We start from the raw sequence: 114,319 nt of genomic DNA, 5'->3' as shown, positions 1-114,319 counted from the left end.
GCGTAGTTGACTCCGCTCCGCCCGGCGCCGAGCACCGCGGTGACCACCAGCAGTGACATGATCTGCCAGCGGGCCGGCCGGGCCAGCGGGGCCACGACCATCAGCAGTGCGGGGACCACCAGGAACAGCAGCGGCGGGATCAGCTCAACCGGCGCCCACAGCGAGGTGCGCCCGCTCGCCAGCAGGTGGCAGAGCACGAAGAGCAGCCACGCCACCGAAGCGGTCGCGACCAGCTTGGTGCCCCAGCACCAGCGCCGCCGCGGGCGGACGAAACGCCGGACACGTGTCGCCCAATCCCTCTCGGGCTGGGGCGGCGCGGTGGTGAGCTGTTTTTCGATCACTGCGTCCCGGTCGCTCATCAACACCATCCTCGGTGAGTGGGCCGGCGTCGAACGTACTCGTGAGTCCTTGTCGCATCCTTGTCAGCGGCCGCCGCCAGGAGGCGCGATCGGCACGACGGGCGCGACAAGAATGGGACAAGCCGCTGTGTCTAGCGTGAACCGGACAGATGTCTGACACGCACGTGGTCGGAACAACGAGCTCTAGCCGATGGAGCACATCATGAGCCGGAAGCACCCGCTAGTCTCGGTCATCATCCCCAGCTACAACCGGTCCGACGTGTTACGGCTCTGCCTGGATGCGGTGCAAGAACAGACTTATCCGCACATTGAGGTCATCGTGGTGGATGACTGCGGCACCGAGGACGCGGCGCGCGTGGCCGCGTCGAAGGGTGCCAAGGTGGTGCGCACCAAGGCCAACGGCGGCCCGACTCCCGCGCGCAACCTCGGCGCCGAGCACGCCACCGGGGAGATCCTGTTCTTCCTCGACGCCGACATCGCCCTCGACCCGGACGCCGTGGACAATGCGGTGCGGATACTGGAGTCCCACCCGGAGATCGGTGCCCTGGGCGGTATCCTGCGGCCGGAGTCGCTGGTGTCCCAGAGCCTGGCCTCCCAGTACCGCGCCCTGCAGATGCACCGCTGGTGGATGCCCGCCCACCGGCCGACCCTGGAACTGCACGCGGCCGTGCTCGCCGTCCCGGCCAAGGTGTTCGCCGAGATCGGCCCCTTCGACCCGCGGTTGCGCGAGACCGTCTCCTCCGACTACCGCGTCCGCGTGAGGCGGTCCTATGAGGTGAAGCTGAGCGACGCGATACGCGGCCGCAAGGACCACGACGCCACGGTACGGACGATCCTGCGCAAGGTGTTCCGCCGCGCGCGCATCAGCGCGATGGACTGGCGCCGGGGAGAGACGCCCGGGGACTCCGTGCCCCGCGCGATCGGCGGCGTCCTGCTACTCGCCACGGTCCCGGCGCTTGCCCTGCCCATGGCGGTGGGCCGCGCCGGCGCATTCGTCCCGCCGGCGCTTGTCGCCGCCGCCATGGCTCTGGACGCCGGCACCCACCGCTTCGCCTACGCCCAGCGGGGCGTCCCGTTCGGCGTCTACTTCTCCGGCGTCCACCTCGCCGTCACCTTCACCGGCGCCCTCGGCGGAGCGGTGGGCGTGCTGCAACGCCTCGTGCTCTCCCGCATGGAGAAGCCCGCCCGGATTCTCGCGGCCCAGGACTGAACGGCCATGCAGATCATCGGCACCGGCTTCGGCCGGACGGGAACGCTCTCCCTCAAGACGGCGCTGGAGCGGCTCGGCCTCGGGCCCTGCCACCACATGGTGGACGTGTTCGCCCACCCCCAGCAGATCAGGCCATGGCTCGCCGCCGCCACGACCCGCGAGGTGAACTGGGACCAGCTGCTCGTCGGTTACGAATCGTGCGTGGACGGCCCGACCTCCGCCTACTGGCGGCAGCTCGCCGAGTACTACCCGAAGGCCAAGGTCATCCTGACCACGCGGGACCCGGACCGCTGGCTGGCCAGCATGCAGCGGACTCTGTTCGCGCAGCGGCGGCGCATCGAATCGCTGCCGGGCAGGGCCGCCGTCCTGCTGTCGTCGCTGCTCGGCACCGACCTCGCCACGTTCGTCAAGATGGTCGACACGACCCTCGACGCGCGGACCTTCGCGACACCGGCCGACCGGGAGCCCGAATGGGCCGTCCGGCTGTTCGAAGAGCATGCGGCCAGGGTGATCGCCGCCATCCCGGCCGAGCGGCTGCTCGTCTTCGACGTCGCCGACGGCTGGGGCCCGCTGTGCGAGTTCCTCGAGGTCCCGATCCCGGCCGAGCCCTTCCCCCGGGTGAACGGCACCTCGGACTTCACCAGGAGCGGCCTCGGCCGGCCCCTGCCGTTGCTGCTGCGCCGCACCAGGCGAGGGGGGCACCGATGACGCCGCAGCCACAGCCACTGGTCTCGGTCATCGTGCCGAACTACAACTACGCCCGCACACTCGACCTGTGCCTGAGCGCGCTGGAGCGGCAGACGTACCCGCACCTCGAGGTGATCGTCGTCGACGACCGCAGCACCGACGACTCGGTGGAGATCGCCCTCCGGCACGGGGTCCGGGTCGTGGTCACCGACACCAACATCGGCGCCCCGGCGGCGCGCAACCTGGGCGTCGAGCACGCGCGCGGGGAGGTGCTGTTCTTCCTCGACTCGGACCTGGCGCTGGCCGAGGACGTGGTCGAGCACGCGGTGGACCTGCTTACCTCCGATCCCACTCTCGGGGTGGTGTGCGGCACCTACGACCCGGAGCCGCTGATCCCGGACAGCCTGGTGGAGCGGTACCGCAGCCTCCAGTTGCACTACTGGATCTCCGGTGACGAGGGCGAGATCACCACGATCTACTCCGCGCTGTTCGCCATGCGGGCGGAGGTCTTCCGCGAGGTGGGCCCGCTGAACCCCGCGCTGCGGCACAGTGAGAACGCCGAGTACGGCCACCGCGTCACGCAGCGGTACCGCATCGTGCTGGACAACCGGATCAGGGGCCGCCACGACCACGACGACCGGCTCAGTGTGGTGCTTTCGAAGTTCTTCCACCGCGCGCGCCTGCACATCCCGCTGTACCTGCGCCGCCCGGACTTCAACGGCGGCCCGGCCAACAGCAGCCGTGGCTGGGGCTCGCTCGCCGCTCTCTTCGCCGTGCTCACCGCGCCGCTGCCGGTGGTGTTCGGCCCGGCCTGGCTGGTCGCGCCGGTCGCGCTGCTGGCCGGCTCGATCGCGGCGGACCTCGGCATGTACCGCTTCGTCCGGCGCTACGCCGGCGCGCCGTTCACCCTCTACTTCACCGCGGTCCATTTCCTGGTGAACGTCACCGTCGCGGTGGCGGTGTTCGCCGGCGTCGCCCAGTGCCTGCTGTCCAGCCGGTTCAGGCACACCTACGACCTCCCGGCCAACTCCGCGTCGGTGGAGGTGTGAGCGATGACCGAGCACTCGCCCCTGGTGTCGGCGATCGTGCCCAACTACAACTACGCCGCCTCACTGGACCTGTGCCTGCGTGCGATGCAGGCGCAGACCTACCGGCCGATCGAGCTGATCGTCGTGGACGACGGCAGCACCGACGACTCGGTCGAGGTCGCGCGGCGGCTCGGCGTGCGGGTCGTCCGCACCGGACGCAACATGGGGGTGGCCGGGGCGCGCAATCTAGGAGCCGCGCACGCGCGTGGTGAGATCCTGGTATTCCTGGACTCCGACGTGGCCCCCTACCCCGACGCCGTCGAGGTGGCGGTGGCCATGCTCGCCGCCGACCCGGGACTCGGAGCGGTGTGCAGCATCCACGACCCCGAGCCGCTGATCCGTGACAGCCTCGTCGAGGAGTACCGGGCACTGCAGTACCACTACTGGACGGTCAGCTCCGAGGGGCCCATCTCGTTCCTGTTCCCGGCGCTGATGGCGATGCCTCGCCGCGTGTTCGACGACATCGGGCCGTTCAACACGCGGCTGCGCGAGACCGAGGAGGTCGACTACGGCCACCGCCTCACCCAGCGGTACGAGATGGTGCTCACGACCGCGGTGCGCTCGCGGCACGACCACGACGACAAGCTGTTCAAGCTGCTGCGCAAGCTGTACCGGCGCGGCCGCGCCCGGGTGCCGCTGTACGCGCGGCGGCGGCGCTTCGCCCGCGGGTTCGAGACCTCCAACCGGGCCGGCGGCAGCCTCGCCGCGTTGGCGGCGGTGGCCGCGCTACCGGTGGCGGTGCTCCTCGGCCCGGTCGGCGCCGTGCTGCCGGCCCTCGCCCTGGCCGTGTCGCTGCTGGCCGACCTCGGGATGTACCGCTTCGTGCTGCGCAGGCGCGGCCCGCTGTTCCTGCTCTATTTCGGCGCCGTGCACTTCCTGGTGAACGTCGCCATCGCGGCCGGGGTGGCGGCCGGGGTCGCGCGGTGGCTGTGCTCGGCGAGGTTCCGCCGGCTCTACGACCCCGACCTGAACCTGCGCCCCTCGACCACGGGGGAGGCGGCCACGTGACGGCTCCCCTGCGGGCGCTCTTCGGGCCGGCGCGGCCGCCGCACATGACCGGCGGCACGCGGGTCGCGGCGCGTCCCGGCGATTCCCGGCGCGCCTCCGGGGCACGCCGGAGGATCCCGGTGGTGATGTGGGCGGCGGCCGTCTGGCTGGTGTTCGTGGGGCTTCACCGCGCCCTGTCCGGCCGGGTGTGGTGGTGGCAGGTGCCCGAGCTCGTCCCGCCGCTGGCGTTCGCGGCCGTTCCCATCGTGCTGCTCGTGGCGGCTGTGGCGGCGCGCCGCGCGCGCGGGACGGCCGCCGCGGTGGCGCTGGTGTCATTGATGCTGGGCGGTGGCGCGAGCGGGCTCAACCTCGCCTCGCTGTGGCACCGCGCCGTCCCGGCCCCGCCGGACGCGATCAGGGTGTTCTCCTGGAACACCTGGTACTGGGACCAGCGGGCGGAGGGCGGGGAGCCGATGCCCCCGCCCACCGGCACACCGCCGCGGGACGTCGCCGAGTTCTACCGCTACCTACGGGCTCAGGACGCCGACGTGCTCCTGCTGCAGGAGTACGTCTACTTCGGCGCCGGCTCCCGGCCGATCCGCGTGAACGACCTGGACAGGCTGCGCCGGGAGTTCCCGGGGTACCACATCGCCACGGCGAGCGAGCTGGTGACGCTGTCGCGATTTCCCATCGTTCTGGAGCGCGGCCTCGACCTGCGCCCATGGGCGGATGACGGCCGGGACACGCCCGTGCCGCCCGGCTCCGACTGGCCCGGCTTCTACACCGTGAAGACGCTGCGTACGGACCTGCGCGTCGGGAGCAGGACGTTCTCGTTCTACAACGCCCACATCAACTCGCCCGTCGGCCCGTCCTCGATCGGCCTCGACCCGCGCCGCCTCGGCCGGACGCAGCACGAGGCGCGCGAGGCCAACCTCCGCGCGCTCGCGGCCGACATCCGGGCGAACCCGCTGCCGGCCGTCCTGGCAGGGGACTTCAACGCCTCGCCGGCGATGGGCATCCTGCGCCTGTTGCCGGGGCGGATGGCCGACGCCGCTCCGGCGCTCGGGTCGCTCTACCCCGCCACCTGGGACGACCGGTGGCCCTGGTGGCGGATCGATTGGGCGTTCACCACTCCGGAGATCACCGTCCACGAGTACCGGCTGGTCCGCTCGAAGGGCCAGTCCGACCACAGCGGGCAGCAGCTGGTCATCTCGCTGAGCCGGTGACCTGGGCGTACAGCAGCTCGCGCGCTCCGGCCCGCCCGGCCGCCCGCGTCAGCGGGTCCTTGTTGCCGCGCAGGATCCTGAGATGCAGCGCACGCAGCTCCGGCCCCGGGTCGATGCCGAGGTGGTCGGCGAGGTACCCGCGCAGGCGGGCGTACAGGGCCACCGCCTCCGCGGTGCGTCCAAGGGCGCACAGGCCGCGCATCAGCACGCTCGCCAGCGGCTCCGCGAGCGGGTAGCGCGGCACCAGCGGGGTGAGCTCGGTGACCACCATGTCGGGGCGGCCCAGGCGCATCTGCGCCTGGGCCCAAGTGACGATGGCGCCGACGAACTGCTGCTCGATGCTGTACCGCATGCGGGCGGCCCAGTCTCCCGGGATGCCGGTGAGCGGCGCGCCGCGCCACAGCTCCATCGCCTCGGACAGCAGCCGGGAGCGGGTGGAGTCGTCGCGGGCGTGGGTCTGCGCCTGCTTGGCCAGCCGGCGGAACCGGTAGGCGTCCACCCGCTCGGGGTCGACCTCGAGCACGTAACCGCCGCCACGGCGCTCTATGGAGACCCCGGTCGCGGTCAGCGCCTGCCGCAGGCGGGCGATGTGGGCGTACAGCGAGTCGGTCGCCCGGTCCGGCGGATCGTCCCAGACACGCTCGATCAGCGTGCGGGGCGACACGGGGCGGTCGGCGTCGATCGCCAGGGCGGCCAGCACCGCGCGTCGCTGGGGTGGTCCCAGGGGGACGCAGCGGTCACCGAAGGTCACCTCGACCGGTCCCAGTAAGCGGACGTCCATCGCCTTCCTCTCGTATCGTTCTCACAACGTGACAGCGGCCGCCAAGGACGGGTGGTGGACGAACACGAGCGTCACACCCAAGGTGGCGGCCCACAACATGGAGTTCGCGACCATGACGCGGTCGCGCAGCAGGATGCGGACCGGGTCATCGCCCTCCTCGTCCACCAGCTGGATCTGCAGGTACCGGAAGAGGGCGAAGAGCGCGAAAGGAGTGGACAGCATCATCGCCGTCTGGCCGTGCTGAGGGCCGAACGGCCCTTCGTCACGCAGGTACATCAGGCCCGAGACGAGGGCGAGCACGGAGGCGATCTGCAGCAGCCAGTTGGTCAGCTCCATCGAGTAGCCGCGGAGCGCGGGCCGGTGGACGGCCCCGGTCTCCAGCAGTTCCCGGCGACGCTTGCCGATGAGCAGCAGCAGGGACATCGAGAACACCGTGATCAGCAACCAGGCGGGCACCCGGCCTCCGGTCACCTCATACCCCTGTACGACGCGCAGGACGAAGCCGGCCGCCACCGTGCCCACGTCGACCAGCGGGATGTGCTTGAGGAAGCGGCTGTAGGCGACGTTGAGCACGAGGTACACCAGCACCGGCCAGTACGACGCCGGCGTCTGGGCGACGATGGCCGCGAGCACCGCCAGCAGGACGGCGCAGCAGGTGCCCGCGGTCACCACCCCCACGCGGCCGGCCGCGATGGGGCGGTTGCGCTTGACGGGATGGTGGCGGTCGCGGTGCCGGTCTGCGATGTCGTTGCCGATGTAGACGGCGGCGGAGGCGACCATGAACGCCACCGTGGCCGAGATGATGCCCACCACCTCGGCCAGGCTGTAGGAGGGTGCGCCGATGAGCGCCAGGGGAACGAGAAGGATCGCCTTGACCGTGTGGGACGGGCGGATGAGGCTGGCGAGGTCCGCGACCAGGCGCGTCCGGGTCTCCACGGGCCGGTCCGGCGCCGCTTCCGGACGCTGCGGGCTTTCTGGAACGTCTGCCGATTCGGCGAGGTGCATGCTTTACCCCGATAGCTCAGAAGAAGACCTTCGCCAGCGACAGCGCGCCCTGCCGCCACGCGTCGCGGCTCGTCTGGCCCGCGCCGCGCGGTGAGCCGGCCGCGCGGTGTTCCCGCCACCATGCGTATGTGCGCAGGATCGCGTCCCGGTTGGACAGCCGTGGACGGAAGCCGAGCCGTTCACGGGCCTTGTCGATGCTGACGTAGGAATCGGCGAGCAGCTTGCGCGCCAGCCGCCCGTACACCGGGGACAGCCGGCTGCGTTCCAGCAGCCGGAGCCCGGTCAGGGCCGGGCCGACGGGCAGCGAGACGACCCGCTTGCCGTGGCCGGCCGCGTCGAGCACCGCCTGGAAGTCCTCGCGCAGCGTGCCGAATTCGGCGGCCGCCAGGTTGTAGGTGTCGTTCGCGACGCCGGCCGGCGCGTCGAGGACGCCGACCACGGCGTCCACCAGGTCCTCGACCGCGAACATCTGGATGCGCTTGTCCCCACTCCCGAGGACCGGGAAGTTGCGGCCCTCCTCGGCCCACTCGAAGAGCATCGCGAACAGGCCCATGCGGCCCGGTCCGAGGAAGGTCTTGGGACGCAGGATGGGCACGCACATGCCGCCGGCCCGGTACTTCTCGGCCAGTTCCTCCGCCTTGGCCTTCGCCCTGGTGTACGGGTCGACCGGCTCGCGCGGATGGTTCTCCGGCGTGGGCACGAGCTTCGGCAGCCCGTACACGGCGGTGGAGGAGATGTGGACCACCCGCTCCACGCCGGCCAGGCGCCCGGCCTCCAGGACGGTGTGGGTGCCCTCGACGATCAGGTCGTGGATCTGCTCGGCCGGGTAGCTCGGCAGCGCGCCGGCGCAGTGGACGACCGCGGCCGCCCCGGTCATGACCTCGGTCATCAGCGGCAGGTCGCGCACGTCGCCGGACATGTGCCGCGCCGCCAGCAGCGGGTCGGCCTGCGGGCGCAGGTCCACCCCGAGCACGTCGTGGCCCTCGAGCACGAGCCGGCGGGCCAGGTTGCCGCCGAGCATCCCGGCGCTGCCGGTGACTACGACCCGGTGGCCCATCGCGACCCCACCTTCTCTCGCACGAACCGGCCGAGCAGCCGCGGCAGGCCCTTGGCCAGCGTCTTGTCGAGGCCGTCCAGGAAGTACTCGACGTCTTCGGGTTCGATGGCGAGGGTCGGCGCGACGACGAGCGGGTTGTCGGCGTTGGGGCTGTAGTAGGAGACGATCCCGTGTTCGCGGTAGAGCTCGGCGATGACCGAGAGCGTGATCAGCTTGGTGCGGAACTGCGGGTCGCCGGAGAAGCCGGGCGCGAGCTTGGCGGCCAGGTCGAGCACCTTGGGCCCGCCGACGAGGAACACGCCCCACAGCGCGCCCACTCCGCTCACACGGCCGACCACGTCGGGGTGGCGCTTGTGGATGTTCTCCAGGCCAGGCCGCAGGATGCGCTCGATCTGCCGGGCCCGGGCGGGGTAGTCGTCCTCGACGACGATGTTGACGGCCTCGATGGCGGTGACGGTCTCCTCGCCGAATCCGTAGTAGGTGGTGCTGTGCAGGATGACGTCGGAGAGCCGGTCGTACGCCTTGCGGAAAACGGGCTCGCGGGCCGTGTACCCGGCGATCGAGGCCTTGCCGCCGCCGAGCGACTTGGAGTACACGAGGATGTCGGGCAGCAGGTCGGGGTAGCGCATGAAGTAGAAGAGGCTGCCCGTCTTGCCCCATCCCGTGTAGACCTCGTCGAAGATCAGCATGATGTCGTTCGCGTCGCAGAGCCGACGCAGCTCGTACAGGTCGGCCTCCGACCAGCAGCGCATGCTCGACGCGCTGAACGGCTCTGCCATGATCGCGTAGACGTCGCACTTCCCGTCGGGGGTGCGCGCAGCCTCGACAGCCTGGCGGACGGCCGCGACGTCGCCGTAGGGGTACACGACGATGCCGGGGAGGCCGGGGAAGCGGAAGGAGTTCTCGGCCGATCCGGTCAGGCTCCCCGCGCCCAGGGTCTTGCCGTGGAAGCTGATGTCGGAGCGCAGGATGGTGTTGCGGCGCCCCTCGTGGTATTTGTACGCCATCTTGACGGCGCCCTCGTTCGCCTCCGCCCCCGAATTCGGGAAGTAGGAGATGTTCAGGTCGCCCGGCAGCAGCTCGGCGATGTTGTGACTCAGAGCGGCCACGTACGGCGAGAAGAACGCCTTGTGCACCTCCATGCGCCGCCGCTCGGCGAAGCGACGCCGCGCCTGCAGGATGCGAGGGTGGTTGTGGCCGTGGTTGAGCACGCCGACCCCGCCGGTGACGTCGAGGACCTTGCGGCCGTCGCGCGTCCAGATCCAGGCGCCCTCGGCGTAGTCGGCGAGTTCGCGGCCAAAGCCGAAGGAGGTCATGAGGTTGACCTGACTGCGGCTGACATACCTTCTGTACAGGTCTTGGATTTGTTTCACCGTGAAATTTTCACACTCGTCGATGCCGATCAGCTCAGACACATCCGCCCATCCTTACGGGTTCGCATGAATTCCGCGGGTGCCGGCCTTCTCCTCGAGGGTGAGAAAAGGACAGACATGTCGCCAATATTGTCCAATGCGGCTATACCCCGCACCATACAAAACTGTGTAGGTCGATGGCGGGACGTGAGGCGGCGAAGAAGAAAAAAGCAGCCGGAAGCGGCCGCCAAGGATTTACCGTTCAGATCTCACAATAAATACGGATGATTTCCCGTGTGTCGGGCGGCTCGCCGGTTTCAGCCGCTCGCGAGCGCGCAGGTGGCCGGCTGCGCGGGCGACGGCCAGACGCTGGGCAGCGTGCGCCGCACGGCCTGCGCCTGGTCCTCCTCGGTGTCCTCGTCCCGGGCCCGCTCGCGGGCGAACAGGCGGAGCAGGTCGTGCATGCGGTACCCGTCGTGGACGCATGCCTCCAGGAGATGGGCGTCGGCGAGGTGGTCCAGCAGGTCGGCGGTGCGCGACTCGGGGCGGTCGCCCAGGGCCGCGGCGACCGCGACGCTGATGACGGCGTCGCCGAGCAGGCTGAGCAGCCGGAACATCCGGGAGGACTCGGCGTCCAGGCTCCGGTAGCTCATCATGAAGCACACCCGCACGGCCTGGTCGTCGGCCTGGAGCTCGGACAGGCGGCGGTCCTCGACCGCCAGACGATCGGCCAGGGCGCGCAGCGACAGTCCCGGCCGGGCGATCAGCCGGGCACCGGCGATCCTGACCGCCAGCGGCAGGCCACCGCACAGCCGCACGATCGCACGCGCCGCCCGCCGGTCGGCGGCGACACGCTCCTCTCCGATCAGGCGGCCGAGCAGCGTGGAGGTCTCGTCCTCGGCCATGACGCCGAGGCGAAGGTGCGACACGGCGTCCAGCGAGGTGAGCATCCTGCGAGTGGTGATCAGCACCCGGCAGGTCGGACTCGCGGGCAGCAGGGGACGCACCTGCGCGGCGTCGCGGGCGTTGTCGAGCAGGAGCAGCAGATGCCTGCCGTCGGTCAGCGAACGGAACCGTGCCGCCGCCTCGTCCACGTCGAGCCGCCCGGCCGTGTCGTCGCCGAGGGAGCGCAGCAGGCGGGCCAGGACATCGGCCGGGTTCAGCGGCGCGATGTCGGGTGTGGAGCCGTGCAGGTCCACGTAGAGCCGTCCGTCCGGGAACCGGTCCGCGACCTGGTGGGCGACGTGCACGGCCAGCGCGGACTTGCCGACCCCCGCCGCCCCCGTGATCGCCGAGATGGTGGTCGCGCCCGGGCCCGCTGAGGTCAGCGCCGTCTGCAGGCGGGCGATCTCGGCGGCCCGGCCGGTGAAGGCGGACGAGTCCATGGGCAGCTCAGCCGGGGCGAAGGCCCTCCGGACGGCGCCCGCCCGTGGCGGCGCCAGGGTGGGATCGTCGGCGAGGATGCGCTGGTGCATGCGGATCAGGTCTGGGCCGGGGTCGATGCCGAGCTCGGCGGCCAGCATCTCCCTCGCGCCCTGATAGACCGCCAGCGCGCCGGCCCGGTGGCCGGAGCGGTACAGGGCCAGCATGAGCTGCGCCAGGAGCCGCTCGTTCAACGGGTCCCTGCAGGTCAGCGACTCCAGGTCGGCGAGCATTTCGCCGTGCTGACCGAGCGCCAGCCGCGCCTCCAGCGAGGCGTTCACGACGGTCGCCCTCAGCCGCTCCAGCCGCGCCGCCTCGCCGCGCAGCGGCGCGGGCAGGGGCAACCCTTCCAGGACGGACTCGGCGCGCCACAGACCGATGGCCCGGGTCAGCCGTTCGAGCGCGACGTCGTGACGTCCCTCGGACAGCGCTCGCTGTCCCTGCGCGGCGAGGTCCTCGAACAACGTGACGTCGATCTCGCCGGGCGCGACACGCAGCACGTACCCGTTGGAGCCCGCCTCGATGCGGGACGGGACGCCGAGCACCTTGCGCAGTGCGGAGATGTAGGTGTAGAGGTTCGACTCCGCGGTGGCGGGAGCCCGCTCGCCCCACAGCCAGTCGAGCATCCGCTGACTCGGGATCGCCTTGCCCGTGTTGAGCAGCAGGGCGGCCAGCAGCACCCGCTGTTTGCGTCGCCCGAGCGCGATCGGTTTCCCGTGGGAGGTGCGGACCTCGATCGGCCCGAGGATCTTGAAATGCATGCGATCACCCTGTAGCGCCCGGCGTTCACCAAACAGGAACCGTACAAATGCACATAGATCTCGATTGCCGCTAATGATCGACGGAAGCGACCTTCAGGCGGTACTCACTTAAAAGGAATAAGAAGATTACGCGCCCGGAATACCCGGTGCCGCCCGCTCGGTGCGGGCGGTACCGGGTGCATGTAATTTCAGCATTCCGCATCGATATGGGCGGCAAGAACGATCCGGTGTCGAGGAGCCAACAGCAGTGCGGGCAGGTCCGTATCTAGGGGAGTCGGGCGTGATTCACCCCGCGGACTCGAACGGCCGGACTTCCCGGCGTCACGACTCATTCTTGTTCGCCACACCAGGGAATGCGATCCGCTCCCTGCCTTGCGCTATCGCCCCGGCCAACTCCTGTGAGGAAGAAGAAGGGCTGCAGCAGTCCGGCGTCGATCCGTCACTCCACTCCCGTCACTTGATCAGATGCGGGATGACCGCCGTGCCGGGTGGCGTCTGTCAGAGCCTGGAACAGGCGGAGCGGGTCCTCGGCGATGCGGTTGCAGACGTAGAGCCACCACTGGGTGCCGAACACGATGTACTCCCTGACCGGATGCCCGCGATCCCGCATCGTCGGCAGCTGATCGACGCCGAGTCCCAGCAGCATCTCGACCTCGTACGTGCCGGAGTCCCGCCGCATGTGCGGCTGCAGCTCATCGAGGAGGTCCAGGTCGTGGGTGGCGATCGAGCAGAGGTGGCCGCTGTCCAGCAGGAGGGTCGCGTACGCGAGGTAGGCCGCCCGCAGCTCGTGGCTGCCACGGGGGTGGGCGATGGACTCCGGCTCAAGAAAGGAGCCCTTCGCCAGGCGGATGCGGCCGGGCCGCCGCAGCAGGCGGGCCAGGTCCTCGGCCGTCCGGTGCAGACGGGCCTGGATGGTGACACCGACGTGGTCGAACCGCTCGCAGAGGTGTTCGTGGGTCCACAGGATGAGGTCTGTACGATCGGACCCCTCCGCCGAGATCATCATCTCCTGGCCCGCGGCGGCGGTGGCCTCGGCCAGCCGGGTGGCGTTGGCCAGCCCCAGCTCCCGGTCCACCACCGAGCCGATGTGGGAGAGATCGAGGGACACCGAGCAGTTCGTCCCGCGGGCTGCGGCCTGCCGTGACAGGTCCAGGAACACCTCGGTCTCGGCCGTGGCCAGGCCGGCGTCCCGGCAGCTCTCGCCCATGTAGTCAAGGGTGACGGACCTGCCCTCCGCGTTGAGCAGGGCGGCCCGGTCGAGCGCCTCGGCAACGGTCTGGCCACCGACGTACCGTTCGGCCACCCGCCAGGCCAGCTTGCGCAGTGCGGGATCTGCGGCGACCTGGTCCTTGAGGACCTCGTCAAGGGCCAGTGCCCGGATCGCCTGGGCAGCTTGCTCCATCACGGTCATCATCATCCTTTCATCCGAGAGCCGGAATCTATCACCAATGAACATTTTTTTAGAAAGGGGCCATCCTGTCCCCGGAGTCGGGTGAACGTGCGGCCCTTGGGCGCCGACACAGCGGTCTTGGCCGCCTTCTGCTCGATCGCCTCGCGCCGCTCGGCCGAGATGTTCCTGGCATCCCAGCTGGGGTAGTAGCCGTTCTTGCTGCTCGGCGTCGGGAAGTTCGACGTCCGCGCCCGGCTGTGGAGCGGTGGCGGGAGGGACGACGACTTCGGCGGCCAGGCGTTTCCATGCCTGTCAAAGGGCCATGACCTGCCGGGCGCTGGTGCCGGCGGCGCTCACCTCGAGGCGAGGTGGCCGAGCGGCTGTCCGGCGATGTCCCGCAGGCCGGGCTGAGCAGCCAAGGGCCACTTAGACCACCTGCTCTGAGCAAGGGGCATGCGAGGGGGGATGTCGGGCTACCGCATTCGGTATGTATGATCGCAGGCGAAGTGGAGGGGAGTACTCCTTCGCGGCCGCGTCGTCATCACGGACCCGCCTCGGGGCCCGGTGCGGTCGGTCCGTGACCCCGCGGGCGGAGAAGACCTCCGACGGACGTGTCAACGCCAAGTCGGAGGAGCGCTCATGCCCCCACCTATGCCCGTGCCCGCCTGGCTGTGGGCGGCCACCATCGCCGCCCTGCTCGGGCTCATCCTCCTCGACCTGATCATCGTCAACAGGAAACCCCACAAGGTCACGATCGCCGAGTCGGCCCGGTGGATCACCTTCTACATCGGCTGTGCCGTCGCTTTCGGCGCAGGTGTGTGGATCTTCGGCGGCGATGACCACGCGGCCTCCTACATCACCGGCTACATCACCGAGTACACGCTGAGCGTCGACAACCTGTTCATCTTCATGCTCATCATGGCGAACTTCGCCGTGCCCGCGATCCACCAGCACCGCGTGCTGCTCATCGGGATCATGATGGCGCTGGTCATGCGCGGGATCTTCATCGGCGTGGGCGCGCAGGCCGTACAGAGCTTCAGCTGGGTGTTCTGGATCTTCGGCGGCATCCTCATCTACACCGCGTGGAAATTCGCCTTCAACAGCAAGGACGACGAGGAGTACGACCCCAACGGCGGCGTCGTACGGCTGGTGCGCAGGCTGTTCCCGGTCACCGGCGACTACCACGGCTCACGGCTGACCATCAAACAGGACGGCCGCCGCCTGCTGACCCCGATGTTCATCGTCATCATCGCCATCGGCGGCGCGGATCTGGTCTTCGCGGTCGACTCGATCCCCGCGATCTTCGGCATCACCCAGGACGCCTACCTGGTCTTCGCGGCCAACGCGTTCGCGCTGATGGGGCTGAGACAGCTGTACTTCCTGCTCGGCGGGCTGGTGGAGAAACTCGTCTACCTCACCTACGGCCTGGCGGTCATCCTCGGCTTCATCGGCGCGAAACTCGTCCTGCACGCCCTGCACGAGAACGAGCTGCCGTTCATCAACGGCGGCGAGCACGTCACCTGGGTCCCTGAGATCAACAACTGGATCTCGCTGGCCGTCATCGTCACCGTGCTCGCCGTCACGACGGTGGCCAGCCTGCTCAAGTCCAGGCGCGACACACGCCAGGCCGCCGAGCCGTCCGTGTCCGAGCCCGCCGACCAGGCGCGCAGCTGACCAGGGGGCAGGCTCGCCGACCGGCGGCGAGCCTGCCTCGGACGTACAACGGCACGCGGCGGGTGGCGTCGGTCCCCGCCGCGGCGATCACCAGATCGGGGCAGGACGGGCGGCTCGACCAGTCAAGAGGGCCATGGAAACGCCGGGGAAACGAACTGCGTGCTTGCATCCCTCGCAGATCGTTTTTCGCGAAAGGATTTCCATGGCGTTGTCGCATCCCTCACCTGACCACGACCCGTCGCGCCGTTCCGCCCTCGGGTTCCTGGGCGCAGTCCCGCTGGCGGCCGGCGGTCTGCTGGCCGCGCGAGGAACCGCCGAGGCGAACGCCGACGTCTCGTCAGGCTCTGGCCGGATTCCGAAGGACCTGCGCCCTGGAGGCAGCTTCGACCGGTACGTCAAAGAACTGGCGGACAAGGATGAGTTTTCCGGCACCGTGGTGATCGCATACCGCGGCCGCCACGTCCTGGCCCGCGCCTACGGCTGGGCGGACAAGGAAAGCAAGGTCCCGAACAAGATCGACACCGTCTACGCGCTGGCCTCGACCTCCAAGTCGTTCACCGGACTGGCTGTCGTGCAGCTCGTCCAGCAGGGCAAGCTCAAGTTCTACGACCTGGTGAGCAAGTATCTGGACGGCCTGCCGACGGGGATGGCCGAACGCATCACCGTGCATCATCTCCTTACGCACACCAGTGGTCTGGGCGACGCCCGGCGCCCCGGCGAGAAGCCGCCGCCGGAGAAGATCCACAACAGCTACGAGGAGCAGATGGCGGACTTCTGGGCGAATCTGAAGACATTCGAGCTGGAGTTCGCCCCCGGAGCGAAGAAGGCCTACAGCAGTATGGGCTACACCCTGCTCGGCGAGCTCGTGGCGAAGGTCTCCGGCAAGTCGTTCCAGGACTACGTCCGCCAGAACATTTTCCTCCCGGCCGGCATGGAGGACTCCGCCTACTACAACCGCCGCCAGTGGCTGGCCGACGAGCGCATCGCCCATCCGTACATGTATCAGAAGGACGGCACGCGGGTTGACGCCGTCCGCAACCTCGACAAGGGCTCCGTCTACGGCGACGCCGGCCAAGGCAGCAACTCGGCACGGGGATGGATGGGGACAGGCGGTGGCAACGGCTTCTCCAGCGCCCCGGACCTGGTGCGCTTCGCGGTCGCGCTGCAAGGCGGCAAGCTCACCGCCCGGCCCTACACCGAGTTGTATGTGAACGGAAAGATCTCCGCCAAGCCGCTGAGGGAGGACACCTCCGGCAGCTCCCTTCGAGGGGAGACCTTCCAGGCGTACGGGCCTGTGGCCGCCACCTACAACAACCAGCGCATCATCACCCACGGAGGTGGTGCAGGCGGCATATCGACGAGCTGGTCCGTCTACCTCGACATGGACTGGACGGCCGTCATCCTGAGCAATTACGACCTGCAGAGCATCGAGCCGATCATCGCCCTGGAACGACGCCTGATCACCGGCGCATAGCTCCCGAACGGGGAACGACGACGGCCGGATCGCCTCGCGCTGAGGCGGCGGTGTCGCCGGGGCCGGGGTTCATGCCCAGGTCACGACATGTCCGTGGCGTCGCCGAGTGACTCCAGCAGGTCGCCGAGCATGGCCGCGAGCGCGTCGCGCCGTTCCCCGCTCAGCGCGGCCAGCACGCGGTGCTCCGTCGCCAGGTGGTCGGGCAGTACGCGCTCGATCAGCGCGTACCCCTCCTCGGTGAGCGTCACGTACACGCCGCGCCCGTCCGACTCGCTCGGCGAGCGCGTCACCAGTCCGCGCGACTCCAGGCGGTCGAGCCGCTGCGTGATCGCGCCCGAGGTGACCATGGAGGCGCGCATCAGCTCGGCGGGCGTCAGGCGGTGCGGGGGATCGCTGCGGCGCAGCGTGGCCAGCACGTCGAACGAGGCGGAGTCGAGGCCGTGGGCGGCGAATGTGCGGCGCAGCTCCATGTCGATCAGCCGCGACAGCCGCGCCAGCCGCCCGATCACGGCCATCGGTGAAACGTCCAGGTCAGGGCGCTGGGCGTGCCATTGCTTCAGTACGAGGTCGACGTGATCTGCCACCTCCCCAGACTAGAGGATGTCTTAGCGGTGAGGTAAATCACCTGGCGAACTCGCTTAGCGCTGAGATACTTTGTCTTAGTGCTAAGAAACCGAACGGGAGTCGTGCTGCTGACCGCGCTGACCCCCGCCATCTGGGGAACCACTTACCTCGTCACCACCGAGCTGCTGCCGCCCGATCGGCCCTTGCTGGCCGCGGTGATCCGCGCACTGCCGGCGGGAATCGTGCTCGTCGCCATCACCCGCCGCCTGCCGCAGGGGATCTGGTGGTGGCGCGTCCTGGTGCTCGGTGCGCTCAACATCGGGGTGTTCTTCGCGTTGCTGTTCGTGGGGGCGTACCGGCTGCCCGGCGGGGTGGCGGCGACCGTCGGCGCGATCCAGCCGCTGCTGGTCGCGCTGTTGTCGGCCGGGCTGCTGCACGAGCGCCTGACCCCGCGCACGATGATCGCCGCCGTGGCCGGCGTGGCCGGGGTCGGGCTGCTCGTGCTGCGGGCCGATGCGCGGCTGGACGCCATCGGGGTGGCCGCCGCGCTGGGCGGCGCCGCCGTGATGGCCGCCGGGGTCGTGCTGAGCAAGCGGTGGCAGTCACCCGCGCCGCTGCTGGCCATGACCGGCTGGCAACTCGTGGCCGGCGGCCTGCTCCTGCTCCCCGTGGCGCTCGCCGTCGAAGGCCCGCCGCCTGCCACGCTGACCACCGCCAACGTCGCCGGGTACGCGTACCTGGCGATCATCGGCTCCGCCCTCGCCTACGCCCTGTGGTTCAGGGGCCTGCGGCTGCTGTCGGCGACCAAGGTGACCTTCCTCGGGCTGCTCAGCCCCGTGGTCGCCACCGTGCTCGGCTGGGTCGTGCTCGGCCAGCAGCTCACCGCGGCCCAGGCGCTCGGCGCGCTCGTCGTCCTGGCCGCCCTGGTGGCGGCGCAGCTCCAGCCCACCCGTACGCGGCCGGTGCCGGTGCCGGCGCCCCGCGTGCTGATCGGAAAGGAATCCTGATGCGTATCACCGTTTTCGGCGCGGCCGGAGCCGTGGGCGGCCGGGTCGTGGCCGAGGCGCTGGCGCGCGGCCACGAGGTCACCGCCGTCGTCCGCGACCCCGCCCGACTCCGTGATTCCGCCGCCCACGTGCGTACGGGCGACGCCTCGAACGTCGAGGACGTGGCCGCGCTGAGCGCCGGGCAGGACCTGGTGATCAGCGCGACCCGGCCCGTGCCCGGGTTCGAAGGCGACCTGGTCGTCACCGCCAAGGCGCTGCTGGCCGGCCTGGCCAGGACCGGCGTGCGGCTGCTGCTCGTCGGCGGCGCGGCAGGGCTCACCGTGCCGGGCACCGGCGGCCTCACCGTCGTCGAGACCCCGGACTTCCCGCCCGCGTGGCGGCCCATCGCGCTGGCGTGCAACCAGCAGCTCGCCGCCTGCCGCGCGGAGACGGCCGTCGACTGGACGTACCTGAGCCCGCCCGCGCTGCTGGAGCCCGGGGAACGTACCGGCGGCTACCGAGTCGGGGGAGAGGAGCTGCTGCTCGACGCGGCGGGCCGGTCGGCGATCTCCATGGAGGACCTCGCCGTGGCACTCCTCGACGAGGCCGAACGACCCCGGCACCGCCAGGCCAGGTTCACGGTCGCCTATTGACCGCCGGCACCACCGAAGGCGCGGGATGACCCGGCCGGCGTGGCCGGCGTCCATGCCGACGACGCCAGGACGGCGGTGTCCGCCGGGAATCCGCCAGATGACCGGCCATCCCGAGGCGGGAATATGTCGCAGGGTCAATAAGATCGTCCCGTGCTGTGCGGGCGTGGTGCTGAAACCGATCAGTCGGAGCGTTTGCTCGCGGAGGCCAGGGACGGCCGCAGCGGCGTGCTGGTGCTCCGCGGCGAGGCGGGGATCGGCAAGTCGGCGCTCCTCGAGCATGCGGCGCGGACGGCTCGCGCGGCCGGAGGAATACGGATCCTGCGCTGCGTGGGCATCGAAGGCGAGACCGAGTTGGCGTTCGCCGCGCTCCACCTGCTGCTGCGCCCCGGGCTCGACCACCTCGACCGGCTCCCGGCCCCGCAGGCGATTCGAACAGGGCTCGCCACGGGTCGCGCACGGCATCCTCATGACCGCCGCCGCCCCCGTGTCGGCAGCGGACCCCGACCGGGCCGCGTCCATGCTGCTCGAGGCCGTACGCGATGCCTGGTTCGCCGGTGCGCCGGAGCTGGCCCGGCAGGCCGTCGAGAGCCTCCACGACCTGCGGCCGCCACCCGGCCACCCGCTCCACCCGGTCATCGGAGCGATGACCGGGCTGGCGGCCCTGCTCGCGGGAGACGCCGCCCGCGGTCTCGTACTCATCCACGCGGTACTCGCCGGCGCCGGGCGCGCCGAGACGGCAGCGCCTGGAGAACGGCTCATCGTCGCGTCGATGGCTTTCATGGTGGGCGACGACGAGGCATCCATGGACCTGGCCGCCTCCCTGGTCGACGACTGCCGGGCCCAGGGGATGATCGGCCGGCTGTCGCCGGTGACACCGGTCAGCATCACCGGGTCGATCACCTGCAGGGCATACTCGCCTGGCTCGCCGCGGTCTCCGGCGACGACGCGACGTGCCGGGAGCTCGCCGAACGTGTCCGCACCCACGCGACCGACCACGGCAACGTGTCCAGCCTGGCCTGGGGAGTCTGGGCGCAAGGCCTGCTCGACCTCGGACAGGGCCGGATGGAGGCGGCCCTGGACCAGTTGGAGGCCGGCATGACCGGCACCGTGCGCCACCAGCTCACGACGACCCTGTTCATGCCCGACCTCGTCGAGGCCGCGGTCCGGTGCTACCAGCCCGAACGGGCCAGGGCCCCGCTGGCCAGGTTCGGCCAGTGGGCCACGGCCACCGGGCGGCCCTGGGCGCGCGCGGTCGCCCTGCGCTGCAGGGCGCTGACCGCCGTGCGCGAGGAGGAGACGGAAAGCCACTACGTAGAGGCCATACGCCTCCATCTGAACGGTGGACGGCCTTTCGAGCAGGCCCGCACCAGGCTCGCCTTCGGCGAATGGCAACGCAGGCGCCGACGTGAGGCCGACGCGAGGATCCATCTCAGGCAGGCGCTGGAGACGTTCGAACGAGCGGGCGCCGAACCGTGGGCGACCCGCGCTCGTGCCGAACTGCGCGCCACGGGGGACGCGACCGCTGCCGTCCAAGGGATGGGGGCGGTGGGCCTGCTGACTCCGCAGGAGCTGCAGATCGTACGGCTCGCCGCGCGGGGCGCCACCAACCGCGACATCGGCGCGCAGTCGACCCAATCAGATGACGGTCGTTGCGCCCATGCGAATAACCTTGTTCACCTTCACCACGATCACCGGAACTACCGGAGGCCACCGTTGCCCTCGATTCATGACTTCGTGACCTGGGAGCCGCTGCTGAGGCTCCTTCGGGCGGGCAACGTGAAGAGTCTTGCCGCCCCGGGCGGCCATGTAGCGGGGCGAATCGACCGCCACGGGTGGAGTCTGCCACTGCCGCCGCGTTTCCCGCGGCCCGGCCGAGCCCTCCAGGTTGAGGACATGCAGGACGAGGTCGACGCGGTGGAGCGGGTGCAGAGCGCACTCGCGGACGTCGGCGCCGACGGCATCTCGTTCGCGGCGGAGATCGGGCCGACCGGGCGGACCATGCTCTACCTGCTCACTCCCAGCCCCGCAGTAGAGGCCGGCATCGGGCCGCACCCGGGTTCGCTCATCCTGGTCCAGGGTTCCGTCCCGGAGCCCTGGCGCCGCTCTCCCGATCCGGTGCCTGGGGTGGCGACGGCCCCGTCGGTGGATCTGGCGTTGCTGGAGCGGACGCTCCGCGAGCGAATCCCGGGCGCTACCGGCGCCACCGAGGCGGAGATCGCCGCCGCGGAAGCGCGCCTCGGCGTTGCGTTGCCCGACGAGCTCAAGGTGCTCTACCGGGTGACGCGGGGGCGGTGGCAGGACTGGGGCGACGACTACGCGGCAGCGGAGCGCGTCTTCGAAGCGGTCGGCTGCGAGCTCTTCCCACTGGATGGCCTGTACATCGCCGACGCGCCGTCCCGTCCCTGCCCGTGGCGGTTCGCGGCGACGGCCGCGGCCGTCACCCCACCCGACGCTGCGGTGCAAGGGCTGGTCGGCTCACCCGGCTGGATCGCCTTCGGTGACAACGGCGGCGGCGACCGGATCGCGGTCGACCTCACCCCAGGCCCGCGCGGACACGTGGGGCAGCTCATCATGCTGGACCACGAGCAGAACATCGGCGCCGCCCTGCTCGCCGACTCCCTCACCGACCTGGTGGTAAACCGGCGCAGGGACTGGCACTCCGGCCGTCCCGGCGACGAGCCGCCGGTCGTGGCCAGGGTCAACATCCGGGGTTTGACAAGCGTCCAGGCTGCCGCCCACCCTGCGCTGGAGGTCCTGCGCATCGGCGTCTGGGATGGTGAGCCTCTCAGCCTCGCCCCCGCCACCGGGCTGCCCCGCCTGCGGACCCTCACCGCCTACCCAGGTACGCTCGCCGACCCGCTGGAGATCACCAAGTTGACCGGACTGGAGTTCCTGGAGCTCGGGCCGGAGGAGTGGCGCGTCCTCCTCGACGCCGGAGCCGTCCCGCGCGGTCTGTCGGCTGCCGCCATCGACGTGCAGGGCAATCGGCACCCACTCCCGATCGTGGCCATCGCCAACGAACTCCTCGCCCTCTGGGGCCGCCCCCCGATCACCCGGACCATCCTCCAGGGCCACCTCGGCCCCATTGCGTAGTCAGCGGTGGCGGCGCGGCGGATCCGACGGCGCGCGCCTGGCCGCCGGGGATGTGCAGGCCTTCCTGATCAGGCCCGGCCGCCGCACCTCTTGCCGAGGAGCACCCCGGCCCCGACGGCGACGACCGCCGCCCCATTGTCTCGGCTCCCTCCTCCGTGCCATCCCACTTCGCGCCGTTCAGCTGCATGAGGGACGGGTCCTCTATCACGAAACGGATCATCTCGACATGGAGCATCCGCACGGCGGTCTCCGACGCGATCCGCGCCGTCCGCGCCTGGAAGGTCACCGAAACGGCCAGCACCAGGAGTGATGCCGCGGCCATGGCCCCGCCCTTCCCGAAGGGTGCCCACCCTCGGTTACATCCACTTCGACCACGACCGCATTACAGCGTGCCGCGCGGAATTGGGGCATGACCAATCCGGCAGGAGTGAGGGCTTGGTGGGGGCGACGCCCAGCACGCGCTGCGCGACGGGAAGGGCCGTCTGCGGCGTCGACCGGCTGCGGCACCGCGATCCCGGGCAGGGACCCGCGGGCGGCGGGAAACCGGCGTGAACGTCGCCCATGGCTTGGACAGTCCGGCCACGCCACCCGGTTCCATCCGAAGCCGAACCGGCCGGGCCGCTTTTCCGGCCCGCGGTCCGCCACGCCGCCCTCCAGGTCGTCCCGGTGGCCATCCGCGCGGCGGCTCGCGACGTCCAGCCTCGGCGCGGACCCGGTCGCCGGCCCAACGTGTCGGCCGGTTCGGTGGTGGCCTGGTGTTGCCGGCCGAGGGTGCGGCGCTTGACCGTCAGTCGTTCTGCGGGAAGCCGAGGTTGAGCCCGCCGTGGCTCGGGTCGAGCCAGCGGGAGGTGACGACCTTGCCGCGGGTGAAGAAGTGCACACCCTCGGTGCCGTGGGCGTGGGTGTCGCCGAACAGGCTGTTCTTCCAGCCGCCGAAGGAGTAGTACGACACCGGCACCGGGATCGGCACGTTGATGCCCACCATGCCGACCTCCACCTCGTTCTGGAAACGCCGCGCCGCGCCGCCGTCGTTGGTGAAGATGGCCGTGCCGTTGCCGTAGGGGTTGGCGTTGATGAGGTCGAGGCCCTCGTCGTAGGAGTTCACGCGGACGACGGACAGCACCGGGCCGAAGATCTCGTCGCGGTAGATGGACATGTCGCGGGTGACGTGGTCGAACAGGGTGGGGCCGAGCCAGAAGCCGTCCTCGCCGCCGTCGAAGTCCCCGTCGCGGCCGTCGACGACGAGGGTCGCGCCGGCGGCGAGTCCCTCCTCGACGTAGCCGGCCACCTTGTCGCGGTGCTGGCGGGTGACGAGCGGGCCCATGTCGCAGCCGCGGGTGCCGTCACCGGTACGCAGCTTGCGCATGCGGTCCTTGATCTTCTCGACGAGCTCGTCGGCGATGGTGTCGACCGCGACGAGCGCCGAGATCGCCATGCAGCGCTCGCCGGCCGAGCCGAAGCCGGCATTGACGGCGGCGTCGGCGGTGAGGTCGAGGTCGGCGTCGGGCAGGACGAGCATGTGGTTCTTGGCGCCGCCGAGCGCCTGGACGCGCTTGCCGTGGGCGGTGCCGGTCTCGTAGACGTACCTGGCGATCGGGGTGGAGCCGACGAACGAGACGGCCCGCACGTCAGGGTGAGTGAGCAGCGCGTCCACGGCCTCCTTGTCGCCGTGCACGACGTTCATGATCCCGTCGGGCAGGCCGGCCTCGGTCCACAGGCGGGCCACGGCGAGGGCCGCCGAGGGGTCCTTCTCGCTGGGCTTGAGGATCACGGCGTTGCCACAGGCGATGGCGACCGGGATGAACCACAGCGGGACCATGGCGGGGAAGTTGAACGGCGAGATCACGGCCACGACGCCGAGCGGCTGCCGGATGGAGTAGACGTCGACCTTGGTGGAGGCGTTCTCGCTGAACCCGCCTTTGAGCAGGTGCGGGATGCCGCAGGCGAACTCGGCGACCTCCAGTCCCCGGGTGACCTCGCCGAGCGCGTCGTCCAGGACCTTGCCGTGCTCGGCGGTGATCAGGGCGGCGATCTCGTGCTTGCGCGCGTTCAGCAGCTCGCGGAAGGCGAACAGCACCTGGGCGCGCTTGGCCAGGGAGGCGCCGGCCCAGCCGGGCCAGGCCGCCCTCGCCGTCGCGACGGCTTCGCCGACGAGCCCGGCGGAGGCGAAGTCGACGTGACCGGTGACGGCGCCGGACGCGGGATTGGAGACGTCGCCGGTGCGCTCGGAGGTTCCCTCCCAGGTGCGGCCCCCGATGAGGTGGGTGATGCGGGTGGTCGGCATGCTCATGGTCCTTCCGGGTCGGCGACCTTGCCGGGCTCGGCTCCGCGCAGCTCGTGGCTGAGCTCCTGCAGCTCCTGGCCGCCGGCCATCTCCGCGGTCAGCTGCTCCAGGGACAGCTCGTCGCGGCGCGCGTCGAGGACGATCCGGCCCAGCTTGAGGATCACGAAGTGGTTGCCGACGAGGTAGGCGTGGTGCGGGTTGTGCGTGATGAAGATGACGCCGAGGCCGGCGTCGCGGGCCTTGACGACGTACTTCAGGACGACGCCGGACTGCTTGACGCCGAGGGCGGCGGTCGGCTCGTCGAGGATGATCACCTTGGCTCCGAAATAGATGGCCCGGGCGATGGCGATGCACTGGCGCTGACCGCCGGAGAGCCCGCCGACCGGCCGGTCCAGATCGGGGATGTTCACCCCCATCTTGGCCAGCTCGTCATGGCAGATCTGCTTCATGCGGTCGATGTCGAGGAGGCGCAGGAGCCCTGTGCGGATCTCGTTGCCGAGGAAGAAGTTCCGCCACACCGACATCAGGGGAGCGAGCGCGAGGTCCTGGTAGACCGTGGCGATCCCGCTGGCCTGCGCCTCGCGCGGCGAGCCGAACCGGCAGGAGGCGCCGTTGAGCTTCATGACGCCGTCGCTGTGGTCGTGCAGGCCGGAGAGGATTTTGATCAGCGTGGACTTGCCCGCGCCGTTGTCGCCGAGCACGCAGGTGACCTCGCCCTGGCGGACGCTCAGGCTGACCCCGCGCAGCGCGTGTACGTTGCCGTAACTCTTGCCGACGTCGTCGAGCTCGAGGATGGGAGCGGCGGTGCGCGGCTGTCCGCTCGTCACGGCGCTCATCGAAGATCCGCCTTCCTCTTGACGTACACGTTCACGATGGTCGCCAGCAGCAGCATCACGCCGAGGAAGGCCTTGAACCAGTCGGGGTTCCACCCGGCGTAGTTGATGCCCAGCTGGGTCATTCCGAAGATCAGCGCGCCGATCGAGGCGCCGACCACCGAGCCGTAGCCGCCGGTGAGCAGGCAGCCGCCGATCACCGCGGCGATGATGAAGATGAACTCCTTGCCGACGCCCTCGCCCGACTGGACCGTGTTGAACTGGAACAGCAGGTGCATGCCGGACAGCCAGGCGCAGAAACCCACGGCCATGAACAGGCCGATCTTGGTCGCCCGGACGGGGACGCCGATCGCGCGGGCCGCCGGAGCGTCCCCGCCGACGGCGAAGATCCAGTTGCCGGCCTGCCTGCGCAGCAGGATGTGAGCCGCGATGACGGTCAGCACGATCCAGTAGAGCACCGTGACCTTCAGCGTGACCGGGCCGAGCACGATCTCGGAGCCGAACACCTTCTGCGCGCTGGTGAAGCCGTCCATATCCGAGATGTCCGCCGTGGCGACGTTGCCGGTGAGCAGCCGCGTGACGCCGAGGTTGACGCCCTGGAGGACGAAGAAGGTGCCCAAGGTGACGAGGAAGCTCGGCAGGCCTGTCTTGAACAGCAGCCAGCCGTTGAACGCGCCGACGGCCACGGACAGCCCCAGCGCCAGGACGACGCCCACCCAGACGTTGAGGCCGAAGTTCCAGGCGATCAGCGACGCGGAGAGCCCGGAGGTCGTCACCGCGACGCCCGCGGACAGGTCGAACTCGCCGCCGATCATGAGCAGCGCCACCGGGACGGCCATGATGCCGATGGCCGAGGCGCCGTAGAGAATCGTGCCGATGTTGGCGACGTTGCGGAAGGGCACCGCCACCACCATGAAGAGCGCGAAGATCACGATCGCGCCGACGAGCGACCCGATCTCGGGCCGGCTCAGCAGCCGTGCCGCGAGCGGGCGGCCGGCGACCCGGTCGTCCCGGGCCGCCTCCGCCGTGCCCGGCTCAGTAGCCGCAGCAGTCATGTCGGCTCACCTCGTGCCCTTGCCGGCGAACTGCTCGACCGCGGCGACATTCGTCTTGTCGATGAACGCGGGACCGGTCAGGGTCGCCTGGCCGCCGCCGATGGTGTTGCCGTTGTTCTTGTAGAGCCACAGGCTGTCGACCGCGAGGTAGCCCTGGAGGTAGGGCTGCTGGTCGACCGCCCACTCCACCTGGCCGTTCTTGATGGCGGTCACGAGGTCCTTGTTGGTGTCGAAGGTGACGACCTTGGCCGAGCTGCTGGCGTCCTTGATGGACTTGAGGGCGGTCAGCGCGAACGGCGCCCCGAGGGTCAGCACGCGGTCGATGCCGGAGTCCTGCTGGAGCTTGGCGGTGATGGCCGCCTGCACGCTCGGCATGTCGGTGCCGGTGACGTAGATCTTCTCCGTGTCGGGGAAGGCCGACTTGGCGCCGTCGCACCGGGCCTCGAGGCCGACGTGGCCCTGCTCCTGGATGACGCAGAGCGCCTTCTTCGCGCCGTCGTCCTTCAGCCGCTGGCCGGCCGCCTCACCGGCGATCTTCTCGTCCTGGCCGAAGTAGCCGGCGACGCCCATGCTCTTCCAGCTGTCGATGCCGCCGTTGAGCGCGACAACCGGGATGCCGCCCTTGACGGCCTTCTCCACATTGGCCTTCATGGCGTCGGGCTTGGCCAGGGTGACCGCGATGCCGTCGACCTTCTTGTCGATGGCCGACTGGACGAGGTTGGCCTGGTTCGCCCCGTCTGGGTCGGACTGGTACTGCAGGTCGATATTGCCCTTCGCGGCCGCCGCCTCGGCACCCTTGCGCACCAGGTCCCAGAACGTGTCGCCGGGGGCCGCATGAGTGATGAAGGCGACCGTCATCGTCGGCGCGCCGCCGGCGGGGACGGCCGCGGCCGCTTCACCGGTGGTCTGCTTGCCTCCGCTGGAGCTGCACGCCGTCAACGCCAGCGCCGCCACGGCGCTGGTTATCAGCACGGCGATTCTTGATGTACGGGCCACGGTACTCTGCCTTTCGTCATCCGCCGCCATGGGGCGGACAGGGGGTGGTTGGTGCTGTTCGGTGTCTTGTGCGCCGGTCCCTCGCGAACCGGCGGCCCTGTCCCCGCACCCCCCAGTGCGGGAGCGTCAGTGCGGCAGACCGCGGATGGGCGGCCGGCTCATGCTTCGCTGCGGTCGGGCGGGGCCACGAGCGGGCGCTGCGCGGCCTTGCGGGCGGTGTAGGCGTCGTAGGCGCGGCGGGTGGTGCCGAGGTCGCTGACCTGGCTGACGGGGACGTCCCACCAGGAGTCGCTGTCCGGGGCGTGCACCATCGGGTCGGTCTCCACGTGGATGACGACCGGGCCCCCGTCCGCCGGGGCGGCCTTGGCGTCCTTGATCGCCTGCTCGAGCTCCTTGCGGTCGCGTACCTCGATCACGGTGGCGCCGAGGCTGCGGGCGTTGACGGCCAGATCGATCGGCAGCCGGTCGCCGTCCAGGCGGCCGGTGGCCTCGTTGCGGAAGCGGTAGCTGGTGCCGAATCGCTGGGATCCGAGCGCTTCGGAGAGCGAGCCGATGGAGTGGAAGCCGTGGTTCTGGACCAGCACGACGATGATCTTGACGCGTTCCTGGACGGCGGTGACCAGCTCGGTCGGCATCATCAGGTAGGAGCCGTCGCCCACCATGACGAAGACGTCCCGGCCCGGGTCGGCCAGCCGTACGCCGATGCCGCCGGGGATCTCGTAGCCCATGCAGGAGTAGCCGTACTCGACGTGGTAGGCCTTGCGGTCGCGGACCCGCCACAGTTTGTGCAGGTCGCCCGGCATGGAGCCGGCCGCGCACACCACCACGTCGGCGGGATCGGACAGCTCGTTGACGCAGCCGAGCACGGTGCCCTGGGTGAGCACGCCGTCGGCGAGCGCGTCGGTGACCTCCGCGGGCGGGTTGTAGGCGGCCTCGACCTGGGCGTCCCACTCGCTCCACAGGGCGGCCTGGCGCTCGCGGTAGGCCGGGTCGACGGTGTGGCCGTCCAGCGCGGCGGTGAGCGCGGCCAGCGCCTCGCGGGCATCGGCCACGACGGACAGGCCCGCCAGCTTGCCGGCGTCGAAGCGGGCCACGTTGATGTTGACGAAGCGAACGCCCCGGTCCTGGAAGGCGGTGCGCGAAGCGGTGGTGAAATCGCCATAGCGGGTGCCGATCCCGATGACGAGGTCGGCCTCCCTGGCCAGCGCGTTGGCGGCGGTGGTGCCCGTCGAGCCGACGGCGCCCATCGCCTGCGGGTGGCCGTGCGGCAGCGCACCCTTGCCGGCCTGGCTCTCGCCAGCCGGGATGCCGGTCGCCTCGCAGAACGCGCGCAGCGCCTCCTCGGCCCCGGAGTAGTGCACACCGCCGCCCGCCACGACGAACGGCCGCCGGGCCGCCGAGATGAGCGCCGCGGCCTCCTCGACGTCGGCGGCCTCCGGCAAGGGCCGGCCCACCCGCCAGACCCGCCGGTCGAAGAGCTCCACCGGCCAGTCGAACGCCTCGGCCTGCACGTCCTGCGGCAGCGCGATCGTCACCGCGCCCGTCTCCACCGGGTCGGTCAGCACCCGCATGGCGGCCAGCAGCGCCGAGGGCAGCTGCTCGGGCCGAGTGACCCGGTCGAAGAAGCGCGACAGCGGGCGGAAGGCGTCGTTGACGGTGACGTCCGCGGCGTACGGCACCTCCAGCTCCTGCAGCACCGGCCCGGCCACCCGCGTCGCGAACGTGCCCGAGGGCAGCAGCAGCACCGGGAGCCGGTTGACGGTGGCCAGCGCCGCCCCGGTGAGCATGTTGGTCGAGCCCGGCCCGACCGAGGCCGTGCAGGCCCACGTCTGGAGGCGGTCCTTCTGCCGCGCATAGGCCACGGCCGTGTGCACCATCGCCTGCTCGTTGCGGGCCAGCACGTACGGCAGGCGGTCCGGCGCCCCGGCGAGCTCGTCCTGCAGCAGCGCCTGGCCCAGTCCCGCGACGTTGCCGTGCCCGAAGATCCCGAAACATCCGGCGAACAGCTTGTGCCGCCGGCCGTCGCGCTCGCTCCATTGGGCGGCCAGGAAACGCACGACCGCCTGCCCCACGGTCAGGCGCACCGTGCCGGATGTCGCCGAGTCGGCGAGCGTGCCGGATGTCGCCGGGTCCGCGAGCGTGTCTGACGTCGCCGGGTCCGCGAGCGTGTCTGACGTCGCCGGGTCCGCGAGCGTGTCTGACGTCGCCGGGTCCGCGACCTTACTCGAGGTCATCGGGGTCCTCCCATCGGCAGTCGGGGATCGACGTCCTGCCCGGCCCACGCCTGGCGCACCCAACTGTGGGCGGGGTCGTCGCAGATCAGCCAGGCCCGCCTCGCGCCGGGACCGGCCATCACGTTGAGGTAGTAGAGGTCGTAGCCGGGCGGCGCCATCGCCGGACCGTGCCATCCGTGCGGCACCAGCACGACGTCTCCGGTGCGGACCTCGGCGAGCACGTCGATGGGGCGCTCCGCCGTGCCGTACACGCGCTGGTAACCGACGGGATCCGCGCCGTCCGGGGCGCCCGGCTCGGCCCGTACCTCGAAGTAGTAGATCTCCTCCAGTTCGGTCTCCACGCCGTCGCGCTCCTCGTCGTGCTTGTGCGGCGGATAGGAGCTCCAGTTGCCCGCGGGCGTGATCACCTCGCACGCGATGATCGAGTCGGCGTCGAGCACCTGCGGAACCCCGAAGTTGCGCACCTCGCGCGACGCCGTGCCGGCGCCGCGGAGCTCGACGGGGACGTCGGCCGCGGCCACGTGCCGGAACGGCGGCGGCTCGGCCCGCTTGGTCGCCTTCGCACCGCACAGGGCGACCGTCGCCGGGCCCTCGGCGCCGTTGCCGACCGAAACGCTCGCGCCCCTCGGGACGTAGGCGACATCGGTGGGGCCGGCGAACACGCTCTCGCGTCCGGCGAGCCGGGCCTTGTGGTGCCCTCCGGCGTGGTCGACGGCCGTGACCTCCACACCGCCCCGCAGCGGCACCACGATGACCTCGCCGTCCCCGGTGCCGAGATCCACCTGCCCGCCCGGTGCCAGCGTGACCACGCGCAGGCTCGTGTGGGCCCATCCGGGCACGGCGTCGGTGATCGACACCTGGAAGGCGCCTTCGGCGGCCGTGCCGTACGGCTTGACCCAGCGCTCGTTGTCGTTCATGACGCGTCTCCGTGCACGAGCGTCGAGGCGATGTCCACCGCCGCGGCCACATCGCCGTCCGGCGGGTACAGCAGGGCCCGCCCGACGACCAGCCCCCGTACGGCGGGCAGGCTGAGGGCCCGGCCCCACGCGGCGTAGGTCTCGTCCGGGTGGGCGATGGGGTCGCCGCCCAGCAGCAGCGTCGGCAGCGTCGTGGCGTCCATGACGCGCTCCAGCTCCTCGACCACGGGGAGCTTCAGCCAGGTGTGCTGGCTGGTGGCGCCCAGCCCGGCGGCGATGTGGATGGAGGTGATGGTCGAGTCGGGATCGAGCAGGTTGCGCACCCGGCCCTCGTGGCGGACCGACAGGAACGGCTCCACCATCGCCATGACGCCGTGCGCCGCCAGCTCGGTGACCGCCCGGCCGCTCGCCTCCAGCGTGGCCACCGTGCCGGGATCGTCCAGGCAGATCCGGGTGAGCATCTTGCCGCCCTCCAGACCACGGGCGGCGATCTCCCGAGGGGTGTAGGCGGTGAAGCGGTCGTCCAGTTCGAAGACCGCGCCCTGCAGGCCGCCCCGGTTCATCGACCCGATCGCGATCTTGTCCTCCAGCACCCCCATCAGCAGCAGGTCGTCCAGGATGTCGGGAGTGCCGAGCACGCCGTCCACGCCGGGGCGCGACAGCGCCGTCGCCAGCCGCTCCAGCAGGTTGCTGCGCGAGGCCATCGCGCGGTGGTCGGAGCGCACGCCGAGCGCGCCGCGGGCCGGGTGGTCGGCGGCCACGATCAGCAGCCTGCCGTCCACGCCCACCAGATCGCGCCGCTTGCGGGTGGCCCAGCCTCCGGCGATCCGCTGCGGCTCGCGTACCCGGAGCTCCGTCAGCTCGGTCACCTTCGGGCGGCTCCACGTCTGCGTCATCCTTCCCCCTCCTGACGGGACTCCGGTGCCGTCCCCGGCCCGCTCAGCAGGGTCTCGACCTCGGCCTGCGTGGGCATGGCGCTGGAGCATTCGAGCCGGCCGGCGACGATGGCGCCCGCCACGTTCGCGAACCGCAGGATGCGGGTCAGCTCCCAGCCACTGAGCAGGCCGTGGACGAGGGCGCCGCCGAAGGCGTCCCCGGCGCCGAGGCCGTTGACCACCGTCACGGGAAAGGGCGGCACCTCGACGCGCTCGCCGGCGGTCGCCGCGAGCACCCCCTTGGGTCCCTGCTTCACGATCGCGAGCTCCACGCCCCGCTCCAGCAGGGCGTCCGCGGCCCGCTGCGGGTCGCTCTCGCCGACGGCGACCTCGCACTCCTCCCGGTTGCCGACCGCGACCGTGACGTGCTCGAGGGCCTTGCCCACCTGCGCGCCCGCCTCACCGGGGTCGGGCCAGAACATGGGCCGGTAGTCGAGATCGAGTACGGTGTGCGCGCGGCGGCCGCGGGCCTGCCAGGCGGCGAAGTGCGCCGAGCGCGACGGCTCCTGCGACAGCCCCGTGACGGTGGCCCAGAAGACCCCGGCCTCGCGGACGGCGTCGAACGGGATCTCGTCCGCCTCGATCATCAGGTCGGGGGCGATCGGATACCGGTAGAAGTACAGCGGGAAATCGTCCGGAGGGAAGATCTCGCAGAAGGTCACCGGCGTCGGCGGGCCGTCGACCTCGCCGGCGAAGGCGTCGTCGACGCCGAAGCCGCGCAGCGCCCGGCGGACGAAACGCCCGAACGGATCGCGGCCGGTGCGCGTGATGATCGCGGAGTGGCGGCCGTACCGGGCCGCGGCCACCGCGACGTTGGTCGCGCTGCCGCCCAGGAACTTGCCGAACCGCTCCACGTCCTCCAGGCCGACGCCGTGATCGAGCGGGTAGAGGTCCACCCCGCACCGGCCCATGGCCACCAGCTCATATGCCGGCATCGGTCACGCCCCCGCGGGGCTGGCGCCGCCGGCCACGGCGAGCAGGTGCTCGACGCTCGCCCTGACGTCCGCGACCGGGTCCGGCCCGTCGCCGCCCGGCGCGCCGGCGAGGATGGTGTCCTGCTCCAGGACGTACCAGCCGGCGTAGCCGTGGCTCTCGAGGGCGGACACGATGGCCGCGATGTCGACGTCGCCCTCGCCGAGCGGGACGTACATCCCGCCGGCCACGGCGCCGGTGTAGGTCTCCTCGCCGGCCTGGACGCGCCGGGCCCAATCGATCCGGACGTCCTTCAGATGGACGTGGGAGATCCGCCCCGGATGCTCCCGGGCCACCGCGACGGGGTCGCCGCCGCCGATCAGCAGGTGCCCGGTGTCGAGGCACAGGCCCACGCGACTGCCGCCGAGCACGCGTGCCGTCTCCTCACCGCTCTCGACCATCGTGCCGACGTGCGGATGGAGCGTGGCCACCAGGCCGCGGGAGGAGGCGGCGGCGGTGATGCGGTCGAGGTTGCCCAGCAGGGTCGCCCACCCGGACTCGTCGAGGGCCGGCCGCTCGTCGTAGCCTTCCTGCCCGGTGGCGGCGGCGAGGACGACCGTCGAGGCCCCGGCGGCGACCAGGCCCTGCATCGCGCGCTCGACCTCGGGGAGGGGGTCGTGGCCCGGGTCGTGCAGGACGATCGGGACGAACTGCCCCACCGCCTTCAGCCCGTACTCCGCCAGGGTCGCGGCCTTGGCCTGCGGGTCGTCGGGGAGGAAGCCGTCGGGGCCGAACTCGGTGGCGGCCAGCCCGAGCCCGCGCATCTGGCGCAGCACGGTGCCGGGGTCGAGCTGGTGGCCCCAGCCCGGGACCTCGCAGACCCCCCACGAGATGGGCGCACCGGCGATCCGGCCGGCGACGGGCGGGATGGCTGGGGTGGTCATGACTGCTCGATCCCTTCGATCTCGGAAAGCGCGACGGGCCTGCGCTCGGCCCGGGACAGCTCGCACGCCTCCGCGATGCGGGAGGCCTCGAGCGCGTCGCGAACCGTGCAGGGGGAGGGACGCTCGCCACGTGCGACGTCCGCGAAAGCGGTGAGTTCCGCCTGGTACGCCGGGAGGAAGCGCTCCATGAACGACCACTTCTGCGGACCGCGCGGGAAGTCGGCGCCCTCTTCCGCCGAGCGCATCGCCAGCGAGTGGTCCAGGCCCACGGCGATCGTGCCCTTCTCGCCGAAGACCTCCATGCGGACGTCGTGGCCGCCGCCGTTGTAGCGGGTCGAGGAGACCAGCACGATCGTGCCGTCGTCCAGGGTCAGCAGGGCGCCGCCGGTGTCGACGTCACCGGCCTCCGCGAAGAAGGCCGCGCCCTTGTTGCCGCCGGTGGCGTAGGCGGAGACCACCTCGCGCCCCGTGACGAACCTGAGGATGTCGAAGTCGTGCACGTTGCAGTCGCGGAAGATGCCACCGGAGGTCGGGATGTAGGAGGCGTGCGGCGGGGCCTGGTCGTGGGTGTTGGCCCGGATGGTGTGGACGAAGCCGAGCTCGCCGGAGGCCACGGCCGCCTGCGCGCGCCGGTATCCGGCGTCGAAACGGCGCTGGAAGCCGACGTGGACCGGCACGCCGGCGGCCGCGACGAGGCCGGCCAGCTCGAGGGTCTCCTTCAAGGTGGCCGCCACCGGCTTCTCGCAGAAGACCGGCACCCCCGCGGCGACGGCCTCGCGCAGCAGCGGCGCGTGCCCCGGCGTGGCAGTGGCGATCACGAAGCCGTCGACGCCCGAGGCGAGCAGCGTCTCGGCGTCGGGAGCCACCTGGAGGCCGAGCTCGGCGGCGACGCGCTCGGCGGCTTCGATGTCGGCGTCCGTCACGACCAGCTCGTCGACGTAGTCGAGAGCGGCCAGAGTTCTGGCGTGGAAGGCGCCTATCCTTCCGACGCCCGCGAGCCCGATGCGCATGCGCGTCCTGTCCCATTCACGTCGTTGGTCATCACTCGCCGTGGCGCGGCCCTGGTCAAGGCCACCGGCGATGTGGTGAAGCCTGCCTCGTAACAAAGGCCGCGTCAAGACTTTGTCCTGACATCCTTGCGTAATGTCATATTCATGAACACGGTGCACTCGCGCTGTGGCAGTCCACGTGGGCGTGACCCGGCTCCAGCCCGGCGATCAGCTCGAGAACGAGAAGGCCCTGGCCGAACGGCCCGACGGCGCGCCAGGCCATCCAGGAACGTGGCCGATCGCGGCCCCGCCCTGCTCATGGCCGGGATTCTCCTACGCTCCCAATTCCGCTTCTTCTTCCCTGATCAGCTCGCCGCCTACACCCGTCACCCCACCCTCATCACCGCCGCCTACGCCTGCGGGACCACCCTGCTGTGTCCGGCGGTCATGACGCTGGCGCAAAGGATCGCCACCATCAGCCCGCTATGGGGACTGTGGGGCGGCTGGCTGGTGATCGTCGGCCTGTCACCTGGCATCCGTTCAGGACACTGTCTGGACCAGCCTTCATCAGCTGGATCGTGCTGGCCATCGGCGCCCACCGCTCCGGCGCCCTGGGCTGGGCCGCTCGGTCGCGCTCGGCCTGATGTCGGCGCTCGCGCTGGGGACCCTCAAAGGCCCAAATCCCGCAGTCCATCATCGCCGTAGGCGGACCCTGCGCCGCGTTCGTCCCCCTCGGCATGTCCCTGCTACGCAGCGGCCCCCCGCCCAGTAAACGCGCCATGCTCCGGCTCATCGTTCTCATCGGGACGCACGTCTTGGGCGTCGCCTTCGGATGCCCGCGGGGATGAGGAGTCCTCGGCCGAGGCCGTGGGTGCCAGGGCGACGAGGAGACCGGCGGTCATGGCCAGAACATGAACGCCGCCGAGCGCGGCCGACCAGGATGCGGCGAATCTGCGACGGTCCGAAACACGCCAACTCGCTGAGACACACGTCAGATCTCGTGAGACAGGACATCGCACATGGAGGACCGATTTTGGTGACAGGTATCGCTGGGAAGTGACTGTTCTGGATGGCCGTGCCCAACCGAAGTTCGAGTGCCGTGAACGCGCGTCGGTTGAGAACCAGGGCTTCAGAGGTCGCGGCTCGAAACATAGGTGGCGTCTATCGGGGCACCTGCCCCGACAGTGCGACTAGACGCATTGCCCAGTGATCCGGCAGTTGAGAAGGAAGCAGATGAGCGACACCCAGGACAACGCCCCCTCCAGCGCGCAGGGCGTGGACCAGAAGGCGGCGGCCGGCTGCCCGGTCGCGCATGACTCCGTGACCGCGCATGGCAGTGAGAGCGAGAACCCGGCAATCGACTCGCCGACTCCGAAGACCGGCGGTCGTCCGCGCACGAACCGGGACTGGTGGCCCAACCAGCTCGACCTCTCGGTGTTGCGCGCGCACTCGTCCAAGGGCAACCCACTGGCAGAGGGCTTCAGCTACGCCAAGGAGTTCGCAAAGCTCGACGTCGAGGCCGTCAAGCAGGACATCATCGAGGTGCTCACCACCTCGCAGGACTGGTGGCCGGCCGACTTCGGCCACTACGGCGGTCTCATGATCCGGATGAGCTGGCACGCCGCGGGCACCTACCGCATCCACGACGGTCGCGGCGGGGCCGGCGACGGCGGTCAGCGTTTCGCCCCGCTCAACAGCTGGCCCGATAACGCCAACCTCGACAAGGCCCGCCGGCTGCTGTGGCCGGTCAAGCAGAAGTACGGCCAGAAGATCTCGTGGGCGGACCTGCTCGTGCTCGCCGGCAACGTCGCCCTGGAGTCGATGGGTTTCAAGACCTTCGGCTTCGGCTTCGGCCGCGAGGACGTCTGGGAGCCGGAGGAGATCTTCTGGGGTCCGGAGGACGCCTGGCTCGGTGACGAGCGCTACGTCACCGACACCGAGATGGTGCCGAACGTCGGCGCGACCGAGATGGGTCTCATCTACGTCAACCCGGAGGGTCCCCGCGGCAACGCGGACCCGGCTGCGGCGGCGCACTTCATCCGCGAGACCTTCGGACGGATGGCGATGAACGACGAGGAGACCGTCGCTCTCATCGCCGGCGGCCACACGTTCGGCAAGACCCACGGCGCCGGCATCGCGGACGACCATGTGGGGCCGGAGCCCGAGGGCGCGCCGCTGGAGGCGCAGGGCCTGGGCTGGCTGAGCAGCTACGGCACCGGCAAGGGCGGTGACACGATCACCAGCGGTCTCGAGGTGACGTGGAGCGACCGGCCGACGCAGTGGAGCAACCGTTTCTTCGAGATCCTCTTCGGCTACGAGTGGGAGCTCACCACGAGCCCCGGCGGCGCGAAGCAGTGGGTCGCGAAGGACTCCGAGGCGATCATCCCGGACGCCCACGACCCGTCGAAGAAGCACAAGCCGACGATGCTCACGACCGACCTGGCGCTGCGCGTCGACCCGACGTACCAGAAGATCTCCCTCCGCTTCCTGGAGAACCCCGACGAGTTCGCGTTGGCCTTCGCCAAGGCCTGGTACAAGCTGCTGCACCGCGACATGGGTCCGGTCAGCCGCTTCCTCGGACCGTGGGTCGCCGAGCCCCAGCTGTGGCAGGATCCGGTGCCGGCCGTCGACCACGAACTCGTGGGTGACGCCGACGTCGCTTCCCTCAAGGCGAAGGTCCTGGAGTCCGGCCTCACGACCGCTCAACTGGTCTCCACCGCCTGGGCCTCCGCCGCGAGCTTCCGGTCCACCGACAAGCGCGGCGGCGCCAACGGCGCCCGGCTCCGTCTCGAGCCGCAGCGCAGCTGGGAGGTCAACCAGCCCGAGCGACTCGCGACGGTCCTGGACACCCTCGAGAGCATCCAGCGCGAGTTCAACGGGGCCGGCGGCGCGAAGATCTCGCTCGCCGACCTGATCGTGCTGGCCGGCTCGGCCGCCGTCGAGAAGGCAGCGCGCGAGGCCGGCGTGGCAGTGACGGTGCCGTTCCGCCCGGGCCGCACCGACGCCACTCAGGAGCAGACCGACGTCGAGTCCTTCCGCGTCCTCGAGCCGCGGGCCGACGGGTTCCGCAACTACCTGCGTTCCGGCGAGAAGACCCAACCGGAGGTGCTGCTCGTCGATCGTGCCTACATGCTCAACCTGACCCCGCCCGAAATGACCGCCCTTATCGGCGGCCTGCGTTCCCTCGGAGCCAACTTCGGCGGTACCCGGCACGGCGTCCTCACCGACCGGCCCGGCGTGCTCACCAACGACTTCTTCACCAACCTGCTCTCCCCGGGCGCCCGATGGAAGGCATCGGAGTCCGAGGAGCATGTGTACGAGATCCGCGACGTGGCCACCGATGAGGTGAAGTGGACCGCCACCGCGGTCGACCTCATCTTCGGCTCCAACTCCCAGCTACGAGCCCTCGCGGAGGTCTACGCCGGCCAGGACGCCCGCGACAAGTTCGTGACCGACTTCGTTGCAGCCTGGACCAAGGTCATGGAACTCGACCGGTTCGACCTCGCCTGACCCGTCTCCACCCCGATGAGCCCGGTCGAGCCACCGTGATCGACCGGGCTCGTTCGCCATTGGATCCGGTCATCGGGCCGGACGAGCCTGAAGGCTGCGCGAGCCGCGCGACGGGCGGACGGCGACTCCGGCAGGCTCTTCGCGGTCAACACGATTCCTGGCCAGCCTCGACCCGATCAAGCTGCGATCCGACGTTTGCCAGGTTGGTCGAGACGATTGGGGCGTGCCGGGCGTCTCCCATTACGTCTTCTGCCGTGGGTCGATGGCCCAGGGATCATGTCACTCGCGTGAGCCCGGGGGCAGCGGCGCGACAACTGTCGTGCGACGGCGGTTGCCCGCGATCTCGGTGAACCGTGCAGGTTCCCTCCGCGTCGACCTTTGGCGGGCGCCCGCATCTGATGCCGGCCACGCCGATTCATAGGTCCTTTTTCGCGGCGGCCAGGACGCGTGCGGCTTCGCGTACTGCGGCCAGGTTCTTCTTGCCCTGCCGTGACCCGGCCAGCTTGGCCTTGATGTGGTCCCGGACCGTGATCGGTTCGTAGGCCAGCCCGGAGGCGTCATGGTGACTGGCCAGCGTCTCGATGACGGCGTCGGGGTTGCCGTCGTGGAAGAAGGCGGCTGAGCGGCGGCGCTTGATCGTGCCGTCCACGATGGGGGGCTTGACGCGGTGCAGGGTCGACATCCATCGGTCGTTGGTGAGCCGGGCCGTGAGGTCGCCGAGGTTGACCAGCAGGGCGCCGTCGGCCGGCGCGACATCGTGCCAGCGTTCGTCCCGGCCGAGGACCTGGAGGCCTGCGACCTGGTCGGCCCACAGGACGGTGACGATCCCGAAGTCGGTGTGCTGCCCCATCCCGATGAGGTCGCCGTCGAGGGTGATCGTTCCTTCCGGCAGGGCGTAGTTGTTCATGCGGAGCACGTCGATGGAGTGGTCGGTGAGCCGGGCGAAGAACGCGGGATCCAGGCGGAGGGCGTCGGCGAAGACCCGGGTAAGAGTGCGTGCGACCCGGCCGGCGTGGTCGAAGTAGGCCTGGACGGCCTCGGTGAAACCGTCGGTCTCGGGCCACACGTTGATCCCGTAGTCCTCCTCGGACAGGTCCGGCAAGGTAAAGGAGCGAGCCTCCACGCCGACGTTGAAGGCCTCGAAGAAGTCGTTCATGCGGCCGGCCGGCTCGACTCCGAGGCTCAGGCTCAGGGACTCGCTCTTGGGCGGGCTGTAGCCGCGGTTGGCGCCCGTGACGCAGTAGGTCCTCTTTGCCTCAAGGGGCAGTTCGAAGAAGGCGTCCATCGCCGAGGCCAGGCCGGTGATCGCCGAGTCCGGGATCGCGTGGCCCAGGATCTGGATGAAGCCCACGCTGGAGCAGGCATCGTCGATCTCCTGTGCGACCCTGCGGCGTTCCGCCTCCGGCCCTTCCTGCACGTAGGGGGATATGTCGACCGCCGGGACGGTGAAGTACTCAGGCGCTCGTGAGGACATGGGAATCCTTTCGGCCGGCCTCGGAAGTGAGTGCGAGGCGCTGGAACATGGTCGGCATGAAGCCTTGGAGTGGCCCGGCGCCGCGTGCCCCAGGAACATCATCTCGATGCAGGCGGCGAAGTCGATCATGCCCGGGCTTCCCGCACGACGGCCGTCCCCGCCCGGAGCGCGGCGACGGGATCAGCCGCCTCGTCCAGCTCGATGAGCACGATGCCGGCGCCGGGCGTGTGGGACATCGCGTCGGCCCACGCTCGCCAGTCCACGATGCCCGTGCCCAGTTCGGTCATGTAAGGCTGCTGCCGAGCGAAGACCGTTTCGTCGATGGTGAGTTCGACGTCGATGGGCTTGACCGCGTCTTTCCAGTGCGCCAGCGCGATGCGCTGGGCGTGGCGGCGTGCGACGGCGACGGGGTCGCCTCCCCCGAGCGCGATGTGGCAGGAGTCGGGGCACAGCCACACGTAGCGGGGATCGGTCAACGCCATGAACAGGTCGATGTCCCTCTCGTACCAGAGGGTGCTGTTGGACTCCGTGTGGAAGGCGAGCTTTACGCCGTGCTGAGTGACGGCCTCGCCGACCACGTGGGCGATGTCGGCCATCCGGGTCATGTACGCGGCGTCGACGAAGAAGGGCGGGCGCGTCCCGAACGTCGTCCGCATGGGCAGTCCGGCGACGAGGAGTTCCGCGCCCACGTCGGAGAGGAAGACAGCCTGTCGCTCGGCGTCGGCGACGATCGCGGGCAGGTTCTCGCTGTGCCGCCAGTCGGGTGATGCGCTGGCGGCCATGAAGGCGCTCACGACGGACAGGCCTCGGGCCTGGAGTTCGCGGCGGAACGACGGCGCGTCGCCGAAGGCCCGCAGCGCCGAGTCGATGTCGCCGGGCGCGAAGGTCAGCTCGATGCCGCTGACACCGGCCTCGGCCAGCGCGTCCAGCACCCGCTCCCAGAAACGGTCAGGGTTCTTGACGGCCCAGTCGCGGAAGGCGCCGGCGGAGTCGAGTCCCCAGAATTTCGGGTGATAGAAGGTGATGATGTCGGTGGCGAAGCGCGGTTCGGTAGTGTCGTCCGGCGTCATTCGGCACCTCCGCGGGCGTTGTAGACGGTGACGCCGCCGGCGTCGACGGCCTTGCGGTAGTCGCGGAACACGGCGAGCGCCTCGTCTCGCAGCACGTCCTGGGTGACCTGGATGCCGCGTGCTTCGAACTGCCCGGCCCAGTCCGCGCCCAGCGGGCCCTCGTCGAACGTGGTGATCTCCTCCAGTTCCTGGCCCTCGCCGGCGACCACGAGGCCGCGTATCCCGGACCACATGGCCGCGCCGTAACACTGAATGCACGGACGCCAGTTCACGACCAGCTCGTGTGCGGGCAACCCGTCGCCGCCGAGGTCCCAGCCGCCGGTCGCCGTCTGGGCGAGTCCGAGCGCGACGACCTCGGCGTGCGCGCTGGAGACGCCGGAGGCGAGCACGACGTTCACGCCGACCGAGACGATCCGGCCGGAGCCCCGCTCGGCGACGAGTGCGGCGAACGGGCCGCCGTCGCCCTCGCGCCAGTTGCGGTCGGCGAGGCGGTGCACGAGGCGCATCCGGTCGTCGCGGTCGGGGATCAGGGCGGGCACGGTGGCCAGTTCGTCGTCGATCCACGCGGGCAGCGCCACGCGGTATTCCTTGGCGATGTCGATCACGATAGTGCTTCCTCTCGGTGTGCGGCGGGCGCCGCGTGTCGTCCGGTGACGGCGCGGGCGGCCCGTACGGCGGTCACCGCGCCGGTCAGGGTGACATTGGCGGCCATCGCGGTGGGGATCACACCGTTGCCGGCGAGGTACAGGTTGTCGAAGCCCCACACCCGGCCGTCCGGGTCGCACACGCTGGTGCCGTCGTCGGCCAGGCCCGCCCGGACGGTGCCGGTCTGGTGCAGCGACGAGCCGGGCGGCAGCAGCGCACGCTCGGTCGCGGGATCGATCGAGCCGAACTCCTCGGCGATCGACCGGATTTCGTCGAGCGCACGGCCGATCAGCGTGCGGTCGGCGTCGGAGTAGCCGAACTCGACGGTGATCCGCGGCATTCCGGCGAGGTCGGTCTGGGATTCCGAGAACACGAGCCGGTTCTCGGGGCGTGACTCCACGGGGACGTACAGCGCCAGGCCCACGGAGTACGCGAGGGGGTGGCCGTCTTCGTCCACGTATGTGCGGTTCATGATCTGGCCGTGGAACGGCTGTGCCGCTCCGTTCTGGGGCAGCCAGAGCGAGTCCGTGCTGAACTCGCCGGGACGCGGCAGGGGCAGGGCGTCGAGGCCGATGCCGAACCGGTCGAGGTCGAGGAGCACCTGGGCGGTGATGAACGCGTGCTCGTTGAGGTACCGGCCCAGTGCCGCGGGCCGGATGCCCGAGGCGAACAGCAACTGCGGGGTGCGCAGCGCGTCGGCGCACACCACCACGACGTCCGCCAGGAGTTCCCACTCGGCTCCGTCGGCGATGCGGCGCAGCCGGGCCCCGGCGACCCGGCCGTCGGAGACCAGGAGCGTCGTGGCGAGCGTGCCGGTCGTCAGGGTGAATGCCGGGTCCCCGCCTGTCGCGATCGCGGGGAAGATCGTCCCCGGGGCCGTGCGCGGCATGGGCCCCGATGCCGTCGCGGTGACGGCCATGGGCATCGGCTGCGGTCGCCGGTCGCCCGGTCCGACGCCGTCGAAGCGCCGGCGCAGGACGTCGAGCACCATCCGGCCGACCTCGGTCGGGCCGATCGCGGAAGGCGTGACCGCGAGCAACCGGCGGGCGGTGTCCAGGTCCGCCGCCCAGCGGTCCGGGTCGCCGAAGTCGAACATCTCGTCTCCGGCGGGCCCCGGCGTCGCGGCGGTCCAGTGCACGCCCATGCCGCCCGCGTTCCACGCGAGCGCGGTCGCCGGCATCGCCTCGGCGTCCTCGCCGAAGGCGAGCGCGTGGAACATGCCGGGCGTCAGGTCGGTGAGGCTGTCCGCGACCTCGCGCACCACTTCGGCGCCCGTGTACATGCCCTGGATGCCGGTGGCGGCCTGTTCGTTGTAGCGCGACCAGAGGACCGGGTCGTCGAGGTCGTGCAAGTGCAGGCCGGGGGCCTCGCCGATCGCGGTGCCGCCGTCGGCCATCGTGATCTCCAGCGCCGGATCGGCCTCTCGCAGCAGCCGGGCCACGACAGATCCCATGATGCCGCTGCCCACGATGAGGACATCGGTGCGCGGGGTGTCGGTCACAGTGAGACTCCATGTCTTGTGCCACGGGTGCTGATGGGGAGGCGGGGGTGCTCGGTGCCCGATCATGTGCTCGGGGTGAGTGGGCCGAACAGTTCGGTGTCCATGCGGTCGAGGGCCAGCTTGACGGCGCCGATGAGCGCGGCGTCGTGGCCCAGGCCGGTGGCACGCAACTCGACCGCGGGGGCGCGAGCGTCGCGCAACGCCGTGCGCACCCGGGGCAGCAGCACATCGGCCGCGTCTTCCAGACCGCCGCCGAGCACGATGAGCGACGGTGCGATGGTCCACGACAAGGTGGTGAGGATCGATGCGATGTTCTCGACGAATTCGCTGACCTCCGCGAGCGCGGTCGTATCACCGGCCCGAGCCGCGGCGAAGCGGCCGAGCGCGACGCTCCGTTCGGCCGGGTCCGGTGAGGTCAGCCAGGCCACCGGGCGGTTCGCGATCGAGCAGGTCGGTATCGACTGCGCTTCGACGATCTCACCTGCGGCGCCGTCGAGTCCCCGGTGCACGGCTCCGCGGATGAGGATGCCGAGGCCCGTTCGGTTCCCGAGGATCGCCCATACGACGTTGTCGTGGTCTCCGGCCACGCCCCGCCAGCGCTCCGCGAGCGCACCGAGGTTGGTGTCGTTGTCCGCGAACCAGGGCACCGGGATCCGTCGCCTGAGTTGTTCGGGCAGGTGCACGCCTTCCCAATGCGTCGTGTGCACCAGGCGCCGTACGACCCCGTCGTCGTCGATCGCGCCACCGCTGGCGACCGCACCGGCACGCAACCGGTCCGTCGACCCGCCCGCGTCGTCGAGCGCCTCCAGCACCAGCGCCGCCGCGTCGTCGAGCGTGACCTGCGGATCCTGGTAGGCGCGCAGCAGCCGGTGCGCCCGGCCGAGGATGCGGCCGCGCACATCGGCGATGACCGCGGACACGTCCGAGGTGGTGATGCACACGGCAGCCAGCAGCGCGTGTTCTGCCCGTAGTTCATAGCGGCGGGCGGGGCGCCCGGCGTTGCCACTGGTCGGCACGCGGTCCAGCTCGGTCACCCAGCCCGCCTCCACGAGCGAGTCCATGATGAGCTCGATGGTGCGGCGGGACAGGCGGGTCTGCTCGGCGAGCGCGGCCAGCGTCATCGGCCCGGCCGACACGGCGAGTGCCCGGAGGGCGACCGAGGTGTTGACGCGCCGGACGGCGCTCTGGTTCATCCCGGGCATCAGCACCTCTCAGCCGCCTGGGACATCGCCCGTACCACGGGGTCGAACACGCCCGTGGTGTCGGCCGCGAGCGCCGCTCCTGGCCGGCCGTATTCGCGCGCCGGATCGCCGAGCGCGCCGGTCGCCCGCGCCCAGGCCGGCTCCTGGCCGCACACGAACCCGACCAGATCGGCATGCATCAGCGTGGCCAGTTCGGCGGGCGGGTTCGGTCCGAGCGCCTGGGCGACGCCAGGTGCGTCGAGCACGTCGAAGAAGAACGGGATGTCGACGCAGTGCGCGGCGCCGCCGAGCACGGGGGAGGGCCATTCGAAGGAGTACAGCCAGGTGCCGGCGATGGTTTGGCGGCGGGCGGCCGCCGTGCGCGCGCAGGCGGAGCGGAACAGGGTGTCCGTCACGCGGGTGCCCGCCACGCGGGCGGCGGCTGTGGCCTCCGGCCCGAGGCCGCCGTCGAACTCGTCGCCCGTCGCGCCGAGCAGCACAGGGACGTCGTGGCCATGGACGGTGAGCCCGTCGGCGATGGGCACCGGCAGGATGTCGTCGCCGACGCACGGTACGAGCACGAGCGCGTCGTCGTCGCCCCGCTCGCTCCGCAGGTCGATGACACCCTGCTGGATCTGCTCCACGGTGCGGCTGCCGAATCCGGCGCGCGTCGGCGGCACGCCGAGCCGGTGCCCGAGCCGTTCGAGGACGTCGCGTGCGGCGTCCGTGCCTACGTCGAAGATGCCGCCGGACAGGCTGACCGCGCGGTGGAAGCGGCCGCTGCCCGCGGGTGAGGAGAGCAGCGCGAGCACCGCCGCGCCCCCGGCCGACTGGCCGGCGACGGTGACCCGGTCCGGATCGCCGCCGAAAGCGGCGATGTTCTCCTGTACCCAGTCCAGGGCGAGCAGCAGGTCGCGCAGCCCGAGGTTCGGGAGGACGTCGTCCAGCGGGGCGAATCCGTCGACGCCCAGCCGGTAGCCGGCGGTGACGCAGACGACACCGTCGCGGGCGAAGGCGCCTCCGTCGTACCACGGGCTGGCCGGGCTCCCCGCCAGGAAGGCGCCGCCGTGGATCCACACCAGGACGGGGAAGGGCATGCGGTCGTCGTCCGCGGCCGGGGCGACGATGCCGAGGTTGAGCACGTCGTCGCCCGGTATCGACGGCTCCGGCACGGTCGTCGTGGCGAACAGCGGCACGCGCTGCGAGGTGGCACCGTGCCGGGACGCGTTTAACGGCTCCGGGAGCCGGCCACGTGGGACCGGCGGGGCGAACCGCCGGGCACCGGTGGGTGCTTCGGCGTAGGGGATGCCGAGGAAGCGCCGCACCTGGCCGGTGCGACGGCCGGTGATCGTGCCTGCGGGAGCATGAACGGTGACCGGCTCGCCGGGCGCGTCGAGTGAGTCCATCCGGTCATTCAACACAGGTCACCGCATTCCCGTTCCGGCGATGCCCTGCACGAAGTAGCGCTGCAGGAGCAGGAAGAGCACCAGTACGGGCAGCATCACGACGATCGCACCTGCGAGCAGCAGTCCGTAGTCGGTGACGTGCGACGCGGCCTGACTGGTGGCGGCGAGACCCACCGGGAGCGTGTAACTGGACATGCTCTGAGCGACGATGAGCGGCCAGATGAAGTTGTTCCACGAGGTGAGAAACGACATGATCGTGATCGTCGCGACAGCGGGGCCGGCCAACGGCAGGAAGGTCCGGAAGAAGATCCGGAACTCGCCGGCGCCGTCGATGCGGGCCGCTTCGATCAGTTCGCCGGGGATCGACATCGCGTACTGCCGCATGATGAAGACCGATATCGGCATCGCCACGCTGGGCAGTGCGATACCGGTGAGGGTGTCCGCCAGACCCATGTCGACAGTGATCACGAACTGCGTGACGAACACCGCGGTGAACGGCACCATCATCGCCGCCATGACGGCGCCGAACGCGAGCCGCTTGCCCGCGAAGTCGAGCTTGGCGAGCGCGTAGCCGGCGGCTGACGCGGCCACGATGTTGCCGGCCACCACGATGATCGCGACCACGATGCTGTTGGTCACGAACCCGCCGAAGCCCTCGATGGCGAACAGCCGGGTGAAATTGTCGAGGGTGACGTCGTGTGGAAACCAGGCGCCGGGGTCGGAGCGGATCTCGTCGAGGCTGCGCAGCGAGCCGCTGATCACCCAGACGAACGGAAGAACGGTGAGCAGCGCGCACAGCCCCAGCGCGCCGTACAGCAGGGGCGGGGTGACGGATCGGCGGCGCACGGCGACCCGGTCGGTGATCATTTCGGTGTCCCGCACCGTCGGCACGGCGATCATGCGCGGGGCCTCAGCAGCCGGAACTGGATGATACTCACCAGCATCACGAGCACGAGCATCACGAAGGACGCGGCCGCGGACATCCCGAACTCGCCGGACCCGAACTGGTGGTAGGTGTACAGCGCCACCGATTCCGTGGAGCCCAGCGGGCCGCCGTTCGTCAGCAGGTACGGCTCGTCGAACACCTGGAGGTAGAAGACTGTCAGCAGTACCGACACCATGAGCGTGGTGGGCAGCAGCAGCGGCAGCGTGATGTGCCTCAGCTGCCGCCACCGGCCGGCCCCGTCGATGGAGGCGGCCTCGTACACGTCCTGAGGAACCGCCTGCAGACCGGCGAGGAACAGCACCATCGCGGTGCCGAAATTGCGCCAGACGCCGAGCAGGATGACCACGGGCATGGCCAGGTTCGGGTCGTCCAGCCAGTTGGGTCCGGCGAAGCCGACGGCGCTGAGCACCTTGTTGACGGTGCCGCTGGGGTGGAAGGCGTACTGCCAGATCAGTGCGACCGCCACGACGTTCGTGACGACCGGTGCGAAGAAGACGACGCGGAACATGCGGCGCAGGCGCCGGATGCCGACGTTCAGCGCGAAGGCCAGTCCGAATCCGATCCCCATGGTCAGCGGCACACCGGCCGCCACGAACAGGGCGGTGTTGAGTATGTCCCGCAGGAAGCTGCCGTCCTGGAACAGACGGAGATAGTTCTCCAGGCCGGTGAAGTCGACAGCGAGCGGATGACGCAGATCCGTGCCCCTCAGGTCGGTGAGGCTGAACCCGAGCGCCGCGACGGTGGGGATCGCCGTATAGAGCAGGAACACCAGGGTGAACGGTGTGAGGAACAGCCAGGCGACAGCCGTTCGACGGGAGCCCCGGGATCGACGCGCCGTGCGCGGCGCCGCGACGGTGGTGGTCATCCGGAGATCACCCCGTACCCGTGCCGAGGCTCTCGGCGTACGCCTGGACGCTCGCGGCGGCCTTTTCGGCGCTCTGCTTGCCCTTGGCCACCGCTTCCATCTCCTTGCCCAGCCGGGTCGCGACCTGCTGCCAGGTGCTCACCTGCGGGAACGCCCGGGTGTTCCGCAGCTGGGTCAAGAAGGCGTCAAGGAGCGGCTGGCCCTTGATGGCCGGGTCGTCCCAGGCGGACACGACGGCCGGCAGCGAGCTGTACGCCTTGTACTGCGCGACCTGGGTGCTCGGCTGCGAGACGTACCGGATGAGCTTCCACGACGCGGTCGCGTTGCCGCTGGTGGCGAGCACGCCCCAACTGCCGCCCGCGGAGAAGGAGACGTTGCCCGACGGCCCGGCCGGCAGCGGTGCGGTCGCGACGTGAGACGCCGTCCAGCCGGTCTTCTTCGCGGCGGTGTCGAGCTGGCCGACGACCCACGGGCCCGTGATCATGCCGGCGGTCTTGCCGGCGACGAAGTACGGCTGCGCGTCGAGGAACGTGGGCCTGCTGGTGTCGGCGACGCCCGAGGTGAAGAACGACGCGTTGAACTTCAGCGCGTCGACCATCGCCGGCGTGTCGAGCGTCCACTTGCCGTCGGAGGAGAGCAGCGAGCCGCCCGCCTGCCAGGCGTACATCGCGACGTCCTGGCCGTTGAAGATGTCCCAGCCGATGTCGGCCCCGAGTCCGCGCCCGGCGCCGGCGCCCTGGAGCGCCTTGAAGAACGGCACCATGTCGTCCCACGTGGCCGGCGCCTTGACACCCGCCTTCTTCGCCAGGTCGGAGCGGTAGACGAGCGCATAGGTGTAGGCGTACCAGGGCACCGTGTAGGCGACGCCCTTGACCACGCCCGCGTCCCAGAGGCTCTTGAAGAAACCGCCCGGGTCGAGGAGGCCGTCCGGAACGGGCTGAAGGATCGACGGATCGAGGAACTGCGCCTGGGACTCGGGGAAGAGCTGGGCGACATCGGGTCCGTTGCCCGCCGCGATCGCCGCCTGGAGCTTGGTGGAGTACTCGGCGTTCGGGATCAGCGTGAACTTCACGGTGACGTCCGGGTTCGCGGCCTTGAAGGGCTCGATGACCTTGTCAAGCACGTCGGCATCGCCCTGGGCGGCCCAGACATTGACGGTGCCGGTGGCAGGGGACGCGTCGATGGGCTTGGCGGTGCCTGTCGCGGCAGTGTCATCACCGCGCCCACAGCCCGCCAGGGAAAGGGTACAGGTGAGAGCTATGCCGGCGGTCAGCCGTAGGGCACGGCGTCGGGAGGGGTTGGACACTGGGGGGCTCCTGTCACATGAAGGCGCTGATCATAGTGAGGCAATTTTCGGCGAAAGTAGCTTTTTTGATCAGACGGACCCGATGGCGCCTATGCAGCCAATAGGGACGGTATGTATGGCATGTTTCGGTCGTGCAGCTGAGCCGTCACGGAACAATTTCGGAACTTGTCGCAAAATCGATTCGTCACGATCTGTGGTGGCCGTCGACTACTCGCCGGCCTGGTCGTCGTGGGGTGGTGGGTGATCGGGCGATGGGGTGGCGAGCACTGAAATCACGCTGAGTGACGGTCGGCGGCTCGCTGCTGGGAAGGCGAGCCCGGCCGCATCGACGAGGTCCGCTCCCGTCTTCAGCCGAGCGAGCAACGTTTGATCGCCGGCCGCAACCGGCACGCCGACAGCGCGTCGTCAACGCAATCGCCGCAGCCCTCAAGTCCGGGGAGGAGATCACCGTGGCAAGCATCGCCCGCCGCGCGGGCGTCGATCGGACCTTCCTGTACCGACATCGCGACCTGCTCGAACAAGTTCATCTCGCCGCGACCCGGCCACAGCCCGCCGCGGCAGGACCGCAGGTGAGCCGGGCCTCGCTACAAGCCGACCTGCACAATGCTCAAGAGCGCGCCAGCCGGATGGCGGCCCGCACGCAGGCCAAGCCCACGAGGTGATCGAGGCGCTGTTCGCCGCGCTGCAGCGGGTCCGCGAACAGCATGTCTTCGGCATCGGCTGGGCTGCCGCGGTCGTCGTCCCGCCCGGCCCTGACGCCGAGGCGGTCGTGCTGCTCAACCCCGCATCACCGACGCCTCCACGGAGACCGACGAGCAGAACGAGGGCTGCCTGTCCTTCTTGCCGTCTTCCTCGGCGATGACGACGTGGCGGGGTCGGTCGAGTCCGCCGTGCCGATCCCGCTGGATGCCTACACGCACATCGCCGCCACCTTCGACGCAAGATCGCCACCTTGTACGTCAACGGCCGGCAACGCGGCAGCGCTCGGCCGGCCTACACGGGGATGTCGCTGGGCGGGCGCCGCCCGTTGTGACGTCACGCGCAGCGCCTGCGGCCCCGCTTACTTGATCGCGCCCGCGCCGATGCCCTTCACGATGTGACGCTGCGCCATCAGGTAGAAGATCACAACCGGCACGATCGAGATGGTGGTGGCGGCCAGGAGGATCTGCTGCTGTGGCGTCTCGGCAGAGGTGAAGGCGGTCAGACCGCGCTGGACGGGCATGAGCGAGTTGTCCTCGAACAGGACGAGCGCCATGAGGTACTCGTTCCACGCCCCCAGCCCCTGGATGACCGCCACGGCAGCGAGACCGGGCCTGGCCAGCGGGAGGATCACGTTCCAGAAGATGCGCAGCGGACCGGCACCGTCCAGCGCGGCCGCCTCCTCCAGAGCGCGGGGCTGGCTGACGAAGAAGCTGCGCATGATGAGCGTCGACATCGGGATGCCCGAGGTGATGAGGATCAGCACGTAGCCCACGGGATTGTTCGTCAGGCCGAGTGAGATGAGCAGTTTGTACTGCGCGAGGAACATGGCGGGCGCAGGGATGATCATCACGGCGAGGATGACGAACGTGAACACGCCCTTGCCCGCGAAGTCGAGTCGCGCGAGCGCGTACCCGGCGAGGCTGGACACCAGCAGGATGCCGATGACGGCGGATCCCGTGTAGAGCACGCTGTTGCGCAGGTAGATGCCGAGTTCTCCCTGGACCCATGCGGTCACGTAGTTGTGCCACTGCGGGTCGGCGGGGAGAAAGCTGTCGTTCGAGAGCAGCTCCGTGAGGCTCTGCAGAGATCCGGACAGCATCCACAGGAGCGGGAACAGCGCGGTCAGCGCGGCGACGCTCAGCAGTCCGTACAGGCCGACCTTGTCGAGGCGTACTCCTCGTCGAGGTGGAGGAGTCCCGCCTTCGGTCGTGCTGGTCGGTACTGATGTGACGGACATCGCGCCGGCCTCTCCCCTCATCCGACTGCTCATACGCGGGACCTCCGCCTGGTGATCGCGAGCTGGATCACGGACAGCAGCACGAGGGCGCCGCCGAAGATGACCGACATGGCCGCGGCACTGCCGTAACGCCAGTTGACGAACGCCTCGTTGTAGATGGCGAGGGTCGGCACCATCGTGTGGTGGCCCGGTCCGCCGTTGGTCAGCACCTGCACGGTCCCGAAGATCTGGAGCGCGGCGAGCAGCGTGAGCAGACTCACGATCGAGGTGACCGGGGCCAGCTGCGGCCAGGTGATGTACCGGAACTTCGACCAGCGGTTCGCACCGTCGAGCTCGGCGGCCTCGTACAGTTCCTTCGGCACGTCTTGCAGCCCCGCGAGGAAGAGCAGGAAGCCGAACCCCCAGTGGAACCACACGAACACCGCCGCCACGGCGGGCAGCGCGACGGCCGGCTCGCCGAGCCAGTTCTGCTGCAGCGTGCCCAGGCCCATCATGCCGAGCAGCCGGTTGAGGATGCCGGATCCAGGGGCCAGGATGAAGGAGAACAGCAGGCCGACGACGACGACCGACAACACGCCCGGCAGATAGAAGACGGTGCGGAAGAACGTCCTGCCGCGGGTGACGCTGTTGACGGCCAGCGCCATGCCCAGGGCGACTCCGTTGCCGGCGACGAAACCGACGACGCCGAAGAAGACGACGTTGCGCATGGACGCCCAGAAGATCGGGTCGGACGCGACGAAGTCGTAGTTGGCCAGTCCCACCCATGGGGTGTCGGGGCTGACGCCGTCCCAGGACTGGAAGCTCAACAGGATCGCCTGCACGAAGGGTGTGATCGTGAAGATCCCGATGAGCGCGATGGCCGGAGCCAGGAACAACCAGCCGATCAGGTTGCGCCGGAGAGCGCGCCTCCCGCGCGGCGCCCTTCGACGCCGCGCGGGAACCGCGAGGTGCTGCGTCATCATGACGTGCGGTCCTGCGCCGCCTGGATGGTGGCGAGCACTTCGTCCACCGTCACCTCGCCCAGCACCAGACGCTGAGACTCCGCCTTGATCGCGGTGTTCACGTCAGGCGTGAAGGTTGTCGACATGACTTGCATGGTCTTCACACCGGCGGCGAAGCCCTCAAGCTGGCCGGGGATGTCCGCGCCGGCGAGGAGTTCCGGGTTGCTGGGCAGGATGCGAGCGGTCTTGGCGAACACCGCCTGCTGCTCGGGCTCGGTCAGCCACTTCACGAACGCGAGAGCCTCCTTGGGATGGTCGCCCCTCGGATTGATCACCGCGCCCTTCCCGGGGATGCCCGGCGAGCGCGGGTCGTGAACGCTTCCGGCAGCCTTGAGCAGCCCGGCGGAGAAGTAGTCCTCGAACTCCGGGTTCGTCCTCAGGCCGACCGAGACACCGGGGGCGGCGTCGAAGATGGCCCCCATCGCCTTGGTGAAGAAGGACGACTCCACGTTCGGGTGGTCGTCCTGGCCACCGGGGATGGAGTTGTTCGCGAGGACGCCGGCCTTTTTCAGGTCGACCAGGAACTGGAAGGCGTTGCGCCAGCCGTCCTGTTTCCAGCTCGATTTCCCGTTGAGGGTCGCTTCGATCTCGGCGTCCGTCAGCCAGTTCGAGGCGAGGCCTTGGATGACCTTCGGCGTCTGCGAGGCCGCGATGGAGAATTTCGCTCCCTTCGCGGCGAGCGCGTCGATGAACTCGGCCGTCGTCGCGGGCGGCTTTTCCGCCGAAATTCCGGTCAGCGCCGGGTTGATGAGGAAGCCGTACGTCTGCGTCTCCCAGTGCACCGAGTAGACGCCGGGCTTGACCCCGAGGTTGTTGCCTTCCTGGAACGTCGACATCTTGATCACGGTGGGGCTGAAGTTCTTGCTCCAACCGGCGTTCAACTCGGCAGAAAGGTCCATCGCCCAGCCGGCCTTGTAGAACGGCGCCATCTGATTCGCGTCGAACGACGAATAGACGTCGGGCATGGATCTGGACTGCGCCTTCGCCTGGAGCTTGGGCAGGTAGTCAGCCGGCCCAGGCGTGTCAATGGTGATCTTGACGCCGGTCTTCTTGGTGTACTGCTCCGCGAGTTCGGTGAGCGCGGCCTCTTGCCCGCGCGACTGGTTCATGAATGTCAGTCCGACGTCTCCGGTGGCGGGTTCGCCGGACGACGAACAGCCTGCCAGAGCAAGCGCCCCGACGATCGCCAATGACCCTGCCGCGATGATGGTGCGGCGACGAGGGCCGCGTGCTGAAAGATTTGTACCCATGGTCCTCACCTTTGGAAGCCTTGGATGGGGAAGCGGCCACTTCTTCATGCCCGGCCGGCACTTTTCGGTGGACGCCGTACGATGCCATTGATGTGGTTCTTATTACTTGTCACCGGCCATGTCGGTGCTGTCAGTCGGCTGCCGGCTAGTCATGTCCTTCCGTAGCTACTCAGGTGTGGACAGGACGCGAGGGCGGGGAAGCGCGCCCAGCCCTTCTGACGTGATCAGCCAGCCGTCGGGGAGCTCTGCCCCCTGGTTCACCGCTGTGGCGATGTGTGCCATCGCGGCCAGCAGTCCTCCGTTTGCCGGTAGATAAATGCTGAGGAATCCCGGCATTTGCGGATTGTGTCCGTTGGGGAGGAATACGTTTTTGGGCGACGGGAGCAGGAGGGCGTCGATCGCGCGGCCGACGTCGCCGAGGCGGGCGGCGGTCATCGCCATGACGGGGTAATCCCAGCCCCAGCTGGACTGCAGGTCCCAGCGCTCCCATACGGCATCGAGCGTCGCCGACATCGTGGTGGGGTCCACGAGGTGCGTGTCCGGCAGCCACCCCAACGCCATGAGCATGGACGGGTGATCCTTGCGGATGAGCAGCGGAGGCGTCGCGATCGCGGCGTAGGTGCCGTCGGGCAGCACTGCGGGCCGGCGCATGTTCCGCGCCACCCGGTCCCACTCCGGGCTCGGTTCGAGACCGAGCCGGGTTCTCCACTCGTTCGCCACGCTGAGCGCCCATGACCAGTACGCCAGCTCGAAGGTCGGATCGCTGTTCGTCGCCCGGTCGGCGAGGTAGCTCTCCTGCGCGGGGATGAGCGGAGGCGGCAGCCAGAACGATCCGTCGCGTTCCTCGGCGAAGTCGGCCATGAAGTCGGCGGTCGCCTCGACGAGCGGGTAGTGGCGACGCAGGAACGACTCGTCGCCCCCCTCGCCACGCAGCAGCTCCAGCAGGTGGATCACGTGCGGCTGCTGCCACAGGAGGAAGACGCCGATGTTGCTCGGCGACTCGCGCGCGGACGGGTCGGTCTGCTTCGGCCAGCGGGCCCCGCGATACCCCTGCCGGCGGGCGGTCGCTTTCGCCGCCTCCAGGGCGCCGTGATACCAGGGCATGCTGCGCTCCAGCAGCTGCCCCCGGCCCCACATCGGGAAATGCGCCGCATGCCACCAGTGCATCTCGAGGTGGAACTTGCCCGACCAGGTGTTGTACGTCAGACCGGACTCCGCGGGAGGCGTGACCCCGGCGCTGTTGACGGCCGTGAGGTACTGCGAGACGACGATGCGACGTTCGAGTTCCGGAGCGCGCGCGTCGGTGCTGCCGGCGAGGCTGATCGCGGCGCCGGTGCTCCAGTGCTCCGCCCACCAGGTCGTCGCGGATTGGCTGACGGCGGAGAAGCTGTCCTTGTCCCGCTGCCGGCGATGATCCGGTGTCAGGGTCACCACGACCTCGAGAACGGTGGCGTCTGCGCGGGCGACGGCGGACTCCGCTTCCTCCCGCAGGCTGCCGGTGGTGCGGACGCCGACGCTGTAGGTCAGCGCTTCCACTGTGCGTCGTGCGATCCAGTGGCCCGCCGTGTGCTGGTTCCAGACCGTCTGTTGCGCGAGCGGGAGTTCGAAGGCGGCGAGGTCGTCCGGCTGTTCGTCGAACACCCATGCAACGCCCCATCCGCGAAGCAGAAGGCCGGACTCGACCCGCACCGCGAAGCAGTGATCCCGCGGGTCGGCGACGGTGGTGACGCGGACGCCCTCGCCGTCGAGGACGTACTCGGCCTGGACCGATCCCGTCCACAGGTCGAGCTCGGTGCGGACGTCGGTCAACGCGGTCGGATCGTCGAGCCTCGTCCCGTCGGAGCGGACCAGAGCGAGACGGCCGAGATGAGCGCGGCGGGGATTGAAGTGGTACCACGCGCCCGCGACGAACTCGTCGGCAATGGGGTCGGCGGCACGTTGGAGACCCATGCGGTCGAGATAGGGCACCGGGCCGCGGGACGTCTCGTACAGGGTGGTCGCGTCCTCGAGCCGGAGCTCCCGGTCGGTGCGCGTCTCGTACCAGCCCCAGGTCGACTGCGTGCGCAGAGGGATCTGGAAGTCGTCGGCGTCGAATACGCGCGGACGCTGCTCGGGTAAACCGGACAGCCCGTCGTGAACGACGCGGTGCGGGTCGGGGACGAGCTCGTGGAAGGACGGGAACGTCTGCAGTCCGGAGATGTCGACCGTGAGCGCGATGTCACCGTTGCCGACCGTGAGGACGTCAGCGGGGTGCGCAGACGTCAGCACGGGGTTGTGCCGTCGCACGAGCCGGCGCCGGTCGATTGCTTCGGACATCCTCGCCTTCCCTTGAATCTTGAATCTCGGCTGCGGTGATGCAGGGACCGCGCCCCAGAGGAAGCCTTCGGGGAAGGTGTGCATTCGTCTCTCGATCACGTGTCGGTGCCGCAGAAGAGGCTGGTAGAGGGGCCGGGGCGGGCCCCGAGTGCGAGTTAACGTAGCCGTTACGCCGCGCGGAGGTCAAGGAAAAGTGTGTACCGGTCTACGACGTCACTAGGAGCCAATGCGGCGACTTTATGGATCTTTCGTTTATGCTTCATGGACCGGTCTACATGTGTGACGGTCGCGGCACCGTAGGCTCGGCAGAACTCGGCTGGAGAAAGGGATGCCCATGGTCGCGCCTGAGCGGCGACGAAGAGTGACCATTTCTGACGTGGCGAAACACGCCGGGGTGTCCAAGGCGGCGGTGTCGAAGGTCATCCGGAACGACTACGGGGTCAGCCAGGCCATGCGTGACCGCGTCAAGCGGGCCATCGATGAGCTGGGCTACCGTCCCCAGGCCGCCGCGCGAGCGTTGCGCGGGCGGGCCTTCACCATCGGCGTGCTCCTGCAGCACATCGGGATCCCGTTCTACGCCGAAATCGTGACCGGCCTGGTGGACGAGCTCGCCGAGTCGGAGTATCAGGCGATCATGATCCAGGGCGGCACGCGCGACAAGACCGAGAAGCGAGCCATCGACGCCCTCATCGACCGGCAGGTGGACGGCATCCTCATGATCGCCCCGCTCGCCGCTCGCACGCATCTGGAGCAGGTGGCCCGCGAGATCCCCACGCTGGTGCTCGGCAGGCACGACCGGTCCCCGGCCTACGACTCGATCGTCGATGACGACAGGGTCGGCTCCGAGCTCGTCATGGAACACCTGATCGGGCTCGGTCACCGGAGCATCGGGCACATCACCTTCGACAAGGAGCACGGGCAGGCCGCCGACCGCACGCCCCAGATCAGGGCCGAGACCTACGCGCGCGTGATGCGCGAGCACAACCTGGCCGGCGAGATCGCCGTTGCCACGACCTCGTATACCGAGGAGGGGGGCTACGATGGTGCCCGCGAGTTGCTGGGCCGCTCGCCACGCCCCACCGCGATCTTCGCCGGTTCCGACGAGGCGGCCCTCGGCGTCCTGGCCGCGCTGCACGAAGCCGGCCTGTCCGTCCCGGGCGACGTCTCCGTGGCCGGCTACGACAACACCAAGCTGGCCGCTCATCCCAACATCGCGCTGACCACCGTCAACCAGGACGGAGTCGTCATGGGCCGCACGGCCGGACGACTGCTGCTCGAACGCATCGAAGGCCGCACCTCCGCCGCGCACTTCTCGGTCATTCCGAGCCTGGTCGTCCGGCGCTCCACCGCCTCTCCCCGCCCATGCCCTGCCGAGACCGAAACGCAGATGCCGGCGCGGACCGTCCGCGACGTGACCGCAGCCGACGCGGCCAGGCGCCGCGGGTGACCGTGACGATCCGCTTCGATCGGCAACCCACCTCAAGGACCCAGATGGCTTTCCTGTCCCAGATCCCGCGCGGCCACCAGGACCCTCCTCGCCTCACCGTGCGCGAGGGCAAGGTCCTGGTGACCGCCTGCAACGCCGTCAACGGGCTGCACACCGCCACCGACCCCGAGCTGATCGAGGGGGTGTTCCGGGAGGAGTTCGGCTTCACCGGCTTCGTCATGACCGACTGGAACTCCTACGACACCTGCGACGTCGTCGACATGATCGCGGGCGGGAACAACTGGCTCACCCCGGGCGGCCCGGGCGACACCCACACCCGGCAGCTCGAGAAGGCCGTCACCTCCGGAAGGCTGCCCGAAGCTCGCCTGCGAGAAAGCGCGACCTTCCTTGATCTTCAGGAAGCGCTCACCCCCGAGGGAGTCACGTGATCCGCGCATCGTTCAACGACGACTGGCAGTTCCGTCCAAAGGTCAATCCCTTCGCCGAACTGGCCGGCACCGCGGTCCCGTTCCAGCCGGTGACAGTGCCACACGACGCGATGCTCACCCGCGACCGCGAGGCCACCATGGACGGCGCCGCGACCGCCTACTTCCCCGGCGGCGCGTACGAGTACCGCAAGACGTTCTTCGCACCCGAGGAGCACCGGGGTAAGCGGCTCATGCTCGAGTTCGAGGGCGTCTACCGGGACGCCACCGTGTTCATCAACGGAAACTACGCCGGGCAACGCCCGTACGGATACTCGAGGTTCTTCATCGACGCGGACCGGTTCCTGCGGTTCGGCGAGAACAACCAGATCCGGGTGGAGTGCCGAACCCACCAGGACTCGCGCTGGTACTCCGGCGCGGGCATCTACCGCGACACCTGGCTGCTCATCGGCGACGTGGTCCGCATCAGGCCGGACGGCGTCCAGGTCACCACCCCGGACATCGACACCGAACGCGCGGTCGTGGAGGTCGCTACCACGGTCGAGAACGACTCCATCGACATCCGCACCGTCGAACTGGTCACCGAGATCCGCGATGCCGCGGGGACCGTCGTCGCGTCCGATACCGCGCCGGTCACCGTGCAGCCCGGCGAGCCGGCCGTCGCTCGCCGGCGTTTCTACGTCCGCGACCCCTCGCTGTGGAGCCCGGACTCGCCCGCCCTGTACACGTGCGCGGTCGCCCTCACGGACATCGACGCCGCGGAGGTCACCTTCGGCATCCGGTCCTTGCGCCTGGACCCCGAGCACGGGTTGCGGATCAACGGCGAGACGGTCAAGCTGCGCGGCGCGTGCGTGCACCATGACAACGGACCGCTGGGCGCCGCGACGTTCGCGAGAGCCGAGGAGCGCCGCGTGCGGCTGCTCAAGGACGCGGGGTTCAACGCGATCCGCATGTCTCACCATCCCATGAGCACGGCGATGCTCGACGCCTGCGACCGTCTCGGCATGCTGGTGGTCGACGAGGCGTTCGATATGTGGACCTGGGGCAAGAACCCGTTCGACTACAGCCTCGACTTCCCCGAATGGTGGGAACGCGATATCGAGGCGATGGTGGCCAAGGACTACAACCATCCCAGCGTCGTCCTCTACTCCCTCGGCAACGAGATCCCCGAAGCCGGCTCAGCCACTGGGGCGATATGGGGCCGCCGACTCGCCGAGAAGGTTCGTGCGCTGGATGACACCCGCTTCCTCACCAACGCGGTCAACAACCTGCTGGCCCTGCTGCCCGATCTCACTGACCTGCGAGCCCAGGGAGAGGAGGGCACCGGCATCAACACCCTCATGGCCGACAGCGGCTTCGACGTGAACGCCGTCGCGGGCTCCGAATTGGTCACCACCCGCACCGCCGAGACCTACAGCATGCTCGACGTGGCCGGGATGAACTACTCGGAAATCCGCTACGCGACCGACCACACGCTGTTCCCGAACCGGATCATCCTGGGCACTGAGACCTTCCCGACCCGCATTGACGACAACTGGCGACTGGTCAAACAGCACAGCCATGTCATCGGCGATTTCACCTGGACCGGCTGGGACTACCTGGGGGAGGTCGGCATCGGCCGGCCGCAATACTCCACACCGGACACTCCGCATCCCACGTTCACCGCGCCGTATCCCTACTTGCTGGCCGGCTGCGGCGACCTCGACATCACCGGCCACCGGCTCCCCGCCTCCTACTACCGGGAGATCGTTTTCGGCCTGCGCGACCAGCCCTACCTCGCGGTCCAGCGGCCGCAGCACCACGGCAAGACCGTCATGAGCAGCCGTTGGGCCTGGAGTGACACCATCGCCGGCTGGACCTGGCCCGGCCACGAAACCGCCCCGATCATCGTCGAGGTGTACAGCGCCGCGGACGAGGTCGAACTGCTGGTCAACGGCCGCTCCCTCGGACGCAGCCCGGTCGGCGAACAGCACCGCTTCCGCACCGAGTTCGAGACCGCCTACGAACCAGGCGAACTGCTCGCGATCGCCTACCGCGACGGCGTCGAATCCGGCCGCGAAATGCTGCGGACCGCGTCCGGCTCCGTTGCACTGCACGCCGAACCAGATCGGCCGGTCATCACGGCCGACGTCGGCGACCTCGCCTACATCGCCTTCACCCTGGTCGATTCGGCCGGGACAGTGCACACCGCATCCGACCGACCCGTGCGGGTGGACGTCTCAGGCGACGGGACGCTGATCGGCTTCGGCAGCGCTGACCCGTCGACCAAGGACCGGTTCGACGCGACCGAGCGCCACACCTACCAGGGCCGCGCGCTCGCCGTGCTGAAGCCGACCGCGCCCGGCAACATCCGCCTGCTCGCCACCGCCCCAGACTGCGACCCGGTCGAAGTGCTGGTCACGGTCGAGAAGCCGGACCGCTGACCACGATCGATGGCCGTCGCCTCGGCCCAGTCCTGCCAGGTCTTGAGCCGCTCGCGCCGCCTGGACCAGGCGATGGGCGCGCTGAGCGACCTCAGCGAAGAGAACGACCCCCTTCCCAAGAGCTCCCACCGCTGGGCGATCGAAACGCCCGCTCCGCCGAGCAGGCCCTGCGGCGACCGTCGACGGCCCCGTTCTTCAGCGGTCCCGGCCCGCTCGCCGCGGCTACGTATGCGCGGATGCTCGCCGACGGCCGCGCCGGGCACAGCCGCCCGGCGCGGCACTCCGATCCTGATGTTGGTAGGGTGCCGCCACCAGCCGGAAGGATCAAGGAAGGACGACAACCGTGCCGGAAGTGACGTGCCACAGCGTCAATGAGCAGCGGATCACTCAAGCGCTGGAGGACATCTACGGGCGGGCGTTCGGCCGCTGGCACTGGCTGCGCTACGGTGGCCTGTCCCTGGAGGGACTTCAGGAGATGTGCGACGAACTCCTCGACCACGTCGCCGCCCGTACCCTGGAGGACCCCACGCTCAGCGCCGCCCCCTCACGCATAGTCCTGCGTACGGCGGCGGAGTGCGCCCTCGGGGTGCTGAGCCTCGGCGCCTTCCCCAACGGCGACTTCGAGGTCCCCTTCCCTCTCATCGACGAGACGCTCAGCAGCGAGGACTTCAGTTTCGGGGACGCAGTGGACCGCGCGCCCACCACGAGGACCTGGCTGGACGCGTTCGCGATGTGCTTGGTCAGTGGCGCAGTATGGGAGCGAGACCGCGTGATCGGTCTGCTGCTACGGGAGGACTATGCGCCCGCGATCCGCGACGGGGTGCCATACTCGCCGCTGGAGTCGCGGTCGGATCCGGCGGGCCTCGCGGAGATGGATGCGCTGTGCGGCTACCTGACCAAGGCACGCGGGCACCTACCCCGGGACTGGCCCTCGGTGACGCTGCGCAAGCCGGATGCCGAAGAGCGCGTCGAGGCGGCTCGGCGATTGGCTGCTCTCGGCGCGCTGACGCCGGATCAGCAGCTGCTCCGTGTGCTCCTGGAGGACGACCAGCCGGCCTTCGAACGGGCCCTGGCCGGTCGTCTCGTCCAGCACCGCGGGAGCGCATCAGCCGATGCGGCGCCGCGAAGCCTGCTGCCGGTCGGCACGATCGCTCTCGCCGCACTGGCTGTCCAGGTGCACGGGTGGGAGCTGGGCGTCAGGTCCGGCTATCTACCGGATGGCCTGCTGCGTGCCCCGGAGGGCGCTCCGAAGGTCGGCATCTGACGCCGGCGCGGGCCACCACACCGGCGTCGTCAGGGACTGATCAGGGCGACGTCGGGCTCGAGCAGCGGAAACCGTTCCAGGACCAGCGGGTCGTGGCCGGCGACCACGAGCTCGGGGCCGCCGCTTGATCAGCTGCGGGCTCCCGCGCCGCGCAGGTAGGCCACGACCGCGTCCCCGACCATCCGGCGCAGCCGGTCGCGGTGCTCGGGCGCGGTCATGTCGCGCCCGAACAGCGCGCCGAACGTGTGCTGGTTGGCCACCCGGAAGAAGCAGAACGAGCTGATCAGCATGTGCACGTCGATGGCGTCGGCCTCGGTGACGAAGTCGCCCGACTGCTGCCCGGCGTCGAGGATGCGCGAGATGAGGTCGAGCACGGGCGTGCCGAGATTGGCCAGGGCCTGCGACTTGCGGATGTGCTCGGCCTGGTGGATGTTCTCGATCGCGACCAGCTTGATGAACTCGCGGTGCAGGTCGTGGTGGTCGAAGGTGAGCTCGGCCAGCGTGCGGATGGCCTCGACCGGGGCCAGGTGCTCCACCTCGATCGTCTGCTCCATCTCGCGGACCTCGGCGTAGGCCTTCTCCAGGACCGCGATGTAGAGCTGCTCCTTGCCGCCGAAGTAGTAGTAGATCATGCGCTTGGTGGTGCGCATGCGGGCGGCGATCTCGTCGACCCGCGCCCCCGCGTAGCCGTGGCGGGCGAACTCCTGCTGGGCGACCTCGAGGATCTCCGCCTTGGTGCGCTCGGCGTCCCGCTGGCGTTCGGGGGCGGCGGGCTGAGAGGTCATCCGCCCATCCTAGTGACCCTTCGCGTGCTGCACGGCGAGCCGGATGGGGGCGTCGACGCTCCGTAGCCGTGGTATTCGCCCCTGCGCTGGACGATCTCGAAGAAGACGCGTCCCACGGTGACGGTGTGCAGGTGGAGGAACTCGCCGTGCTCGTCCCGGTCGTACAGATCGCTCAGGACAGGATCTCGTGGAGCCAGGCGCGCTCGGCCCGGCTGGTGGCGCGCGCGATGACGAGCATGCCGCGGCGGTAAGGGTCGTCCACGTCGCGTGAGTGCAGGGGTTGGCCGCCGTCGTAGAAGAAGCTGGCGGGCTGTTCCAGGAACTCCAGCCGCCGGCGCAGCACGGCGTGCTGGTCGGCGACATCGGGAAGCAGGGACAGGAAAGCCAGGATGGTGAAGTAGCGGGTGCTGTCGGTGATGTCGTGGCCGGCCGGTTCCCGCAGCCGGCGCAGCAGTTCGGCGCGGCCGCTGTCGGTCAGGGTGAGCACCCGGCGCTGGGCGGCGGAGGCGCCCGGCTCGGTGCGCTGTCGCAGGAGGCCGGCTTTCACCAGGCGGTTGATCGCCGGATAGAGGCTGCCGTCGCTGACCGGGCGGGTGTGTCCGGACAACGCCGCGACCCGTCGCCGCAGCTCGTATCCGTGCAGCGGCCCTCCGGCCAGGAACCCCAGGATCGCCAGCTCGAGCATGCTGCTATCCTGCCACATCGAACCGACATACCTCGAATCGAGATAGGAGAGCGGATGTCCTACACCGAGGAGTGGGTGACCACGCGCGCACGGGCCGCCTACGAGCGGGGGCAGGCATCGTTCACGATCGACCCCGAACGCTCGGCGCTGCTCGTCATCGACATGCAGGACGAGTTCGTCCGGCCCGGCTGGAGCCCGTACTGGGTGCCGGCCGCCACCCGCATGGCCCCCCGGCTGGGCCGCCTCGTCGACCACTGCCGGAACGCCGGCGTCCCGGTGATCTGGACCGTCTTCGACGACACCCACCTCGGCCTGGACCGCCCTCATGCCCTGCGCTACCTGCCGCACGCCGACACCGACTGGCGCCGGCCCGGCCCCGCAGCGGTCTGGGACCAGATGGGCTACCGCGACGACGAGGTCCTGATCCGCAAACCTTCCTACGGCGCCTTCTACGACACCCCGCTCGACACGATCTTGCGCAACCTCGGCCGCGACACCGTCATCGTCACCGGCACGCTGACCAACTACTGCTGCGGCACCACAGCGCGGCAGGCGTACGAGCGCGGGTACCGGGTCGTGTTCGGCGCCGACATCACCGCCACCGACGACGAGTCCCGTCAGGAACCCGAACTCGCGGTCCTGCGCAAGGGCTTTGCGCTGGTGCTGCCGGCCGAGGAGATCACAGACCGCCTGACCGGACCGGATCCGGCGGCGCGTGCATGAGATCACGGCTCTGGTCGAGAGCCGCCTTCAAGGGGGGCCGGGCTCGCGCTTTCCAGGCGCGCTACGGCGTCGACCATCTCGGGGAAGGTGTCGATGAACGCGTCGACACGGTGTGCGTCGAAGTCGGCGCGCTGTCTGATGCCGCTTTGCATGCAGGCGATGAAATGTAAGCCGGCGCCGTTGGCGGCCTGGGCGTCGCCGGGGGAGTCGCCCACGTACAGGCATTGACGGGGCTCCAGCCCGGTGGCGGCCAGAAGTTCGTCGAAGGCGCGGGCGTCGGGCTTGCTGAAGCGCATGTTGCCCGCGTGATAGACGGCGGTGAGCCGGCCGGTGAGCACGTGGTCCGGCGCCAGCAGGTGCTCCATCTCCGTTTCGGTGCGTGAGGTCAGCAGCATGAGGCTGCGGCCTGCGGCGGCGAGATCATCGAGCGCTTGGAGGTTCTCCGGCGCGACGACATCCAGTCGCCCCGCCGCCACGTACTCCCGGAGCACGACCCGGTAGACGGCGGCGAAGGTCTTGAGGTCGAGACCGGGCGAGCGCTGTGGCATCGCTTCGAGCAAGGGCTGCCCCCACGTGGACAGGTGCACGGCCCGCGACATCGGCTCGCGGCCGATGCGCGCCAGAACGTCGTTCTCAAGCTCGAAACACACCGCCTCGGTGAGGCAGAGCGTGTCGTCCACATCAATCACCACGGCGTGGATCACATGACACAACATAACGGGGCCACTGCCGCAGCCGGGTACGGCCCCCGGGCGGTGGCGGATCAGCGCGGGCCGGAGGCGGCGGCGTGGCAGGCGCCGAAGCCGTCGGCGCGCAGCACGATGCGCCCCGACGCGACGCGGACGGCCGTCTGCGTCGCGTCGCTCACCGAGGTCACCCCGGCCGCCGCCGCCAGCTCGCCCGACTCGTCGTACACCACCCGCAGCCGCGGCCACGCCGGTCGCGGGAACGCCTGGCGCAGGCAGCGGGCCAGGTCCGCGATGGCCAGCCGGGCCAGCGGGAACAGCTCCTGGGGTGCGCCGGTGACCACGACGGCGGTGACCTCGGCGTCCGGGGGCGCCGCGCGTACGGCGTCCTCGGCGGCCGCCAGCCGGTGCAGCCCCAGCACCGCCACCACCCCGTCGCGCTCCAGCGCGGCGGGCTCGCCGGTGATCGCGTCCGGCGCGGGCGGCGGTGGCGACCACGGCTCGTCGGCCGCCCCCACCCGCGGGAGCATGGGCGCCACCCACCACCGGTCGTCCAGATCGAGGTCGGCGAGCTGCTCGCAGACCCGCACCACGTCGAACGGCTCCACGAACCCCGGCGCCGCGGCGGCCAGCTGCCCGGCGCCGTGCAGGACCGTGAGCGCGGCCTCGGCCAGCCGCACCAGGCGGCCGTCCGGCGCCGGCGGCGGCCGCAGCCGCTCCAGCGCGAGCCCGAGCAGCACCGCGTTGAGCTTCATGAGCTGTGCGTACGGCCGGCGCGTGACCTCGTCGGCGAGAATCTCCGGCATCAGGTCCATGCCCAGTCTGCTGGGCGCGTGCTCGTCCTCGGTGGACAGCGGCAGCTGGGTGACCCACACGCGGGCCACCGCACCGAGCGCCTCGGCGACGGTGAGCGCGGGCTCGATCTCGGCAGGCGCGGCAGCCTGCTCGGCCAGTTCGGCGAGGACGGCGAAGTAGAGCGCACGCTTGCCGGGGAAGTTGGAGTAGACCGCCCCGCGGGTGAGCTCGGCGCGATCGGCGATGCTGTCGATCTTCGCGTCCCGGAACCCGCGCTCGGCGAACTCCTCCCTCGCCGCGGCCAGCACCTTCGCCCGGTTGCGCTCCTGAGCCTGCGCCCTGGTGAGCCGGACCATCATCCTCCTCGATTGCTGTACGCCCGCCACCACGATACCGTGACCATTCAGATGATGAGATCATTTGAAATCGGAGTGGCGATGACCGACGTGCCTGAGATCGACCTGACCGACGTCGCGGTGCTGCGTGACCCCTTCACCGCGTACGCGCTGGCCAGGGAGCGATCGCCCGTGGCGCGGCTGGTGGCGCCTGGGTTCGGACCGTTCTGGGCGGTGTTGCGGCACGAGCACGCCCGCGCGATGCTGAGCGACCCGAGGCTGGAGACGAACGCCGGCAGCTATCAGCGGCCCGACGTGCCGGCCGAGTGCGTGCCGTACATGGACAACACCATGTCCGAGCTGAACGGCTCCGACCACGCGCGGCTGCGGCGGCTGGTGGCGCCGGCGTTCACGCCGCGCAAGGCCGCGGCGTTCGGGCCGCGGATGGAGCGGATCGTCGAGGGCCTGCTGGACGATCTGCCGGGCCACGCCGGTGCGGACGGCTCGGTCGACCTGCTGGCGCACTTCGCGCGGCCGCTGCCGATCGAGGTGATCTGCGAGCTGGTCGGCATCCCCGCCGCCGACCGCCCGCGCTGGCGCGAGTACGGCGCCGCCGTCGCGGCCGGCATGGGAAGCGAGTTCGGCAAGGCCATTCCCGGGATCATGGAAGGGGCGAAGGCGGCGGTCGCCAGGGGCAAGAGCGAGCCGGGCGACGACCTGATCTCGGACCTGGCCCGCATCCAGGAGGAGGACGGCGACCGGCTCAGCGACGTGGAGCTGGTGACCCTGGTGTGGCAGCTCGTCCTGGCCGGCCAGACGCCCACGAACCTCATCGCCAACGCCGTGGTGACCCTGCTCGCCCACCCGGAGCAGCTCGCCGCGCTGCGCGCCGATCCGGGGCTCATACCGCGCGCCGTGGAGGAGCTGATGCGCTGGTGCGGGCCGCAGCTGCTCACCATTCCCCGCTTCACCAGGGAGGACGTCGAGATCGGCGGGGTGCTGGTACCGAAGGGGGTGCCCGTCGTCGCGGCGATCCCGGCCGCGAACCGGGATCCGCGCGTGTTCCAGGAGCCGGATCGGTTCGACGTCCGGCGCGAGCCGTCGGCACATCTGGGATTCGCGCACGGGCCGCACTTCTGCGTCGGGGCGTCGCTGGCCCGCGTGCAGAGCGGGATCGCGCTCGGCGCCCTGCTGCGCCGCTTCCCCGATCTGGCGCTCGCCGGGGAGGCCCCGTACATGCCCGATCCGGGCACCTGGCGGCTGACGTCCCTGCCCGTGTTCTTGCGACCGGGAGGTTGATCGGGTGGCGCGCGCCGGCAAGGGCGGGGACTCGGTGCTGTGCTCGTTCTGCGGGAGGAGCCAGGCGGAGGTCCGCAAGCTCATCGCGGGCCCGCCGTCGGTCTGCATCTGCGACGAGTGCGTGGGTCAGTGCAATGAGCTCATGGCCGAAGAAAGGGCCGAAGAAAAGGGCGTACCGGACGCACCGCGGCCGCGGGAGATCCACGCGTTCCTGGACCAGTACGTGATCGGCCAGGAGCCGGCCAAACGGGCGCTGTCGGTGGCGGTCTACAACCACTACAAGCGCCTGCGCTCGCCGGCCGCCAAGGAGGAGGAGCCCGTCGAGCTGGGCAAGTCCAACATCCTGCTGGTCGGCCCGACTGGCAGCGGCAAGACGTACCTGGTGCGGACGCTCGCGCGGATGCTGGACGTGCCGTTCGCCGTCGCCGACGCCACCGCGCTCACCGAGAGCGGGTACGTCGGCGACGACGTCGAGAACATCCTGCTCAAGCTCATCCAGGCGGCCGGCTTCGACGTCGGCAAGGCCGAGACCGGCATCGTCTACATCGACGAGATCGACAAGATCGCCCGCAAGAGCGAGAACCCGTCGATCACGCGTGACGTCTCGGGGGAGGGCGTGCAGCAGGCGCTGCTCAAGATCCTGGAGGGCACGGTCGCGAGCGTGCCCCCGCAGGGTGGCCGTAAGCACCCCCACCAGGACTTCATCCCGATCGACACGACGAACGTGCTGTTCATCGCCGGCGGCGCGTTCGAGGGCCTGGAGCGGATCATCGAGCGGCGGGCCGTCCGCAGGGCCGCCGGGTTCGGCTCCGTGCCGCCGTCCGCGGACGAGGACGTGCTGTCCCAGGTCATGCCGCAGGACCTGGTCGCGTACGGGCTGATCCCCGAGCTCACCGGCAGGCTCCCTGTGGTGACGACGCTGCGGCCGCTGGACCGCGCGGCGCTGATGCGGATGCTCACCGAGCCGCGCAACGCGCTGATCAAGCAGTACCGCAGGCTGTTCGAGCTGGACGGCGTCGAGCTGGAGTTCGACGAGGGCGCGGTGGCCGCGATCGCCGAGCAGGCGCTGCTGCGCCGCACCGGCGCCAGGGCGACCCGCGCGATCCTGGAGGAGGTGCTGCTCAACGTGATGTACGAGGTGCCGGGCCGGGATGACGTGGCACGTGTCGTGATCACCCGCGACACGGTGCTCCACAACGTCAACCCGGCCCTGATCCCCCGCGGCCGGCGCAGATCCGCTTAGCCGCCGGTCACAGGTGCCTGCTGAGGAAGTCGAGCTGATGCCGGAGCAGCCCGGCGAAGATCGCCGGGTCGGTGGTGGGGGAGTGCGCGGTTCCGGTCAGCGGCAGCACCTCATGGGGACGCCCTGCGGCCAGCAGCGCGGCCGACAGCCGGAGCGTGCCCGCCGGGAAGACGTTGTCGTCGGCCAGGCCGTGGATCAGCAGCAGCGGCCGGGCCAGCGTGGGCGCCTCGGGGATCGTCGAGCAGGCCTCGTAGCGTTCCGGGTGCCGGCCGGGGTGGCCGAGGAAGCGTTCGCGCCAGTGGGTGTCGTACAGCCGCTGATCGCTCGTCCCCGCCCCGGCCACCGCGGCGTGGAACACGTCGGGGCGGCGCAGCACCGCCATCACCGCCAGCGTCCCGGAAAACGACCAGCCGCGGATGGCGACCCTGCCCAGGTCCAGGTCGGGGTGGCGGGCGGCGACCGCGTGCAGCGCGGCCACCTGGTCGGCCAGCACCGGGCCGAAGATGTCGCCGTGCACCTCGCGCTCCCACGCCGGGCCGCGTCCCTGGGTGCCGCTGCCGTCGGTGATCAGCACGGCGAAGCCCTGCTCGGCGAACCACTGGGAGACGAACGTCATGGGCGCCTGCTCGGCGGTGACCCGCTGCACGGCCGGGCCCGCGTACGGGTCCACCAGGACGGGCAGCTTCCCGTCCCCGGGGCGGTGCCAGGAGGGGAGCAGCAGGTGGCTGCGCAGCTCGCGTTCGGTGGTGCTGAGCGCGAGGACGCGCAGGGACAGCGCGGGGCGCGCGGCGAGCGAGGCGACGGGCACGCCGGGCCGGCCCGCCCGCCGGATGGTGGTGATGGCGCCGGGGCGGGTGGGAGTGCGGGCCACGTGCACCAGCGTGCCGGCCCGCCACACGCCCGCGTGCACCCCTGGCTCGACGCTCAGCCGCCGCAGCCCCGGCCCTGCCCCCGGCTCGCCGCCGGCCGCGCGGTCGCCCGCCGGCGCGCCGGGATCTGCGCCGGGCGGCAGATCAGGCAGATCAGGCCGGTCGCCTGAGGCGGGCCGGTACAGCCACAGGTGCGTCTCGGTGGGATCGCCGGAGGCGGTGAACAGGATGTCGTCGCCGTCCACGCACAGGACCTCGCGTAGCTGGAGCGCCGCTGGCGTGATCGGGACGCCGTCGAGGGTGAGCCGCCGGGTGCCGTCCACGTCGGCGTGCGCCACCAGCCCTCCCGCCGCCGTCCGCGCCGGTGTGCCGCCGACGAGCTGCACCCAGTGCGCGTCGCGCAGCTCGGCCAGCAGGCTGGTACGACCGGAGCCGGGGTCGACGCCGTGGATCCGGAGCGTGCGCTGATCCCGGCTCTGCACCGCCACGTAAGGCCCGTGGGCGTCCCAGCCGGCGGCGGTCACGTACTCGAAGGCCGCCCGATCCCACTGGACCTCGGTACGCCTCCCGTCCAGCCCGGCCACCCACAACGTGACCTCGGCGTTGGCCGTGCCGGCAGCCGGGTAGCGCACCCCGCGCGGCGGCCGCGCCGGGTCCGACGGGTCCGCCACGTGCCACAGGGCCACGGCGCTCTCGTCCACCCTGGCCACCAGCAGCCGGGAGCCGTCCGGCGACCACCAGTGGGCGCGCGTGCGCCCCATGGACTCGCCGGCGACGTGCTCGGCCACGCCGAACCGCACCTCCGGCCCGTCCGGCTCGGCGATCACCAGGTCCCGATCGTCTTCGATGACGCGCAGCGTGCCGCCGCCGCTGACGTAGGCGATCCGCCGGCCGGTCGGGTCGGGACGCGGATCGGTCACCGGGCCGTTCGCGGGCAGCCGGCGTACCTCGCCCTTCGCGACGTCCACCGCCCACAGCTCGCCCGCCAGCGCGAACGCCGCCACCCCCGCCGCGTGGTCGGTGGCGTACGCGGCGATCCCGGCCGCCGGCTCGCCGGTGCCCGCCAGCAGCTCCACGGGGTCCGCGAGCAGGCGTTCCGTACCGGAGTCCAGGTCCAGCTCCCACAGGCAGGCGATGGGATCCTCGCCGCCCCGGCTGCGCAGGAACAGGACCGACGCGCCGTCCGCGGCGATGGTGAACGAGGAAGGGACACCCAGGCTGAACCGCCGGGTACGGGCGAACTGGACAGGTAGTTCGTCCACCTCCGCGCGATGCGTGGCGGAGCCGTTTCCGGGCATGCCGATCATGCGTGCTTCCTCTCGTTGAGAACACGTGAAACCGCGGGTAGCGGGGACTGGGATTACTGCGGAGGCGCGCGCGTAGGCGGTGATTCACTGAACACGTGGCGCGGGACGTCCGCCGGAGAGCCGCTTGACGGGGAGGGGCCGACGATCAGGCGGTGCGGCATCTTAGGCACATCGCCGCCGGCACCTCAACATGATCATGGGTTCTCGTGAGCGTCGAACATGCGGCACCCGGGCCCGGCCGTCAGCCCGGCCCGCAGCAGCGCGCCCAGCGTCGTGATCCAACAGCCCCATGCCCGGATATCCCGGATCCGCGCCTGAACCCGCCGCCCTCTGACAATTGCGCCACGCCGCGGAGGTGCCCTGGGATGTCATTCCCTGCCATGCCGCGGCAGCGACGGAACGGCATTGGGCGGGAATCCTGCGTGCAACAACAGGCCCGGTCGCATAAGGCTCTCACTGTATCGATGACCGTTGCAGCGGATCAGCGTCGGCATCCCGAACGGCCGCCTTCCTGCAGGCAATGCCCTGTACGGCGCCAGTCTGTGTCCCGCGCGGCTCGGTAGTGGCATGAGCGAGCGGTTCCCTCGAAATAGCGTCGTGGTCTGACGGATAAGAGCGACATTTCCTTTATGTCCAGAAATAGATGTCAGGCCAGAATATCGCGCATGTCGTATAACGAGCGTGACGTCGCCGATTAGTAGAGTCGGATGGAATGGCACATCATCAGGGGTCACCTGAATGCAATGAGAGGTCAATTTCATGACAGACGTCAGTAATCCTCGCGTCGTGCCGCGAAATATCGCTCGTTCCTGGCTAGCAGGGGCTCTCACCGCCATCGTCGCCATGGGGATCCCCGTCGCGACACCGCACGTCGCCAGCGCGCAGACGCGGCCGCCGCTCGGCGCGGCCGAGGAATTCGCGGTCCTGGCCGCGACCACAGTCACGAACACGCCCCTGGGAGCCACCGTCGTCGTCGGGGATCTCGGGGTCGTCTCGGGGACGCCGCCGACGAACTTTCCGCCGGGCACGGTGGTCGGGGACACGCACCCGCCCGGCACTGGGGCCGCGGCGGCCCAAGCCAGCCTGCTCACCGCCTATAACTTCGCCGCAGCCCAAGGTCCAGCCACCATAGTCGGAACGGAGCTCGGGGGGACCGTTTTGCCGCCAGGGGTCTACGCATCCGATGCAGGCGATTTTCAGATCACGGGAAACCTGCGCCTCGACGCGCAGGGAGATCCGAACGCGGTCTTCATCTTCCAGATGGCATCCACGCTCGTCACCGCAGTCGGCAGCACGGTGACCCTCGAGAACGGCGCCCAGGCGTGCAACGTCTTCTGGCGGGTCGGCAGCTCGGCCACGCTAGGGGTGGGCTCCAGGTTCGCTGGAAACATCCTCGCGCAGACATCGATCGGCGCGAACACCGGCGCGATCGTGGACGGTCGCCTCCTGGCGCTCGATGGCGCCGTCACCCTGGACGCGAACCTCGTTCGGCGGGCCGACTGCGCGGGCGTGCCGCCATCGCCCACCGCATCATCCATCGCATCATCCATCGCATCGGCCACACCGCCAGGAAGCAGGGGAAAGGCATCCATGAAGCAGAAGAAGCGGGGTAGGCAGCAGGGTCGCTCGACAAGCGACGTCGATGTCGCGGTCAAGACAGAGGCGCCGCGATGCCGCCGCCGCCACCATTGCGGGTAGCGCCTCTCGGCCGCCTGGAGCCCCCTGCCCACCGCCATCGGCTGACGTGAGCGACCTGACGGCTCGCAAGGGCCCGTCCGCCCGCTGGACGGGCCCTACCAGGAAGACCCAAACCGGCTGATCGATTGACAGGAAAGCCTTCCCCTGGCCCGGTCGGCGTTATCCAGAGGATCGGCGGAATTCTGCCTTTCGTGTGTGCAGCGGCGCCCCGAGGTGGTCCGCGCCGGGCACCATCACGAACATGAACGACCGCCTCGGAGCCATCGGTGGTTCCCTCACCATTGACACCAGACCAGGCGCCGGGCTACACCTGCGCGGCGGCATCCCCAGGGCCGCCCGCAGGGATATGTGCGGACTCTGATAGGAACGACGCCCATGTCCGTCTTTTCATCATCTCCCGCTATGGCTGACATCGTCGCCAGGCTCCGCGCCGCCGGATGCGTGTTCGCCGAGGACGAGGCCGAGCTGCTGATCGCCACCGCGCGCACCCCCGCCGAGCTCGCCGCCATGGTGGAAAGCCGGATCTCCGGCCGGCCGCTCGAACACGTGCTGGGCTGGGCGGAGTTCTGCGGCCTGCGCCTGGTGGTGGAGCCCGGGGTGTTCGTGCCGCGGCCCCGTACCGGATTCCTCATCGAGCAGGCCGTCGCGCTGGCCCGCGACATCCCCGGCACCCCGGTCGTCCTCGACCTGTGCTGCGGCACCGGCGCGATGGCCGCGGCCCTGGCGGCCGGGCTGGGGCGGGCGGCCGAGCTGCACGCCGCCGACCTCGACCCCGCGGCCGTGCGCTGCGCCCGGCGCAACCTGCCCGAGGGGCGGGTGTACGAGGGCGACCTGTACGAGCCGCTGCCCGCCACGCTGCGGGGCCGGGTCGACATCCTCATCGCCAGCCCGCCCTACGTGCCGTCCGCGTCGGTCGGCCTGCTGCCCCCCGAAGCCCGGCTGTACGAGCCGCTGACGGCGCTCGACGGCGGTGACGACGGGCTCGACGTCGTGCGGCGGGTGATCACGCAGGCGCCGGAGTGGCTCGCGCCCGGCGGCCACCTGCTGGTCGAGACCAGCGAACGCCAGGCGGCCGAGACCGTAAGGGCCGTCGCGCGCGCCGGGCTGGCGGCGCGGGCGGCCGGCTCCGACGATCGGGACGCCGCCGCCGTCATCGGCACCGCACCGTCGGCCTATACCTGATCTACATCGTAAAGGGCGACAATTCGCACAGCGTATTTTCCTTCGCGTCAGGAATTAGCCCTCTTTGATATGCGGCATGCCATTGTCGACGCGCGCTGCCTGCGTGGACTTCCCCTGCGATCCGCGCTTTCATTTCTCCGTCAGTCCAGTGGGAGGCCCTTCAATTGCGGGGGATAAAATGGCTCGTTCGCGGAGAATAATGGCAATTTCCGTCGCGCTCTCGGTCGCGGCGGTGAATGTCGCGCAGCCGGCCTCGGCCGCGACGCCGCGGGATCCGGTGCGGATCACCCGCTTCCTCGGGGAACAGCGGCTGCCGCACCTGATGCGGCACGAGGGAACCGTCGTGGGCGGCCTGTCCGGCATCGACCACGATCCGCGCACCGGCACCTGGTATTTCATCTCCGACGACCGGGCCCGCTACAACCCGGCCCGCTTCTACACCGGCCGCCTGGACATCGACCCGCGGTCGGGGATGTTCAGCGGGGTGCGGCTGACCGGGGTCACGACGCTCACCAGGGGCGACGGCACGCCCTACCCGGGCTACGGCAAGCCGGGTTCCGCCGATCCCGAGTCGATCAGGTTCGACCGGTGGAGCGGCCGGCTGCTGTGGGGTGACGAGGGGGACCGGCCCGACGCCGGGAACCCGTCGATCCCGATCTCCACCTCCGCCGTGCGCAGCGTGGACCTTCAGGGGCGGCACGTGGGCACGTTGCGGCTGCCGTCGACCCTGCGGCTGACGGACAGCGAGCACGGGCCGCGGCGGAACTTCGGCTTCGAGGGGCTGGCCGTCACGCGCCACGCGATCACCGCCGTGACCGAGGGCCCGCGCTACGAGGACGGGCCGGTGCCGACGGTGGAGCAAGGCGCGCCGGCCCGGCTGACGATGTGGAGCCGCCGGGGCGACCTGCGCGGCCAGTACGTCTACCCGCTCGACGCGCTGCCCGCCGCGCCGATCCCGCCGACCGGCGAGGCCGACAGCGGGGTGTCGGAGATCCTGCCCATCGACGACTTCCGCTACCTGGCGCTCGAGCGCTCCTGGATCGAGGGCGTGAACTACCGGGTGCGGCTGTACGAGATCGACCTGCGGGGCGCCACCAACGTGCTCGGCAGGACCGATCTGGGCGGCATGCCGTACCGGCCGGTGGCCAAGCGGCTGGTCCACGACCTGAGCTCGGTCCGGCAGCCGGTGCAGAACCTGGAGAGCCTGGCCTGGGGGCCGCGCCTGGCCAACGGCGAGTGCACGCTGGTGATCGGGTCGGACGACAACTTCAACCAGGTCGAGGTGACGCAGTTCCTGGCGTTCGGCGCGACCGGCTGCCGCTGACCCCGCGCCAGGTCAGAGGCCGTGGATGCGGCGGCCGCTGATCTGGTGCGGGACGATGCGGATGAACAGCTGGCGCTCGCCGCCCGCCCACGGGGTGACGCCGGCGGCGGCCACGTCGTCGGCCTCCTCCGGCGGCACGTGGTGCGCCGGCCCTCGGACCAGGACGCTCCAGCCCTCGCGGTTGCACTCGTCGATCATGTCGATCTCGAAGGCGATCTGGATGTCGACGCCCTCCAGCCCGGTGCGCAGGTCCTGGTCCATCGGGCCGCCCGAGGCGGTGCGGAAGACGATGGCGCCCTCGTGCATCTTGTAGTTGACCGGCAGCACCGTCAGCCCGTGCGAGCCGTTGAACGCCACCCGCCCGATCCCGCCCGGCGCGATCAGCCGCAGGCACTCCTCGGCGTCGAGCGCCTCCAGGCTCGGGTGGGCCATGGCGGGGCCGTGTCCCGGCGGCCGGTCCAGGCCGCCGCCGAGCAGCTCGTCGATCGTCGTCTTCAAGGCGTCGGCCAGGCGGTAGAGAGAGCCGGTGTCCGGCGTGTCCGGGTGCTCCTCCAGATACCTCAGGTAGCCCGGGGACAGGTCGGCGCGCGCGGCGACCTGCTCGCGGGTCAAGCCGAGGCGCTCGCGGTGGTGGATGATGCGGCGTCCGAGATCACCGGGTCCAGTCATGATCGGTTCTCCTCGTCTCTGTGAACGCCAGTGTTGAAGCCGGGCGTCGGGGGCGTTCATCGCCGCCCCACGGGCACGCGCCCGGCCACGTCGGCGTCGGCCAGGTCGCCGACGACGGCGCCGGCTCCCGCGGCCCGCATCGCCGCCGCGTGCGCGCCGCTCCGGTCCACCGCGACGACCAGCCCGAACCCGCCCCTGCGCGCGGCCTCGATGCCGGGCGGCGCGTCGTCGACGATCGCCACGTCGGTGGCGGGCAGCTCCAGGCGGCGCGCGGCCTCCAGGTAAAGCGCCGGGTCGGGCTTGCCCGGCAGGCCCAGTTCGGCGGCGTCGTTGCCGTCGACCAGCACGTCGTACAGGTGCAGCAGGCCCGCCGACGCCACGATGGCGCGGCAGTGCCTGCTGGCCGAGACGACCGCGGTACGGCCGCCGCGCCGCCGCAGCTCGTGCAGCAGCGCGACGGCGGATGGGAAGGCGGCCACGCCGTGTCTTCCGATCTGCTCGACGAACAGCGCGTCCTTGGCCCGCCCCAGCCCGTGCACGGTGGCCGCGCCCGGCTCGTCGCCGGGCCCGCCCTCGGGCAGGGAGATACCGCGCGAGGCCAGGAACGTCCGCACCCCGTCCAGCCGAGGCCGGCCGTCCACGTGGTCCAGGTAGTCGGCGCGGATGTCGAACGGCGCCGCGCCGCGGCCCCGCAGGAAGGCGTCGAACACGTGCTTCCAGGCGGCGGCGTGCACACGGGCGGTGTCGGTGATCACACCGTCGGTGTCGAAGATGACCGCGCGGAGCCTGGTCAGGTCGAAGGTGGCCATGTCTGGACGCTACCCGCGCACGCGGCCCCCAGCCATGGGCCGTGGCACCCATGTCGGAGACGGCCCTGGGGGCGCGAACCCGGGCATGCCTGCTTGTTTCGACGTTCCACAGGCATGGACACCGCGGCGGTCGTAGATTGAGCCGCCGGCGTCGTGCCCCCCGTTGCGGTGGGGCGCGGCCTGCCGGGGTATCTCCATCGTCTGCAGGCTGTGATCTTCGTCGCCGGGAGGGTGCCGCTTGAGGTTCCGACGCGCTGGGCATGTCGCGCCGCCGCTGATCGCGCTCTGGCTGGTCGTCTCCGGCTGCGGCGGCATGGGGCAGCCGTCCGCCGGGCAGAGCCCGCTCTCATCGCCCGCCGCGACACCGTCGGCGACCCCCTCGCCGCCGGCGAACGCCCCGCAGACGGTCGATCCCGCGCCGAGCACGACCGAGACCCCCGCGCCGAGCACAACGGCGACTTCCGCGCCGGGCACCACCGCGACTCCCGCGCCGGGCGCTCAGGGGCAGCTGGTCGAGGGCTATTACCAGCCGCTGTGGCCGTTCTCCACCCAGGAGGAGGCGGCGGCCTGGCAGCGCGCCCACCGCGCTGACGGCCGCGCGAAATGGCACCTCGACCCGGGCCGCACCGCGATCGCCTTCGCCCGCGACTTCCTCGGCTTCACCGAGATCGACCGGGCGGTCAAGACCGTGCGCAAGGGCCGGCACGCGCGGATCCACCTCGGCTACCGCAGCGAGGAAGGGCAGGGGGTGGCGGCCGTGGTGCACCTGGTCAGGTACGGCCCCGGCGCCGACGCCCCCTGGGAGGTTGTCGGCACCGACGACACCTCCCTCTCGCTGACCATCCCGAAGTACGGCGCCGCGGTCCGCTCGCCGCTGACCGTGGGCGGGCGCATCACCGGCGTGGACGAGAGCATCAGGATCCAGGTACGCGTGCCGGGCACGGACGCCGCGCTGGGCGAGCGATGCTGCCTGCCCGCCGGGGGAGACGACGAGCCCTGGTCGGCCAAGGTCGCCTTCAAGGCCGCGCCCGGCCGCACGCTGACCATCGTCGCCTCCACCGGCGGCCACGTCGCCACCGTGGAGCGCTTCGCGGTGACCGGAGTGACCGTCGCGCCCTAGAAGCCGGGGCCGGCGCGCGGCCCTCGGCGAGACGCTGCGACCCCACCTGTCCGAGACGCTGAAAAGCAGGCCTACGCGCCTGTGACAAGGGATGATCGGAAGCCCAAGCCCATCGGTGGCCGCAACGCATAGAGGTGCCCATGAGCCAAGTGGAAAACAGCCAGTCGCTCGCCGATCTCGCCAGGAAGCACGGCCTCCGCCCCGCCATAGCGCGCCCCAGGTTCCCCGTCTACCTACGCCACCTGTGGGAGCGCCGCCACTTCATCCTGACGTACGCCACCTCGCGCAACGTCTCCAAATACTCCGGCTCCGCGCTCGGCCAGTTGTGGCAGGTGCTGACCCCGCTGCTCAACGCGGCGATCTACTACGTGATGTTCGGCCTCATCCTGGGCGGCAGCAAGAACATCGAAAACTACCCGGCCTTTCTGCTGACGGGGATGTTCGTGTTCACGTTCACGCAGCGGACGGTCACCGCGGGCGCCAAGTCGATCTCCGGCAACCTGTCGCTCATCCGAGCCCTGCACTTCCCGCGCGCCTCGCTGCCGCTGGCGTACACGATCCAGGAGCTGCAGCAGCTCACCATCTCGATGGGCGTGCTCCTCGTGACCGTGGTGATCACGGGGGAGCCGCCCACGTGGTTCTGGCTCATGATCCCGGTGGTGCTGGTGCTGCAGACGCTGTTCAACATCGGCGCCGGACTGATCATGGCCCGGCTCGGCGCCTCGCTGCGCGACCTCAGCCAGTTGCTGCCGTTCATCATGCGGACCTGGCTGTACGCCTCGGGGGTGTTCTTCGCCATCCACGACAAGGTCGTCAACAGTGCGGGCATGCCCGAGTGGGTGGCCACCGTGATGTACCTCAACCCGGCCGCCTCCTACATCGAGTGGATGCGCGACATCCTCATCCGCGACCACAACCCCCCGCAGCTGGTGTGGGCGTCATGCCTGGGCTGGGCGGCGATCGCGCTCACCGCCGGGACCTGGTACTTCTGGCGGGCCGAGGACAGGTACGGCCGGGGCTGACCCCCGTACGTGTTCCCGTGGGTCCGTGGGCCGCTCAGCGGGATTGATCGGTCGTGTCGCTGCTTTCTCGTGGGCCTCGTTCCCCCAGTCCCGCATGAGCTCAGACGTCAGCAGTAGCCTCCGCCCCGAGGTGGCCTCGGCACTCTCCTGCGGGCTCCGCGCGGTCGCGCCACCGATCGTGCCGGAATGAGGCGGGGGGACGGGCGGGTTGGCGTAGGGAAACGATCGTGTGAGGAGAACCATGAGCATGCATGCCGACCGCCCCGTCCGCCAGCTCCGCCTGGTCGTCGAGGCGGAAGACTACGAGGCCGCGCTGGCTTTCTACCGCGACGTCCTGGGGCTGCCCGAACAGGCCGCGTTCTCCGGCGGGGACGGCGCCCGGGTGGCGATCCTGGACGCCGGGCAGGCCACGCTGGAGATCGCCAACCCGGCGCAGAAGAAGATGATTGACGAGGTGGAGGTGGGACGCCAGGTGGCGCCCAAGATCCGGGTCGCGTTCGAGGTCGACGACGCCCGCGCCACCACCGAGCGGCTGGTGTCGGCGGGCGCGGACGAGGTCGCGCCGCCCACGGTCACGCCCTGGGAGTCGCTGAACTCCCGGCTCGACGCGCCAGCCGGCCTGCACATCACCGTCTTCCAGGAGCTGCGTCCCCTGGAGGAACGCCAAGAGCTCGACGGGTTCGCCACCGACGCCGAGCGCTGAGCGGGCCGGCTCACCGGCTGAAGGGGCCGGTTTGACCTGGAGCCGACTCCAGGCCCTAGGCTCCGCGCATGACCATGCGATATCGCCCTCTTGGCGGCACCGGCATCGAGGTGAGCGTCCACTGTCTGGGGACCATGATGTTCGGCGCGGTCGGCAACCCTGATCACGCCGACTGCGCCCGCATCGTCCACCACGCCCTGGACCAGGGGATCAACTTCGTCGACACGGCCGACATGTACTCCGCGGGCGAGTCGGAGGAGATCGTCGGCAAGGCGTTGCGCGGCCGGCGCGACGACGTCGTGCTCGCCACCAAGGTGCACTTCCAGATGGGGGAGGGGCGCAACAGGAGCGGTAACTCGCGGCGGTGGATCGTCAAGGCGGTCGAGGAGAGCCTCAAACGCCTGCAGACCGACTGGATCGACCTCTACCAGGTCCACCGCCCCGACCACACGACCGACGTCGAGGAGACGCTCGGCGTGCTGGGCGACCTGGTCGGCCAGGGCAAGATCCGGGCGTTCGGCTGCTCGACGTTCCCCGCCGAGGACATCGTCGAGGCGCATCACGTGGCCGAGCGGCGCGGGCTGCGGCGCTTCAGGACGGAGCAGCCGCCGTACTCGCTGCTCGCCCGCGGGATCGAGACGTCGGTGCTGCCGGTCTGCCACCGGTACGGGATGGGCGTGCTGACGTGGAGCCCGCTGGCGTCGGGGTTCCTGTCGGGCCGGGTCAGGAAGGGACGGCCCGTCGACCTGTCCACCGGCCGGGCGCGGATCACCCCGCACCGTTTCGACCTGTCGATCCCCGAGAACGTCACCAAGCTGGCGGCGGCCGAGCGGCTCGCCGAACTGGCCGCGGAGATCGGGTGCACGCTGCCCGAGCTGGCCGTGGCGTTTCCGGTGGCGCATCCGGCCGTCACCTCGGTGATCGTCGGGCCGCGCACCATGGAGCACCTCGACGCGACGCTCAAGGGCGGCGCGCTCACGCTGGACGACGCCACGCTCGACCGGATCGACGAGATCGTGCCGCCGGGCACGAACCTGTACCAGCCGGACGGCGCCTGGCGGCCGCACGCGCTCGCGGACGTCGCGGGACGGCGCCGCCCGCTCGCCGACCGCTCCGCCGGCTAACGGATCTCGCGCAGGCGCTCGGTGAGGAAGTCCTGCTCGGCCGTGTTCTCGGCGAGGGACAGCGCCGCGCGGTAGGCCTGCACCGCCTCGGCGTCGCGGCCCAGCCGGTGCAGGAGGTCGGCCTTGGTGGCCGGCAGATAGCGGTAGCCGGCCAGGCGGCCGTCGCGTTCCAGCGCCTCGACCTCGGCCAGCGCGGCCTGCGGGCCGTCCACCATCGACACGGCCACCGCCCGGTTGAGCGCGACGACAGGTGATGGCCAGATCCGCAGCAGCTCGCCGTACAGGGTGAGGATCTGCGGCCAGTCCGTCCGCTCGTAGCCGGGCGCCTGGGCGTGCAGCGCGGCGATGGCCGCCTGCAGGGTGAACCGTCCGGGTGGCCCCGCGGTCAGCGTGGCCACCAGCAGCCGGTCGGCCTCGGCGATCAGGTCCCGATCCCAGGCCGAGCGGTCCTGCTCCGCCAGGCGCAGCAGCCGGCCGTGCTCGTCGGTTCGGGTGGCGCGCCGCGCGTGGTGCACCAGCAGCAGCGCCAGCAGCCCGGCGGCCTCCCGCTCGGCGGGCAGCAGCAGGCGCAGCATGCGGGCCAGGTCCAGCGCCCGGTCCGTGAGCTCGTCGCGTACCAGATCCGGCCCGGAGTGGGCGGTGTGGCCGGTGGAGTAGAGCAGGTGGATCACGGTGAGCACGGCGTCCATGCGGGCGGGCAGCTCCGCCGCGCCCGGCACCCGGTACGGGATCCGCGCGGCGGCGATCTTCTTCTTGGCCCGGGTCAGCCGGGCGGCCATGGTCGGCTCGCTCACCAGGAACGCCTGTGCGATGTCCGGCGTGGCCACCCCGCACACCAGCCGCAGGGTGAGGGCGATGCGCGCCTCCGGGGCGAGCGCCGGGTGGCAGCAGGTGAAGATGAGCCGCAGGCGGTCGTCGGGAATGGTGTCCGGCTCGGGCGTCGTGGCTTCCTCCGGCTCCAGCAGCAGCGGCAGCTTGCGTTCCAGACTCGAGCGGCGGTTGAGCAGGTTGACCGCGCCCCGGCGGGCGACCGTGGTCAGCCAGGCGCCGGGACGCGCCGGTACGCCGTCGCGCGGCCAGGTGCGCAACGCCTGCACGTAGGCGTCCTGCACCGCCTCCTCGGCCGCGTCCAGGTCACGCGTCACCCGCACCGTCGCGGCGAGCACGAACGCCCACTCGCGACGGTGCGCCGCGGCGACGGCCTCCTCGACCGTGCTCAGCTCTCCTCCAGGACCTCGAAGCCGATCAGCGGCCTGACCTCCACCCCGCCCTGCACGGTCGGGGTGAGCTTGGCGAGGGCGAGCGCGTGGTCGAGGTCGCGGGCCTCGATCACGAAGACGCCGGCCAGCACCTCCTTCGTCTCGATGAACGGCCCGTCGGTCACCAGGTCGCCGCGGATCGCGGTGGCCGTCTCCGGCTGGTCCAGCGCCATTCCCGCGACGATCCGCCCGCCCAGCCCGGCGACCTCGTCCGGCATCGCCAGGTGTCCCCGCTGGACCTCCTCGGGCAGCTCGGACGGGGGGACGCGCTCGTACAGCAGCACCGCGTACTGAGCCATCACGCCACTCCCTCGCCGGCGAAGACGCCCTTCAGACACGCGGCCCAGGCCCGCAGCGCCGCCCGCGCGATCGGGCGTATCTCGAATTCCCTGGTGGTCATGGCCATCAGCCTCCGCTCTCCGGTCGTGCCGGCCGCCTGCGGGCGGCCCCTCTGCCCCGTCGACAATCGGGAACGGCCGGAATCGACAGGTTCCCAGAAAGACTTTCCCGGATCCATCTCACTGGGCGGTGGGGCGCGCTTTGACGTGCATGCGCTCGCCCTGCGGGCCGAAGAGCGCCAGGACCTCGACCGGCTCGGCGTCGGGGTTGGCGAAGGCGTGCGGCGTGCGCGTGTCGAACTCCGCCACCTCTCCCGGCGTGAGGATCACCTCGTGCCGTCCGAGCAGCAGGCGCAACCGGCCGGACAGCACGTACAGCCACTCGTAGCCCTCGTGGACCCGCTGCTCCGGCTGGAACCCCGGCCAGCGTGGCGGGTAGATCTGCTTGAAGGCTTGAAGGCCGCCGGGTCTGCGGCTCAGCGGGATGACCGTCATGCCGTGGCGCTTGACCGGGCGCATGTGCACCCGCGGGTCGCCGGTCACGGGCGCGTCGATCAGCTCGTCGAGCTGGACCTGATGGGCCTGGGCCAGCAGGAGCAGCAGCTCCAGCGTCGGCTTGCGCTGGCCGGACTCCAGGCGCGACAAGGTGCTGAGCGAGATGCCGGTGCTCGCGGACAGCTCCGTCAGCGTCGCGCCGCGCTCCTGGCGCAGCGCCCGCAGGCGCGGGCCCACTGCTTGGAGCGTTTCCTTCAGATCGTCCATCCGGCCACTTTGCCATTATGGCAATGATAATTGTCAAATGCGCGGCGTGCGTCACTGTTTGCCGCTGTGTGCCATTCGCGGCCCGTGAGCGCCGCTGTTGGCGGAGCAGACCCGCGAGAGCGCCCCTTACTCTCGGCGTGCCGCTCACCCCGGACCAGGCGGACAACCTCGCCCGTGCCGCCCAGGGGAGCCGAGCGGCCATCGCGGTACGGCACGGACCTTCTCGGGCGCCGGTTGCTGGATGGGTGTCGCCGCGGGTGTTATGGCTGTCCGAGACGTGCGCGTTCCCGGACGCAGCGCCTCCAGGAACGCAATACCGCAGGTCAGAAAGGGGGGCGGCCTGTTTCCGCCGTATTCCGGAAACGCCCCAGATCGGTCTTGCTTGACGATGGGTCATCGATGAGAGCGGTTCGGTCGGCGGCTGGGATCACGGCATGCTCGCCGACATGCTGACCGACATCGGGAACGCCGGCGAAGCGCTGTTGGCCGCGGCCGGGTACACCGGCGACGACCTGGCGGATCTCGACGAGCTGGTGCCCCACGACCCCGAGCAAGCCCCGCCGAACCCGGGCACCAGTGCGGGGCCGGCGGAGCGGGTGGAGCCGCCGACCGTGTGGGGCGTGGTCGTCACGTGCGAGTCGGAGGCCGAGCTGCTGGAGCGGCTTACTGAGGAAGGCCAGTCCGTTCGAGCCCTCATGTAGGATCCGCGCAGGTCAGCCTGTGATGTGCCACAGTTAGCGTCACTATTCCTGCCAGGTTGCTTCACGGAAGGGCCGTTTCCTGAAGAGAAGTGGTGCGATGGTCATGCCTCGTGGACGAGGTCGCCAGGGAGACAGGTGTCCTGTCGCGTTGAACTTGGGGCAGTACCACTGATCCGAGGCATCCAGCGTGCCGTCTCATCGTGTTGAGGCATTGATCGTCCAGGTTCGGCGCTGTCGTGGGTTGGGCGTAGCGTGCTGCTATGAGTGGTGGGCCGGCTCGCTTCGGCGGGCGAGATGATGTTGTCCTGGTGGTAGTCCTGGACTGCGCCGATCTGGACCGGGCCGCTGCGTTCTGGTGCGGGGCACTCGGTTACAGCGCCGAGTCAAGCTCAACGGGGCGTTATCGGCGATTGCTACCGGCGGGAGGGAACGGCGTTGAGCTGCTGTTGCAGCGGGTTCCGGAGCCGAAGGTGACCAAGAACCGAGTGCATTTGGATCTGCGTGTGCCTGACCTGGAGGCGGAGGTGGCCAGGCTGGTGGCCTTGGGAGGGCGGCGCATCACCGAGAGTCCCGTCGAGGAAGACGGCTGGGCTTGGTATGTGCTCACCGATCCCGACGACAACGAGTTCTGCGTGTTGCAGCCATCAGCGAAGCTCGCCGGGCATTGATCACGACGTACGCCGACTTCTCGGCGCAAACGCCAGACATGCATGCACTCATCTCGGCATGAGCGCGCGTCTTGCGTGCCGGCCCGCCGTCGCGGCAGCGGGCACCCGCGCAGGAGGGTTCCTGGAGGTGCGGCGGCCACATTAGGGTCGGCGAGCTGGTCCAGAGCCGTCATCCGTGACGATCTCACGCGCCAGCAGTGAGGCCGCCTTTCCCTACGGCAAGGTCAGTGCGAATGAACCTGTGAATGAGCCTCTTCGAGAGAACATCCCGACAGGAGCGCCGCGACCCCGCCGGCGAAGTTGGAGCACTCGAAGATGTCCTTGTGCGGGCAGGCCAAGCCATGGGCGATGGCGGTGCGTGCCACCTGCGCCTGGGCAATCCGTTGATCCAGCTCGGCGAGCTTGCGCTGGTACATCTCCCGCCAACCGTCGCCAGCCAGCGACCGAGACGCGATGAACGCTTTGACCTCCCGCAACGTGAAACCGACATCGCGCAGCAACAAGACCACACCGATCAGCCCGACCGCCGATGGCGGATAACGCCGTTGGCCTGAGACCCGGGCCGGCGCCGGTAGCAGGCCGAGCTCCTCCCAGTAGCGCAGAGCGGAGGTGGCGACACCCGTGCGGCTCGCCAGCTCACCGATCGTCAACTGCTCACTCATTTGACTTCAAGCATACTTGAAGCCGTTGACTGGCGATCATGCAGACAGCAGGTACATCTCTCAAACAACGCGCGCTCAGATACCTGGTGGGCCAGGCGCACCGCCCCCGGGGCATCGTCGGGTGGGCGGTCGGCCGGATGTTCGCTCATCGCCCCTCCAACCGGGAGCGCAACATCTGGGCGGTGTCGTTGCTGGACGTGCAGCCCACTGACCGGGTGCTCGAGATCGGCTTCGGTCCCGGCGTCGCCATCGCCGAGTTCGCCGGCCGCGCCACCCGGGGCCACGTCTTCGGCATCGACCATTCGCAGGCCATGGTCCGGCAGGCCGCCCGTCGCAACGCCGCCGCCGTCCGCGCCCACCGCGTGCACCTCACGCGCGCCTCCGTGGAGCAGCTGCCGAGCTTCGGCGATCCGCTCGATGCCATCCTCGCCGTCAACTCCGTGGGGTTCTGGCCCGACCCGGTGGAGCGGCTTCGCGAGCTGCGCCGCCTGCTCCGCCCCGCAGGACGCATTGCGCTCGTCAGCCAGCCCCGCTGCCCCGGTGCCACCCGGGACACCACGGCCCGAGCCGCCCAAGAGCTCCAGGACATGCTCACCCAGGCCGGCTTCACCCATCTCCGGGTCGAGACCCTCGAGCTCGACCCGCCCGTTGCCTGTGTGCTTGCCAACAATCCGACCGGCATGCCGTCATGACCGCAGACAACACACCGACCAGCTTCCCCGCCGACCTCCGGCCCCCGCCCCCATCCAGCTCACCGGCTCGGCTCTCATCCTGCGCGAATGGGACGAGGCGGACGTGCCCGCGATGGCCGAACTGTTCGACGACCCCGCCGTCGACCGCTGGACGCCGCTGCGCGCCCCCTTCGACCAGGCCGCCCGCGCCTACCTGGCCAGCCGCGCCGTCCAGCTGATCACCGCCTACGCCTACGACAGCCTGGCCGCCACCCACGTGATCCTGCGGATCTCTGCCGGCAACACCCCCAGCGCCGCGGTCGCCCACGCCGCCGGCTTCCACCTCACCCCAGCACCACCGATCAGCCGCGCGGGCGCCCGCGACCCCTTGCACACCTGGCTCCACCGCCGCAGCGAGCAGCCCGCGCCGGTTCGGTTGGTGAGGTCTGAAAACGCGGAGGGTTCGGTCAGAATCCCCGGGCGTCACAGTCCAAGGAAGGCAAGCTGAGCGCGGTCACCGTCTGGCGGGTGCTGCACGAGGACGGCGACCGGCAGGTGTGGCGGCACCTCGAACGGCACGAGCGCGGCCGGGTCTTCCACGGCTTGTATCTGCGGACGCCGGACCGGCTCGGCAAGCTGTTTGCCGATACGGCAAGGATATTTGTCAAACGAGCGGCTCCGGGCGGAAAGTGGCGCATCCGATGAAGCGAGAGAGGGGTCGCGCTGTGGACGCGAAGTACGACGTGGTGGTCGTGGGCGGCGGGGCCGCCGGGCTGAGCGGGGCGCTCACGCTCGGCCGGGCGCGCCGCAAGGTGCTGGTGATCGACGCGGGGCGGCCGCGCAACGCGCCGGCGCAGGGCGTGCACACGTACCTGAGCCGGGAGGGCGTGCCGCCGCTGGAGCTGCTGGCCGCCGGCCGCGAGGAGGTGATCGGGTACGGCGGCGAGATCATGACGGGCACGGTCACCGCCGTCGAGAAGATCTCAGGACGTTTCCGGGTCGTCCTCGACGACGGATCCTCCGTCGAGGCGGACCGGCTGCTGGTGACCACCGGCCTGGTGGACGAGCTGCCCGACGTGCCGGGGCTGGCCGAGCGGTGGGGCCGCGACGTGCTGCACTGCCCGTACTGCCACGGCTGGGAAGTACGCGACCAGGCGATCGGCGTGCTGGCCACCGGTCCGCTGGCCGTGCATCAGGCGCTGCTGTGGCGGCAGTGGAGCGACGACGTCACCCTCTTCCTGCACAACGGCCCCGAGCTCGGCGACGAGCAGCGCGAGCAACTCGCCGCCCGCGGCGTCACGGTGGTGGAAGGACAGGTCACCGGCCTGGAAGTGGCGGGCGACCGGCTCACCGGGGTGCGGCTGGCCGACGGCCGGGTGGTCGCCCGCCGGGCCCTCGCCGCGGCCGGCCGCCTCGTCGCCCGCGGGGACGTGCTCGCCGGGCTGGGGCTGGAGACGGAGGACCAGGAGATGGCCGGGCACGTGATCGGCACCCGCATCCCGGCCGACGCCGCCGGCGCGACGAGCGTGCCCGGAGTGTGGGTGGCCGGAAACGTGGCCAATGCGACCGAGCAGGTCATCGCCGCCGCGGCGGGAGGCGTGCGGGCGGCGGCGGCCATCAACGCCGACCTGATCGCCGAGGAGACCCGCCGCGCCGTCGCGGCCCTGCGCGGTGAGGCACCTGGCGATCCCGAATCCGCCGAGGAGCACTGGGACAGTCGCTACGCCGAGCGTCCGCAGATCTGGAGCGGGGAGCCCAACGTCGCACTGGTCCGCGAGGCCGCGGACCTCGCGCCCGGCCGGGCGCTCGACCTGGGATGCGGCGAGGGAGGCGACGCCGTCTGGCTCGCGCGGCGCGGATGGCACGTCACCGCCGTCGACGTCTCGGGCGTGGCGCTCGAGCGCGCCGGCGGGCACGCCGCGGCCGCCGGGGTGGGGGACCGCATCGACTGGCAGCGGCACGACCTGGGCGCCTCCTTCCCCGAAGGCGTCTACGACCTCGTCTCCGCCCACTTCCTGCACTCTTTCGTCGAGCTGCCGCGCGAGAAGATCCTGCGCACCGCCGCCACGGCCGTCGCGCCCGGCGGGGTGCTGCTGGTCGTGGGGCACGCGGGATGGCCGTCCTGGGAGCACACCCCGCACGCCGACGTGCACTTCCCCACGCCGCAGGAGGTTCTCGACTCGCTGGAGCTCACGGAGGGGGAGTGGGAGGTGCAGGTCTGCGAGGAGTACGAGCGAACCCAGACCGCCCCCGACGGCGGGCCCGGCACCCGCACGGACAACATCCTCAAGGTCCGCAGGCTTCCCTGATGCTCCCGCGGTGGCGCGGCGGCGAGTCTTTCGGCCGCCGCCGCGCGGCCGTCACGCGCACGCCCGGCCTGCCGTCCCCCCAGACGTGACGCCGGGCGTCTCGCTGCGATAGGTGCGGCCGAGCTCGGGGCCGAGGCCGAAGTAGTGGCGGAAGTTGTAGATCAGCGGGCTCCACGCGGCCGGGTCCACATGCTGGGTGCCGGGGACCACGATGCGCGGGTCGGCGTGCACCTTGACCACAGCGGCCTCGGCGATGACGAACGTCCCGGACGCGTCCCGCCGCACGCTCTGGGCGCGGGCCTCGAGCTGGATCGGGCACTCGGCCACGCGCGGCGGGCGTACGGTGTCGGAGGGCTCGGCATGCACGCCGGCGGCGGCGAACTTGTCGGGCTCGAAGCGGCACCCGCCAGGTTTGGTCGCGGGCACGGGATCGCGGCCGGTGAGGGGTGCCAGCCGTTCCACCGCCGCCCACTGGTGCGGGCCGGGCAGGTTGATCACCAGCTCGGGGCGGCGGGCGAGGTTGTGCGCGCTCTGGCCGTCCGGTCCCAGCCCGAGGACGATCACCTTGCCGAGCGCCCAGGCGGACGACATCGGCGCGAGGTTGAACGTCCCGTCCGGGTTCTCGGTCGAGAGCAGGACGACCGGGGTCCCGAAGTACAGGATGCTGGGCTCGATGGTCACATGCGCTTCGTTCATGGACCGAGCGTATGGACGCGACGTTCAACCGGAGATCGAAATGTGCGCTCAGCCGGTGGGGGCCAGCCGTTCCTGCCCGCGTAGCGCCTCCATGGCGCGTACGAGGGCGAGGTTCGCCGCGTTGAGCGTACGGACCTGTTCTTCCAGCAGAGAGACCCGCTTCTTCAACGCCGCCATCTCGGCGTCGAGGACCGACGCCTCCATGACCATCCGACCGCCTACCATGATCGCCTCACCTCCGTAACCGGGGACAAGACGATGGTCGCCGCGAGACTGGCCTCAGGGATAGCGGCAAAAGGTGTGATTTGCCGGACCTTGTGGTTTATTTGCCAGTAAAAAATCTACATTGTAAAGGCGCTCGATTCGGACGGTTCTTCCGGGAAGTCGCCGATCACACCCCTCAGCCGCCGGGAAGGGCCCCGAACGTCGTGCCCTTGCCGGTGAGCCGGGTCGAAGGCGCGCTCGCCGGGATGAAAGCCGACTGCCCAGGCCGCAACGTCAGCGCCGCGCCGAGCTGGGCCTCTCCCTCGATGCACACGACGATCTGGGGAACGCCGCCCGCCAGCTCGTACGGGGCGTCCCCGGTGAGGTCGTAGCGGGTGAGGGCGAACTCGGGGGCGGGCGGCCGGTAGCGGTGCTCGCCCTGGCCACCGGATTCGGGCCGGACCCGGTGCGGGTCGCCCGGCGTGAAGTCCACGACGCGCATGAGCTCGGGCACGTCGATGTGCTTGGTGGTGAGCCCGCAGCGCAGGACGTTGTCGGAGTTGGCCATGATCTCCACGCCGATGCCGCCGAGATAGGCGTGCGGGACCCCGGCGCCGAGGTAGAGCGCCTGCCCGGGAAGCAGGTTGACGTGGTGGAGCAGGAGGGCCGCGACGACGCCGGGGTCGCCGGGGCAGGCGCGGGCGATGGCGGCGTACGGGGCGAGGTCGCCGTCCTCCGTGTCGAGCAGGGCCCGTTCGACCTGGTCGCGCAGCGGGCGCGAGGCCTCGCCGAGCATTTCGGCGAACACCGTGCGCAGGGCCTGCCCGGGCTCTTGCGTCCTGAGCGTGCCGAGCCAGGGCCGAAGAGCGGGCACGCCGAGGCGGTCGATCAGGTCGGCGGTGGCGGCGGGGGAGCGGAAGCCGCACAGCCCGTGGAAGGGGGTGATCGCGCAGACCATCTCGGGCTTGTGCGAGGCGTCCTTGTACGTACGGGCGAAGTCGTCGAGGGGGATGCCCCGAGCCGTCTCGTCGGCGAACCCGGCCGCGGCCTGCTCGGTCGTCGGGTGGACCTGCAGGGACAGGGGGCGTGCGATGGCCAGGACCTTGAGCAGGTAGGGGAGCGCGGGGCCGAACCGGGCGGCGGAGCGCTCGCCGAGCGTGCCGGCGGGGTCGCGGGCGATGAGCTCGTCGAGCGGGGTGCCGCCGGCGGTCGAGGGGGCGGCGGGGTGGGCGCCCATCCAGAGTTCGGCCTGCGGCTGCCCGGTGGGCTCTGTTCCGAACAGTTCCGGCAGGGCGGTCACCGAGCCCCAGTCATAGGGGCGGATGGTGGTGGCCAGGCGCATGGGGGCGTGGGTGGCGGCCGGGGGCAGGTCGGGCTGTGGCACGGCTTGTGACTCCTTACGTGGTGACAGGAGCGTAGACCGGGATCGTCGACCACGCGTAGCCGGGGCCTCGCCACCGCAGCCCGGATGTGGGGTCGGGCGGTCAGCGGGCGCGGGGACCGAGGACGGCGGGCATGGTGCGGGTGCTGTTGCCGAGCAGGGTGTTCAGCGGGCACAGCTCCTCCGGCCGCGCCGCGGCCTCGATGCCGGGGAACGCCTCGAACAGCGCCTGCAGCGCCACCTCGGCCTCCAGCCGGGCCAGGGGCGCCCCGAGACAGAAGTGCGGACCGTGTCCGAAGGCCAGGTGCGCGGCCGGCGGGTCGGTCACGTCGAAGCGATCGGCCTGCTCGCCGTACTGTTCCGGGTCGCGCCCGGCCGAGGCGAAGCAGGCCAGGACGGGCTCCCCGGCCCGCAGGTGGACGCCGTCGATCTCGACGTCGCGCACGGCGTACCGCATGGGGAAGTAGGCGATCGGCGAGTCCCAGCGCAGCGTCTCCTCCACCGCGGCGCTGAACGGGCACTGCCCCGTGCGCAGCGGTTCCAGCTGTCCCGGCTCGGTGAGCAGGGCGCGGATGGCGTTGGTGATGAGGTTGACGGTGGTGACGTGCCCGGCGATGAACAGCAGCTCGATGGTGGCGAACAGCTCGGTGTCGGACAGTCGTCCGCCGTCCTGCTCGCGCAGCCTGATCAGGTCGGTGATCAGGTCGGCTCCGGGTGTCCGACGGCGTTCGCCGATGATCTGGCCGAGCAGCTCGTGCAGGGCGGCGCGGAGGTCCGGGGTGTCGTCGAGGCTGCCGCCGATCTGTGCGACCGCGTCGGTGAGGTGGTGGAGTGCGTCCTGGTGGGCGCGTGGGATGCCGATCAGCTCGGCGATGACCTCGCGGGGCAGTGGGTAGGCGAACTGCTTGCGCAGGTCGACCGGCTGGTCCGGCGGCAGGTCCGCGAGCCGGTCGAGCAGCTCGGCGGTGATCGCGGCGATCTTGGGGCGCAGCCGCTCGACCCGGCGGGGGGTGAAGCCCGCGGCCAGGGGGCCGCGCAGGCGCCGGTGGTCCTCGCCTTCGGCGTTGAGCATGGAGGTGTCGGTGACGATGCGGGCGATGGCGGTCCCCGGCGGGGCGCCGGCCGCCCAGTACTTGATCTCCCGGGACAGGTCCGCATGGGTCAGGACGGTCATCAGCGTCGCGTACCGGGTGGCGGCCCAGGCGGGCACGCCCTCGGCGGTCACGGGCACGAGCGGCCCGGCCTGGCGCAGCCGGGCGTTGTCGGCGTGCAGGTCGCGGGTGGCCGGGTCGAGGATGAAGCGGGTGGGCTCGGTCATAGGTCACCCCAGATGCGGCGGGTCGTCACGGTCATGGGCCACCCGGAGGCTCGGTCATCGCGTCCGGTGCCGGCCGGCTGCCAGCGCGGTCACGTCGATGCCGGGGTCCTGGTCGAGGTAGAGGTCGCGGACGAGCTCGCCGGCGGCCGGCGCGTTGCACAGGCCGTGCCCGGAGAAGCCCGTCGCGTACAGGAACGCCGGTGGCCCCGGCTGGTGGCCGATGAAGGCGGTCTTGTCGGGGCTGGCGTCGCGCAGGCCGGTGACGGCGGGGCGCAGCGGGACGCCCCCGAGGCTCGGGTACGTCGCCGCGAGCCGGTCGGCCGCGTCGCGCCGCCAGGCGGCCCGGTCGGGACCCGGGTAGCCCATGCCGATGAGCAGGCGGTCGCCGCGCATCCGGACGAGCAGGCCGCTGGTGGCGTGCAGGGTGACCGGGATGCCGGGTGTGGTGGGCGGCAGCGGGTCGGTGACGAGCAGCTCCTGCTCGATCGGCTCGGCCAGCGGCAGTTCGACGCCCGCGTCGCGGACGAGCGAGGCCGACCACGCGCCGGCCGCGCACACGATCGCGGCGGCGGTGATCTCGCCGTCGGCGGTCAGCACGCGACCGGTGCGCGGGTCGATGCCGGTGACGGGGCAGCGGGTACGCAGCGTGGCGCCCGCCTGCTCGGCCGCGTCGGCGTAGGCGGTGACGATGGCGTTGGTGTCGGAGACGTAGGCCTGCGGCGAGTACGCGGCGGCGAGCAGTGGCAGGTCGTCGCCGATGAGCGGGTTGCGTTCCCTGGCCTCCCGCGCGCTGATCAGGCCGACCTCGACGCCGGCCGCCAGCTGGGCGGGCAGGTCGGCCTCGAAGGCGCTCACCTGGTCCGGCTCGGTGAACAGCACCAGGTAGCCGACCTGGCGCAGCGGCAGGTCGACGCCGGGCCGGCGCGGGAAGGCGCGGTAGGCGTCGAGGCTGCGTACGGCCAGCGCCGAGCTGACGGGGTTGCCGGCGAAGTAGGCGCGGACCACGTCGGCGGTGGCGCGCGAGGCGCCGGAGCCGAGCGCCCCGCGTTCCAGCAGCAGGGTCTCGACTCCGGCCTCCGCCAGGTGATAGGCGATCGACAGGCCGATGACGCCGCCGCCGATCACCGCCACGCGCGTGTCACTCGTGCTCATACCGTCGCCTCCACGCGGCGCAGGTGCTCGCCGGCCTGCCACGGGAACAGGTGCAGGTTCCACCCGCCCAGGCAGTTGCAGTAGAGCGCCATGTGAGCCATGGCCGAGATGAAGTCGACGTGGTTGTCCAGGCGATCGAGGTTGTCGAGGAGGCGCCGGGTGAAGCCCCACAGGGTTTCCAGGCCGCAGTAGCCGAGGAATTCGGAGGGGGTGCGGGCGAGCAGCCGGGTCATCTGGCGCAGCCATGGCAGCGGCATGCCGTCCATGGCCGCGCGGACGAGGCCGCCGTAGCAGCCGTAGCCGAGCGGGCGGGTCTCGCCGTTGACGAACAGCAGTGTGGTCAGGACCGTCTCGTAGCTGCCGGCTCCCGAGGGCATGTGCCCGTGGTGCAGGTCGACCAGCTCGCGCGGCGGGTCGAGCCAGATGCGTTCGGTCTCGGCGTGCACGTCGGCGATCAGGGCGTTGACCTGTGGGTCGCCGATGGGCAGCCGGGGCAGCCGGTGGCCGCCGGGCCGGCCGGCGCGGCGTACTTCGGCGACGACGGGCTCCTTGGTGGTGTAGACGGCGTCCCAGACCTCGCGGCCGGCCCGGATCAGGGCGTCGAGGTCGGCTGCGACGACCTGTCCGATCGGGGTGGCGACCATGGGTTCGGTGAGTTCGCCGTACTTGATGCCGAGATGCTGCAGCCGCGAGCAGAACAGCGTCCCGTCGGGTACGGCGCGCCGGTCCACGTGGTGTTCCGCGGGTGCGTGCAGCAGCGAATGGACCGGGGCGACGTGGTACAGGTGATGTCCCGCGACGAGGGCGTGGCCTTGCAGGCTGCGGTACGGCAGCGCGTCCCACAGGCATTGGGCCAGGGCCGGGTTGCGCTGGTCGAGTTCGGCGGTCACGGTGATGCCGAGGGTGGGCCAGGCTATTTCCACACGCTTCGATTCGTTCACAATTCGTCACTCTAACGTCACGATTTGTGGCGATTCGGGGCAGGGTGAGGGCTTTTACCAGGCCATGACCGCGTCTGGGGGATGGAGCAGGGCCCAGCTCCGGGCGTCGCCCCAGATCGAATCCGCGGCCACGTACGGCCGGAGCAGCGCGGCGAGCCGGTCGTCGGCGCGCCCGTTGAGCTCGTCGGAGGCGATCTTGCGGGCCACCCCGGCCATGACGTCGGCGACCTGGATCCGCGCGTCCAGACGCGACTCCACGAGCTGCAGCCCGGCCAGCCGGCCCGGGGGCGCGAGCCTGCGCAGCTCGGCGATGCGCTCGTCGGTGAGCGTGGTCTGGCGGTCGTGGATCACGAAGACGCGGCGGCCGTCGCGGCCCCAGTGGCCGACGGCGTGCACGATGGCCGGGATGAGCGGGTCGAGCGACGGGAAGGCGTGCGGGTCGGCCAGCAACCGGTCGCGGGATCGGCGGCGAGCGCAGGGGACGACCCGCTCGCCGCCTGGGGAAAGGCGTCCCCGGCGGCCGGGTGCGGTCGCCGGGCGGCGTCCTCGGCCAGCAGGCCGATGACCTTGCCGATGACGAGGAAGGTCTTGTCGGTCAGGTGGACGTGGACATGGCCGAGCACGGGACCCGACGGGCCGAGCAGCCATCGGAGCGCCGCCCGGTGCTTCTCCCGCAGGATGTGGATGGCCTTGTACTGGGTGACCGGAGACGGCGCCCGGGCACGCAGCTCGCGTATGCAGTCCTCGGCCGCGACGGTGTCCATCAGGACGCTGGCATGCGCGAACACGTCGGTGTTGCCGCCGACGAGCTTCTCGCCCTCGGCCCCCGACTCGTCGCACGCGATCTCGAGGGCAGGGCCCGGTTCCTGGATCACTGGCAGCGAATCTAGCCCGCGGCCCCGGCCCGCCGCGAGGCGATTTCCGGGGCCGGCGGGCTGCCCGGGCCTGCCCGGGCCTGCCCGGGGCAGAGCGGGGTGCGGGTGAACTACTGGGCCACGAGCGTTCCTGGCGTGTCGGCGATCTTCTCCGCGTTTGGTCAGGCCGTCGCCGCGGTGGCGCCCGCGCTGGTGCCGCTCGCGCGGGCCATGTCGTCGATCATGATCGCGGCGTCTCCGCTGCTGCCGCTGATCGGGCAGCTCGCGTCGCTGGTCGCGCAGATCCTCGAGGTTCACGGACGCTCGCGACATGTCGCGTCGGTATGCGCGGATTATCGTCACCAAAGAACCGAACGCGCGGGCCCGTGCCTACCCGAGTGCCACACGTACCAGGAGAGTCGCCCGTACGTACAAGGTGTGCATTGTCGGAAAGCAGTCCACCGCGCTCTTCGAGCCAGAGGCATAGGCCCCAACCGAGCGAGTGGGTCGGGGCGTTCATGTGCCCGTCGGCGCGGGTCTGGTGGCCCTGGCTGTCCAGAAAGGGAAACGGCCTCCGGAAGCAGGGCTGGGATCGCCGCTGAATCCAGGTGCACGACCAAGCTGTCCGTGCCAGCCTCCACGTCAGCTACCAAGACCTCATGGCCAACGAGCACGGCACTGAGGCTGCTCGTATGTTCCGCCTTCTCGGGCTATTGGAAAGCGCCGACTCCGGCGTTCCGGTAGCAGCAGCACTGGCTGACCTGTCCACTTCTGAGGCCGAGCATCTGCTGGATGATCTCGTGAATGCGCAGTTGCTGCAGACTGCCGCCCCGGGCCGGTATCGCCTACACGACCTGGTACGTCTGTTTGCCCGCGAACGTGCGCACATAGAGGAATCTGCGGACGCGCGAGCGCAGGCCATACGACGTGCCGTCCACTGCTACCTGGCTACCGCTCGCACTGGCCTCCGCATGGCGCATCCGAACCACACCCTGGCGGCGGAGATTTCCCCTCAAGAACTCAGCCATGCGGGAATTGCCTTTAGCAGTCCTGAGGATGTGCGTGAATGGGCCAGGGAGGAAAGCGGTAATTTACTGCCAATGGTCCGCCAAGCCGTAGAGGCGCCTTTCGGTCGGCCCGATCTCGTGGTCGCGCTCACCGTGGCTTTCTCCACATTCATGGATGATGCGGGACTGTGGAGAGAACAGTTGGACCTCGCACGCATTGGAGTGACTGCGGCCGAACATACCGGTGATCTACTCCATCAAGCGGCCACATATGTCGATATCGGCTGGGCGCAGATGCGTCTGGGGCAACTGTCCGATGCCGTTGTTCATCTCAAGAGCGCGTTGAGCGCGTACCGGAGAATCGGAAGATCTAAAGGCGAGGCGGCCAGTCTCACTAATCTCGCGGCTGTGTTCCGCCGGTTGGCCTTGATAGACGAATCCATCAGCCACTATCGCCAGGCGCTCGAGCTCTATCGCCGGATCGGCGACGCATACGGTCAGGGTGCGTCGCTATCCGGCCTTGGTCTTGCCTATCAAAAGATTGGCCGATTGGCCGAGGCCATCGATGCGCACGCGCGAGCGGTAGCAATCATCAGAGAGTTGGGGCAGGATGCTGCTTTGGCCCTCGCTCTCGGGAACCTGGCAGCAGCCCGAAGATTGGCAGGCGACCCCAAGGGGGCGATCGCTTGTTTTCAAGAGGCGCTGGCCATCGATCATGAGTTCTGCAGGGGAAGCTATCGTGAAGCAGAGCTTTTGTGGGGGCTTGGTCGCGCTCTCCACGACGTCGGCGAGCCCGAGCCGGCACGGCGCTGCTGGTGGGAATCTGCGAGGATTCTCTACGACCTCGGCCTCATCACGGCCGACCAAAAACACGCCATCGAGGCCACTACGCTTCCTCAGACGCCATCGGTGATTGACGGGTGGTTGTAACCAGGGTGCGTGCAGCATGCGAAATCGTCTTCGGGGCCGGCCGATACACCTTCCCCGCGTCCGCGAGGCCGCACCGCCCGGCCATTGGGTTTCTCATCCAACGCGCAAGCATGAGGAGCCCCATGATCGATGAAGACAGGTCCCGTTCTACGTCTATATGGCACCGCGCCCTGGGCAGGGCCGAAGCGTTCTCATGTGGTGAGACCAAGTAACAGAAGGCGGATGGCTGCGGAAGTGGTTGATGGCGGCAGCGATGTTGGTGCAGCCGATCAGACGGGTCAGGCCTATAGTCAGGTTGCGGCCGTAGCCAGGCCGGATCTACGGCAGCTGCTCCGACGGAAGCTTCGATGGGGTCCTCTTCCGGACGATGGACGTCGCGCAGGGACCGCAGAGGTCGGCTGTCGACCACGGTTGGGACCCGGGGACACGTGCCGCCCGGCGGCTACGTCACGCCTTACGGGCTTGCCGGGTCTGCGTCCCGGTGGAGTTGCTCGACCAGGGCGGCCAGTTGCCGATCGCCGCTAATGTCGGCAAGAGCCTGTTGGAGGACATTGACATAGGTTGCGCGCGCGGCGGTGACGACTTCGCGGCCGCGATCAGTGATCTGTGTGTAGACCCCACGCCGGTCGGTCGGGCAGTGGAAGCGTTCGGTCAGGCCCATCCGCTCAAGCCGGGCAACGAGGCGGCTGACCGAACTCTGCTGGAGCGGGATCGCGTCGGCAAGGACTTGCTGGCGCAGGTGACCGCCATCGTCGGAGTAGGCCAGCGCCGCAAGGGCGGTGTACTCGGAGACGGACAGGCCATGCTCGTTCTGCAGGGCGCGGTCCAGTGCCTCCTGGACGGCGACCTCCAGGTGTCTCAGCGCCTGCCAGCGTCTTTCGAGGTCCGACGGCAGTTCGATGCGCGGGACGCGTCCCGTGACCTGCGGCATTGTTCCTCCTTCCTTGGGGACCAGTTTGACACGAATTCCATGCATAGACAATGTATGCATAAGCAAAAATTGTACGTACATGGGAGAACGCATGCGTGCCTTCGTCACTGGCGCCACTGGATACATCGGCGGCTCCGTCGCCGACCGAATGCTGCGGACCGGCCACCAGGTCACTGGGCTGGCTCGCAGCCCTGAGAAGGCGCGAATGCTTGAGCGCCTGGGCGTGACCCCGGTCCTGGGGACCCTGGACGACCAGGCCCTTCTCGCCGAGCACGCACAGGCCGCCGACGCTGTCGTCAACGCTGCTGACAGCGACCACCGAGGTGCCGTGGAAGCACTGGTGGAGGCGCTCGCGGGATCAGGCAAGCCGCTGCTGCACACCAGCGGGTCGAGCATCGTGGGCACCGATTCCCGCGGCGAGCCGTCCGGGGAGATCTTCGGGGAGGAGATTTTCGATTCGGAGTCGTCTTGGCGGCCGGCCGACGACAAGGAAGCCCGGGTGGCGATCGACCGGTATGTTCTGGCCGCCTCCAGCCGAAAGGTCCGGTCGGTGGTTTTGTGCAACACTCTGATCTACGGCCACGGTCGCGGGCTGAGCCGCGACAGCGTGCAGATCCCCGCCCTGGCCCGGCAGGCGCACAAGAGCGGGACCGTCCGCAGGATCGGGGCCGGCCGCAACATCTGGTCGAACGTCCACATTGATGACGTGGCTGACCTCTATCTGCTCGCGCTCGATGCGGCCCCCGCCGGGTCGTTCTACTTCGTGGAAAACGGTGAGGCGTCGTTCGGCGACATCACCGCCGCCATCGCAGAGGCGCTGGGCCTGGGATCTGCCGAGGCCTGGGACATCAACGCCGCGATCCAAGAGTGGGGCTACGAGGCCGCCGTCTTTGCGCTCGGCTCCAACAGCCGAGTCCGAGGCGAGCGCGCCCGCGCCCAACTCGGCTGGCGACCTCGCCACACCTCCGTACTGGACTGGATCAAAAACGAGCTCACCAAGGACTGAGATCAGTCGTCCGGCCGGGAGCGAGTGCTATCTCAGGCAGGTGTGCGCGTGCGGTCCGCCCGCGACTGATCGTCGGTTGTCTACGCCAGTCGATCAAGAACAGGGGTCGCGTTCGCGTGCCATCATCCCCGATCGACGTGCTCGCCCGCCACCTGGAGCACGTCACCGTCGCCGACCCGCTGACCGACCTGCTCGATCTGCCGGCCCTGGCCGAAGTCCTGGATGCGGTGCCCGACCCGCGCAGGCGCCGGGGGCGCCGATACCGGCTCGGCCCGCTGCTGGCGTTATCCCTGCTCGCCGTGCTCGGCGGAGCAACGTCTCTGGTGAAGATCACCCGGTTCATCGCCGGATGCGACCCAGACCTATGTGCCCGAGCCGGCCTGCCCGGCACGCCATGGCTGGCCGCCAGCACCCTGGGACGGCTGCTGGCCCGCCTGGACGGCGACGCCTTCGACACTGCCACCTGCGGCCATCTGGCCTCGCTCGCGGCTGGCGGCCCGCCCGCCACGAGCCCACCCTCGCATCGGGCCGAACTCACCGGCCTGGCCGTGGACGGCAAGACCCTGCGCGGCAGCCGCACCCTAGACGGCACGGTCCACCTGCTGGCCGCCACCCGCCATGACACCCAGATCGTCGTGGCCCAGCGGCAGGTCGAGGCCAAGAGTAACGAGATCCCTGCGTTCACACCCCTGCTGTCCGGGCTGGATCTGTCGAGCGTGGTGATCACTACCGACGCTCTGCACACTCAGCATGCCCACGCCCGGCAGATCGTCGAGGCGAGAGGTCACTACCTGTTCATCGTCAAGGGCAACCAGCCCACGCTCCTGAACCGGCTCAAGGCCCTGCCCTGGCGCGAAGCGATCCTCAACGACCGCACCGACGAGCAAGGACACGGCCGCCGCGAGATCCGCCGCATGAAGATCTGCACCGTCCGCCCGGGGCTGCCGTTACCGCACGCCGCCCAGGCGATCCAGGTCAAACGCCGTCGCACCGACCACCGCACCGGCAAGACCACCATCGTCACGATCTACGCCGTCACCAGCCTCCCACCAGGACGGATCACCCACGCCCAGCTCGCCGCCCTGATCCGCGGTCACTGGAGCATCGAAGCCCTGCACCACATCCGCGACGTCACCTACCGCGAAGACGCCTCCCGCGTCCGGACCGGCGCCGCACCCCGAATCATGGCCGGCCTCCGCAACCTGGCCATCGGCCTGGCCCACCTAATCGGCTGGACCAACATCGCCGCCGCCACCGACCACTACCGCAGCCACCCCACCGATGGCCTTCAACTACTCGGTCTTACAACATGAGAACGCTTCGGCCCTGGCGCCCTGGGACGTAGATGTCGTGCAGTTCCGGTCGCGGTGCCGCCGCCCCGCGTCGCGGCCATTACCAGTTTGCCCAGACCTGAATCGTGACCGTTCCATCCGTCGTTGTGACCAGGCCCCTATTCAAGGCAGCTGCAGCTGCTCTCGGCGGTGCTGGTGGCGGCCGGTCATGTGCTGGCCGGTATGCGGGAAGCGGCCGACCTGCCGCGTGGGCTGTGCCCCGTCGGGTAAGAGGGCCAGGCACAACGCGGCCAGGAGGTCAGGACGCGCGACATGGAGTACGGCTCCTTTCGGTGGCGATGCCAGGTAACCGTTCACTTCAGCGTCGTGACGCGGACGCTGGACCGGACCGTCCGTGGCGTCAACGGTTTCGCCTTCTGACCACGGCCGCGTGACTCGTTCAACGAATCGAGCCCTGTTTCCCTCTGAGAGGTGACCGATCACGGAAAGGCAACCTAAGTGGAAGACGACTCCCGCTTTGTGGAGTTTGTCGCTGAACGGGCCAACGCGCTGCTGCGTTACGGCTATGCGCTGAGCGGCAACCCGCACGATGCGGCGGATCTGACCCAGGAGGCGCTGGTCAGGCTGCACCGGGCGTGGGCCCGCGTACAGCGCAAGGACGACCCGGAGCGCTACACGAAGTCGATCATGGCCCGGCTGCACATCAACGCCTGGCGGCGGCGCCGTCGTGAGGACCTCGCCTGGGCTCTGCCCGAGGTGCCGCTGTACGACGTGCTGCCCTCCGACGCCGACCAGGAGCTGTGGCAGGCGCTCGACGCGCTGCCGCGCAAGCAGCGGGCCGTGCTCGTCCTGCGCTTCTACGAGCAGCTTCCCGACGCGGAGATCGCCGGCCTGCTCGGCGTCTCCCAGGGGACCGTGCGCAGCCACGCCTCGCTCGGCCTGAGCAAGCTCCGTTCCGCGATAGCCCACCGTACGCCCGACAAGAGGAGCGCCCCATGACCAAGGAGCTGGAAGACGACCTCCGCAGGGTCATCAGCGGCGCCTCCGAGCGCGCGCCGCACCCCCCGACCGGCTTCCCCGCCCAGATCATGGCCCGCTCCCGGCGCCGCAGAACGCGTGCGCAGGCCCTGGTGGCGGCGCTCGCCGTGGTGATCGTGGCGGGCGGGGCCGGCGTGGCGGTACGCGGGGTGGGCGACGACCGCGCCACGACGGCGGCGCATCCCACCCCGGCGTCGTCTCCCACCGCCGGCCTCCCCGACCCCATCGAGAAGGTGTGGCCGCAGGCCGTCCGGACGATTCCGGCCAAGCTCCCGGACGGCACGACCTTCCGCCCGTGGCTCTTCCTCGACGATCACACGGTCCTCCTCTTTACGTGGAAGAGCCTCGAGAAACCCGACGCCCTCTACGCCTACGATCTCGAAACCGGTCAGACCCGAAAGATCGTCGACATCCCCACGTCGAAGAAGGGGTACGCCTCGGGCTACGCGGTGGGTGGCGGCCGCGTCATCTGGCAGACCATCGAGGGCACGCGCATGCGCCTCTGGTCGGTGCCCATAACGGGCGGAAAGCCCGCCGCCATCGCGACCGGCGGCCCGATCAAGGGAAGGGCCGATGCGCTCGCCGTGGCCGGCGACAAGCTCGCCTTCTCCCTTTCTGAGGGCGGCGTCTTCACGGTCCCTCTCGAGGGCGGGAGCGTGACGCCCGTGGCGGGCGCCGACCGGCACCACATCCTGGGCTGGCCTTGGGTGGGAACTCCGGATGTCGCGCCGGACAACGTGGCCGCCTTCGGGGTGGTGCTCAACGTCGAGACCGGAGAGACGCGGAAGGCCTTCGTACGGCCCGGCGACAAGTTCGTCCGATGCGGGGTGACGACGTGTGTCGGCATGACGTCCGGCGGAAAGCCCTTCTACCGGCAGCGCGACGGCTCACAGGAACGGGAGATACCCCGGTTGGCGTGGATCGGGCTGGCCGACGACCGCATCGTGGCGATCGATCTGCCTCGCCCGCCGGGCGGCCAGGCGTTGTTCGACCTGACCACCGGCAAGTCCGGCGACCTGGGCCTGCGTCCGGAGGCCGAGGGCGGGACGGGCAGGATCGGGCCAGGGTTCCCGAACGACCGTCTGGTGGCCTACGAGCGCGACGGCCGGTACGTGCTCATCGACCTTACCAAGATCCGCTAACGTCCGAGGGAGTCCAGCCAGCCGATCAGGCGCTCGCCTTCGCGGGTCATGACGCCGGGGTCGCGCAGGGCGTTGGCCAGCAGCGACATGCCCTGGTAGGCGCCCACCAGCGTCAGCGCCAGTCCGCCGGGCTCCGGCTGCCCGAGCTCGCGGAACTGGCCTTCGACCCAGTCCAGCAGCAGCCGGATGACCCTGCCCGCCTCCGCGTCCAGGCCGCCGTCGGCACGCTTGTCCAGTTCGGCGGCCAGCGTGCCGGTCGGGCAGCCGTAGCGCGCCGCGAGGTCGCGCTGGCTGACCCACGCCTCCACCAGGCCCTTCAGCCGCTCCCGCGGATCGGGAAGGAGCTCCAGCTGTGCGGTGAGCGTCTCCAGGTGGCGGGCGTGTTCGCTGAGCGCGGCCGCGACCAGGTCGTCCTTGGTCTTGAAGTAGTAGTAGACGTTGCCCACGGGGACGCCGGCGGCGCGGGCGATGTCGGCGATGGTGGTGCGCTCGGCGCCCTGCTGATGCACGACCTGAGCGGCGGCGGTCATCAGCCGCTGCCGCTTGTCGGCCGCGGTCCGCACCCGGGAGCCCTTCGAGTCAGTCACCTGACTAACTATAGGCGCGGGTCATGCCGGCCGTTCCACGGTAGTCGGAGCCCGTTATCGGAGAGATTCGCGCCACGGTAGGCAGCGGCCATGAAAACCGTCAAGAGATCTTCGGATGCTTGCGCCACAATCCCCGAAACTTTCAGGGCCGCTTCGGTGGCGCCGTGCTGCTCCGGACCACCAGGTCGGTGCCGAGCTCGACGCGGCTCTGCGGCGGCGGGTCGCCCTGCGCGAGCTTCACCAGCATGGCCGCGGCCGTGGCGGCCATCTCGGTGAGCGGCTGGCGGATCGTGGTCAGTGGCGGGATCATCCACCGGATCGTGGGCAGGTCGTCGAAGCCGATCACGCTGAGGTCGTCCGGGATGCGCAGGCCCAGCTCGTGGGCGGCCCGGTAGACGCCCATGGCCTCCCCGTCGTTGCAGGCGAAGATCGCGGTGGGCGGGTCGGGCAGCCGCAGCAGCCGGTGGGCCTGGGCGCGGCCGCCCTCGATGAGGAAGTCGCCCCGGCAGATCAGGTCCGGATCGACGGGCACCCCGGCGGTGTCCAGCGCGGCGCGGTAGCCGTCCAGGCGCGCCCGGCTGGACAGCGCGTAGTCGGGTCCGGTGACGATGCCGATCCGGCGGTGCCCGAGCTCCAGCAGGTGACGGGTGGCCGACAGGCCGCCGCTCCAGTTGCTCGCCCCCACCGACGGCACCCGGTGGCCGGGGTCGCCGCTCGGGTCCAGCAGCACCAGGGGGATGCCGCGGGTGGTGAGCTGCTCGTGCTGCTCGTCGGAGAGGCTGGAGAACACCGCGATCACGCCGGTCGGGCGGCGGCTCAGCACGCCTTCGATCCAGCCCGTGCCCGCGACGTGCTGGTGCTGCACCTGCGAGACCACCACGGCCAGGTCATGCTCGCGCGCCACCTGCTCGACCCCTTTGATGATCTCTATCGGGTAGTCGCCCGCCAGCGCGTGGAAGACCAGCTCCACCAGGGCGGCCGGACCGCCCCGGCGCCGCTGACGGCGGTAGCCGTGCCTGCTGATGAGGTCCTCGACGAGGGCGCGGGTCTCCGGCGCGACCTCGGAGCGGCCGTTGACCACTTTGGAGACCGTCGCGGTGGACACCCCGGCCAGCTCGGCGAGCTGCGCGATGGTCAGCGGCTTGGCCTGCGGGTTCTCCGATGCGGACGGCTCCTGGGTCGCGGTCATGGCCGCAGTTTAACGGGGCGCTCTGAGCCGACTGTTTCGGCCGGCTTTCCATCAGATTCTTGACCGGTTTCGAGAACCGCACTTAGAGTCCCGGCTTAACGATCGGGATTGATTCCGAAACTTTCAACGGACTGTGAGATCGTCGTGAAGCTCCCCATCACCACATCGGCCGTGCTCGCCGCGGCCCTCGCCCTCACCACGGCCGCCTGCGGCGGCGGCGGGACCACCGCACAGCCGTCCGGGGACGGCAAGTCGTTCGAGTTCTGGTCGTTCAGCGGGATCAACCAGAAGGCCTCCGTTGACGAGTACCAGAAGAACCATCCCGGCATCCAGGTGAAGCTGACCGAGGTGGGCTCCTCGGTGGAGACGGCGCAGGCGCTGACCACGGCGCTGGCCGGTGGCAAAGTGCCGGACCTGGTGCTGATCCAGGGCGATGACCTGCCGAAGTTCGTGCAGCAGCCGCAGAACTTCCAGGACCTGCGGCAGTACGGAGCGGACAAGATCAAGGGCGATTACCTGGACTGGGTGATGAGCCAGAGCACCGCCAAGGGCGGCGAGATCATCGGCATCCCCACCGACGTCGGCGGCATGGCGGTGGCGTATCGGACGGATCTGTTCAAGGAGGCCGGCCTGCCGACCGACCGGGAGGAGGTGGGCAAGCTCTGGCCCACCTGGGACGCCTTCATCGAGACCGGCAAGAAGTACACCGCGGCCACCGGCAAGGCGTTCGTCGACAACGCCGGCACCAGCGTCTTCTACCAGGCGGTCAACCAGGGCCCGATGAAGTACTACGACCCGTCCGGCAACGTCGTCTACAGCACCAGCCCGCAGGTCAAGACCGCCTTCGACCTGGGGATCAAGGCGGCGCAGGCCGGGATCACCGCGAAGCAGAGCTCCTTTTCGGAGGGCTGGAGCGCGGGCATGGGCAAGGGCCAGTTCGCGGTGATCTCCGCGCCGGCGTGGTTGCTCGGCCAGATCGAGCGGAACGCCCCCGACACCAAGGGCAAGTGGGACATCGCCACCATCCCCGGCGGGGCCGGGAACTGGGGCGGCAGCTACCTGGCCATCCCCAAGGGCGCCAAGAACCCCAAGGCCGCCTGGGACTACATCACCAAGACGCAGTCCCCGCAGGGCCAGTTGGAGCACTTCGTCGACTCCGGCTCACTGCCCACCACCCCGTCGGTCTACAAGGACCCGAAGCTGACCGGCCTGAAGGACCCGTTCTTCTCAGACGCGCCGACCGGGACGATCTACACGAACTCGCTGCTCGGGCTCAAGCCGTTCCTCATCGGCCCGGACAGCTCCGCGATCGGCCAGGAGCTCCTGAACGCCATCACCAACGTCGAGCAGGGCAAGGGCGATCCGGCGAAGGCCTGGGACGCGGCGCTGGCCAACATCAAGACCGCCATCGGCAAGTAGGACGCGCGTGACGACGACTCTCAGCACACCGCGGGCGCCGGCGGCGCCCGCCGGTGCGGCGCCGGTGCGGCAGAGCATCGGCGAGCGCATCGCCCCGTACGCCTACATCGCGCCGTTCTTCTTGCTCTTCGCGGTGTTCGGCCTGGTGCCGCTGCTGTTCACGTTCTACGTGGCGCTGTTCGACTGGAACCCCATCGGCGAGCACGTCTTCATCGGCCTCGGCAACTTCACCCGTCTGCTCGACGACGCCCGGTTCTGGAACGCCGCCTGGAACACCATCAGCATCTGGCTGCTGTCCACCGTCCCCCAGCTGATCCTCGCCCTCGGGCTCGCGCACCTGCTCAACCACGCCCGGCTGCGGCTGGCGACGTTCTTCCGCATGTCGATGCTGGTGCCGTACATCACCTCGGTCGCGGCCACCGCGATCGTCTTCGCCCAGATGTTCGACCGCGACTACGGCCTGCTCAACTGGCTGCTGGGGTTCGCCGGGATCGGGCCGATCGACTTCAAGCAGTCGGTGTGGGGCAGCCACGTGCTCATCGCCGTGATGGTGGCCTGGCGCTGGTTCGGCTACACGACCCTGCTCTACCTCGCCTCGCTGCAGGCCATCCCGCGCTCGATCTTCGAGGCGGCCGCCGTGGACGGCGCGGGCTCCTGGCGGCAGTTCCGCCACATCTCCATCCCGTCGCTGCGGCCGGTGATCGTGTTCACGGTGGTGACCTCGACGATCGGCGGCCTGCAGATCTTCACCGAGCCGCTGCTGATCTCCCGGGCGCTGACCTGCGGGCCGGTCCGCCAGTGCCAGACGCTCACGCTCTTCCTGTACGAGCAGGGCTTCGGCCAGTTCCAGTTCGGCTACGGCGCCGCCATCGGCGTGGCCCTGTTCGTGCTGATCATCCTCATCGCCACGCTCAACTACTTCCTGTCCACCCGCATCCGCCCGGAGCGCTGATGAACAAGGCCAACCGTGTCCGCTGGTGGACCTATCTCCTGCTCGGCCTGGCCGTGTTCGCCTGCCTGTTCCCGCTGTACTGGATGTTCGTGGTCGCCACCACCGACACCGCGACCGCCACGCAACTGCCGCCCGAGATCGTGCCCGGCGGCAACTTCTTCCACCTGGCCGGGTTGGTGTTCACGACGGTGCCGTTCGTGCGCTCGATCGTGAACAGCCTGATCGTCGCGGGAACGATCGGCGTGGGCCACGCCGTGCTCTGCTCGCTGGCCGGCTTCGCCTTCGCCAAGCTGCGCTTCCGCGGCCGCAACGTGCTGTTCCTGATCGTCGTGCTGACCATGACCGTGCCGACGCAGCTCGCGGTCATCCCGCAGTACATGATCATCTCTGCGCTGGACTGGGTGGACACCCTCCAGGCGCTCATCGTGCCGGGGCTGGCCAGCGCGTTCGGCATCTTCTGGATGCGCCAGCACCTGTCGGTCACGATCAGCGACGAGATCCTCCAGGCGGCCCGCATCGACGGGGCCACGACCTGGCAGATCTTCTGGCGGATCGCGTTCCCGCTGGTGCGCCCGGCCGCGTTCGTGCTCGGCCTGCTCGGCTTCGTCACCGCGTGGAACGACTTCCTGTGGCCGTTCATCGTGCTGAAGTCGCCCGAGATGTACACCGCGCAGATCGCCATCAAGGCGCTGCAGAACAGCCTCGACATCGACCTCGGCCTGGCCATGTCCGGCTCGTTCCTGGCCACGGTCCCGCTGCTCGTGCTGTTCGTCTTCGTCGGGCGGCGCATGGTGTCCGGGATCATGGACGGCGCATTCAAGGGCTGAGACAGCTGAAAGGAACCCCTTCCACGTGCGCATGTACGACAACCCCGTGATCGGCGGGTTCTTCCCGGACCCGAGCGTGTGCCGGGTCGGCGAGGACTACTACCTCGCCTGCTCCAGCTTCGAGTACGTCCCCGGCGTGCCGATCTTCCACAGCCGCGACCTGGTGCACTGGCGGCAGCTCGGCAACGTCCTGGACCGGCCCTCTCAACTGGAACTGCCGCCTGAGGTGCCGGCCTCGGGCGGGATCTACGCGCCGACGATCCGCCACCACGACGACCGCTTCTACCTGATCACGACCAACGTGAGCGGCCGCGGCACCTTCCTCGTCACCGCGGAGCGCCCGGAAGGCCCCTGGTCGGACCTGGTGTGGATCGACCTCCCGGGTATCGACCCCGACCTGGCCTGGGACGAGGACGGCTCGTGCTGGTGCGTCACCTCCGGCAACCAGGTGGCGCGCATCGACCCGGCGGACGGCAAGGTGCTGGAAGGCCCCTACCCGATCTGGTCGGGCACCGGCGGGAAATATCCGGAAGCGCCGCACCTGTTCCTCGTGGACGGCTGGTGGTACCTGCTGATGTCCGAGGGCGGCACCGAGCGCGGCCACGCCGTCTCCATCGCCCGCGCCCGCTCGCCGCGCGGCCCGTTCGAGCCCGGGCCGGTCAACCCGATCCTGACGCATCGGGGCACCGACCGGCCGATCCAGAGCACGGGGCACGCCGATCTCGTGCAGGCGGCCGACGGCACCTGGTGGATGGTGCTGCTGGGCACCCGGCCGCGCGGCTACACGCCGGAGTTCCAGGTGCTCGGGCGGGAGACGCTGCTGATCCCGGTGGAGTGGGAAGACGGCTGGCCCGTCGTGGGTCCCGTCGAGGAACGCCATCCCGCGCCCGCCGCCTGGCACCCGCTCCCCGAAGACCCGTCGCGCGACGACTTCGACGCCGAGGCGCTGGCGCCGTACTGGATCTCGCCGCGCAGCCGCCCCGACGGCTCCTGGTCGCTGGGCGCCCGCCCCGGCTGGCTCACCCTGCACGCCACCGGGCCCACCCTCGACCGGCCGGGACACACCTTCATCGGCCGCCGCCAGCAGCACCACGACTGCCGCGTCACGGCCCTGATCGATCCGGGATCGGCCACGGCGGGGCTGTCGGTCCGGATGGACGAAGCGCACCACTACGACCTGGAGGTCGGCGACGGGCAGGCGCGGCTGATCGCCCGGATCGGGCCGCTGCGCCAGTGCGTGGCCGCGCACGCCGTGCCGCCGGGGCCGCTCACGCTGGCCATCGACATCCGCACCGGCGACCTGCTGCCGCCGTCGGTGACGGCGCCGACCGGCGAGCCGCTGGGCGTGGCGGCCCGGGGCCCGGACACCCTCGCCTTCTCCGCCGGCGGGGTCCTGCTGGCGGAGCTGGACGGCCGCTACCTGTCCACCGAGGTGGCCACCGGCTTCACCGGCCGGGTCATAGGCATGTACGTCACCGAGGGCAGCGCCGCCTTCGACTGGTTCGACTACGCGGAAGGGCACCCCGCCTGAGGTGCCTCGCGGGTGGACGTCGCCTCCGTGTGGCGGCCACCCGGCGATCAGCGGGCCCGGCCGGGTTCTCCGGCCGGGCCCGTCTGCGTGCGCCCTCCACCGTGCCGGCTCTTGACGGGCACGGTTGCGGAACGGCAACTTGTCATCAGGTCGGTTGCTAGATTTCCGAAATTTTCCGGCAATTAGTTGCCGACCGAAATCCGATTCACGCTGGTGACCCTAGTGGATGCGGGGGTTCCGGGTCAGCAATCTACCAGCAGCGGACCTCTTGACACGGCCCATTGCGCGCCCTAAGTTGCCGCAATATTAACGACTCTTCTCGAAAGTTTCGGTGTTCCCACAACGTGACGCTTCCCGCTTGCCAGCGTGGGATGACGCCGTCTCCGGCCGAAAGGATGGCATGACGGGCCAGGTACCAATCGAGACAAGCGCTTCCTCCGGCGAGAACGCGCCGTGGCGGGACCCGCGGCTGTCGCCCGCCGAGCGGGCCAAGGCGCTCATCCCCCTCATGACGCTGGAGGAGAAGGTCGCCCAGCTCGTCGGGGTCTGGGTCGGCGCCGACGCCTCCGGGGGAGGCGTGGCCCCGCACCAGTCCGACATGGCCGGCGTGGACTGGAGCACGGTCATCCGCAACGGGCTCGGCCAGCTGACGCGGCCCTTCGGGAGCGCCCCGGTCGATCCCGTGGCCGGCGCGCGCTCACTGGCGGCCTCCCAGGCCCAGATCGTGGCGGCCAGCAGGTTCGGGATTCCGGCCCAGGTCCACGAGGAGTGCCTGACCGGCTTCGCCGCCTGGCGGGCCACCGTGTACCCCACGCCGCTGAGCTGGGGAGCGTCCTTCGACCCCGAGCTCATCGAGGAGATGGCCGGGCACATCGGCCGGTCCCTGCGCGCCGCGGGCGTCCATCAGGGCCTGTCCCCGGTCGTCGACGTGACCAGGGACTACCGCTGGGGCCGTACCGAGGAGACCATCGGTGAGGACCCCTTCCTGGTCGGCACGATGGGCGCGGCCTACGTCCGGGGCGTCGAGGGCGCCGGGGTCGTGGCCACGCTGAAGCACTTCGCCGGCTACGCCGCCTCACGCGGCGGCCGCAACCTCGCGCCCGTCGCGATGGGGTCCAGGGAACTGGCCGACACCGTCCTGCCGCCCTTCGAGATGGCGCTGCGCCTGGGCGGCGCCCGGTCGGTGATGAACTCCTACGCCGAGATCGACGGCGTTCCCGTCGCGGCCGACGAGAGCCTGCTGACCGGGCTGCTGCGGGACGAGTGGGGCTTTTCCGGCACGGTGGTCTCGGACTACTTCGCGATCCGGTTCCTGGAGCGCCTGCACCGCGTCGCCGCCGGGCCGGCAGACGCGGCCGCGCTCGCGCTGCGGGCCGGGATCGACGTCGAACTGCCCACGGTCGACACGTTCGGCACCCCGCTGATTGAGGCGGTCAAGGCCGGTGACGTCGACGAGGCGCTGATCGACCGCGCCCTGCTCCGCGTGCTGACGCAGAAGGCCGAGCTCGGCCTGCTCGACGAGGACTGGCAGCCGCTGCCCGGCGACGCCGAGGAGCTCCGCCTCGACGGCCCGGCCGCCCAGGACGTCGCCCTGCGCCTGGCCCGGCAGTCCATCGTCCTGCTGCGCAACACCGGCGCGATCCTGCCGCTCGCCGCCCACCAGCGCGTGGCTCTCGTGGGCCCGGTCGCCGACGACCCGATGGCGATGCTCGGCTGCTACACCTTCCCCGCGCACGTGGGCCCGCATCCCGAGCACGGTCTCGGTGTGGAGGTCCCGTCCCTGCGCGCGGCGCTCGCGCAGGTGATCCCCGATCTCACGTACGCGCCCGGGTGCGACATCAGCGGCGACGACACCTCCGGCATCGAGGCGGCGGTCGCCGCGGCCGCGGCCGCTGACGTGTGCGTGCTCGCCGTCGGTGACCGCGCCGGCCTGTTCGGGCGTGGCACCTCCGGCGAGGGCTGCGACGCCACCGACCTGAACCTGCCGGGCGTGCAGCCCGAACTGGTCCGCGCCGTGCTCGCCACCGGCACCCCGGTCGTGCTCGTCCTGCTCGCCGGGCGGCCGTACGCGCTGGGCGCGGAGGCCGACGCCGCCGCCGGCATCGTCTGCGCCTTCTTCCCCGGCCAGCGTGGCGGCCAGGCGCTGGCCGAGGTCCTCACCGGCGCGGTGAACCCGTCCGGGCGGCTGCCGGTCAGCGTGCCGCGCGACGCCGGCGGCCTGCCCTCGACCTACCTGTCGCCGCCGCTCGGGCGCCGCTCGGAGGTGTCGTCGGTCGACCCGACCCCCGCGTTCCCGTTCGGGCACGGGCTCGGTTACACCACCTTCGAATGGAGCGACGCGGGCGTGCAGGGGCCCGCCGACTGGCCGGTGGACGGCGAGGTGACCGTCGGGATCACGGTCCGCAACACGGGATCGCGGCCCGGCGCCGAGGTCGTCCAGCTCTACCTGCACGATCCGGTGGCGCAGACGACCCGGCCGGTGGTCCGCCTGATCGGCTACGTCCGCGTGCCGCTGGAGCCCGGCCAGGCCGCGCGGGCGACGTTCACGGTCCCGGCCGACCTCACCTCGTTCACCGGGATCGGCGGCCGGCGCATCGTCGAGCCCGGCGACGTCGAGCTGCGGTTCGGACGCTCCAGCGCGGACGTGGCGGCGGCCCTGCCGCTGCGCCTGACCGGCGCCGAGCGCGCGGTCGGCCACGAGCGAGACCTGCAGCCGCTGGTGCGGGTGGACCGCATCTCATCGGAGGAGGCCACAGGATGAGCACGACGAGCACGCTGGATCCGCCGCCGTCGGGTACGCAAGGCCCGGGCCGGGCACGGCCGGACGCCGGCCGCCGCAGACGCCATCACGGTGGTTCGTGGCGATTCGCGCTCCGGCGCGACTGGCAGCTGTACACGCTGGCGATCCTCCCGCTGCTGTTCTTCCTGATCTTCCGGTACGTCCCCATGCTCGGCAACGTGATCGCCTTCCGGAAGTTCGAGCCCGGCGGCAGCATGTTCGGCGAGGAGTGGGTGGGCCTGCGCTACGTGAAGATGTTCCTCAACGACCCGACGTTCTGGAACGTGTTCACCAACACGCTCGTCCTCGGGGCGCTGACCCTGCTGTTCTGCTTCCCGCTGCCGATCGTGCTGGCGCTGCTGCTCAACGAGGTCCGCAACCGGCGCATCAAGCGGTTCCTGCAGTCGGTGTCCTACCTGCCGCACTTCCTGTCGATGGTCATCGTGGCCGGCATCGTCATGCAGATGCTGGCCATCGACGGGCCGATCAACCAGATGGTGAAGGCCCTCGGGGGGGAACCCACCGCGTTCATGCAGAAACCGGAGTGGTTCCGCACGATCTTCGTCTCGTCGGAGATCTGGCAGACCGTCGGCTGGGGGACCATCCTCTACCTGGCCGCGCTGACGACCATCGACGAGCAGCTCTACGAGGCGGCCCGGATGGACGGCGCCGGCCGGTGGCGGCAGATCTGGCACGTCACCCTGCCGGGCATCCGGCCGACGGCCATCACGCTGCTGATCCTCAACATCGGCACGTTCCTGGCCGTGGGCTTCGAGAAGGTCCTGCTGCTGTACAACCCGCTGACGTATCCGACCGCCGACGTGATCTCCACGTACCTGTACCGCATGGGCGTGGAGTCCAGCAACCTGAGCTACGCCGCCGCGATCGGCCTGTTCGAGGCGCTGGTCGGAGTGGTGCTGATCCTGTCGGCCAACCTGATCTCCCGCCGCACAGTAGGGACGAGCCTGTGGTGACGATCGCCAAGACCCGTGGCTACCGCGTGTTCCAAGGGATCAACGCCGTCATCCTGACCGGCGTCGTGGTCCTGACGCTGTATCCCTTCATCAACATCATCGCCCGCTCGGTCAGCGAAGAGCGCTACATCATCACCGGGCAGGTCAACCTTCTTCCGCGCGGGTTCAACCTCTCGACGTACCAGCTCGTGATCTCCGACCCGATGTTCTGGACGAACTACCGCAACACCGTGGTGTACACCGTCGTCGCCACGGCCATCGCGATGGTTCTGACGACCTGCTACGCGTACGTGCTGTCCAAGAAGCACCTCAAGGGCCGCATGGTTCTGGTCTGGGTCGCCGTCTTCACCATGATCTTCTCTGGCGGCCTGATCCCCAACTACGTGCTGATCAACAGCCTCGGGCTGACGAACTCCATCTGGGCCATCGTCCTGCCCAACGCCATCAGCGTCTTCAACCTCCTGGTCATGAAGGCGTTCTTCGAGAGCCTCCCGAGCGACCTGGAGGAGGCCGCCGCCATCGACGGCCTGAACACCTACGGCATCCTGTGGCGGATCGTGCTGCCGCTGTCGAAGGCGGTCATCGCCACGATGGTGCTGTTCTACGCGGTCTCGTTCTGGAACTCGTGGTTCACCGCGTTCCTCTACCTGAACGACACGGACTTGTTCCCGGTGACCGTCTACCTGCGCAACCTCATCGCCGGGGCCACCGGCGCCGAGTCCGCCGGCGCCATGAGCGCCGAGGCGACGCAGGCCGCGGCCAACATCCAATCGGTGACGATCATCCTCACCGTCCTCCCCATCCTCGTGGTCTACCCCTTCGTCCAGAGGTACTTCGTCTCCGGAGTCATGCTCGGCGCCGTCAAGGGATAGCCCCCCAACCCTCATCACCCCCCGGACAACGGCAAAGGAATCCCCCACATGCGCGACCTATCACGCCGTCAGGCGATCCTCGGACTGGGTGCGTTCACCCTCGTGCTCGCCGGCTGCGGCGAGGACGAGGCCCCGAAGAAGGCCGCCGACGTGTCCGCGAACAAGGCGGGCGCGATGGCCGGCTACAGCGCTGGCCAGCAGTTCAAGGCCACCGAGCCGGTCTCGTTCGACGTGCTCTACAACAACCACCCCGTCTATCCGCTCAAGGACGACTGGCTGTTCTGGCAGGAGCTGACCAAGCGGACCAACGTCACACTCAAGCCGGTGGCGGTGCCGCTCAGCGACTACGAGAAGAAGCGCGGCCTGCTGGTGGGTTCCGGTCAGGCCCCGCTCATCATCCCGAAGACCTACCACCCCTCCGAAGAGGCGTTCGTGTCCTCCGGCGCCATCCTGCCAGTCAGCGACTACCTCGACCTGATGCCGAACTTCAAGGACAAGGTCGCCAAGTGGAAGCTCGAGCCCGAGCTGGACACGCTCCGGCAGTCCGACGGCCGCTTCTACCTGCTGCCCGGCCTCCACGAGGCGGCCTGGGCGGACTACTCCCTGGCGATCAGGACCGACATCCTGGAGAAGCTCGGCCTGAAGGTCCCCACGACCTGGGACGAGCTGTACACCGTGCTCAAGGCGATGAAGAAGGAGTACCCGGACCTCTACCCCATGACCGACCGGTGGGGCGTCCCCACGCCGGGCGGCAACCTGCTCAAGCTCGTCGCCCAGGCCTACGGCGCCAAGGGCGGCTGGGAGTACCAGCACGCGACCTGGGACTCCGCCGCCGGCAAGTTCGCCTACACCGGCGCCATGCCGGGGTACAAGCAGATGATCGAGTATCTCCGCAAGCTGGTGGACGAGAAGCTGCTCGACCCGGAGAGCTTCACGCAGCAGGACGAGCAGGCCAAGCAGAAGTTCAACTCCGGCAAGTCCTTCGTCATCAGCACCAACGCGCAGACGATGGTCAACGACTACCGGCCGACGCTGGAGAAGACCGTCGAGGGCGCCAAGATCGTCAAGATTCCGGTGCCCATGGGCCCTGTCGGAGACTACAAGATCGCCACCCGGCTCGAGAACGGCGTCATGATCTCCAAGAAGGCCCTGGAGAGCAAGAACTTCGTCGCCATGATGCAGTTCATCGACTGGCTCTACTACTCCGACCAAGGTCAGGAGTTCGCCAAGTGGGGCGTCGAGGGCACGACGTTCACCAAGGACGCCAACGGTGACTACAAGCTCGCCAAGGACGTCGACTTCGTCGGCCTCAACCCCGGCGTGCCCAAGCACCTGCAGAAGGACTTCGGCTTCCACAACGGCGTCTTCGCCTACGGCGGCACCACCAAGCTCCTGCAGTCCACCTTCTCCGAGGAGGAGAAGGAGTTCCAGAACGTGATGAACACCAGGAAGCCCTGGCCGGTGGAGCCGCCGCGCCCGTTCACCGACGAGGAGCGCGAGCAGGTCTCGCTGTGGGAGACGCCGCTGAAGGACCACGTCACCCAGAACACGCTCAAGTTCATCCTCGGCGAGCGCGACCTGAGCGAGTGGGACGCCTACGTCAAGGAGCTGGAGGCCAAGAACTCGACCTCCTACGTCAACCTGGTCAACGGCGCCTACGAGCGGTTCAAGAAGGAACACGGCTGATCGATGCGCAGTCACGTGCCCGACCGGCCCGCAGGGCGGCTGTCCGAAGCCTGGCGCTTCTGCGTCGGCACCGGCCGCTTCGAGCTCGCGCTGCGGCGCGACTACCAGGAGTCGCTGGCGCTGATCCAGCGGGAGATCGGCTTCCGGCACATCCGGGGGCACGGACTGCTGAGTGACGGGGCAGGCGTCCACCGGCCCTACGAGTACGCGGGCGCGCGCCACGTGCGGCACGCGTTCACGTACGTGGACCAGGTGATCGACGCCTACCTCGACCTCGGGATCCGGCCGTTCGTCGAGCTCGGCTTCATGCCGTCCGGGCTGGCCTCCGGCGAGCAGACCGTGTTCTGGTGGCGCGGCAACGTCACCCCGCCCCGATCGTGGCAGGAATGGGCCGATCTGGTCCGGGCCACCGTGGCGCACCTCCTCGACCGGTACGGCCTCGACGAGGTGCGCACCTGGCCGATCGAGGTGTGGAACGAGCCCAACCTCAAGGACTTCTGGCAGGACGCCGACGAGGCCGCCTACCACCGCCTGTACGAGGTGACCGCGCACACGATCAAGGACGTGGACGCCTCGCTGCAGGTCGGCGGCCCGGCCATCTCGCCCGGGTCGGACGAGTGGATGGTGCGCTTCGCGGACTTCGTGATCGACCGCGGGGTGCCCATCGACTTCGTCAGCCGGCACGCCTACACCTCCGGGCCCGCCCAGCACGTGCCGTTCGGCGTCCACCAGACGCTGCGGCCGGCCGCCGATCTCCTGGAGCAGTTCGCCACACCGCGTCGGCAGCTCCGGGGCGGCCCGCTGGCGGGCCTGCCGGTCCACATCACCGAGTTCAACTCCTCCTACCGGCCCGACAACCCGGTCCACGACACGGCCTTCCACGCCGCCTACCTGGCGCCGGTGCTGGCCGCCGGGGGAGAGCTGGCCGACTCCTTCGCCTACTGGACCTTCAGCGACATGTTCGAAGAGGTAGGCATCCCGACCGCGCTGTTCCACGGCGGCTTCGGCCTGCTGACGCACCGGCAGATCAAGAAGCCGACCTACCACCTGTACGCGTTCATGGCCAGGATGGGCGAGCACGTCCTGGCCCGCGGCGAGGACCACCTGGTCACCCGGGACGACACCGGCCGGGTCACCGTGCTGGCCTGGGCGCCCGTGGACGTCACCGGCGCGGCCCCGATCGACGGTCACACGGTGCGGCTGTCGATCCCGATCGGCACTGCGGACACCGCCGCGGCCTTCGCGCTGCGCTCGTCGGTGAGCGAGGAGAAGGGCAACGCCTGGACGGCCTGGTGCGAGATGGGCCGCCCGCCGTCCCCGCGGCCGAGGGAGCTCGACATGCTGCGGAAGGCGGCCGAGCCGGTCCGCGCCCACCGCAGCCTGCCGGTGGCCGGCGGGCGCACCGACCTCGATCTCACGCTCGACCGCCATGAGGTTACCCTGGTCGAGATCACGGCGGTGGTGGACGAGACGCCGCCGTGGTGGGACGACGATCGGCTGCTCGGGCTGGGGGAGGTCACCGGATGAGCGAGGTCACCGCCGGGCGGCGGTTCGGCGAGGTGGGCGTGGTGCGGTCGCGGTCGGTGACGTGGCTGGTGGACACGCTCGACGCGGTGCTCGCGATGGACGGGCTGACCGTGGTGTCGGCGGTGGACGACCCGGACAAGCCGGTGGACCTCGGCGTGGTCGAGTGGGCTCTCGCGTTGGGGGACCCGGCTTCGGCGCCTGGTGGATGACGAACCCTCGTGGACGCCGGCCCGCTGTTCGGGATGCCGGCAGTGGAACCTGAAGTGGGAGCCGAGGTCGGGCTACTACGTGTGCGGAGGGTGCGGGCGGCACGTCAGTGAGGCGGAGGAGCGGGACCTGGTCGAGCGGGAGGCGGGGCGACTTGCTGTCAGGTGCAGGGCAGGATGTCTCTCCGGACCCGTTACCGGGTCACCACGGCCGGGTCCGGTAGGCGTGGATGATCGTCTGCTCGGCGGTATTGCCCGCCTGGTCTACCGTTCGGGCGCGCAGGGATACGAAG

103 protein-coding genes and 1 pseudogene (1 of these 104 cut by a window edge) are annotated in these 114,319 nt (G+C 70.1%); 49 read left to right on the top strand and 55 right to left on the bottom strand.

From position 1 onward, the window contains the following. A protein-coding gene (locus tag ACTMTI_RS41110; protein ID WP_441126204.1) for an endonuclease/exonuclease/phosphatase family protein crosses the window boundary here: on the bottom strand, positions 1–359 show its beginning. 865 nt of this gene lie to the left of the window's left edge; 359 of the gene's 1,224 nt are visible here — the first part of the coding sequence; its start codon is at positions 357–359; its stop codon lies off the left edge, out of view. A 202-nt stretch (positions 360–561) separates the two neighbouring features. On the opposite strand from ACTMTI_RS41110, the gene ACTMTI_RS41105 reads away from it, so the two are divergent. Genes ACTMTI_RS41105 through ACTMTI_RS41085 form a run of 5 tightly spaced genes read left to right on the top strand, consistent with a single transcriptional unit; the run spans position 562 to position 5,557 of the window. Then, positions 562–1,569 (top strand): glycosyltransferase family 2 protein, encoded by a 1,008-nt coding sequence (locus tag ACTMTI_RS41105; RefSeq protein WP_441126203.1) that lies wholly within the window; start codon positions 562–564, stop codon positions 1,567–1,569. A 6-nt stretch (positions 1,570–1,575) separates the two neighbouring features. Continuing rightward, positions 1,576–2,277 carry a sulfotransferase family protein gene (locus ACTMTI_RS41100; RefSeq protein ID WP_441126202.1) on the top strand — a complete coding sequence of 234 codons (702 nt, stop codon included), beginning with the start codon at positions 1,576–1,578 and terminating at the stop codon, positions 2,275–2,277. After that, on the top strand, positions 2,274–3,305 hold the full coding sequence (locus ACTMTI_RS41095) for a glycosyltransferase family 2 protein (protein WP_441126201.1): 1,032 nt from the start codon (positions 2,274–2,276) through the stop codon (positions 3,303–3,305). The genes ACTMTI_RS41100 and ACTMTI_RS41095 overlap by 4 nt, the downstream gene beginning before the upstream one ends. 3 nt (positions 3,306–3,308) lie before the next feature. Further along, positions 3,309–4,352 (top strand): glycosyltransferase family 2 protein, encoded by a 1,044-nt coding sequence (locus tag ACTMTI_RS41090; RefSeq protein WP_441126200.1) that lies wholly within the window; start codon positions 3,309–3,311, stop codon positions 4,350–4,352. Continuing rightward, positions 4,349–5,557, top strand: a complete 1,209-nt coding sequence (locus ACTMTI_RS41085; RefSeq protein ID WP_441126199.1) for an endonuclease/exonuclease/phosphatase family protein — start codon at positions 4,349–4,351, stop codon at positions 5,555–5,557. Before ACTMTI_RS41090 ends, ACTMTI_RS41085 begins: the two co-directional genes overlap by 4 nt. Here the strand turns inward: ACTMTI_RS41085 and ACTMTI_RS41080 are convergent. The 6 genes from ACTMTI_RS41080 to ACTMTI_RS41055 form a co-directional block, all read right to left on the bottom strand. Beyond that, on the bottom strand, positions 5,538–6,338 hold the full coding sequence (locus ACTMTI_RS41080; RefSeq protein ID WP_441126198.1) for an AfsR/SARP family transcriptional regulator: 801 nt from the start codon (positions 6,336–6,338) through the stop codon (positions 5,538–5,540). The genes ACTMTI_RS41085 and ACTMTI_RS41080 overlap by 20 nt on opposite strands. Positions 6,339–6,359: 21 nt before the next feature. Next, positions 6,360–7,274 carry a UbiA prenyltransferase family protein gene (locus ACTMTI_RS41075; protein WP_441126197.1) on the bottom strand — a complete coding sequence of 305 codons (915 nt, stop codon included), beginning with the start codon at positions 7,272–7,274 and terminating at the stop codon, positions 6,360–6,362. An 85-nt stretch (positions 7,275–7,359) separates the two neighbouring features. Continuing rightward, positions 7,360–8,400, bottom strand: a complete 1,041-nt coding sequence (locus ACTMTI_RS41070; RefSeq protein ID WP_441126196.1) for an NAD-dependent epimerase/dehydratase family protein — start codon at positions 8,398–8,400, stop codon at positions 7,360–7,362. Next, positions 8,382–9,716, bottom strand: a complete 1,335-nt coding sequence (locus ACTMTI_RS41065) for an aspartate aminotransferase family protein (RefSeq protein WP_441126195.1) — start codon at positions 9,714–9,716, stop codon at positions 8,382–8,384. The genes ACTMTI_RS41070 and ACTMTI_RS41065 overlap by 19 nt, the downstream gene beginning before the upstream one ends. 353 nt (positions 9,717–10,069) lie before the next feature. After that, positions 10,070–11,935, bottom strand: coding sequence for a BTAD domain-containing putative transcriptional regulator (locus ACTMTI_RS41060; RefSeq protein WP_441126194.1), 1,866 nt, complete (start codon positions 11,933–11,935; stop codon positions 10,070–10,072). A gap of 439 nt (positions 11,936–12,374) precedes the next feature. Next, positions 12,375–13,337: a proline dehydrogenase family protein gene (locus ACTMTI_RS41055; RefSeq protein WP_441126291.1), complete on the bottom strand. Its 963-nt coding sequence runs from the start codon at positions 13,335–13,337 to the stop codon at positions 12,375–12,377. Between the two features lie 627 nt (positions 13,338–13,964). Here ACTMTI_RS41055 and ACTMTI_RS41050 point away from each other — a divergent pair. Further along, positions 13,965–14,999 (top strand): TerC family protein, encoded by a 1,035-nt coding sequence (locus ACTMTI_RS41050; protein WP_441126193.1) that lies wholly within the window; start codon positions 13,965–13,967, stop codon positions 14,997–14,999. A gap of 202 nt (positions 15,000–15,201) precedes the next feature. After that, positions 15,202–16,473 (top strand): serine hydrolase domain-containing protein, encoded by a 1,272-nt coding sequence (locus ACTMTI_RS41045; RefSeq protein WP_441126192.1) that lies wholly within the window; start codon positions 15,202–15,204, stop codon positions 16,471–16,473. Between the two features lie 80 nt (positions 16,474–16,553). On the opposite strand, the gene ACTMTI_RS41040 is transcribed toward ACTMTI_RS41045, so the two are convergent. Then, positions 16,554–17,057, bottom strand: a complete 504-nt coding sequence (locus tag ACTMTI_RS41040; RefSeq protein ID WP_441126191.1) for a MarR family winged helix-turn-helix transcriptional regulator — start codon at positions 17,055–17,057, stop codon at positions 16,554–16,556. A gap of 78 nt (positions 17,058–17,135) precedes the next feature. Here ACTMTI_RS41040 and ACTMTI_RS41035 point away from each other — a divergent pair, with 78 nt between their 5' ends. From ACTMTI_RS41035 to ACTMTI_RS41015, 5 genes and pseudogenes are all read left to right on the top strand, one after another. Then, positions 17,136–18,044, top strand: coding sequence for an EamA family transporter (locus tag ACTMTI_RS41035; protein WP_441126190.1), 909 nt, complete (start codon positions 17,136–17,138; stop codon positions 18,042–18,044). Continuing rightward, positions 18,044–18,676, top strand: coding sequence for an NAD(P)-dependent oxidoreductase (locus ACTMTI_RS41030; protein WP_441126189.1), 633 nt, complete (start codon positions 18,044–18,046; stop codon positions 18,674–18,676). The genes ACTMTI_RS41035 and ACTMTI_RS41030 overlap by 1 nt, the downstream gene beginning before the upstream one ends. A 150-nt stretch (positions 18,677–18,826) precedes the next feature. After that, positions 18,827–19,108 (top strand): annotated as a pseudogene (locus tag ACTMTI_RS41025) (ATP-binding protein); the annotation flags it as partial. 34 nt (positions 19,109–19,142) lie between these two features. After that, positions 19,143–19,775 carry a hypothetical protein gene (locus ACTMTI_RS41020; RefSeq protein ID WP_441126297.1) on the top strand — a complete coding sequence of 211 codons (633 nt, stop codon included), beginning with the start codon at positions 19,143–19,145 and terminating at the stop codon, positions 19,773–19,775. Next, positions 19,679–21,769 carry an SMI1/KNR4 family protein gene (locus tag ACTMTI_RS41015; protein ID WP_441126290.1) on the top strand — a complete coding sequence of 697 codons (2,091 nt, stop codon included), beginning with the start codon at positions 19,679–19,681 and terminating at the stop codon, positions 21,767–21,769. Before ACTMTI_RS41020 ends, ACTMTI_RS41015 begins: the two co-directional genes overlap by 97 nt. Here the strand turns inward: ACTMTI_RS41015 and ACTMTI_RS41010 are convergent. The 11 genes from ACTMTI_RS41010 to ACTMTI_RS40960 form a co-directional block, all read right to left on the bottom strand. Further along, positions 21,726–22,091, bottom strand: coding sequence for a DUF6082 family protein (locus tag ACTMTI_RS41010; protein WP_441126188.1), 366 nt, complete (start codon positions 22,089–22,091; stop codon positions 21,726–21,728). The genes ACTMTI_RS41015 and ACTMTI_RS41010 overlap by 44 nt on opposite strands. A gap of 465 nt (positions 22,092–22,556) precedes the next feature. Then, positions 22,557–24,053 carry a CoA-acylating methylmalonate-semialdehyde dehydrogenase gene (locus ACTMTI_RS41005; RefSeq protein ID WP_441126187.1) on the bottom strand — a complete coding sequence of 499 codons (1,497 nt, stop codon included), beginning with the start codon at positions 24,051–24,053 and terminating at the stop codon, positions 22,557–22,559. A gap of 2 nt (positions 24,054–24,055) precedes the next feature. After that, complete coding sequence (locus ACTMTI_RS41000; protein WP_441126186.1) at positions 24,056–24,889, bottom strand: ATP-binding cassette domain-containing protein; 834 nt, start codon at positions 24,887–24,889, stop codon at positions 24,056–24,058. Further along, complete coding sequence (locus ACTMTI_RS40995) at positions 24,886–25,941, bottom strand: ABC transporter permease (RefSeq protein WP_441126185.1); 1,056 nt, start codon at positions 25,939–25,941, stop codon at positions 24,886–24,888. Before ACTMTI_RS40995 ends, ACTMTI_RS41000 begins: the two co-directional genes overlap by 4 nt. Before the next feature lie 6 nt (positions 25,942–25,947). Next, entirely contained in the window at positions 25,948–26,913 is a 966-nt protein-coding gene (locus tag ACTMTI_RS40990; protein WP_441126184.1) for a substrate-binding domain-containing protein, read from the bottom strand. Positions 26,914–27,095: 182 nt separating this feature from the next. Continuing rightward, positions 27,096–29,171, bottom strand: a complete 2,076-nt coding sequence (gene iolD / locus ACTMTI_RS40985) for a 3D-(3,5/4)-trihydroxycyclohexane-1,2-dione acylhydrolase (decyclizing) (RefSeq protein WP_441126183.1) — start codon at positions 29,169–29,171, stop codon at positions 27,096–27,098. Further along, positions 29,168–30,088, bottom strand: coding sequence for a 5-deoxy-glucuronate isomerase (gene iolB, locus ACTMTI_RS40980; protein ID WP_441126182.1), 921 nt, complete (start codon positions 30,086–30,088; stop codon positions 29,168–29,170). The genes iolD and iolB overlap by 4 nt, the downstream gene beginning before the upstream one ends. Beyond that, positions 30,085–30,984 (bottom strand): Cgl0159 family (beta/alpha)8-fold protein, encoded by a 900-nt coding sequence (locus ACTMTI_RS40975; protein WP_441126181.1) that lies wholly within the window; start codon positions 30,982–30,984, stop codon positions 30,085–30,087. Before ACTMTI_RS40975 ends, iolB begins: the two co-directional genes overlap by 4 nt. Then, positions 30,981–31,958: a 5-dehydro-2-deoxygluconokinase gene (iolC, locus tag ACTMTI_RS40970; protein ID WP_441126180.1), complete on the bottom strand. Its 978-nt coding sequence runs from the start codon at positions 31,956–31,958 to the stop codon at positions 30,981–30,983. Before iolC ends, ACTMTI_RS40975 begins: the two co-directional genes overlap by 4 nt. A 3-nt stretch (positions 31,959–31,961) precedes the next feature. Next, entirely contained in the window at positions 31,962–32,879 is a 918-nt protein-coding gene (locus ACTMTI_RS40965) for a TIM barrel protein (RefSeq protein WP_441126179.1), read from the bottom strand. Further along, positions 32,876–33,889, bottom strand: a complete 1,014-nt coding sequence (locus ACTMTI_RS40960) for a Gfo/Idh/MocA family protein (protein ID WP_441126178.1) — start codon at positions 33,887–33,889, stop codon at positions 32,876–32,878. The genes ACTMTI_RS40965 and ACTMTI_RS40960 overlap by 4 nt, the downstream gene beginning before the upstream one ends. Positions 33,890–35,101: 1,212 nt before the next feature. Between ACTMTI_RS40960 and katG the strand changes: the two genes are divergently transcribed. Beyond that, complete coding sequence (katG, locus tag ACTMTI_RS40955; protein WP_441126177.1) at positions 35,102–37,378, top strand: catalase/peroxidase HPI; 2,277 nt, start codon at positions 35,102–35,104, stop codon at positions 37,376–37,378. 415 nt (positions 37,379–37,793) lie between these two features. Here the strand turns inward: katG and ACTMTI_RS40950 are convergent, their stop codons facing one another. The 9 genes from ACTMTI_RS40950 to ACTMTI_RS40910 form a co-directional block, all read right to left on the bottom strand. After that, on the bottom strand, positions 37,794–38,852 hold the full coding sequence (locus tag ACTMTI_RS40950; protein ID WP_441126176.1) for an isopenicillin N synthase family dioxygenase: 1,059 nt from the start codon (positions 38,850–38,852) through the stop codon (positions 37,794–37,796). A 125-nt stretch (positions 38,853–38,977) separates the two neighbouring features. After that, positions 38,978–39,922, bottom strand: a complete 945-nt coding sequence (locus ACTMTI_RS40945; RefSeq protein WP_441126175.1) for a sugar phosphate isomerase/epimerase family protein — start codon at positions 39,920–39,922, stop codon at positions 38,978–38,980. Continuing rightward, positions 39,919–40,527, bottom strand: a complete 609-nt coding sequence (locus ACTMTI_RS40940) for a hypothetical protein (protein ID WP_441126174.1) — start codon at positions 40,525–40,527, stop codon at positions 39,919–39,921. The genes ACTMTI_RS40945 and ACTMTI_RS40940 overlap by 4 nt, the downstream gene beginning before the upstream one ends. Next, positions 40,524–42,068, bottom strand: a complete 1,545-nt coding sequence (locus tag ACTMTI_RS40935) for a GMC oxidoreductase (protein WP_441126173.1) — start codon at positions 42,066–42,068, stop codon at positions 40,524–40,526. The genes ACTMTI_RS40940 and ACTMTI_RS40935 overlap by 4 nt, the downstream gene beginning before the upstream one ends. A 62-nt stretch (positions 42,069–42,130) precedes the next feature. Further along, on the bottom strand, positions 42,131–43,261 hold the full coding sequence (locus ACTMTI_RS40930) for an ROK family protein (protein WP_441126172.1): 1,131 nt from the start codon (positions 43,259–43,261) through the stop codon (positions 42,131–42,133). An 8-nt stretch (positions 43,262–43,269) separates the two neighbouring features. Continuing rightward, a complete protein-coding gene (locus ACTMTI_RS40925; RefSeq protein ID WP_441126171.1) occupies positions 43,270–44,655 on the bottom strand; it encodes a carboxylesterase family protein in 1,386 nt (461 codons plus the stop codon). Between the two features lie 18 nt (positions 44,656–44,673). Then, a complete protein-coding gene (locus ACTMTI_RS40920) occupies positions 44,674–45,555 on the bottom strand; it encodes a carbohydrate ABC transporter permease (protein WP_441126170.1) in 882 nt (293 codons plus the stop codon). Beyond that, entirely contained in the window at positions 45,552–46,466 is a 915-nt protein-coding gene (locus tag ACTMTI_RS40915; RefSeq protein ID WP_441126169.1) for a carbohydrate ABC transporter permease, read from the bottom strand. Before ACTMTI_RS40915 ends, ACTMTI_RS40920 begins: the two co-directional genes overlap by 4 nt. A 7-nt stretch (positions 46,467–46,473) precedes the next feature. Beyond that, positions 46,474–47,589 carry an extracellular solute-binding protein gene (locus ACTMTI_RS40910; RefSeq protein WP_441126168.1) on the bottom strand — a complete coding sequence of 372 codons (1,116 nt, stop codon included), beginning with the start codon at positions 47,587–47,589 and terminating at the stop codon, positions 46,474–46,476. A gap of 464 nt (positions 47,590–48,053) precedes the next feature. Between ACTMTI_RS40910 and ACTMTI_RS40905 the strand changes: the two genes are divergently transcribed. Further along, the gene (locus ACTMTI_RS40905) at positions 48,054–48,434 is read left to right on the top strand and encodes a DUF6262 family protein (RefSeq protein ID WP_441126167.1); all 381 of its coding nucleotides are present in this window, start codon (positions 48,054–48,056) and stop codon (positions 48,432–48,434) included. Between the two features lie 114 nt (positions 48,435–48,548). On the opposite strand, the gene ACTMTI_RS40900 is transcribed toward ACTMTI_RS40905, so the two are convergent. The 5 genes from ACTMTI_RS40900 to ACTMTI_RS40880 all read right to left on the bottom strand — a co-directional run bounded on the left by ACTMTI_RS40900 (position 48,549) and on the right by ACTMTI_RS40880 (position 54,278). Then, positions 48,549–48,692 (bottom strand): hypothetical protein, encoded by a 144-nt coding sequence (locus ACTMTI_RS40900; RefSeq protein ID WP_441126166.1) that lies wholly within the window; start codon positions 48,690–48,692, stop codon positions 48,549–48,551. Positions 48,693–48,832: 140 nt separating this feature from the next. Further along, complete coding sequence (locus ACTMTI_RS40895) at positions 48,833–49,711, bottom strand: carbohydrate ABC transporter permease (protein ID WP_441126165.1); 879 nt, start codon at positions 49,709–49,711, stop codon at positions 48,833–48,835. A 29-nt stretch (positions 49,712–49,740) separates the two neighbouring features. After that, positions 49,741–50,673 (bottom strand): carbohydrate ABC transporter permease, encoded by a 933-nt coding sequence (locus tag ACTMTI_RS40890; RefSeq protein WP_441126164.1) that lies wholly within the window; start codon positions 50,671–50,673, stop codon positions 49,741–49,743. Next, positions 50,670–52,010, bottom strand: coding sequence for an ABC transporter substrate-binding protein (locus ACTMTI_RS40885; protein WP_441126163.1), 1,341 nt, complete (start codon positions 52,008–52,010; stop codon positions 50,670–50,672). The genes ACTMTI_RS40890 and ACTMTI_RS40885 overlap by 4 nt, the downstream gene beginning before the upstream one ends. Before the next feature lie 117 nt (positions 52,011–52,127). After that, positions 52,128–54,278 carry a hypothetical protein gene (locus tag ACTMTI_RS40880; RefSeq protein WP_441126162.1) on the bottom strand — a complete coding sequence of 717 codons (2,151 nt, stop codon included), beginning with the start codon at positions 54,276–54,278 and terminating at the stop codon, positions 52,128–52,130. A gap of 376 nt (positions 54,279–54,654) precedes the next feature. Between ACTMTI_RS40880 and ACTMTI_RS40875 the strand changes: the two genes are divergently transcribed. The 4 genes from ACTMTI_RS40875 to ACTMTI_RS40860 all read left to right on the top strand — a co-directional run bounded on the left by ACTMTI_RS40875 (position 54,655) and on the right by ACTMTI_RS40860 (position 59,837). Continuing rightward, positions 54,655–55,725, top strand: coding sequence for a LacI family DNA-binding transcriptional regulator (locus ACTMTI_RS40875; RefSeq protein WP_441126161.1), 1,071 nt, complete (start codon positions 54,655–54,657; stop codon positions 55,723–55,725). A gap of 44 nt (positions 55,726–55,769) precedes the next feature. After that, a complete protein-coding gene (locus ACTMTI_RS40870) occupies positions 55,770–56,153 on the top strand; it encodes a hypothetical protein (RefSeq protein WP_441126160.1) in 384 nt (127 codons plus the stop codon). Beyond that, complete coding sequence (locus tag ACTMTI_RS40865) at positions 56,150–58,573, top strand: glycoside hydrolase family 2 TIM barrel-domain containing protein (protein WP_441126159.1); 2,424 nt, start codon at positions 56,150–56,152, stop codon at positions 58,571–58,573. The genes ACTMTI_RS40870 and ACTMTI_RS40865 overlap by 4 nt, the downstream gene beginning before the upstream one ends. Positions 58,574–58,916: 343 nt before the next feature. Beyond that, entirely contained in the window at positions 58,917–59,837 is a 921-nt protein-coding gene (locus tag ACTMTI_RS40860; protein WP_441126158.1) for an immunity 49 family protein, read from the top strand. Positions 59,838–59,965: 128 nt separating this feature from the next. Here ACTMTI_RS40860 and ACTMTI_RS40855 read toward each other — a convergent pair whose 3' ends face one another. Further along, the gene (locus ACTMTI_RS40855) at positions 59,966–60,622 is read right to left on the bottom strand and encodes a TetR family transcriptional regulator (protein WP_441126157.1); all 657 of its coding nucleotides are present in this window, start codon (positions 60,620–60,622) and stop codon (positions 59,966–59,968) included. Between the two features lie 172 nt (positions 60,623–60,794). Continuing rightward, positions 60,795–61,307: a PadR family transcriptional regulator gene (locus ACTMTI_RS40850; RefSeq protein WP_441126156.1), complete on the bottom strand. Its 513-nt coding sequence runs from the start codon at positions 61,305–61,307 to the stop codon at positions 60,795–60,797. Positions 61,308–61,361: 54 nt separating this feature from the next. On the opposite strand from ACTMTI_RS40850, the gene ACTMTI_RS40845 reads away from it, so the two are divergent. After that, the gene (locus ACTMTI_RS40845) at positions 61,362–62,030 is read left to right on the top strand and encodes a cysteine hydrolase family protein (protein WP_441126155.1); all 669 of its coding nucleotides are present in this window, start codon (positions 61,362–61,364) and stop codon (positions 62,028–62,030) included. Between the two features lie 2 nt (positions 62,031–62,032). Here the strand turns inward: ACTMTI_RS40845 and ACTMTI_RS40840 are convergent, their stop codons facing one another. Together ACTMTI_RS40840 and ACTMTI_RS40835 are read right to left on the bottom strand one after the other, a co-directional pair. After that, complete coding sequence (locus tag ACTMTI_RS40840; protein WP_441126154.1) at positions 62,033–62,734, bottom strand: HAD family hydrolase; 702 nt, start codon at positions 62,732–62,734, stop codon at positions 62,033–62,035. Positions 62,735–62,793: 59 nt separating this feature from the next. After that, positions 62,794–63,867, bottom strand: a complete 1,074-nt coding sequence (locus ACTMTI_RS40835) for a TetR/AcrR family transcriptional regulator (protein WP_441126289.1) — start codon at positions 63,865–63,867, stop codon at positions 62,794–62,796. 81 nt (positions 63,868–63,948) lie between these two features. Between ACTMTI_RS40835 and ACTMTI_RS40830 the strand changes: the two genes are divergently transcribed. Both ACTMTI_RS40830 and clpX read left to right on the top strand, forming a co-directional pair. Beyond that, positions 63,949–65,145 carry a cytochrome P450 family protein gene (locus ACTMTI_RS40830; protein ID WP_441126153.1) on the top strand — a complete coding sequence of 399 codons (1,197 nt, stop codon included), beginning with the start codon at positions 63,949–63,951 and terminating at the stop codon, positions 65,143–65,145. A gap of 4 nt (positions 65,146–65,149) precedes the next feature. Beyond that, on the top strand, positions 65,150–66,388 hold the full coding sequence (gene clpX, locus ACTMTI_RS40825; protein WP_441126152.1) for an ATP-dependent Clp protease ATP-binding subunit ClpX: 1,239 nt from the start codon (positions 65,150–65,152) through the stop codon (positions 66,386–66,388). Between the two features lie 7 nt (positions 66,389–66,395). Here clpX and ACTMTI_RS40820 read toward each other — a convergent pair whose 3' ends face one another. Next, positions 66,396–68,564: a prolyl oligopeptidase family serine peptidase gene (locus tag ACTMTI_RS40820; protein ID WP_441126151.1), complete on the bottom strand. Its 2,169-nt coding sequence runs from the start codon at positions 68,562–68,564 to the stop codon at positions 66,396–66,398. Between the two features lie 759 nt (positions 68,565–69,323). Here ACTMTI_RS40820 and ACTMTI_RS40815 point away from each other — a divergent pair. The 3 genes from ACTMTI_RS40815 (at position 69,324) to ACTMTI_RS40805 (ending at position 72,768) form a co-directional block, all read left to right on the top strand. Then, entirely contained in the window at positions 69,324–70,262 is a 939-nt protein-coding gene (locus tag ACTMTI_RS40815; protein WP_441126150.1) for an ice-binding family protein, read from the top strand. 402 nt (positions 70,263–70,664) lie between these two features. Then, the gene (locus ACTMTI_RS40810) at positions 70,665–71,444 is read left to right on the top strand and encodes a putative protein N(5)-glutamine methyltransferase (RefSeq protein ID WP_441126149.1); all 780 of its coding nucleotides are present in this window, start codon (positions 70,665–70,667) and stop codon (positions 71,442–71,444) included. A gap of 199 nt (positions 71,445–71,643) precedes the next feature. Continuing rightward, the gene (locus ACTMTI_RS40805; RefSeq protein ID WP_441126148.1) at positions 71,644–72,768 is read left to right on the top strand and encodes an esterase-like activity of phytase family protein; all 1,125 of its coding nucleotides are present in this window, start codon (positions 71,644–71,646) and stop codon (positions 72,766–72,768) included. Positions 72,769–72,780: 12 nt separating this feature from the next. Here ACTMTI_RS40805 and ACTMTI_RS40800 read toward each other — a convergent pair whose 3' ends face one another. Together ACTMTI_RS40800 and ACTMTI_RS40795 are read right to left on the bottom strand one after the other, a co-directional pair. Beyond that, positions 72,781–73,437, bottom strand: a complete 657-nt coding sequence (locus tag ACTMTI_RS40800; protein ID WP_441126147.1) for a helix-turn-helix domain-containing protein — start codon at positions 73,435–73,437, stop codon at positions 72,781–72,783. 56 nt (positions 73,438–73,493) lie between these two features. Then, positions 73,494–74,246, bottom strand: a complete 753-nt coding sequence (locus tag ACTMTI_RS40795) for an HAD family hydrolase (protein ID WP_441126146.1) — start codon at positions 74,244–74,246, stop codon at positions 73,494–73,496. A gap of 238 nt (positions 74,247–74,484) precedes the next feature. Here ACTMTI_RS40795 and ACTMTI_RS40790 point away from each other — a divergent pair, with 238 nt between their 5' ends. The 4 genes from ACTMTI_RS40790 to ACTMTI_RS40775 all read left to right on the top strand — a co-directional run bounded on the left by ACTMTI_RS40790 (position 74,485) and on the right by ACTMTI_RS40775 (position 78,215). Beyond that, entirely contained in the window at positions 74,485–75,366 is an 882-nt protein-coding gene (locus ACTMTI_RS40790; RefSeq protein WP_441126145.1) for a hypothetical protein, read from the top strand. A gap of 140 nt (positions 75,367–75,506) precedes the next feature. Further along, the gene (locus ACTMTI_RS40785; protein WP_441126144.1) at positions 75,507–76,388 is read left to right on the top strand and encodes an ABC transporter permease; all 882 of its coding nucleotides are present in this window, start codon (positions 75,507–75,509) and stop codon (positions 76,386–76,388) included. 241 nt (positions 76,389–76,629) lie between these two features. Further along, a complete protein-coding gene (locus ACTMTI_RS40780) occupies positions 76,630–77,091 on the top strand; it encodes a VOC family protein (RefSeq protein ID WP_441126143.1) in 462 nt (153 codons plus the stop codon). 68 nt (positions 77,092–77,159) lie between these two features. After that, positions 77,160–78,215 (top strand): aldo/keto reductase, encoded by a 1,056-nt coding sequence (locus ACTMTI_RS40775; protein WP_441126142.1) that lies wholly within the window; start codon positions 77,160–77,162, stop codon positions 78,213–78,215. Here the strand turns inward: ACTMTI_RS40775 and ACTMTI_RS40770 are convergent. From ACTMTI_RS40770 to ACTMTI_RS40760, 3 genes are all read right to left on the bottom strand, one after another. Next, positions 78,212–79,381: an RNA polymerase sigma factor gene (locus ACTMTI_RS40770; protein ID WP_441126141.1), complete on the bottom strand. Its 1,170-nt coding sequence runs from the start codon at positions 79,379–79,381 to the stop codon at positions 78,212–78,214. The two genes, ACTMTI_RS40775 and ACTMTI_RS40770, sit on opposite strands and share 4 nt — an antisense overlap. 50 nt (positions 79,382–79,431) lie before the next feature. Beyond that, positions 79,432–79,773: a YciI family protein gene (locus ACTMTI_RS40765; RefSeq protein WP_441126140.1), complete on the bottom strand. Its 342-nt coding sequence runs from the start codon at positions 79,771–79,773 to the stop codon at positions 79,432–79,434. A 219-nt stretch (positions 79,774–79,992) separates the two neighbouring features. After that, positions 79,993–80,574, bottom strand: a complete 582-nt coding sequence (locus tag ACTMTI_RS40760) for a helix-turn-helix domain-containing protein (protein ID WP_441126139.1) — start codon at positions 80,572–80,574, stop codon at positions 79,993–79,995. A 446-nt stretch (positions 80,575–81,020) separates the two neighbouring features. On the opposite strand from ACTMTI_RS40760, the gene ACTMTI_RS40755 reads away from it, so the two are divergent. After that, on the top strand, positions 81,021–81,275 hold the full coding sequence (locus ACTMTI_RS40755; protein WP_441126138.1) for a hypothetical protein: 255 nt from the start codon (positions 81,021–81,023) through the stop codon (positions 81,273–81,275). A 260-nt stretch (positions 81,276–81,535) separates the two neighbouring features. Next, the gene (locus tag ACTMTI_RS40750) at positions 81,536–81,943 is read left to right on the top strand and encodes a VOC family protein (RefSeq protein ID WP_441126137.1); all 408 of its coding nucleotides are present in this window, start codon (positions 81,536–81,538) and stop codon (positions 81,941–81,943) included. Positions 81,944–82,167: 224 nt separating this feature from the next. Here the strand turns inward: ACTMTI_RS40750 and ACTMTI_RS40745 are convergent, their stop codons facing one another. Further along, positions 82,168–82,605, bottom strand: a complete 438-nt coding sequence (locus ACTMTI_RS40745; protein WP_441126136.1) for a MerR family transcriptional regulator — start codon at positions 82,603–82,605, stop codon at positions 82,168–82,170. A gap of 38 nt (positions 82,606–82,643) precedes the next feature. Between ACTMTI_RS40745 and ACTMTI_RS40740 the strand changes: the two genes are divergently transcribed. The 4 genes from ACTMTI_RS40740 to ACTMTI_RS40725 are packed head-to-tail and all read left to right on the top strand — an operon-like array spanning position 82,644 to position 85,585. Further along, positions 82,644–83,297, top strand: a complete 654-nt coding sequence (locus tag ACTMTI_RS40740; protein WP_441126135.1) for a class I SAM-dependent methyltransferase — start codon at positions 82,644–82,646, stop codon at positions 83,295–83,297. Next, positions 83,266–83,784: a GNAT family N-acetyltransferase gene (locus ACTMTI_RS40735; protein ID WP_441126134.1), complete on the top strand. Its 519-nt coding sequence runs from the start codon at positions 83,266–83,268 to the stop codon at positions 83,782–83,784. The genes ACTMTI_RS40740 and ACTMTI_RS40735 overlap by 32 nt, the downstream gene beginning before the upstream one ends. A 20-nt stretch (positions 83,785–83,804) precedes the next feature. After that, the gene (locus ACTMTI_RS40730; protein ID WP_441126133.1) at positions 83,805–83,981 is read left to right on the top strand and encodes a hypothetical protein; all 177 of its coding nucleotides are present in this window, start codon (positions 83,805–83,807) and stop codon (positions 83,979–83,981) included. A gap of 20 nt (positions 83,982–84,001) precedes the next feature. Then, positions 84,002–85,585, top strand: a complete 1,584-nt coding sequence (locus tag ACTMTI_RS40725; RefSeq protein ID WP_441126132.1) for an FAD-dependent oxidoreductase — start codon at positions 84,002–84,004, stop codon at positions 85,583–85,585. A gap of 51 nt (positions 85,586–85,636) precedes the next feature. Here the strand turns inward: ACTMTI_RS40725 and ACTMTI_RS40720 are convergent, their stop codons facing one another. From ACTMTI_RS40720 to ACTMTI_RS40685, 8 genes are all read right to left on the bottom strand, one after another. Continuing rightward, entirely contained in the window at positions 85,637–86,281 is a 645-nt protein-coding gene (locus ACTMTI_RS40720; RefSeq protein ID WP_441126131.1) for a flavin reductase family protein, read from the bottom strand. 48 nt (positions 86,282–86,329) lie between these two features. Continuing rightward, a complete protein-coding gene (locus ACTMTI_RS40715) occupies positions 86,330–86,506 on the bottom strand; it encodes a hypothetical protein (protein WP_441126130.1) in 177 nt (58 codons plus the stop codon). Between the two features lie 175 nt (positions 86,507–86,681). Next, the gene (manA, locus tag ACTMTI_RS40710) at positions 86,682–87,869 is read right to left on the bottom strand and encodes a mannose-6-phosphate isomerase, class I (protein WP_441126129.1); all 1,188 of its coding nucleotides are present in this window, start codon (positions 87,867–87,869) and stop codon (positions 86,682–86,684) included. Positions 87,870–87,969: 100 nt separating this feature from the next. Beyond that, positions 87,970–89,184, bottom strand: coding sequence for a cytochrome P450 family protein (locus tag ACTMTI_RS40705; RefSeq protein WP_441126128.1), 1,215 nt, complete (start codon positions 89,182–89,184; stop codon positions 87,970–87,972). A gap of 54 nt (positions 89,185–89,238) precedes the next feature. Next, positions 89,239–90,336, bottom strand: a complete 1,098-nt coding sequence (locus ACTMTI_RS40700) for an NAD(P)/FAD-dependent oxidoreductase (RefSeq protein WP_441126127.1) — start codon at positions 90,334–90,336, stop codon at positions 89,239–89,241. Next, the gene (locus ACTMTI_RS40695) at positions 90,333–91,277 is read right to left on the bottom strand and encodes a hypothetical protein (protein ID WP_441126126.1); all 945 of its coding nucleotides are present in this window, start codon (positions 91,275–91,277) and stop codon (positions 90,333–90,335) included. Before ACTMTI_RS40695 ends, ACTMTI_RS40700 begins: the two co-directional genes overlap by 4 nt. Positions 91,278–91,331: 54 nt before the next feature. Then, on the bottom strand, positions 91,332–91,673 hold the full coding sequence (locus tag ACTMTI_RS40690; RefSeq protein WP_441126125.1) for a hypothetical protein: 342 nt from the start codon (positions 91,671–91,673) through the stop codon (positions 91,332–91,334). Further along, positions 91,625–92,152, bottom strand: coding sequence for a hypothetical protein (locus tag ACTMTI_RS40685; RefSeq protein ID WP_441126124.1), 528 nt, complete (start codon positions 92,150–92,152; stop codon positions 91,625–91,627). The genes ACTMTI_RS40690 and ACTMTI_RS40685 overlap by 49 nt, the downstream gene beginning before the upstream one ends. A 638-nt stretch (positions 92,153–92,790) precedes the next feature. Between ACTMTI_RS40685 and ACTMTI_RS40680 the strand changes: the two genes are divergently transcribed. Beyond that, positions 92,791–94,068, top strand: a complete 1,278-nt coding sequence (locus ACTMTI_RS40680) for a tetratricopeptide repeat protein (protein ID WP_441126123.1) — start codon at positions 92,791–92,793, stop codon at positions 94,066–94,068. A 454-nt stretch (positions 94,069–94,522) separates the two neighbouring features. On the opposite strand, the gene ACTMTI_RS40675 is transcribed toward ACTMTI_RS40680, so the two are convergent. Continuing rightward, the gene (locus tag ACTMTI_RS40675) at positions 94,523–94,999 is read right to left on the bottom strand and encodes a MarR family winged helix-turn-helix transcriptional regulator (RefSeq protein ID WP_441126122.1); all 477 of its coding nucleotides are present in this window, start codon (positions 94,997–94,999) and stop codon (positions 94,523–94,525) included. On the opposite strand from ACTMTI_RS40675, the gene ACTMTI_RS40670 reads away from it, so the two are divergent. The 4 genes from ACTMTI_RS40670 to ACTMTI_RS40655 all read left to right on the top strand — a co-directional run bounded on the left by ACTMTI_RS40670 (position 94,968) and on the right by ACTMTI_RS40655 (position 99,477). Next, positions 94,968–96,005, top strand: coding sequence for an NAD-dependent epimerase/dehydratase family protein (locus ACTMTI_RS40670; protein WP_441126121.1), 1,038 nt, complete (start codon positions 94,968–94,970; stop codon positions 96,003–96,005). The genes ACTMTI_RS40675 and ACTMTI_RS40670 overlap by 32 nt on opposite strands. 116 nt (positions 96,006–96,121) lie before the next feature. Next, positions 96,122–97,318: an ISAs1 family transposase gene (locus ACTMTI_RS40665; RefSeq protein ID WP_441126120.1), complete on the top strand. Its 1,197-nt coding sequence runs from the start codon at positions 96,122–96,124 to the stop codon at positions 97,316–97,318. A 498-nt stretch (positions 97,319–97,816) separates the two neighbouring features. Next, the gene (locus ACTMTI_RS40660; protein WP_441126119.1) at positions 97,817–98,296 is read left to right on the top strand and encodes a SigE family RNA polymerase sigma factor; all 480 of its coding nucleotides are present in this window, start codon (positions 97,817–97,819) and stop codon (positions 98,294–98,296) included. Beyond that, a complete protein-coding gene (locus tag ACTMTI_RS40655; RefSeq protein ID WP_441126118.1) occupies positions 98,293–99,477 on the top strand; it encodes a TolB family protein in 1,185 nt (394 codons plus the stop codon). The genes ACTMTI_RS40660 and ACTMTI_RS40655 overlap by 4 nt, the downstream gene beginning before the upstream one ends. On the opposite strand, the gene ACTMTI_RS40650 is transcribed toward ACTMTI_RS40655, so the two are convergent. Next, a complete protein-coding gene (locus ACTMTI_RS40650; protein ID WP_441126117.1) occupies positions 99,474–100,064 on the bottom strand; it encodes a TetR/AcrR family transcriptional regulator in 591 nt (196 codons plus the stop codon). The genes ACTMTI_RS40655 and ACTMTI_RS40650 overlap by 4 nt on opposite strands. Before the next feature lie 142 nt (positions 100,065–100,206). Continuing rightward, the gene (locus ACTMTI_RS40645) at positions 100,207–101,253 is read right to left on the bottom strand and encodes a LacI family DNA-binding transcriptional regulator (protein ID WP_441126116.1); all 1,047 of its coding nucleotides are present in this window, start codon (positions 101,251–101,253) and stop codon (positions 100,207–100,209) included. A gap of 144 nt (positions 101,254–101,397) precedes the next feature. Here ACTMTI_RS40645 and ACTMTI_RS40640 point away from each other — a divergent pair, with 144 nt between their 5' ends. The 10 genes from ACTMTI_RS40640 (at position 101,398) to ACTMTI_RS40595 (ending at position 114,029) form a co-directional block, all read left to right on the top strand. Beyond that, positions 101,398–102,672, top strand: a complete 1,275-nt coding sequence (locus ACTMTI_RS40640; protein WP_441126115.1) for an ABC transporter substrate-binding protein — start codon at positions 101,398–101,400, stop codon at positions 102,670–102,672. Positions 102,673–102,679: 7 nt separating this feature from the next. Beyond that, positions 102,680–103,624 carry a carbohydrate ABC transporter permease gene (locus ACTMTI_RS40635; RefSeq protein ID WP_441126114.1) on the top strand — a complete coding sequence of 315 codons (945 nt, stop codon included), beginning with the start codon at positions 102,680–102,682 and terminating at the stop codon, positions 103,622–103,624. Continuing rightward, entirely contained in the window at positions 103,624–104,451 is an 828-nt protein-coding gene (locus ACTMTI_RS40630; protein ID WP_441126113.1) for a carbohydrate ABC transporter permease, read from the top strand. Before ACTMTI_RS40635 ends, ACTMTI_RS40630 begins: the two co-directional genes overlap by 1 nt. A gap of 31 nt (positions 104,452–104,482) precedes the next feature. Beyond that, positions 104,483–105,982, top strand: coding sequence for a glycoside hydrolase family 43 protein (locus tag ACTMTI_RS40625; RefSeq protein WP_441126288.1), 1,500 nt, complete (start codon positions 104,483–104,485; stop codon positions 105,980–105,982). A gap of 400 nt (positions 105,983–106,382) precedes the next feature. Continuing rightward, complete coding sequence (locus ACTMTI_RS40620; protein WP_441126112.1) at positions 106,383–108,743, top strand: glycoside hydrolase family 3 N-terminal domain-containing protein; 2,361 nt, start codon at positions 106,383–106,385, stop codon at positions 108,741–108,743. Then, the gene (locus ACTMTI_RS40615) at positions 108,740–109,735 is read left to right on the top strand and encodes an ABC transporter permease (RefSeq protein WP_441126111.1); all 996 of its coding nucleotides are present in this window, start codon (positions 108,740–108,742) and stop codon (positions 109,733–109,735) included. Before ACTMTI_RS40620 ends, ACTMTI_RS40615 begins: the two co-directional genes overlap by 4 nt. Beyond that, a complete protein-coding gene (locus ACTMTI_RS40610) occupies positions 109,732–110,607 on the top strand; it encodes a carbohydrate ABC transporter permease (RefSeq protein WP_441126110.1) in 876 nt (291 codons plus the stop codon). The genes ACTMTI_RS40615 and ACTMTI_RS40610 overlap by 4 nt, the downstream gene beginning before the upstream one ends. 48 nt (positions 110,608–110,655) lie before the next feature. Then, complete coding sequence (locus ACTMTI_RS40605; protein ID WP_441126109.1) at positions 110,656–112,293, top strand: ABC transporter substrate-binding protein; 1,638 nt, start codon at positions 110,656–110,658, stop codon at positions 112,291–112,293. Between the two features lie 3 nt (positions 112,294–112,296). Further along, positions 112,297–113,820, top strand: a complete 1,524-nt coding sequence (locus ACTMTI_RS40600; RefSeq protein WP_441126108.1) for a GH39 family glycosyl hydrolase — start codon at positions 112,297–112,299, stop codon at positions 113,818–113,820. Further along, a complete protein-coding gene (locus tag ACTMTI_RS40595) occupies positions 113,817–114,029 on the top strand; it encodes a hypothetical protein (protein ID WP_441126107.1) in 213 nt (70 codons plus the stop codon). The genes ACTMTI_RS40600 and ACTMTI_RS40595 overlap by 4 nt, the downstream gene beginning before the upstream one ends. The last annotated feature ends 290 nt before the right edge of the window (positions 114,030–114,319 follow it).

This window comes from Nonomuraea sp. H19 (assembly GCF_052068215.1).
In the GTDB taxonomy this organism is placed as follows: Bacteria; Actinomycetota; Actinomycetes; order Streptosporangiales; family Streptosporangiaceae; genus Nonomuraea.
This window is presented reverse-complemented; position numbering and strand designations above follow the sequence as displayed.

Coding starts and splice junctions, on each gene's coding strand:
- ACTMTI_RS41105 (WP_441126203.1), top strand. CDS start 562: ATGAGCCGGAAGCACCCGCTAGTCTCGGTCATCATCCCCAGCTACAAC.
- ACTMTI_RS41100 (WP_441126202.1), top strand. CDS start 1,576: ATGCAGATCATCGGCACCGGCTTCGGCCGGACGGGAACGCTCTCCCTC.
- ACTMTI_RS41095 (WP_441126201.1), top strand. CDS start 2,274: ATGACGCCGCAGCCACAGCCACTGGTCTCGGTCATCGTGCCGAACTAC.
- ACTMTI_RS41090 (WP_441126200.1), top strand. CDS start 3,309: ATGACCGAGCACTCGCCCCTGGTGTCGGCGATCGTGCCCAACTACAAC.
- ACTMTI_RS41080 (WP_441126198.1), bottom strand. CDS start 6,338: ATGGACGTCCGCTTACTGGGACCGGTCGAGGTGACCTTCGGTGACCGC.
- ACTMTI_RS41070 (WP_441126196.1), bottom strand. CDS start 8,400: ATGGGCCACCGGGTCGTAGTCACCGGCAGCGCCGGGATGCTCGGCGGC.
- ACTMTI_RS41065 (WP_441126195.1), bottom strand. CDS start 9,716: ATGACCTCCTTCGGCTTTGGCCGCGAACTCGCCGACTACGCCGAGGGC.
- ACTMTI_RS41060 (WP_441126194.1), bottom strand. CDS start 11,935: ATGCATTTCAAGATCCTCGGGCCGATCGAGGTCCGCACCTCCCACGGG.
- ACTMTI_RS41055 (WP_441126291.1), bottom strand. CDS start 13,337: ATGGAGCAAGCTGCCCAGGCGATCCGGGCACTGGCCCTTGACGAGGTC.
- ACTMTI_RS41050 (WP_441126193.1), top strand. CDS start 13,965: ATGCCCCCACCTATGCCCGTGCCCGCCTGGCTGTGGGCGGCCACCATC.
- ACTMTI_RS41045 (WP_441126192.1), top strand. CDS start 15,202: ATGGCGTTGTCGCATCCCTCACCTGACCACGACCCGTCGCGCCGTTCC.
- ACTMTI_RS41030 (WP_441126189.1), top strand. CDS start 18,044: ATGCGTATCACCGTTTTCGGCGCGGCCGGAGCCGTGGGCGGCCGGGTC.
- ACTMTI_RS41020 (WP_441126297.1), top strand. CDS start 19,143: ATGACCGCCGCCGCCCCCGTGTCGGCAGCGGACCCCGACCGGGCCGCG.
- ACTMTI_RS41010 (WP_441126188.1), bottom strand. CDS start 22,091: ATGGCCGCGGCATCACTCCTGGTGCTGGCCGTTTCGGTGACCTTCCAG.
- ACTMTI_RS41005 (WP_441126187.1), bottom strand. CDS start 24,053: ATGCCGACCACCCGCATCACCCACCTCATCGGGGGCCGCACCTGGGAG.
- ACTMTI_RS41000 (WP_441126186.1), bottom strand. CDS start 24,889: ATGAGCGCCGTGACGAGCGGACAGCCGCGCACCGCCGCTCCCATCCTC.
- ACTMTI_RS40995 (WP_441126185.1), bottom strand. CDS start 25,941: ATGACTGCTGCGGCTACTGAGCCGGGCACGGCGGAGGCGGCCCGGGAC.
- iolD (WP_441126183.1), bottom strand. CDS start 29,171: ATGACCTCGAGTAAGGTCGCGGACCCGGCGACGTCAGACACGCTCGCG.
- iolB (WP_441126182.1), bottom strand. CDS start 30,088: ATGAACGACAACGAGCGCTGGGTCAAGCCGTACGGCACGGCCGCCGAA.
- ACTMTI_RS40975 (WP_441126181.1), bottom strand. CDS start 30,984: ATGACGCAGACGTGGAGCCGCCCGAAGGTGACCGAGCTGACGGAGCTC.
- iolC (WP_441126180.1), bottom strand. CDS start 31,958: ATGCCGGCATATGAGCTGGTGGCCATGGGCCGGTGCGGGGTGGACCTC.
- ACTMTI_RS40965 (WP_441126179.1), bottom strand. CDS start 32,879: ATGACCACCCCAGCCATCCCGCCCGTCGCCGGCCGGATCGCCGGTGCG.
- ACTMTI_RS40960 (WP_441126178.1), bottom strand. CDS start 33,889: ATGCGCATCGGGCTCGCGGGCGTCGGAAGGATAGGCGCCTTCCACGCC.
- katG (WP_441126177.1), top strand. CDS start 35,102: ATGAGCGACACCCAGGACAACGCCCCCTCCAGCGCGCAGGGCGTGGAC.
- ACTMTI_RS40950 (WP_441126176.1), bottom strand. CDS start 38,852: ATGTCCTCACGAGCGCCTGAGTACTTCACCGTCCCGGCGGTCGACATA.
- ACTMTI_RS40945 (WP_441126175.1), bottom strand. CDS start 39,922: ATGACGCCGGACGACACTACCGAACCGCGCTTCGCCACCGACATCATC.
- ACTMTI_RS40930 (WP_441126172.1), bottom strand. CDS start 43,261: ATGAACCAGAGCGCCGTCCGGCGCGTCAACACCTCGGTCGCCCTCCGG.
- ACTMTI_RS40925 (WP_441126171.1), bottom strand. CDS start 44,655: ATGGACTCACTCGACGCGCCCGGCGAGCCGGTCACCGTTCATGCTCCC.
- ACTMTI_RS40920 (WP_441126170.1), bottom strand. CDS start 45,555: ATGATCGCCGTGCCGACGGTGCGGGACACCGAAATGATCACCGACCGG.
- ACTMTI_RS40915 (WP_441126169.1), bottom strand. CDS start 46,466: ATGACCACCACCGTCGCGGCGCCGCGCACGGCGCGTCGATCCCGGGGC.
- ACTMTI_RS40895 (WP_441126165.1), bottom strand. CDS start 49,711: ATGTCCGTCACATCAGTACCGACCAGCACGACCGAAGGCGGGACTCCT.
- ACTMTI_RS40890 (WP_441126164.1), bottom strand. CDS start 50,673: ATGATGACGCAGCACCTCGCGGTTCCCGCGCGGCGTCGAAGGGCGCCG.
- ACTMTI_RS40885 (WP_441126163.1), bottom strand. CDS start 52,010: ATGAAGAAGTGGCCGCTTCCCCATCCAAGGCTTCCAAAGGTGAGGACC.
- ACTMTI_RS40880 (WP_441126162.1), bottom strand. CDS start 54,278: ATGTCCGAAGCAATCGACCGGCGCCGGCTCGTGCGACGGCACAACCCC.
- ACTMTI_RS40870 (WP_441126160.1), top strand. CDS start 55,770: ATGGCTTTCCTGTCCCAGATCCCGCGCGGCCACCAGGACCCTCCTCGC.
- ACTMTI_RS40855 (WP_441126157.1), bottom strand. CDS start 60,622: ATGACCTCTCAGCCCGCCGCCCCCGAACGCCAGCGGGACGCCGAGCGC.
- ACTMTI_RS40850 (WP_441126156.1), bottom strand. CDS start 61,307: ATGCTCGAGCTGGCGATCCTGGGGTTCCTGGCCGGAGGGCCGCTGCAC.
- ACTMTI_RS40845 (WP_441126155.1), top strand. CDS start 61,362: ATGTCCTACACCGAGGAGTGGGTGACCACGCGCGCACGGGCCGCCTAC.
- ACTMTI_RS40835 (WP_441126289.1), bottom strand. CDS start 63,867: ATGGTCCGGCTCACCAGGGCGCAGGCTCAGGAGCGCAACCGGGCGAAG.
- ACTMTI_RS40830 (WP_441126153.1), top strand. CDS start 63,949: ATGACCGACGTGCCTGAGATCGACCTGACCGACGTCGCGGTGCTGCGT.
- ACTMTI_RS40820 (WP_441126151.1), bottom strand. CDS start 68,564: ATGATCGGCATGCCCGGAAACGGCTCCGCCACGCATCGCGCGGAGGTG.
- ACTMTI_RS40815 (WP_441126150.1), top strand. CDS start 69,324: ATGACAGACGTCAGTAATCCTCGCGTCGTGCCGCGAAATATCGCTCGT.
- ACTMTI_RS40810 (WP_441126149.1), top strand. CDS start 70,665: ATGGCTGACATCGTCGCCAGGCTCCGCGCCGCCGGATGCGTGTTCGCC.
- ACTMTI_RS40805 (WP_441126148.1), top strand. CDS start 71,644: ATGGCAATTTCCGTCGCGCTCTCGGTCGCGGCGGTGAATGTCGCGCAG.
- ACTMTI_RS40800 (WP_441126147.1), bottom strand. CDS start 73,437: ATGACTGGACCCGGTGATCTCGGACGCCGCATCATCCACCACCGCGAG.
- ACTMTI_RS40795 (WP_441126146.1), bottom strand. CDS start 74,246: ATGGCCACCTTCGACCTGACCAGGCTCCGCGCGGTCATCTTCGACACC.
- ACTMTI_RS40785 (WP_441126144.1), top strand. CDS start 75,507: ATGAGCCAAGTGGAAAACAGCCAGTCGCTCGCCGATCTCGCCAGGAAG.
- ACTMTI_RS40780 (WP_441126143.1), top strand. CDS start 76,630: ATGAGCATGCATGCCGACCGCCCCGTCCGCCAGCTCCGCCTGGTCGTC.
- ACTMTI_RS40775 (WP_441126142.1), top strand. CDS start 77,160: ATGACCATGCGATATCGCCCTCTTGGCGGCACCGGCATCGAGGTGAGC.
- ACTMTI_RS40765 (WP_441126140.1), bottom strand. CDS start 79,773: ATGGCTCAGTACGCGGTGCTGCTGTACGAGCGCGTCCCCCCGTCCGAG.
- ACTMTI_RS40760 (WP_441126139.1), bottom strand. CDS start 80,574: ATGGACGATCTGAAGGAAACGCTCCAAGCAGTGGGCCCGCGCCTGCGG.
- ACTMTI_RS40755 (WP_441126138.1), top strand. CDS start 81,021: ATGCTGACCGACATCGGGAACGCCGGCGAAGCGCTGTTGGCCGCGGCC.
- ACTMTI_RS40750 (WP_441126137.1), top strand. CDS start 81,536: ATGAGTGGTGGGCCGGCTCGCTTCGGCGGGCGAGATGATGTTGTCCTG.
- ACTMTI_RS40745 (WP_441126136.1), bottom strand. CDS start 82,605: ATGAGTGAGCAGTTGACGATCGGTGAGCTGGCGAGCCGCACGGGTGTC.
- ACTMTI_RS40740 (WP_441126135.1), top strand. CDS start 82,644: ATGCAGACAGCAGGTACATCTCTCAAACAACGCGCGCTCAGATACCTG.
- ACTMTI_RS40720 (WP_441126131.1), bottom strand. CDS start 86,281: ATGAACGAAGCGCATGTGACCATCGAGCCCAGCATCCTGTACTTCGGG.
- ACTMTI_RS40715 (WP_441126130.1), bottom strand. CDS start 86,506: ATGGTAGGCGGTCGGATGGTCATGGAGGCGTCGGTCCTCGACGCCGAG.
- ACTMTI_RS40705 (WP_441126128.1), bottom strand. CDS start 89,184: ATGACCGAGCCCACCCGCTTCATCCTCGACCCGGCCACCCGCGACCTG.
- ACTMTI_RS40700 (WP_441126127.1), bottom strand. CDS start 90,336: ATGAGCACGAGTGACACGCGCGTGGCGGTGATCGGCGGCGGCGTCATC.
- ACTMTI_RS40680 (WP_441126123.1), top strand. CDS start 92,791: ATGGCCAACGAGCACGGCACTGAGGCTGCTCGTATGTTCCGCCTTCTC.
- ACTMTI_RS40670 (WP_441126121.1), top strand. CDS start 94,968: ATGCGCGGGACGCGTCCCGTGACCTGCGGCATTGTTCCTCCTTCCTTG.
- ACTMTI_RS40675 (WP_441126122.1), bottom strand. CDS start 94,999: ATGCCGCAGGTCACGGGACGCGTCCCGCGCATCGAACTGCCGTCGGAC.
- ACTMTI_RS40655 (WP_441126118.1), top strand. CDS start 98,293: ATGACCAAGGAGCTGGAAGACGACCTCCGCAGGGTCATCAGCGGCGCC.
- ACTMTI_RS40645 (WP_441126116.1), bottom strand. CDS start 101,253: ATGACCGCGACCCAGGAGCCGTCCGCATCGGAGAACCCGCAGGCCAAG.
- ACTMTI_RS40630 (WP_441126113.1), top strand. CDS start 103,624: ATGAACAAGGCCAACCGTGTCCGCTGGTGGACCTATCTCCTGCTCGGC.
- ACTMTI_RS40625 (WP_441126288.1), top strand. CDS start 104,483: ATGTACGACAACCCCGTGATCGGCGGGTTCTTCCCGGACCCGAGCGTG.
- ACTMTI_RS40620 (WP_441126112.1), top strand. CDS start 106,383: ATGACGGGCCAGGTACCAATCGAGACAAGCGCTTCCTCCGGCGAGAAC.
- ACTMTI_RS40615 (WP_441126111.1), top strand. CDS start 108,740: ATGAGCACGACGAGCACGCTGGATCCGCCGCCGTCGGGTACGCAAGGC.
- ACTMTI_RS40605 (WP_441126109.1), top strand. CDS start 110,656: ATGCGCGACCTATCACGCCGTCAGGCGATCCTCGGACTGGGTGCGTTC.
- ACTMTI_RS40600 (WP_441126108.1), top strand. CDS start 112,297: ATGCGCAGTCACGTGCCCGACCGGCCCGCAGGGCGGCTGTCCGAAGCC.
- ACTMTI_RS40595 (WP_441126107.1), top strand. CDS start 113,817: ATGAGCGAGGTCACCGCCGGGCGGCGGTTCGGCGAGGTGGGCGTGGTG.